Below are 115343 nucleotides of genomic sequence, written 5' to 3' on the forward strand. Positions count from 1 at the left end.
TATTATCGGATAATATGATCGTGCTCTATACGTTCTGGGAGCTGACGAGCATATCGTCCTTTCTGTTAATCGCCTTCTGGTATGAACGGGATCGCTCGCGCTATGGAGCGCTCAAGTCGATGCTGATCACTGTGCTTGGCGGATTCGCGATGCTGGCAGGCTTTGTGCTGCTGCACAGCTTGACCGATACATGGAGTATTCGTGAAACGATCTCACTGCTGGGCAATATTAGCGATCATCCATTATTCCTGCTGGCTATGATTCTGGTGCTGATCGGTGCTTTTACAAAGTCAGCACAATTCCCATTCCATATCTGGCTACCAGATGCAATGGAGGCACCAACGCCAGTCAGCGCCTACTTGCACTCGGCAACGATGGTCAAGGCAGGTCTGTATCTGGTCGCTCGCTTTAGCCCGATTTTCGCCGGACAGGTCGAATGGTTCTGGATTGTATCACTGGGTGGAATCATCACGATGTGCTATGGCTCGATCATGGCGGTGCGGCAAACTGACCTGAAGGCGCTGCTTGCGTATTCGACCGTATCGCAGCTCGGTCTGATTATGTCGCTGCTTGGCGCTGGCTCGGCGGCTGTGCATATGGGCGTGGGTGAGGAATCCCTGCTCTATGCAGGTGCAACAACTGCGGCGATATTCCATCTGATTAACCATGCGACCTTTAAGGGTGCACTGTTTATGGTTGCTGGTATTGTCGACCATGAAACCGGTACGCGTGATATGCGTAAGCTGGGCGGCATTTTGACGATGATGCCGATCACGTTCACGATGGCATGTATCAGCGGCTTCTCGATGGCGGGTATTCCGCCGTTTAATGGGTATTTGAGCAAGGAGATGTTTTTGGAAGCGATGGTGGAGCTGACCCATGCGGACTTTTTCAGTCTGCAAATGTGGGGTGTGTTGTTCCCGATCCTTGCCTTTCTCGGTAGTGTATTCACATTCGTCTATTGTATGATCTTTATTTTCAAAACATTTGGTGGACGTTATCAGCCGGATAAGCTGGATGGCAAGCCACATGATCCAGCCTGGGGAATGCTGCTACCGCCTGCTATTCTGGCGCTACTCGTCATTGTACTGGGCTTTGTACCGAATGTACTATCTAATCGTTTAATTGAGCCTGCGATGCGCGCAATATTGCCTGGCATTGTGCCGGCAAGCGGACATTTTGATGTGCATATCTCCTTCTGGCATGGCTTTACGCCAGCGCTCTGGATGACGATTGGCGTGATTGTACTAGGGACGCTGCTGTATAAGCTCCTACCACGCTGGAAAGGAATCTATAATCGTTATCCAGCACGTCTCACGCTGAATCATCTGTATGATAGTGTGCTTCACTATAGTGAACGATTGTCCAAAGGCTTCACACTGCGCTATATGAGCGGATCGGTGCATCACTATCTGGTGTATATTTTTGTCTTCTTGATCGGTCTGATTGGTGTTGGATTGCTTCGTGCGCAGGGCATCTCGCTCAACACCGAAGGCTCGGCACCGATTACGATCTATGAGGCGATATTGCTGCTTATGCTTGTCGGGGCGGCAGTGGCGGTGCCATTTGCCCGTCAGCGTTTGATTGCGGTCATTATGACCGGTGCAGTAGGCTACATCGTAACGATGTTCTTCGTGCTGTTCCGCGCACCCGATCTAGCGCTCACCCAGATGATCGTTGAGACGGTATCTGTTGTGTTATTCCTGCTCTGCTTCTACCATATGCCGGAATTGCGGCGTGAAGTGAGCACGAAGCGCTCCCGCTGGCTGAATGGTGTGATCGCAGTCGGTGTCGGTGTGGTGATGACGTTTGTAGCGCTCGCTGCAAGTGGAAGCAGTCCATTTGAGAGCATTTCAGGTTATTTTGTGAAAAACAGTCATGATCTCGGCGGTGGCGATAATGTCGTTAACGTGATTCTGGTCGACTTCCGTGGCTTCGATACCTTCCTGGAAATTACCGTACTCGGTATTGCAGCGCTCGGCATCTATGCGATGATCCAGCTCCAAATGAAGGTACGAGATACCGGAGCGCGTGTACTGTATGTGAAGCCAAAGATTGAGCCTGCGCCAAGTGTGCCTGTCGGACGCACGCGTAAGGAAGCCCAGACGATCTCTAAAAATATGAATCTATTCAAAAGCAATGACGTCATTCTTGCTACAGGGACAAAGGTGATCGTGTTCGTGATCCTTACCTTTGCGCTGTATCTGTTCTTCGCTGGACATAATAATCCGGGTGGTGGCTTTATCGGTGGTCTGATGGCAGCCTCAGCACTGGTGCTGCTTGCACTTGCCTTTAATGTCGAGCTGGCACGGCGTGTGATCCCGATCGACTATCGTGATCTGATTGCGACAGGTCTGGGGATTGCTTATATGACGGGGATCGGCTCCTTCCTGTTCGGCGTTCCTTTCCTGAGTCATACGTTTGCTTATGTGGAGCTGCCGCTACTCGGTAAGACAGAGCTGGCTACAGCGATGATCTTCGATCTGGGTGTGTTCCTGACTGTAGTGGGCGTGACGATGACGATTATTTTGCAAATAGGGGAGGATCGATAATATGGAAATATGGATGTCGATTGCTGTAGGGATACTGTTTGCAGTAGCGGTATATCTGATTCTGTCGCGCAGTCTACTGCGGATTATTCTGGGAACCTCGATTTTGACCCATGCGGTGCATATGTTACTGATGACGATGTCGGGACTCAAGACAGGTGCACCGCCGCTGCTAGGTGAGGAATCCGGCTCCTATGTCGATCCGTTACCACAGGCGCTCATTCTGACCTCAATTGTGATTAACTTTGGAGTTACCGCCTTCTTCTTCGTACTGGCGTACCGCTCTTACCTTCGTCTGAAAACGGACGATATGGAGGAGGTGAAGCGCAAAGGTGGCCAATAATCTATTGATTTTCCCACTACTCATTCCACTGGTTGCGGCGGTGCTGCAAATATTCGGACGAAGCCATATTCGCTTCCAGCGCATCGTGGGAGCGATCTCGATGCTGCTCTGTGTTGGTATTGCCGTGGTGCTCGTCGGTGAGGTGCACATGAGCGGCATTCAGATTCTGCCGATGGGCGGCTGGGTCGCTCCCTATGGTATCGTGCTGGTTGCCGATATGTTCGCGGCGTTACTCGTACTGACCAGCTCGATTCTCGGAGCGGTATGCTTGTTTTATGCGTTTGCGAGCATTGGGGAAGAGCGGGAGAAGCATCACTTTTATCCGTTTTTTCAATTTTTGCTCGTTGGAGTGAATGGTTCGTTTTTGACAGGGGATTTGTTTAACCTGTTTGTCTGCTTTGAGGTCATGTTAATCTCGTCGTATGCGCTGATTGTGCTGGGTGGAACAAAGCGTCAGCTGCGTGAGACGCTAAAATACATTTTGATCAATATCGTATCGTCCTCGCTGTTCGTGGCAACGATGGCGTATCTGTATGCGGCTACCGGAACGCTTAATATGGCGCATTTGTCCGAGCGGATTACCGAAGTCGGGCAAAATGGGATTTTGAGTGTGATTGCATTGATGCTGCTGACTGTATTTAGCTTGAAGGCAGGTCTGTTCCTGTTCTACTGGCTGCCCGGGCCATATACCTCGCCGCCAACTGTCGTCACAGCGATCTTCGCGGCACTGCTAACCAAGGTAGGTCTGTATGCGATCATGCGTACATTTACGTTGATCTTTTATCAGGATATGGGGTTTGTGTATACGCTGATCGGCTGGCTCGGTATCGTGACGATGATCCTCGGTGTGATCGGTGCGATTGCGTACCGTGAGGTGAACCGTATTCTGGCCTACAATGTAATCGCAGGTGTCGGCTTGATCGCCTTCGGTCTGGCGACAGCGAATCGTGCAGGGTTGGAAGGCGCGATCTTCTATATGCTTCACGATATGATCATCAAAGCACTGCTATTCATGCTGGCAGGGATTATGATCGGAGCTGCGGGTACAGCGCGCTTGCAGCAGATGAGCGGTCTGATCAAGCGCATTCCGCTGACCGGCTGGATGTTCTTCGTCTCGGCGCTTGCCCTAGCTGGTGTACCGCCGTTAAGTGGATTTGTCGGCAAGCTGTTAATTGTGCAGGGTGGGTTTGAGCGTGGCTGGTATACGCTGACGATTTTGAGCTTGCTTACGAGTCTGGTGATGCTGTACTCGGTCATGCGTATTTTCATGCTTGGCTTCTGGGGCAAGGAGCGTCCGCTAGCCGATGAGCAGAAGGAAATTCCGGATGAAGTCTATCGTGAATGGATCACAGAGGCAGGCAATCCGAGCCTGCTACCGGATGCGAGCGAGAACGTGCTGGATCATCGCTGGGGGACATTTCGTCCTAAAGCATTGATGGCATCGGCTTCGGTGCTGTTCGTGCTCGTGATTGCGATTGGACTTGGCGCTGGCTGGATTCAAACCTATATTGCCGAAGCGGCTTCTGTGCTGGTACAGCCAGCTGTGTACGTACAGGCTATACTGGGGGGCGGTTAAGCGATGGCATTTCAAATTGTACTGAATCTGGTCATTGCGCTCGTATGGATGGCTTTGCATACGACATGGAGCGGACTGGATTTCATCATTGGTTATTTGATCGGTTTGTTGATGGTTTTTGCGCTACGACGCTTTTTTCCGCAGCCATTTTATGGACGTAAATTGTGGGCAGTCGTGAAGCTGATTGTGTTATTTTTCTCCGAGCTGTTCAAATCGAGCTTTATGGTGCTTCGCTACATTGTTAGTCCCAAGCTGGATATCAATCCAGGTATTCTGACTTATGAAACTGAGCTGGATTCCGATTGGGAAATGACGCTGTTATCTACACTTGTGACACTGACGCCGGGAACGGTGTTGATTGAAATTTCGCGTGAGCAGCATATTGCGTATATTCATGCGATTGATATTAAAAATGAAGAGGATCTGTCGAATAGCATCCGCAATACATTTGAACGTGCGATCAAGGAGGTGACCCGGTAATGTCCATATTGCATATGGCAATGACGATCACGCTTGTGCTACTGTCGCTGGCAATCGCTGGTTGTATGTACCGGGTACTCAAAGGGCCTTCCATGACCGACCGCATTACTGCGCTTGATACGATTGGTGTGAATCTGATCGCCATGATCGCGGTGCTGTCGATGATGCTGGATACACAGGCATTTCTGGAAGTGATGCTGCTCGTCGCGATTCTTGCCTTTATCGGGACGGTTGCATTTGCCAAATATATTGAACGAGGGGTGGTGATCGAGCATGAATACGAGAGCGGAGACGATGGGGATGATGGGGATCGTACAGACGATCGGTGAGCCTGTCATCGCGATTCTGATCGTAGCGGGCGCGGTGCTCAGTGTGCTGAGCGCATTTGGTATTATCCGTTTTCCTGACGTGTACCTGCGTGCGCACGCAGCGACCAAGAGTGCAACGCTTGGCGTATTGTTTGTGCTCGTCGGCGCCTTTTTGTTCTTCTGGATCTATGATGGGTATCCAAGTATGCGGATTCTGCTGGCGATTCTGTTTGTATTTGTCACGGCACCGATTGCAGGGCATTTGAATGCAAGGGCGGCATATCGTACCGGGGTGCCGCTGTGGAAGCTGGCGAAGGATGAGCTGAAGCCTGCGCTGAAGGAGAAGGGGATTGATCGGGAGCAGGCGGAGCGGGAGCCGTTGAATTGATAGGTAGTGAACGGATCATCGCTGAATAAAATAGACCTAAAAGTCACTCTGGACGTGGATAAACGATTCTTGAACGCATACAACAGATCAGGCGTCTGTCTGCCTGATATTGTGTTGTTGATCAAGGGAAGTCGCCAGCAGAGTGACTTTTTTGCTTTTTTATGATCCAATAGCTTCTAATTTTAAAAAGTTCCAGGGTGTTTGCCAGGAGCGGATTAGTCTTCAACACTACGCAGAAATAATTTGTTTGCGAATCCACCACGCTCAGCTTGCTTCTGGAGTCGAATCTGTTCAAATTGTTCAATGCTCATTCCTTTATGCTCAATAATCGCATAGGCAACCTCAATCAGGTCGGCTAATTCGCTTATATCGTTATCTTGGTTGTACTCATCCAGCTCCTCTTGCAGCTTATTATTAAGCGCTACAAGATAGTCTGCATCATTCATGGTCTCTAGATTAGCTTTTTTGCCATCTGCCCCAATAATTTCTGGTATTCGATCACGAACAAGCTTGTTGTAGATTTTCATAAGTATAGACCTCCAATATTTAAAATATAGGCTTGAATGTATATTGAAATGTAGAGGTTGGATTGATCAAAATCTCACTACATGGGTGATAGCTGGGCATAAAAAAGCAAACACATGTCTGCCCCTGTTCCAGTACATAAATGGCTTTACTCAGGTGAAATTAATCTGTCTTCCACGTTCCCAGCCACACATCGCCAATCTGCACCTTATACACCGTCTGCTCCTCGCCGCCATACTGCATCGTTTCCGTAGCATATGCACGATCGATTAAGCGCTTTACCTCAGCCTTCGTGCGAAGCCCTTTGTCTATATTGTCTTGCAGCTCATTGCTCCAATACAATTCCTCCTGAATACACAGCTGCCAATCGAGCTTGGATAGCTTCTCTGCAAGAGCGCCTGTATCTGCAAAAGGGAAGGGTCTAGCCGTCGGTGCAGGCTGGAAATGCTCATCATAGAAATGCAGTCTGCTGCGATAGGCGACGACAATTTGCGATAGGATGAAGTTCGGCTCATATAGCCAGATTTTCAAATAAAAAGGCTCCCCTTCCTGCTCCATCTGCTTCTGCCAGTGAGCATATACATCGATCATCTCACCCAGCAACAACCGCTGAAACCAATGCGGCGGATCGATAGGAGAAATGGAGTAGAACGGGTAAATCCATAGCTTCGCATAATCAAAATCCTCACTGCGAACCGTCTCCATATCCAGCTCTAGCATCTGCTGCCGCCACAGCTGAATACTACGCTTCCGTCTTTTCCAGCCACGAATTTTCTGCTTTTTGGAATGGTGTAGTTTCTTCATCGTAGACCTCCTGTTTATAAAAGAATATATGTATATGCTGTATGGCTACATGATAATCAGTGCTTGCTCTGGTAGACACCTATGTAACTGTAAGACTGTATCACGTAACCTATCCAAAGCTTGCCTAGCGCTAGATATTTCAAAGCTTATCCTATTATCTGTGAACCGATCTATTTCTTCAATGCGTCGGTATAACCAACTGGGCGACCTGCGAAGCATTTTAAAAAAAGAATCTGGACGAATCCTGAATTAATTGTTAACCTATTTTATATTATTTGGTTAACAATTAAAAGGAGTCGATTATCTATGTATCCATCTACCGTCACTACGAACTGGGAACAGCTTGCCGATCTTGCCCTAGGCGGACACCAGCTCACCCACCAGCAAGCGCTATCCATACTGCAATCCGACGACGATCAGCTGCTCCCTCTGCTACAAGCCGTATTCCGAGTTCGTCGTCATTACTATGGTAAACGAGTTAAGCTCAATATGATCATTAACGCCAAAAGTGGACTATGCCCGGAGGACTGCGGATATTGTTCCCAATCGATCGTTTCCACTGCACCTGTGCAAAAATACAGCCTGCTGGATAAAGAAACACTGCTAGCTGGTGCGCGTGAAGCGATGAATCGTCAAGCAGGTACATATTGCATCGTCGCTTCAGGTAGACGTCCGAGTGGGCGCGAGCTGGAACAGGTGATCGAAGCGGTACAGGAGATTCGTGCCACGATGCCACTGAAAATCTGTGCCTGTCTTGGATTGTTAAACGATGAACAGGCACGTCAGCTAGCAACGGCTGGCGTACATCGTTACAACCATAATCTGAACACAAGCCGTGATCATTATGACAATATTACGACGACTCATAGCTATGAGCAGCGCGAGCAGACGGTAGAGCATGTGAAGCAGAGCGGCATGTCGCCATGCTCTGGATTTATTGCTGGAATGGGCGAGACGGATGAACAGCTTGTCGAGCTTGCCTTTGCACTTCGTGAATTGGATGCCGATTCGATACCGGTTAATTTTCTCAATCCGATTGCGGGTACACCACTTGCTGGTCAGGGGCATACTCCTGCGATGCGAGGACTACGTATTCTGGCACTATTGCGCTTGATCTGTCCAACCAAGGAAATTCGAGTTGCTGGCGGACGTGAGCTGAATTTACGTACATTGCAGCCTTTGGCGCTATACGCTGCTAATTCTATTTTTGTCGGCGATTATTTGACGACACCAGGGCAGGAAGCGACGCTTGATTACCAGATGATCGAAGACCTTGGCTTTGAAATTGAGCAGAATGCGCTAGCTGGCGATGTGCCGCCTGTGACACCACGCCCATAAGGATGCGACACAGGTAAGCTGTGTTCATTTACAAATGTTCAATCGCGCTAGCATACAACAGCAATCCGTATCCGTATACTAACAATTCATAGCAAAAAAGACCTTGAACGAATGATCTTCAAGGTCTTTTCCAAAGTATAGTAGCCGGTTGATTCGAAGTGGATCGCATTGTATTTGTTTTTCTCTAAACTATTACTGCAATTGTAGTCGGACATGCTGTAACTGCCTAATTATACCCTGCGTCATCGGAGCAGTATTACTCTAGCTGCCGAATTATACTCTGCGTTATCGGAGCAGTTTCACTCTAGTTGTCGAATCCTGTTCTGCGTTATTGGACAGTGTTACTCTAGTTGTCAAATCCCGCTCTGCGTTATCGGAACAGTTATATTCTAGTTGCCAAGTCCTGCTCCATGTTATCGGAACGATGCTACTCTAGCTTCTGAATCACTTTCTACATGACGTGAATGTACTTGTATGGGCGCATCGTTTGGACATGGATATCTATATCTACGCCTCAGGCGGCGAAGCAACATAGTGCAGCAGCATTGTAATCACTGGCAGATCCATCTCATCCAGCGCATTCGGTTGAAAGTGATTCTGGTGATTACTGAGAATCAGACGTTGCAGCACACCCATAATCGTCTGGAAAATAAGAGCGCCCGTACGGTGGGGATCAAGCTGGGAGAACAGTGTGCCATCAGCTATGCCTGCTTGTAGCGGATCGAGTAGAAAGCCGCTCTTTTGCCCCTCGTACACGAATTGCTCATATCGCTGACGCAGCTCATCCTTGATCTGCATTCCGTCATAATACAGATCGAACAGTACGATAAAGCGCAGTTCCTGACCATGCTGACGCGCATAATCAACCCAGCTGTGTAAGATTGCCTTCAAGCGCTCATAGCCTGTGCGCTCTGGTTGATCGGCGGCGACCAGCCAGTCGGTCATATGCGTCAAAATGCGCATTTGTACTTCAAATACAACTTCATTGATATCATCAAAATGCTTATAAAAGGTGACACGGCTGATTCCAGCGAGCTTACAAATATCGTTCACCCGAATATCCGGAAAATTATGCTGTAAAAATAGCTGCTGTCCTGCCTGAATTAGCTCATCTCGATGCTGGCTACGTACATGCTGGTGCCAGGATTCCTGTTCACTCATCTTTAACCTTCCTTTGATAGCGGACGATTAGATTAGGAAGCATGATCGTCCGTCGATATTGGCTTGCTTCTGGTCTGGCGCGCAGACGTTTCGCGCACAAGTGCAAGTGTAGCAATAAGAATGATAGCTCCCACAATATACGGAAGCTCGATATGTTTGTCAAACAGTGTACCAGCTACGACCGGGCCAATAATGCTACCGATACTGCCATACGTTGTATTCAATCCAGCAACAAAGCCCTGCTCATCGTCCCCTGCATGATTGGCAAGCAGAGTGTTCACCGTAGGTCGTAAAAAGGCATTAAATGCGAAAAATAGTGCCGATACGGCTAGCAAATATCCCAGATTAACCGGGATCAGCATCAGTAGTAGCGCGACAGCCGTAACGACCAGCGATAGCCGAATCAGACGATATTCACCCAGCCAGCGGATGACACGATCCAGTAGCCAGACCTGCACGACAATACCGACGATGGCGCCAAGTGTAATAATGATCGCAATCTCTGAGGCGGTAAAGCCATATTGTTGCTCAACATAGAGCGAATAGACCGTTTCATAGGTCATCAAGCCGAAGGTCATCACCAGAATGAGCAGCAGATAGCGGAAATAAGGTCGGTGGAACGATTGCCCCAATTGCTGGAGCATGGAGGTCTGCGGCTTGTTGCTACCTTGAATCGCAGCTGTTCGGCGTTCTTGTGGTAGTGTTTCCTTGAGCCATAATGTCATAATTGTGGCGACTAAGCCAAGCGCCGCCGCTACCAGATATGGAACTCGAATGCCATACGTAGCGATCAAGCCGCCCAGCCCGGGACCGAGCACCATGCCAAGATTCATTGCGGCACTGAGATAGCCCATGCCTTTAGCGCGCGTCTGCTGCGTCGTCACATCAGCGACATAGGCCAGCACTGAAGGCACCATAATGCCGAGCCCGATTCCGCCGATAAAGCGTGCAATATAAAGGGCAGGCAGATTATACGATACAGCAAAAATATAATCCGAGATCACCGTCAAAAATAACCCGGCGAGGATCATCCGTTTCCGCCCAAACCGATCGGACATGCGTCCTCCAATCGGTGAAAAGATAAACTGTGCCGCACCAAACGCAGCTACCAGATAGCCTGCCGCTGTTCCAGCTGCATCGAACTCCTGCAAATACTGCGGCAAAATAGGAATAACCATACCCTGACCGAGCAGGGCAATAAATAAATTGAGCATTAAAATACCGAGCGGAAAGCCACGCCCGGAACGTAGTGGAGATGAATCTGTCATTTGGGAAAGCTCCTTTAATGTAGAGGATAAGTAGAGAATAATAGGTGATAATGCGCAAGGTTAGCTGCGATGAATCCGTTTATTGTTTGAAGTGTAGCGGCTCCTATGCTTGGGATAGGTTGCATTCTGGTGCTGGTGTAGATGGAGATTCGTCGCTTGGGTGAGAAGACATTGCACAAGTTAAGTATGGTTTACTTACTGTAAAGGGTAACGATGTGTAAATGATTATAATGCAGGTATGAGTTTTCTGTAAAGAAGTTTGTGTGTTATTGAGAACAAATGTAGGAATTTATAGGTATGGAAGAGGTATAGAAGATGTATAGAAGAGCTAATTTTTCGTCCCATCTATTTAGTATGTAAAAGCCAGTGCAATACACAAAAAAGCCTGCTATACCCATCTTAGCGATTAGATACAGCAGACTCCGTAAACCAATTTATATTAGTCAAAATGACGATCCAGTAGATGCATTAACGTTTACTCTCATTAAAATAGCATCATATGCATTACATATGCTTGTATCGTAGCTCGGATGGGCATCGAACTTGAATCCCATGTCCTTGAACAACACGTCTGCACTCCATCTGTTCTGCGTCCAAGCTGATTTTTATCTATTCCTGATCCTATAAAGCTATTCAGCCTCATCATCGTGCGATCAAACTAGTGGTAACAATCCCCGTTGCTGAAACACTTCTTTAGCTACCGTCATCGCATTCAGCACACGCGGGAATCCAGTGTAAGGAGAGCAGTGGATAATCGCTTCGGCGATTTCGGCTGGTGTTAAGCCTACGTTCAGAGAGGCGTTCACATGTACACGAAGCTGGGTTTCGCAGCCACCTAGTGTGGTCAGAGAAGCGATTGTTACGAGCTGGCGCTGACGGTCGTCCAGTATTGGGCGTGAGTAAATATCGCCAAAGGCGTACTCGATCACATATTTGCCAAGATCAGGTGCAATGTCCTGAAAGGAAGCGATGACCTGTTCTCCTAGCTCGCCGTGCATAGAACGTAATTTGTTCCAGCCGCGATCGTACCGACTTTCCTCGTTACCTGTAATGTGCTGTGTTTGCTCATTCATATGAATAGACCTCCTGCTTAATAGATGGTGAAGCTAAGAAGAAATAGGGCATGACAGATCAGAAAGGATAGACAGAACCGATCAGATTAGCGCTACAGCTCGCTTCGACTTATTTAGCATAGAGCTTAGAGCGCGCTCAAAGGCAAGAGGGAATTTACAACCGATAATATTGCAGGTGTAGCGTCAGAGACAATTTCGTAAAATATTGTGGTGTAGGTGTAGGTGTAGGTGTAGGTGTAGGTGTAGGTGTAGGTGTAGGTGTAGGTGTAGGTGTAGGTGTAGGTGTAGGTGTAGGTGTAGGTGATAGGCAAATATAGTTTCCGACCGTGTCAGTCAACATCTTCTCTCCAAACGCAGTATGGTATAGTAAACGTATGGAAAACATACTATCAATACATGAAATGACGGTTATAACTGGACTGAGTGCGCATACGCTTCGGTATTATGAGCGAATTGGCTTGTTACGTGACGTGAAGCGTAATGATCAAGGATATCGAGTGTATCATGAGCAGGATGTGAGCTGGGTACAGTTTTTACTGCGTTTGCGTGACACAGGGATGCCGATTGCAGGAATGCAGCGATTTTCAGAGCTGCGTAGTCAGGGTGACATGACCGCATCCGCACGCCGCGAGATGCTAGAACAGCATCATGCACAGCTGGAGCAGCAGCTACAGCAGCTACAATCTCATATTCATAATATTGGTGACAAGATTGAGTATTATCGGGAGCTGGAGAAGAAGACACCCCTATTATAGTAGGTGGCATCAGCGATCGGCAACTAACGCTGATTGCGTTGATAGGGGTATAAAAGGATACGCTAACCTATAGCTATCCATCGCCAATCCGCAAAGCTATGTATAAATTAAAGGAGCATTATCCATGGACAGCAAAGTAGTACAACATATTAGCGAACTTGTTGGGGATACACCGGTCTTAAAATTAAACCGTCTAGCTTCACCGGAATGGGCGGATGTATACGTCAAATTGGAATATTTTAATCCGAGCGGCAGTGTAAAAGATCGCGCGGCACTGAATCTGATCGTACAGGCAGAGAAGTCGGGCGAGCTACAATCTGGCAGTACGATCATTGAGCCGACGAGTGGCAACACAGGAATTGGACTGGCGATGAATGCCGCTGCACGTGGATACGGAGCGATTCTCGTTATGCCGGATAATATGTCGCAGGAACGGATTAGCATTTTAAAAGCGTATGGAGCACAGGTTGTGCTCACCCCTGCGGCTGAGAAAATGCCCGGTGCGATCCGTAAGGCAGAGCAGCTGCTAAGTGAAATTCCGAACAGCTATATGCCAAGGCAGTTCGACAATCCTGCCAATGCAGATGCACATCGGCATACGACAGCACTGGAGATTTTGGAGCAGATGGAAGGTAAGCTGGATACATTTGTTGCTTCTGCGGGTACAGGCGGCACGATTACCGGTACAGGGGAGACATTGCGTGAGCATCTGCCTTATCTGCGTATTATGGTCGTGGAGCCGAAGGGCTCGCCTGTTCTATCTGGCGGTCAGCCGGGACCGCACAAGCTGGTCGGTACGAGCCCGGGCTTTGTGCCTGCGATTCTGAACACGTCGATCTATGATGAAATTGTGCAGGTTGCGGATGAGGATGCCTTGTCGATGATGAAGGAGCTGGCAACGCAGGAAGGCTTACTGCTCGGCCCATCTTCGGCAGCAACAGTATGGACAGCAGTGCAGGAAGCAAAGCGACTTGGTGCAGGGAAGAAGGTACTGTGTATCGCGCCGGATAATGGGGAGCGATATATGAGTATGGGGTTGATCTGACCCGGTGGAGAAGTCAATGTGAGCGTATGTATGGATATAGATTAGCAAGCGTAGACGAGTGAATAGCAGCTCATCACCTAACAGCATAGCTATCTTGATCGATAGCAAGTCAGTTTGCCCATTCACATGATTAGGAAATGCGTGGATGGGCAGGCTGGCTTGTTTTTATTTGTATAGCGATAGCCTGGGCAGACAAGGCAATTGACGGAATCAAGGTAAGCTAATTAAAAGAGTACAGTTGACGGATATATAATTAACCAGTAAACTATTATTGTTAACTGGTTAATTATAATAGGAGGAAGATAGATGGATACGATGCAAAAACAAGCATTTCAAGCAGTAGAGCAGCTATTACTCAAGCGCGAGCAAAATGTGCAGCGGCAACAGCAGCTGGCTGAACAAATGGCAGCAGAAATGGATGTGCCTTCTCATAAATGGACTATTACGCAGCTACATTTGCTATCGATTTTACAGATGCAGGGCGAGGCCAACAATATGTATCTGGCGGAGCAATTACGTATTTCACGACCAGCGGTTACCAAGGCGACAGCGATCCTGCTCAAGCATGAGCTGATTCGGGAAGTACGTAGACCTCAGAATCTGAAGGAAGTCTATTACACGCTTACACCAGCAGGCGAGCAGCTGGCTACGATTCATGAGCGACTGCATAGCCGTTTAGTAGAGCAATACGAGCAGCTTTTCAGTCAGTTTGATGAGTCAGAATTGACTACGATTATTCGATTTTTGCATGCATGGGCAGCATGTATATGATGGCTTTCATATGGAATAGCTTGATCGTGTTAGCATCTGCTTCTACTCCACTATTTGCAGCTGTACAGGTCTGATGAATCGCAAGAATCATAACTTTTCTATCGATGGAGGATGATACAATGAACAAGCAATTGAGCAAATCGGAAGCACTGATATTTTTAAATAAAATGTATCGCGATGTCGTCATCGAAATGGATGATACATGTATTGATCGGTATTTTGCCCCTGATTATGTACAGGTTACCGATGGTGTACAGAGTAATCTGGATGAGTTTAAGCATCATGTTCGTATGCTACGGCAGGAGGTGCGGTCGATTGCAATTTCACCGTTTACGCATTACACCTATGATGAGCCTATACAGACCGCTACGCTCCGCTATATTGTCGATGTGGAGAAGAAGAGCGGCAAGCATGGGCAGGTCGAGCTGATAGCGATTTTTGAGCTACAGGGTGAGCAGGTAGTACGTTGTCATGAGCTATCGTCTCCGCTAGATCAGGGGTCTGATTTTAAAGGAATTGCTAGCTTGAGTTAATGGTATAATCTATATAAGAAAGCCAGCTAACCCTCTACATATGTAGGGTTAGCTGGCTTTCTTCATTTCTCACTGTCCGATTCATTCCATAATCGCCCATGATCATGCCATTGTCCATACATCCGGTTTACCCGTGTGTGCTCGATCAATGTATCCAGCCTGCGAGCGAACAGTTCCGGCTGGTGACGGACATTTTGAATATTATCGATCCGTATTCTGCGATACAGCTCAGGCATCGCGATAAAGTGCGCATATACTTCAGGCTCACGCTGTAGCCGCTCCATAATCTCTGCATCCACGACGAAATGCTCGATGTCCATATCAGGCAACACTCTTCGTCCAGCGGCTGTCATCTGTCCAAGTCGTTCCAGTCGGCGAACACGCTCCTTATTTAGCTCTGTCCATGAACTATTGCGCCGTCTTGGCGACATCCGCTGCGCCAGTACGCCGTCAGCTGTTTTCTTTTTCACGCCATCGATCCAGCCAAAGCATAATGCTTCCTCTACCGCATCGAGGTAAAGGAGCACATCGTCCGCAGCCTGGATACGTACAGCGATCCAGCAATAAGCGGTATCGTCATGATGCAGATGCAGCCATTCGCGCCACGCTGCTCGTGAGGTGATCGGTAAAATGGGTTCTGTAGACATGTGGAGGGGCTCCTTTCCGCGATTGGTGTAGATTTATTAGGCTAGTAGTTGGAAGCATACCGGGCTACGCAACGGGTCGATTATAGAGGTTTAGATTAGCTTGAACAGGGTAGTGAAGGAATGGATATCAAACGATTATTTCAGCATATCTAGCTAGCATTGCTCCTGCATACGCGATGACGAGCAGCGCATCAAACGGAATCAAGCGAGCCGGATGACGCTTGCTGTGGCTGCTGGTAAAGATACAAAATATAATCATTCATCACCGAAGAATATCCGAGCTGGCGTAGCATCGTCGTGATATTGCCGCGATGATACGTACCGTGATTGACCAGATGCAGCACCAGCTCTTCCAGCGATAGCTCGCGCGCACCCGCATACGGATTGTTCACGACAAGCTTGTGTGATAGATCGGTCTGGTCGATCCATTGTGTATACTGCTGCGCCTGCTCAGTCAGACGAGCCGCGCATTCAGATAAATCCCACTGGCTGCCTATCGGTACTAACGGCTGACTCTGCTCCAAAGCATCTGCCATTTCCATCCCGTTTAGCACCAGATACCACATATGATCGACCACATATAGATGAGCAAGTGTCGCCGAGATGGTCGGGTAGGAGCTGAGTGTCTCCTCGTGAAATACGGAAGCAGGTAGCTCCTGCAATCGTGCCAGAAGGGTTTCATTTGCCCAGTGATGATAACGTAGCATATCGCTGGTTGTACTATTCATAGATCAGCGCTCCTTTGGATATGTAGAATGAATAACGATTTACAAATCGAGTATAACAAAGGAAGTATGACAACAGACTGTCATATTTGCGAAGTGTATCACGAAATATAGAGTGAATTTTGAGAGATGGAATTAAAGGAGATTTGGTTTATCGTGTTCATAGCGCTCCAGCATCTGATGGAGCTTCTGCCTCATCGTCGCGCGCACCTCTGGTGGATGCAGCACCTCGGCATTCTCGCCAAAGCTAAGCAATGTGCCATATAGCCATTTCGTTTGCTTCGGCTGCTGAAGAAGGATGCGAATGGTCATGCTACCATCAGAGTGGAATTGACGCTCGGCGTGCTGGAATTGATCGAGTGCATTTGCAATGGCATTCTGGTTAATGCGAATAACAACCTCTGTACTTGTATGGGAGATCGGTTGCTCTGGCTGTAATAAAGTGGCTGGTTGTTCTATATGTACGGCTGTATGCGATGGGACTTCATGCTGTCGTATCGTAAAATGCTGGTCTCGTAGCACTGTACTCAGCATACGAGATAATCGGAATTCGCGGACGCTTTGCCGGGAGCGACAATAGCCAGCCACATACCACGCCCCGTATTTAAAATAAATCCGACTCGGCTCCAACTCGCGAGTGGTGCGTTCATTACTGGCATTGATATAGTCAAACTGCACGACCTGTTGCTCGGCAATCGCCTGACGAAGGAGCTGTAGCAGATGAGTGTCAGTATGATACGACTGAAAATTGATATCAAGCCGCGGGAGCTGGTGAACATGCTCGATACTTTGCAGTCGTTCGATCGTTTCCTGCACCTGTGTATCCTCGAACATCGTTGACAGACTATGCAGCACCGTAATGAGCGAAGCGACATCGTGAGAACCGAGCAGACTTTTATCCAGCTTATAGCCATCGATCATCCCGTACCCGCCCTGGCTTCCCTGATGTGATACTACCGGAAACCCAGCCGCCCCAATCGTATCCATATCCCGATAGATCGTGCGCGCCGATACGCCGTATTCCTCTGCCAGCATGCTTGCGGATAGGATATCGTGATTGAGTAGCTTGTAGATGATGGAGATGAGGCGTTGTAGTTTCATGGTGAGTTCCTCCATTTATTTTACAGTTGTAGATGAAGTATGACAGAATGGATCTAATAAGTAAGAGTAGAACGGTTAAGCAAATATATATTCCTACTATGAGATACAGAGGTAACGATGTTCAAGAAAATTGTGGTATCTGTTATATTATTTTATTTGATGACGGAAGCTGTGCTGGGATTTACTACGTTTGCGTTGTTTCCTCCCTCTATGAAGTTGACCTCGTTGACAGCAGAATCCTTAGAAAAAAGTTCGGGATTTAGCGAGTATGCCACAGAAGATGCAGAGCATTTTATGAACTCTAATCATTATTTGCTACATCAATATAGGAAAGATCGCGATTATTCAGACTATACAATGGTGCATCTATCATTCGATATCCAAAACCGTACCTGGATTCGAGGGATGCGTAATGTTCAGGTAACATTTCAACCTTCAGATTCAACGACTTCTTTATATTATACGAATGAAGCTGTACTTATTGATATTAAGCGAGGTTCCTATAGCGAATATGGATTGTCGATTGCGATGACTAATGAAGCCTACAAACAATTCATAGATAAAAAGTTATCGGGTACTCTTACGCTGAGATGGGAGTATGGGAATAAGAAGGAATTTGAGCTGGATCAAATTTGACTACAATTTGTCTGTTGTGAGATATAGCTGTTGCGAATGGCAAAACAATCAATAAGATCATTTTATTTTAAACCAGCCCTGGTTGAGTTAGCTTTAGCGCTCATTCAGGGCTATTTGTTGTATGGGATGAAGTTCGATTGCTGCAAATAAACAATTATTGTAGCAGAATACGAATTTACAAAAATGAAGTCCGATTTTTATAAAAAAGGTCAAATAAACGAAAAGACACCACTTCCATCTCAATGCTATCCTAATTTACGAAAGCGTTACCAAAATCTCTCGAACGGCACAACCAGAAGCAACACACATTCAACTGTACAGCATCATCCTGCTTCTGCAACGCCTCATGTCCATTCCCAAACCATGCTGCTTGCAGCATATTCACGAAAGGAGCATCCGTAATGAAAAGGGGACTTATCCTGCTGCTGATCGCTGCGATGATGATCACCCTCAGTGCCTGCAATCTGGCGGAAAGCAGTGCAGGTAGCAGAGAGAAAGGCTATGTCGGTATCGCCATGCCGACCAAATCGTCGGCGCGCTGGGTCGCAGACGGCAATAACATGGTCAAGCTATTCCAGTCCAAAGGCTACAAAACCGACCTGCAATACGCCGAGGACGTCGTCGAAAACCAGATTTCCCAGATTGAGAACATGATCACCAAGCAGGTCGACGTGATCGTCGTCGCTGCGATCGACGGTAACACACTGACCGACGTAATCGGCAAAGCCCACGCGCAGGGCATTCAGGTGATCTCGTATGACCGCCTGATCATGAACACACCCTACTTAAGCTACTATGCGACCTTCGATAACTTCAAGGTCGGCGTACTGCAAGCATCGTACATTGAGAAGCGCCTTGGACTCGACAAAGGCAAAGGCCCATTTAACATCGAACTGTTCGGCGGCTCACCGGATGATAACAACGCCTACTTCTTCTTTAACGGTGCCATGTCTGTACTGCAACCATACATCGATTCCGGCAAACTCGTCGTCCGAAGTAAACAGACCACAATGGCACAGATCGCCACCCTACGCTGGGATGGCTCACTCGCCCAGGCGAGGATGGACAACCTGCTAAGCGCCTACTACGGTAGCGACAAGCTGGACGCTGTACTGTCACCATATGACGGCATCAGCATCGGAATCATCTCATCCTTAAAAGGCGTAGGCTACGGCTCCGCCGACAAGCCACTACCGATCATCACCGGACAGGATGCCGAGCTCGCTTCGATCAAATCCATCGTAGCCGGCGAACAAACCCAGACCATTTTCAAAGACACCCGTAAACTCGCCGAAAAAACAGTCGGTATGGTCGATAGCATCCTACAAGGCAAAAAAGCCGAAGTGAACGACACCAAAACCTACAACAACAACGTCATGGTCGTCCCAGCCTACCTGCTCGACCCGGTATCCGTCGACAAAGAAAACGTCAAAGAACAAATCATCGGCAGCAACTACTACACCGAGCAAGAAGTATACGGCAACAACGCAACAGCGAAGTAAAAGAGAGATCAACGTGCTTGTATTCTGTCTGCAACCAGGCACTACAAGCCGAATTCTCACTCAAACTACCATTGGTAAAAAGAAGTCTACTTTTTCCTGATACGTCACATATGTCGTGCACACCTAAGCCCATAACAGACATACCCTGGCTATTACAGTACGCATGATATACAAGACTTTAAAATGTCTTAAATCCCTAAAACCTATCAATCTCTAAAGCATCGAAATCTGTAAATCTTTAATTTTTTAACCATAAAATCTTTAAGCCTTCAAATCTCAGATTCCTAAATCCCAAAATCCCTTGACCTACCCTGCCCCCGCGCAGAAAACGGCATGGATGCCTTTGCACGGAGCGGAGGGAAGGGAATGGGGAAAAGGGCGACTTTGGAGCACCGAGAATCTACTTTCACTCCTAATCCGTAGATTCTCGGTGCTCCACCCGAGCCCGTTCCCCATCCCTTCCCGAAGCGGTCCCTTGCAACAGCACCCACCGCCACCCATTCAAGCCATGAAAGGAGATAAACCCATGCCCGACAACATCATTTTGGAAATGAAAGGCATCACCAAAACCTTCCCCGGCGTCAAGGCACTGGAGAACGTGAACCTGAAAGTACGCAAGGGCGAGATTCATGCGCTCTGCGGCGAAAATGGCGCTGGTAAATCCACGCTGATGAAGGTACTGAGCGGCGTGTACGGCTATGGCAGCTATGACGGCGACATCATTTTCGAAGGCCAGACCTGCCAGTTCCGCAACATCAAAGACAGCGAAGAACTCGGCATCGTCATCATCCACCAGGAGCTAGCACTGATTCCATATCTATCGATCGCCGAAAATATTTTCCTCGGCAACGAACGCAAAAAAGGCGGCGTGATCGACTGGAACGAAACGATGCAGCGCACGCGTGAGCTACTCGACAAGGTCGGCTTGAGTGAGCCACCCGGCACACTCGTAACGAACATTGGTGTTGGTAAGCAGCAGCTGGTCGAGATTGCCAAAGCCTTTTCCAAACGCGTAAAGCTGCTCATTCTCGACGAGCCCACAGCCGCACTAAATGAAGACGATAGCGAGAATCTGCTGGAGCTGCTACTCGGTTTCAAGAGTCAGGGCATCTCCTGTATCATCATCTCGCATAAACTAAACGAAATCGCCAAAGTCGCCGATTCCGTCACCATTTTGCGTGACGGACAGACGATTGAGACGCTTGATATGAAAAAAGATGAGGTGAGCGAGGATCGCATCATTAGCGGCATGGTCGGTCGCGACCTAAACCACCGTTATCCGCAGCGCACGCCGCGCATCGGTGACGTAACGCTCGAAGTACGCGATTGGAACGTCTACCATGAACAGCATGCCGACCGCAAAATGATCGATAACGCCAACCTGAACGTACGCCGCGGCGAGATCGTCGGCATCGCGGGTCTAATGGGTTCGGGTCGTACCGAGCTGGCAATGAGCATCTTCGGTCGCTCGTATGGCAAAAATATTTCCGGTACGCTCATCAAGGACGGCAAAGAAATTCGCAACAACGACGTCACCCAGGCGATCAACAACGGCTTCGCCTACGTCACCGAGGATCGCAAGCACTATGGACTCGTGCTCATGGACGATATCAAACGCAATATTTCCCTAACCGGACTGGAACGCCTGTCGCGCGGTACTGTCGTGAACGAACACGAGGAAGTGCTCGTCGCCGAAGACATGCGCAAACGCATGAAGATCAAAACGCCAAGCATCCTGCAAAAAACAGGCAACCTGAGCGGCGGTAACCAGCAAAAAGTTGTACTCGGCAAATGGATCTTCTCCAACCCCGACATCCTGATCCTCGACGAACCAACCCGAGGCATCGACGTCGGCGCCAAATACGAAATCTATACCATCATCAACCAGCTCGCCGATGAGGGCAAAAGCATCATCGTCATCTCATCCGAGCTACCCGAAATCCTAGGGATCTGCGACCGCATCTACGTCATGAACGCCGGCAAAATCACCGGCGAGGTCACCCGCGAAGAAGCAACCCAGGAAAAACTAATGGCCTACATGACCCGCGATAAAGCAAAGGTGTAACACCACCAAGCTGTAAGCCTGTAGAGAGTCATGTCAAACCAAAACCAATGCAAAAATCAACACTGAAAAGCCAAGCACAAATCAGCGATATACACTAAAAAGCATCCATCTGCCGCATCCAATGCGACCTCAAACCAACTTAACTAAAAATGTAATTAAAAAACCTGCCATAAACGCGCAGAACGAACGCATACATCCAATATTCCCGGTCACCCCCATGTTTGGAGGGGACTTGGTACTCCTTCGCTCGTACAAAGCGAAGGGAAGGGAATAGGGAAAAGGGCGACTTTGGAGCACCGAGAATCTACCTTCACTCCTAAGCCGTAGATTCTCGGTGCTCCACCCGAGCCCGTTCCCTATCCCTTCCCGTAGCGCCTCCAACGAGCCAAGCTTCCAATCCCATCCACCCAACAACAAAGTTGAAAGGAGCTACACCCATGTCCACATTAAGCAAGCCCGTCAAAGAAAAAGACAAGCAAGGCGGACTCAGCCGCCTGTTCAAAGGCAATATTCGCCAATATGGTATGATCATCGCTCTCATTTTCATCATGCTACTGTTCCAGGTTTTAACCGGAGGACTGCTGCTCAAGCCGATTAACATCACCAACCTGATTCTGCAAAACAGCTACATCCTCGTACTCGCGATCGGAATGGTGCTCGTCATCATCACCGGGCATATCGACCTGTCTGTCGGTTCGATCGCTGCCTTCGTCGGAGCCATCTCCGCGATTTTCATGGTCAACTGGCAAATGAACCCGGTGCTGGCAGTTATTCTGTCCATCGTCATCGGTGGTCTGATCGGTGCATGGCAGGGCTTCTGGGTTGCGTATGTACGCATACCTGCCTTTATCGTCACACTAGCCGGGATGCTCCTATTCCGTGGTTTGACGATGATCGTGCTGGAAGGTCAATCGATCTCGCCATTCCCGAATGGCTTCCAGAAGATCAGCTCCGGCTTTGTACCTGACTTTACCAATGCAGCAACAAATATCGTCGCGATTATCGCAGGTATCGCTCTATCGGTACTTTACGTATGGACGGAGCTGCGCGGTCGTGCTGCACAGCGCAAATACAATTTCGATACCGGCTCACAGGGATTGTTTATCGGTAAGCTGGTGCTCGTGATCGCGATCATCAACCTGTTTACATTCGTACTGGCAAGCTATGCAGGGATTCCAACGATTCTCGTCCTGTTGTTCCTGCTGATCATTATCTATTCGTTCGTCATGAACCGTACCGTGATGGGTCGTCATGTGTATGCCATCGGTGGTAACGAAAAAGCAGCTGGCCTGTCCGGTGTCAAAACGAAAAAAGTAACTTTCTGGGTATTCGTCAACATGGGCGTACTCGCCGCAGTTTCCGGTCTGATCTTCGCCGCTCGCCTGAACGCAGCCACTCCACGCGCAGGTACCAACTTCGAGCTGGATGCCATCGCAGCCTGCTTCATCGGCGGCGCATCCGCAGCTGGCGGAATCGGTACTGTATTCGGCGCCATTATCGGCGGTCTTGTTATGGGTGTACTGAACAATGGTATGTCCCTGATCGGACTCGGGATCGACTGGCAGCAGGGAATTAAAGGTCTGGTATTGCTGCTGGCGGTAGCATTTGATATTTATAATAAGAATAAAGGTACGAGTTTGAAGTGATAGCTCGAAATGATTTGAATCAGATCATTGTATAGTGACATGGATGATGCAATCAGAAAATGATTTAAATCCAAAGTCTAAACAAGGAGTAACCCTGATCATATTATCGATCAGGGTTGCTCCTTGTTTATTATAGCTGCTTAAACTTCTTACAAATCAAATTCATTCTGAAAAAAAGAACAAGTGTTCTTGTTTTTGGAATGAATTTTTTATATGATTAATGCGTATAACAAAGATTTTTAGCTCCTACATATGATGCACGGCTACACCTGATTTTATCTAGCTATCCAACTTGTAGCACGATTATGTTAAACAATGATGAGGTTAATGGAGGATGATGGATGAACGAGTTATTAGACCCTCGGAATGATTTTTTATTTAAGCGTATTTTTGGAAGCGAAGAGAATCGAGATGTTTTATTAGCTTTTTTAAATCGAACGTTTGCCGAAGCGAATCGACCGCTACTTCGTGAAATTGTTTTGCTTAATCCGTATCTGGATAAAGATGATCCGCTTGATAAGCAATCGATTCTAGATATTCGCGCTAGTACATCAGAAGGTGAATTGATCAATGTTGAAATGCAGCTCTTTAACCGCTATGATATGGAAAAACGGACGTTATTTTACTGGAGTAAGATGTATGCTTCACAGCTTATCGAAGGACAGTCATATAGTACGCTAAAATCGTGTGTGACGATTAACATTTTAGATTTTAAGCTATTAAAAAATGAACTGTATCATAGTGTATTTCACTTACGTGAGGATCAAACCGCAATAGCGTTAACTGATGATATTGAGATTCACTTTTTAGAGCTACCCAAGCTCGATCCACAGTCTTTTGCTTTGGAAAAGGGAGGACTCGCCAATTGGTTATTATTTTTAAAAGGCGTAACAACCGACCACTGGGAGGTGCTGACGATGAATGAGCCAGAACTGAAAAAGGCAATGGATACACTGGAATTTCTAAGCCAGGATCAAGAAGCACGTATGCGCTATGAAGCTCGGCAGAAGTATCTTCATGATCAGGCTTCTTTAATGGAAGCCGCTAAGAACGCAGAGATCTATGGATTTAAAGCAGGTATGGAAGAAGGCCTTGAGAAGGGAATCGAAAAGGGAATCGAAAAGGGCATAAAAAAAGGCATAGAAAAAGGTATAGAACAGGGGATCGAAAAAGGTATTGAGCAGACAGCCTTACGCTTTTTGCGCCTAGGGGTGGACATCGAAACGATTGTAAAAGCAACCGGATTAACGGAAGACGCTATTCGTTCACTATCTGATTCAGCAAAGTGAAAACAAGCTCATCCTGTAAGTAACAAGCGGTATGCACAGGTTAATCCTGATTCATCACGGCTTTTGCTTTGTATAGGCAGCATGAAGATATCGGTGTATGTAGATAGTTTATCATATAAATTTTTTCGATTTTTGAGGGGTTTTATGAATGATTAGATTTTTTGCTTCCCAATCTTTTTGGATCACATTCATTGTCTTTTTGTTGTTGTATAGTTTGAATGTAAAAGTCAATGATCTCGCAATCGGCAGTATGATTAAAGCTTTTATCTTGTCTACCTTGTTTGCTCTTATCTCCGCGATAATTATAGGAGGAATTATTTACGGTATTCTACATGCGCTAAGCAAAAAGAACAGATACAAGTAACCTCCAACAATCCATAAAATAGCTGAAAAATACTCACCAAATAGAAGGTACTCCATATCATACGGAGCACCTTCTATTTTTATACCCATTACCTCCAAACCACACGCCTCAGCCCATCCCCTCCCATCATCACCCTGCACACTCACCTAAGCTTCCAATAACTTCCCTCACTTCTCAATTCCGACCCACTCACCCAGCCCCAACCCGAAAAATGAGACACCTAATACGAAAAATGAGACATTCCCGCTCATCCTAGCAATCGATATAATTAAACCTATAATTGTAATCGCTTACATATAAAAGGGGGAGATATCATGGAAACCGGGATGAAGACCGGGTCGGAGTCGCGTCCGCAGACCAAGACGACAGCGGCTGGGCGGATGCGGCGCTGGTTTCGACGGTTGTATACGCAGCGGCATCTACAGGTCATGGCGCTACTAGGTGTCGTCTGGATGCTCATTTTTAACTATATTCCGATGTACGGAATCGTGATTGCATTCAAGGAATTTAATATTGTTGATAGCATCGGAGCTGCACCATGGGTGGGGCTGGAGCATTTTCGAGCCTTTATGGAGGATGAGAATTTAAGGGACGTTATTCGGAATACGCTAGGCATTAGCTTGATCAAGCTATTTATCGGGTTCCCATTGCCAATTCTATTCGCCCTATTCCTGAACGAGATTCGTTCAGTCCGCTTCAAAAAGTCCGTCCAAACGATCTCGTATTTACCCCATTTTCTATCCTGGGTCATTCTGGGTGGCATTTTGACCACATGGCTCGCCGATGTCGGTGTGATCAACCAGATTTTGTTAGCCCTACATCTGATCGACCAGCCGATCTCGTATCTCGCAGAGCCGCAATACTTCTGGGCCATCGTCATCATTTCAGACATCTGGAAGGAGCTTGGCTGGTCAGCGATCATTTATCTGGCAGCGATGGCGAGTGTATCGCCGGAAATGTACGAAGCTGCAACGATCGATGGCGCTGGACGTTTCCAGAAAATGTGGTACATCACCCTGCCAGGTATCCAGAGCACGATCGCGATCCTGTTCATTCTGGCGGTCAGCGGTGTACTCAATTCCAACTTCGACCAGATTCTCGTGCTGCGCAATTCACTCAATGAGAGCGCAAGTAATGTGATCGATATCTACGTGTACCAGACGGGTCTATTGTCTGGACGGTTCTCGTATTCAACAGCGATCGGTCTGATCAAATCAGTGATTGCGTTGATTCTGCTCCTTATCGCGAATCAGGTGACCAAGCGGTTGAATAATACATCACTGTTTTAGATGAGTAGCCTGCAAGATGAGGACAGAATGTATGTCTAGCTTAGCAAATCTAGCTTAACAAAAGAGATGTATACGAAACGTACAAAAGAAATGGTTATGAAGCTTAGACCAAAACGGTAACCTAGCTCAAATTAGATAATAGAAGCGAAGGATATATGAAGGATATATACAGAGAGTTTGATTGAAAAATGAAAGGAGTGTACCCCTATGCTAACCTCATCCCGCCGTACCCGCGGTGAAATGATATTCGATATCGGCAATACGATCTTTATGATCTTCATCTGCTTCGTCACGATCTACCCGATCTGGTATGTACTGGTCAATGCATTTAACGAAGGTACAGATGCGATGCGCGGTGGCATTTACTGGTGGCCGCGGATGTTCAGTCTGGAGAGCTTCAAGGCGGTATTCCAGAGCGAAGGCATTATGCAGGCAATGTGGATTACGGTCGCCAAGACGATTATCGGTACATTCATTCATGTACTGTTCACCGCGATGGTCGCCTATGCGCTATCTCGACGTGATCTGATTGGGGGTAAGCTGTACATTTGGATCGGCACGATCACGCTGTTTTTCAGCGGTGGCTTAATTCCAACCTTCCTGCTGATGAAGGATTTGCAGCTGCTTGATAATTTTATGGTGTACATTATTCCAGCGATGTTCAGCTTTTTCGATCTGATTATCTTTATGACCTTTTTCCGTGAAATTCCAGATGGACTGGAAGAGGCGGCACGTATCGATGGAGCGAATGACTGGTCGATTTTCCTGCGAGTCGTGCTTCCGGTATCGATGCCTGTTGTCGCTACGATTGGATTGTTTCACGGTGTATACCAGTGGAACGATTATTTCACAGGTATGATCTATATGAACGACACGTCGCTACAGCCAATTCAGACGTATCTGTATCGGGTCGTGGCAGAATCCAGCTCGAATCAGATGCTGGCAGCCGTGCCGGGCGGCATTACGCGCTCCGTCACCTCGCAATCGATCAAACTGGCGACGATGGTCGTTACGACGATGCCAATTGTATTTGTATATCCGTTCTTGCAGAAGTATTTTGTAAAAGGGATGATGATCGGTTCGATCAAGGGCTGACATCACGTTCTAGCTTATTTTCTATCGTGAGCAGGCTGATTAGTAGAATGAGTTATACCCAGCTGTAAAGGAATAGAGTCTACTTATTATGGCATCGGTTTGGATCATTATGAAATAAAATGTACAAGCTGTGTTCGTGTAGTATCCAATTGATACAGTAAGCTCAAAAGCGCCTACCTTTAAACAAACCTTAATTTTGAAAGGGGTTATATTCATGCGCAATACCGATCCGAAAATGACCAAGCGCTCTACACGCTCCTGGCGCAAGCCAGCCATTGCCGCGCTGATGGCGGGACTACTCACGCTGACGACAGCGTGCTCCTATTTTGGTGGGGGTAGCAAGAGTGCCAATGAGAACCAGACACCGGTCAAGCAGGCATCTGCCAATGAACCGGGCTGGAAGGCAGACACCTCGCCGATTACATTTGACTGGTATATGAACTTTTCATGGTACACCGGCACCGACTGGGGCAAGGATATTACGAGCCAATACGTAACGAAGAAGACGGGCGTGAAGGTCAACTTTATCGTCCCAGCAGGGAATGAGAACGAGAAGCTGAACACGATGATCGCGTCCGGTAAGCTGCCCGACTTTATTACACTCGCATGGGGCGAGGATGCAGTGAAGAAGATGATGGAAGGGAAGCTGGTACTGCCGCTAAATGAGCTGGCAGATCAGTATGATCCATATTTCTTCAAGGTGACTGATCCTGCGAAGCTGGCATGGTATACCCAGCCAGACGGCAATGTATATGGCTATCCGAACGCGTCATCTTCACCAGCTGACTTCAAAAAATACGGCGAAAACTATGTGTCCAACCAGGTATTTGTTGTACGTAAGGACATGTACGAAGCGCTCGGCAAGCCAGACATGCGGACACCGGAAGGCTTCCTGAAAGCACTGGAAATGGCAAAAGAAAAGTATCCACAGGTGAACGGGCAGCCGCTCATTCCGCTCGGTCTGCACGAGTTTACCGAGAATGGCAACTACTCACTGGAAAGCTATTTGCAAAATTTCCTCAATGTACCGATGGAAAAGGACGGCAAGCTGTATGACCGCTCTACCGACCCGGAATATGTAAAATGGCTCAAAACGCTGCGTCAGGCGAACCAGGAAGGGCTATTAGCAAAGGATATTTTCATCGACAAGCGCGCACAGATGGAGGAGAAAATTTCACAGGGACGTTATTTTGCAATGCTGTATCAGCGGAGTGACTTTGGTACACAGCAAAATGCACTGTACGCAAAGGACCCGAATTCCGTCTACATCGCAGTCGATGGCCCATCTAACGAGAAGATGGACCCACCTGTATTGAGTGGCCCGGGCATCTCTGGCTGGACGCTAACACTGATCTCCAAAGACGTGAAGGACAAAGCACGCGCTATTCGTTTCCTCGAATACATTATTAGCGAAGAAGGACAGCGCGATCTGTACATGGGTGAGCCAGGCGTAACCTACGATATGGTGAACAACAAGCCTGTGTTCAAGCCAGAAGTGCTCAAGCTGCTTAATAGTGATCGTTCTGCCTTCGATACCCAGTATGGTGCTTCCCACAAATACTGGATGGAGATGGATACCAACATCACCGACCAGTGGAAGCCAGAAAGTGTCGAGCCATTCAAGCAAATGGAAGACTGGACAAAGGGCAAAACGGTGAGCCGCTCCGAATTTGACCAGCTCGATCCAACTGGCAATTCACCAGAAGGCATCATCAATACGAAGATCGAACAGCTATGGGGCAAAACACTGCCACAGCTGCTGCTCGCTTCATCGGATAGTGAGTTTGACCAGATTTTCCAGAATTACCTGACCAAGCGCGATGAATACGGCTTTGATAAAGTCCAGGCGTACCGCCAGGCAGAGTATGAGAAGAATGTGGAAAAGCTGAAAGGCGATCAATAATTGTCCTTCGTTAAATAGTGCGGAACGATAATAAAGAAACGATGTACGTCAAAAAGCAACCCTGCCGACTCCAATTCTAGGTCAGCAGGGTTGCTTTTATTAGTTATTGATATTGTTGCGCGGTTGTTCGCCATACGCGCGATGACACGTAAAGGCGTTGCGTTCATTGTTGTTCATTTCGTAGCACAGAACGACTCACATTGTACAAAGACACATATTGCAACATCACACTTAGCATACTGTTTTATACAAAGTCTTCAATACAACTCCATTCCAGCTAGCATGACTCCAATGAAACTACATTGCGTTTCATAATTCTCTTACTTCAACCAATCTCATAGCCACTACACCTTCACCGCAGCTTACTTCACCGTTTCCGTCTCAATCAACTGTGCAAACAGCCGAATATTCTCCTCAAACGTTGGCACACCCTGACGAGCCTCCGCTTCCTGTACCAGCTTCACGACCAGATCATTAAACGGCGTTGCAATCCCCGTACCGACAGCATGCTGTGGCACTACACCATTAATATATTGAATCTCTGTTTTGCGTTGTTTCTCCAGATCCTGTAGCATGCTCGCTTTGAGCAGGCGAGAAGGCTCCATCATCGTGCGGAAAGTACGCACACGTTCAGGAATATCCGCAGCGCTATGCAGTTCCAGAGAAGCGATATCGAAGCCGCTCATCGTTGCAAACTGGATTCCGTTAGCATGACCGACCTTGATCGTCTCATCCGCAATATGCACGGCGCTCACAATGCCGACCTCATCATCCAGAATATGTCCATATTCGCCATTCAATGCAGCAGATAGTCCGCTAAATGCGTTGTTGATCAATAGCTTCGACCATTTGGTGCCGACCAGATTGTCAGATACATGGGTGCCGCCGACATGATCAAGCACGGTTTTGATCTGCTCAATGCGTTCGGTCATTTCACCGTTCAGCTCACCAATTTGGAAGGCGTATTTTTTAAACTGGGTATATTCTGTAGTCAGCTGGGATACGCCCGGTTCAATAAAGGTAGCGCCGAATTCGACTGAGCCTGCAATGACGCGATGCTCACCAACCACATCGGCTACACTTTGCTCCGGTATACCGTTTTGCAGGGAGCAGACGACACTGTCCTCATGCAGGAACGGAAGTAGCTCCTCCAGTACAGCTCGATTATATAATTGTTTGGTCAGCAGCAGTACCAGATCGTAGGTGCCGGATTTTTGCTGAGGCGTGATTGCTTTAACAGGTGCGGTAAATTCAGTCGTACCAACAACCTTTGCGCCCTTTTCATTCAGTGCCTGCACATGTGCTTCATACGTATCGATTAATTCAACATCCATACCGCCGTCGCTCAGATAAGCGCCGACGATCGTTCCAAGTGAGCCTGCTCCTAAAATTGCAATTCTCATGATGATTGCCTCCTTATAATGGTGCTGAGTCTACAGGGTGCTGCTTTCATTCTCTATTTGTATTGCTGTTCCGTCTGATTCTGATTGTTCTAATCGGATTTTTCTAACCTGTTTGTTTGGCTGTAACCCGTTATTTTTGCTCCAAATAGTTATATACCGGTGTTGCCGGGCTAAGTGTAAGATCGGTTAAAATATGCGAAGCGGATACGATCTCACGTACAGGCAGATCAGCAAGCGGTGCGAGTGCATGCTCGAACAATTGCAGACGTGCCGGGCCAGACCATGCGCCCTTGACTGTAATATCTGTAATCTGTGTACGAACCAGATCGCATAGACGCAGATTGCCTTCATAATCGGTTGCCAGCTTGAGCATAAAGGTGGGACGGCAGATTTCCTGTTTGGCCTGCTCCTTGTCCATTTCAAAATGCTTGAAGCCCATCGTTGCAGTCGCTACCCGCAGACTACCATAGTCGAGCGTGCCGACGAGTGTATCGGAATCGATATACAGCTTGGGTGCGCCCCATTTTTTCGGATAGGCGGTTAGCTCACGACCGCTGGCGATCGCTGGGAAGTTATCGACATACATCGAATGCACATAGTCGCCGTCCTCGCCGTTGAACTGAACCGGAATCACCTGACCGGCTTCAGTATAGGCACCCAGACCGGATACATCCGGCATCCACATCACTTCGAATTTGACGAGCGGGTCTTTAATTTCCAGTGGCTCTGGTACAGCAGCACGCAGCGCCTCCATATCGGTGCGATAAATAATATTTAAGTATTCACGATTGACAAATTTGTACGTTGGAACAGGATAAGCTGGTGCAGTGAGTGGTGTGTTAAAATTTTGGAACGTATTGTTAATATCGATCTTCATAATCAAACCATTCCTTTCACTGATCCGTATTCTGCCGTAGCAGTTTGATTTCTATAGCTTTATTTTACGTCTTTATTTACATATATTCCAATACATCATAAAGTATATATACATTTACTGTGATAAATGAGAGGGGCATGAAGAATGGAGCTACTTCAACTGAAATATTTTCAAACGGTCGCCTATACAGAGCATATGTCCAGGGCTGCCAAGCAGCTGCATATTGCGCAGCCTTCCTTGAGTCTAACGATTAAAAGGCTGGAGGATGAGCTGGGGACAGAGCTATTCATTCGCAGGGGGCGCAATATTCAACTAAGTGCGTCCGGTCAGATTTTACTCAAGCATGTGAACCGAATTTTTATCGAGCTGGATAATGCCGAGCGTGAGATTCAAGCGCAGGAGCAGCTTCAGGCGAATACGATCCGAATTTCCATTTCAAATCCACGGTTTTTATCTCGACTGATCACACAATATATTCAGCGTTATCCGGATGCCAAGGTGCATCAGGGGATTAAAATGCGCAATGAGATGATTGCCAGTCTCAAGCAGGGGGATATCGATCTGGGTATTGCCAGTCGTCATACAGAAGACGAGGAGATTGAGAGCCATCTATTAATCGATGAGGATATTGTGCTGGTGCTGCCAGTGAATCATCGGTATGCGAAGGAGCAGGAGCTATCGTTATCCGAGGTAGCGCAGGAGCCGTTTATTTCGCTGGCGGATAATCGCGAATACAGCGAGTTTATTCGAGAGACGTGTGAGCGTGCTGGCTTTGTGCCGAATAGCATTTTCGAGGTGGATTCGTATCTGCTGACAGAGATTATTAGTGTGAATCAGGGTATTGCCCTATTGCCTATCTCCGTATGTCGCCAATTCAACCTGCATTATATTCGTATTGCCGATGTGTCGCCGACCTACTCGGTCAGTCTATTCTGGTTGAAAAATAAGGTGTTATCCGCTTCTGCTGAGAGCCTGCGTGATTTTATTATCGATTACTATAAAAAGCACCACCAAATGTTTAAGCTTTCCTAAAAAATGATCCTCCAATTGCGTTACAATAGAATTGGAAATGTAAGCGTTTATCATTTATGGAAGGGATGCTACACATTTGGATCGATTGCACAGCAGGATACGCGGCATGTTCCGACGATTAAACAGTGTACCACTGCAAGGTCGACTGATTGCCGCTTATATTATTGTTATTTTACTGCCGACCGTAGCCGTCTCGTATTATTCGTACCAGCAGATTAATACAACCTATATTCAGGATACACGGCTGAAAAGTATAGACACGCTGCAAAATGAAAAGCAGACGATTTTAACCCAGCTGGAGACGATGGAGCGGGCTGCACAGCTCGCGGTATCCGATAAGGCGGTCATTCAGTATTTGACCGAAAATCAGGATAAGCCTACCGCGGAGTTGATTGAATTTAACGAAAACTCCTATGCTCGTCTAGCCCAAATCCAGATTAATAATCCGTCGATTCTGCATCTGCGCTTGTACAGCAATAGCCCGAAAACGTACGAAATCTGGCCGATTATTTTGCAGGAAAGCCGAATTACGGATGCACCCTGGTATGCTCAGGTGCATGGATTAGGTGATCGGGAGGCATGGTATATGCAGCGTAGCGATCTAGCGCTGGATCGTAATGATAGTAGTCGCCCGTTGGAGCCTGATCCGCCCAAGCTATCACTGCTACGCGAGCTGGAGCTGCCGAAGGGGCATCATGCAGGTGTGATTCAGGTGGATATGCGGCTAGCTGATCTAGCACCGCAAACCTTTGGCAAAAGTCAGGAGGATAACTCGCGTCTGTTACTGCTCGATGGAGGGGGAGGACATGTAGCGCCTCCGCTAACGGAGGATCGATATACCCGGCTAGCCGAAGAGTTGCTACGTGATCCAGCCGCACAGTCCGATGGCGGTTCTGCGCAATATCGTGCAGACGGACAAGCCTATCTGCTAACGAGCATCCCACTTGAGCGTCTGGGCGCACAGCTTGTACAGGTCGTCTCGCTGGAGAAAATGCTTCAGGATACCGGACGCGCGCGCAATCTGATCATTATCGCCACGGTAGCCTTTATCGTGCTCGTCTCGCTGATTACGTATCTCGCCAACTCCATTATTCTCAAAAACCTGCGTAAGCTTACACAGGCAATGAAGCAGATGCGCAAGGGAGAGCTGCCGCCGATGGTACAGGTGGAGGGCGGTGAAATCGGCGAGCTAGCCTATCATTTTAACCGGATGAGCGGCACGATCAATGAACTGATCGCACAGGCGGTACGCAAGCAAGCATTAATGAAGGAAGCGGAGCTACGCACGCTGTATAGTCAGATCGATGCCCATTTCCTGTATAACACACTGGAAAATATTAAAATGCTCGCCGAGATCGAGGATCAGCGTCAAATTTCCGATGCACTCACCTCGCTCGGTGGTATGATGCGCTACAACTTCAAATGGGGCGGCGAATACGTCACACTCAGTCAGGAGCTGCGACATATTCGCAATTATATTGAGGTGATGAATATTCGCTTTGATGAGCCTGTGCAGCTACAGGTTGATATCCCAGCCGCCTACAATGAACTGGAGCTACTCAAAATGTCGCTCCAGCCAATCGTAGAAAATGCGTTCAAGCATGGCTGGAAAGAAGAGCAGGGCGAGCGTCTGCTAAGTATCCGTGTAGAGGATGAGGACGAGCGAACGGTGTGCATCATCGTTCAGGATAACGGTTATGGCATGCCGTTGACAGTTATGGAGGAGCTGAATGAACGACTACAGCAGGTATCCGATACTGAGCCAACTGAACGTTCAGCTTCATCTTCTACGTCAACGAATAGATTGCCAGTCACCGAGCAGCGAAGCAGCACTTCGGCTGATCCAGTACATGCGTCGCAGCAGAATGGCTATGGACTGCTGAACGTACAGCGGCGGATTCGACTGTTTTTCGGTAATGAGTATGGATTATATGTACAGAGCAGTGCAGGGGAAGGGACAGACGTATCCTTGCATCTGCCTAAAATCATTCTGGCAGGAGGAGACATCCGGCATGAGACAACTACTGATTATTGATGATGAAAAGAATATCCGGCATGGACTTCAGGTGATGATTGAGCGACAATTTCCGGGGCGATATACGATCCGCTGTGCAAGACATGGTCAGGAAGGACTATTTACACTTCGTGAGCAACCAGCCGATATTATCATTACCGATATTCGTATGCCAGTGCTGGATGGCATCGCGATGCTGGAGCAATTGCGCGCCAGTAGTGAGCTTGTGCAGCAGCCGGAAGTGATCGTGCTTAGCGGTCATGACGATTTTGAATATGCGAAGGCCGCTATTCGTTATCAGGTACGCGAATATCTACTCAAGCCGATTCGGCGTGATGATCTATTTGCCGCGCTTGAAAGTCTGGAAAATGAGCTTGTACGTAAGGAATCCTTATCTCGCCGTCTGGAGGATGCGGATCAGTATCGGCGTCAATGGCAGGAGGAGCAGCTATCACGCTGGCTTGAAGCGCCTGCGGATGAAGCGAAGCGTGAGCTCGACGCATGTACGTGGCTACAGCTACCCGAGCCGTATATCGTCTGTGTATGGAATTGCGTGACCGCAGATGGGCATCCGGTAGCGGTGCAGGAGCTGGATCTGCTGCTCAGTCAGCTGGCCGATCATACACAGGCGACATACGAAATGCAATTGCTCGACCGAGAAGGGCGCCGCGTCTGGATGATCCGTCAGGAGCAGCTCGGTCTGCTACAAGCACTCGCAAGAGCAGCTGCACGTCGTGAGGTATCCGGGCTATGGGCAGGTATTAGCAGCAGCAAGCAGGAGCGCAGTGAGCTACAAACGGCTTATGCGCAAGCCTGTCGGGCATTAGTATACGGGTTCTTTTGCCCGGGCATATATCTACTGAATGAGCCTACGCTGCAAGAAGCTGAGATTCCGCAGGCACAGCTGGAAGAGGATGTGCGCAGGCTGGGTAATCTGCTCGGTACAGGACGAAGCAGTGAAATTAGTGGAATGGTGCATCATCTATTCCGATTATCGGGTACAGGGATGCGCAGTTTGAATGAGGTACAGCGCACCGTACGGCTAATTAATGAGAATGTGCTGGATGAGGTGTTTCGCCATTTTGGCGAGGCATCGATCGAGGTGCTGCGTCTGTATCGTCGGGTGTGCAGTCTGGAGCATTATCGGTATTTTCATGATTATTGCCGCGATCTGGAGCGTCTGCTGCTCAGTCTGGACGAATATATCGGACAGCTTCGGCTCGTGCACAGTGAGCATCATCGTTTAAAGGAAGCGGTAGCGTATTTGCATAGTCATTATGCGCGTCCACTTAATATGGCAACAGTAAGCAATCATGTGTCGCTGAATTACTCGTATTTTAGCGAGGCTTTTAAGGCATATACAGGAGAAAGCTTTGTCGTTTATTTGAAAAAGCTACGGATTGAGCGCGCTAAGGAGCTACTGGCAGAGCCTCATCATCGTCTCGGTGAGATTGGGGAGCAGGTTGGATTTGAGAGCAGTCGACACTTCTCTCGTGTGTTTCGCGAACTGGAAGGAATTACGCCGCAGGAGTACCGTGCACGGCTCGAATTGCGGTCAGGCATGGTGTAACACAATTGTGCGTGGTTTCGCCCTTTCTGCGTTTGCAAACCGGATAATTTAAAGTAAAATAGTTGGGTAGCCAAATGAAATTGCATAGAATCTATGAATTAAAATCTTGGCATTTAACTATATACTGGAGGGCTTTTGGTGCTGAAAGGTGCAAAATTTGGAATACGCACTAAAATTGTAGCCGGGTATATCGTGATCATTGTCTGTCTGGGTATTGTACTGACGATGATGTCAGGGCGTATGAACCAGCTGGAACAGGAAAGCCGATACATCAATGATCATGATCTGGAAGTTCACAACTTGACCAACATGCTGGAAAAGCATGTGCTGGATATGGAAACCGGGCAACGTGGTTTCGTCCTCACCGGTGAAGAGAGCTATCTGGAGCCCTATAATGAATCCGTTTCTCGTTGGGAGAGCGATTATAACGAGCTGTATGCGCTTGTCGCAGGCAATCAGCTACAGCAAAATAATTTACAAACGATCCGTACCGGGATCGAAACCTGGATCAAGGATGCCGGAACACCTGCCATTACGATGAAGCAGCGCGGCGATACGGCTGGTCTGAAAACCTTTTTTGCCAGCGATCCAGGCAAGCAGCAGATTGATCAGCTACGTCAGGAACTCGATTCGTTCCGCAATAGCGAAAAGGCGCTAACGAGTGCTCGTATCGAGGCAGCCGCACAAAGCAATGAACGCATGCTGACGATGATGATCGGTGTTTGGATTCTGCTTGCGATCATCTCGATTGCGACTGCATTACTTATTGCACGCCAGATTGTAGGTACAATTCGTGATGTTAGTGATACCTTACTCGGTATCGCAACGGGCGGTAACCTGAGAACACGAATCGATGTAACCTCTCGTGACGAGGTGGGCGAGCTAGGCGATGCTGCGAATCAGTTACTGGATCATGTGCAGTATGAGAACTGGGTCAAGGATCAGATCGCTCAGGCGGCGACACGTTTTCAGGAAGCGACAGACGTGGACAGCCTGTCAGCGGTGCTACTGACCAAAGGAAACAAATGGTTTGGTACGCCCTATGGCATTGTATACCGCAAAACAGCAGAGGGCTATTGGATCAAAGCCGCTTCCTTTGCCTCTTCGGAGTCTGATGCGGAGCTGGGCGCTTCCCGCTTACAGCAGGGGGAAGGCTTGACCGGACAGTCGATTATCGAGCGTCGTATGCTGGAGCTGCATCCATTGTCGGATGAGTATGTGCGTACGATTAGCTCAGGTCTGGGGCATACTGGATTACAGGCAATGATTGCCGCACCGATCATTTTTGAAGGTCGTGTAATTGCCGCCGTGGAATTTGCTTTACTGGAGCCGATGATGGACAAGCAGAAGCATCTGCTACAGCAGTTGATTGATATTTTTGCAGTAACCCTTCATTCTGTGATGACACGTATGGAGGTTGAGCAGCTCTATCATGAATCACAATCGCTGAATCATGAGCTACAGGTACAATCTGAGGAATTACAGGTACAGTCGGAGGAGCTGCAAGCGCAGACGGAAGAGCTGCAAATGCAAACCGAAGAGTTGCAAATGCTGAACGAGCGTCTGGAGCATGGCAAGATGGCAGCCGAAAGTACAGCCGTCGAGCTGGACAAATATGCACAGCAGCTACAGGTGAGCTCACGTTATAAATCGGAGTTTCTGGCTAATATGTCGCATGAGCTGCGTACGCCGCTCAACAGTATGCTCATCCTGTCACAGATTTTGTCGGAGAACGGGAATGGCAATCTGACGGCGAAGGAGCAGGAATACGCATCAATTATTCATTCCTCCGGTAAGGATCTATTGAATCTGATTAACGATATTCTTGATCTGTCCAAGGTGGAAGCAGGCAAAATGCAGATTGAGATTAATCCGATCAGTATCGAAGCGATGCTGGAGCAGATGGAGCGTAGCTTCCGCGAAACCGCCGTGCAGCGAGAGCTGTTCTTCAAGGTTGAAGTGGAGGAGAATGTGCCAGAGCTGGTGTACTCGGATGAGATGCGTATTCAGCAGGTGCTACGTAATCTGCTGTCCAATGCGTTCAAATTCACTCAGACTGGCGGCGTCACACTACAGGTACAAAAGGTCAATCGCGTACAGACAAGCAGCTACGAAAGCTCGCAGCCGATGCTTGCCTTTAGCGTCAGTGATACAGGCATCGGGATCTCAGCAGAGAACCGTGATGTGATCTTCGAGGCATTCCGTCAGGCAGATGGAGCAACCGCACGTAAATATGGCGGTACAGGGCTTGGACTATCAATCTCCTCCCAGCTGGCTAATCTGCTAGGGGGCACGATTCATCTGGAAAGTAAGTATGGTGAGGGGAGTATTTTCACCTTCTATATTCCGTGTATGGTTACCGATCCGCATTCGGAGCATGCTATCTTTGAGATGAATGAGCCGCTGCATATGAATCGTACCGTATTCATGGAGGAAGGTTCCGCATCCTCAGCTGATGGCTATGAATACAATGCTTCCTCCGAGGGAGACATGTTCGTACAGTCGTCAAGAGAGCGTTCGCCCTTTGCCGCGCTCGGTCAGGAATCTGCGGCAGATCAGTCGCAGTCTGGACAATCAGGCGGAACTGATATTTTAAGTGGTCGCAAGATTCTGATCGTAGATGATGATATTCGTAATGTCTATGCGCTCACCAGTATGCTGGAGCGTTACAATATGAACATCGTCATCTCACAAAATGGACGCGATGCGCTGGAGATTCTGCATATGGATCAGAATATCGATCTGATTCTTATGGATATTATGATGCCGGAGCTGGACGGCTACGAAACGATGAAAACGGTGCGTAACCTGTATGGCTATAGCGATGTGCCGATTATCGTGCTCACTGCTAAAGCGATGAAGGAAGACCGTGAGAAGAGTATTCAGGCAGGGGCAACCGACTATATGAGCAAGCCACTGCATATGCAGGATGTGCTACAGCGTGTACGCTACTGGTTGCATCAGCAGACCGCACGCTCGTCAGCTCGTTAATAGGCGGACTGCATCTGTCGATTACAGCACGGCATTATAGCATAGAGTCAATGTGTGTTCACCGATCAAGCTTGCACAGCGATGTATTATGGAATAAATCTAAGGTTGTATCCTATCATATAAAAAGCCAGAAGCCCCGTTATGAACAGGGTTTCTGGCTTTTTGACATCTAGATAGAAGGGAACGATAAATTAATTAAGTTGCGTATTTAACTAGGTCTAAATACCCTTGTTTGAGTCTGTTTAAGATAGTAAATTTTTACTATAATAATAGGGTGTATACTGTCGTTTGCTGCCATGTACTTGCATACCATCATGGAAATATTGAGCACAATTCCAAGCAGGGCCCTGTTCATTTCGTCAGAAAGGAAGATTAGCGATGAATATTAGTTCAAGCCCTGGTTATACGTCCATTAACAACTTGCAAGGTTATGCTGGCAACAACGGCACTGATTCTACCAATTCGGATCGTTCCAAAACCGAACAAGATCGTGATGATCCGCAGGTGCAAGCGGACAAAGCCAAGGAGCAAAAGCTCAAAGATCAGAAGGTAAAAGACCAGAAGCAAAGCCAACAGCTTGCTGAGGAGCAAAAGTTACAAAAGAAAGAGGAGTACAAAAAGGAAGACAAGGAAAAGGAAGTTCGGCAAAAGGATATGAACACGCTGTTTGAGAAGCAACAGCAGCAGCAACATGATAGCAGCAAGGCGGCGCATGACCTGTTGATCGAAAGTATCTATAACCAGATCGGTGCAGGCTCTCAGCTGGCGATCAATAAGGATAACTACGAGGATACGATCAAGGGTCTGGTTAACCGTGGTTTTCAGGTGAGTGCAGACGAGGAACGGATGACGATCTCCTCCAAAGTGCATCAGCTCAAGCTTGAGGTGAGTAAGGACTCGTATATGCGTTATGTACAGTCTCAGCAGGCTCGCTGGTCGACTACTAACGGGGAACGGATCGATCCAGCGAGTGATTCACCAGCAGTTGATCCAGTTCAAGGGAATACAGGTACGACGTCGTCTTCAGCCCAGCAACCTGCTGGAACAGCGCCAACTCCACAGCCGACATCTGGAGCAGGGAACTCTACATCGGGCGAAGCGAACACAGGGACGTCTTCATCCCCAGGCACGACACCAGCTGCGTCATCATCAAGCAACACCGATCCATCTTCATCTACGCCGGCTACAGGTAATAGCAATCCTACACCAGGTAGCGGAACGGATAATGATAACACTGGTAGTACCTCTACAGGTGGAGCAGCTAGTGGCAGCACGGGTAGCACAACTACCAGTGGCACGGGAAGCAGCACAGGTGGGCGAACGACAACAGGCTCGACAGGCAACAACGGTACAAGCACTACACCTGCGAATGGGACAGAAAATGGTAGCACAACAGGAACAGGCACCACGACAGGATCAAGTGGCAGTCCTACCGGAACGGGCGGCAGTTCATCCAGTGGGTCAGATACAGGTGGTAGCACAAGTGGCGGTAACAGCGGCACTGGCGGGATCAGCCTCATTCCAGGTTTGATCAAATAGCATATACATTCTACTATTCATGGATCATTATACGTTCCGAGTGGATAGTGAATGGAAGAAATGATATTTAATTTTAGCTTAGATGATGATATAACAGATCGCTTTATAAGGATAAAAGAAAGTCTGCTTCCACTCATTGGAGGCAGGCTTTTTTTGCATGTTCAAGCATAACGCAATAAAACCGAGCACAAATTTCGACAAATACATTCACCTAACAACGGAAAAATACATATAATTATTAATTGGATAAAATTACCTCTAACAGTATAATGGTCCCTTGTTTGATAACTGGATAAATAGTAAATTATAACCAATAAATATGGTATATTATCCCTTAAATGTATGTATAATTGTCGAGTAATAAATACCTCGTTCTGTTGACCTCTCTGTCGTCCAGTCATATAGCCTGATCATTCACCACGTGAGGAGCGAGCCGCGATGAATATCACAACAACTTCGTCTGCAACCCCTTCCAATATGTACACAGCTTATCCAACAGGAACAAGTCGGTGGCAGGATAAATCAGATTCCGTCTCTGTATCATCTAAAGATGCCAGTTCAGCTACTAATCAGAGTCCAGCTGAGAAGAAGATGGAGGATAATAAAAAGTATAAGCAGGATATGCTCGATAAAGAGCAACGGAAAAAGGATCTGGACAAGATTTATGAAAGTCAGCAAAAGAGAACCGATCTAGTGCATGAGCAAATGCAGAAGACACTAACCGGGCAAGGCTTTTTCCAAATTGGACAGCAGCAGGGCATTGCGCTGACAAAGGAGAACTTTGATGAGACGGTACGCGGCTTGATGCAAAAGGGCTTTAAGGTAGATCGTAGCGAGCAACAGATGACCGTATCCTCAAAGCTTCATCAGCTGAAGCTAGAAATGAGCAAGCAGTCCTATGATAAATATGTTGAGATGACGTATGGCAAAAAAATGGCAGAGCAAATGGGCATCGGTCAGCCAGCTAATGCAACTCAAACTGCTCAAGCTTCTAATGCTGCAACTCCTGCGAATGCTGTCATTTATAAAGTTACGATGAATCAGACTGCCAATGGAGCACAGGTAGGCGTAGTGAAAATCCCGGCAAATGGTGGTTCGGTAGCTACATCGACGACAGGAACCGCACAACCGACAGCGCAGCCGACTACTGGAACAGGTAGCGCTACAGCTGCCTCTCCATCACCAGCTGTAGCGAGTACACCAACAAATACACCGACGACAAGCTCGTCTACAGCAGCGAATAGTAGTGATTCTGTAGCCGCTCCTGCTGTGGCGCCAGCTACGAATGAATCTGGTGATAATGCACCAACACCAACACCATCGGCTACTTCATCTAGCCCAACAACTCCAGCAGCAACGAGCGATGCGAATGGAGCCGCACCGACTGCGGGTAATACGACATCACCAACGGCACCTGAGACAACGAATTCTTCCTCAGGAACAGCTAGTCCAGCAATAGGAACAACGACTCCACCAGCATCAACTAGCTCGCCAATACCAGCGCCAGTATCGACAGCTTCGACAACAGTGAGTACACCAGCAGGGGATACCACCGTATCCGTACCAACAACAAGCACCGTAGCGCCGACTACAGCACCAGTGACTGAAGTAGCTGGATCTCCAACGGTCAATAGCTCAGTAACGGTGACACCAACGGGATCGACGAGCTCATCAACAACGACAGGAACGACGGCTCCTGTCACCACGCCTGTTCCTACTACAACGACGACTTCGGGTACAGTAGCGACAGCAGCGCCAACCACTACTACGGTACCAACGGTCAATTCAAGCCCAATGACAACGTCGGGAGGCAGCACATCCACATCAACAACGAATAGTCCTGTGTCTACGACCAGCACAACGGCAACTCCAGTAACGAATACGAGCTCAGCTGGTGTGCCAACAACTTCAGCGAGTACATCCTCTACAGGTAGTACCACAACCACAGGTAGCACATCTACAACTAGCCCAACCAGCCCTGCGCCAACGACAACAACAGCGAGCACAGGCACATCGTCACCTGTAAGTACAACGACTCCACCAACAGCAACTAGCAGTACGCCAACAAGTACAACAACCAGCCAGACAACATCTACCTCCACAACATCCAGCACGTCTACCACAGCACCAACCGCAACTAAAACGACCAGTACAACAACGACACCAACGAATACGAATATCGTAGAAACAGTTGTTACGGGCGTGAATAAAACAGTCAGCGGTCTTGGTCATAAATAATGACAAAAGCCTACTTTTTCCACATTCCGGTATGTATCACTCATACACAGGAACGATTTGGAAAACGCAGGCTTTTTTTATACGTAGGCTTCATTATTGTAGATATTAATGCTGTATAGGCTAATGCTGCATATCATTAATCCTATCCTACACGTAATCTCAATAACTGCTAATTATTGCTCGATCTTCAGTTTTACAAAGGACAGGTACGAAGCAGTACAGCATGAAGCAGACAAATACAAAGTAGAAAAGTACAAAATAGGAAAGTACGGAGCAAACAAGTACAAAACAGATGGATCGCTAGCACACTAGCAGTTACTCCATGCAATCCGGCAACAGCAGACTCATGCCTCGGCAGCTGTACCCGCACTATGACGTGCATGATGATAGAGCTCCGCATAAATACCACCCTGTGCAAGCAGCTTCGCATGTGTACCCTGTTCGGCAATGCGACCATGCTCCATCACCAGAATGCGGTCGGCATGCATGATCGTTGACAGACGGTGAGCAATAACGATAGTGGTGCGTCCGCGCGAGACGGTTTGTAGCGCTTGCTGTACAAGCTGCTCGGTATGCGAATCCAGATTAGCGGTCGCTTCATCCAAAATAAGCACCTTAGGCTTGAATACAACAATCCGGGCGAAGGAGATCAATTGCCGTTCTCCTGCCGACAAGCCACTTCCGCGCTCAGACAGCACCGTATCATACTGCTGCGGCAATCGTTCGATCATCTCATGCGCACCGACAAAGCGGCATGCCTCGATCACCTGCTCACGACTAATATCGCTCTGGAACATCCGCACATTATCGATAATGGAGCCAGAGAACAGGAAGGGCTCCTGCTGGATCAAGCCAACGATGCGGTGTAGCTGCTGCTGCGGAATCTGGCGCAGATCGATATCATCGATCTTAACCGATCCTTCCCATACATCATAAAAGCGATTGAGCAGTGAGATCAATGTACTTTTACCTGCACCTGTTGTGCCGACCACTCCGATCATTTCACCTGGACGAATATGCAGATCGAGCTCGGTTAATACGGGCTGTCCTTGCTCATAGCCGAAGGTAATCCGGTTAAAATCGACCTTGCCTCTTACCAGCTCTGGTTCAAGTGGTTTCGCTTCATCCGGTGCTGGATCAGCGATTTCAGGCTTTAGACGCAAAATACGCCAGATGCGATCCATCGATACGATGGTGGATTGAAATGTATTCCACTGCATCGTAATCTGGTTGATCGGCTGGAAAAACTGGCGGATATAGCTGATGAACGCGTACAGCACCCCGACCTCCATTTGCCGATTAAATACAGCGACTCCGCCGAGCCAGACCATCAGCACAAGCGCGATGTTACCGAGTACATCGAAGGTACGGTTGAAGAGCACATTGGATTTGAGCTGCTGCACATTCGCTTCCCAGTAGTCGCTGTTGAATTCGGTGAAGCGGCGAGTCTGCTCCTTTTCCTGATGGAAAATCTGGATCAATCCCATACCGGACAGATTTTCCGCGGTAAAAGCGACCAGTCGGGACAGCCGACTACGTGCCTGCTGATATACTTGACGCAGCCGTTTGCGAAATAGAATTGCCAGTGTCGCAATAATCGGTAGCGTCAGCATCGAATACCAGGCAAGCGTAACATCCAGCCGAAACATAAAATAAATAATAAACACGAGCATCATACCGTCACGAATCAGGCTGAGCAGTACCTGCGTGAAAAACTGGCTGATCGTCTCTGTATCGCTCGATACATTCGTAACCAGACCGCCACTGCTGGAACGATCGAAAAAGCTCATCGACATTTTAGAAATGTGCGCAAATAGATCCTTACGAATACTTGCTACGATATGCTGTCCGGTATATTGCAGCAGATTGCTCTGTACATAGGTGAAGATCAGACTGATCACAGCCAGTCCCAGATAGATAAGTGCCATACCGATTAGAAACGGCAGTCCGCTATTACCGACTGCGATATGATCATCAATAACGATACTGACCAGATACGGTTGTAGGAGATCGGCGGCAATCGCCAGCATCGTTGTAAAAAATAAACCGATAAACGCAAGCCTGTGCGGACGTGCATATTGTAGAATTGCTCGCAAGGCCTCATAGCGCGAAGGCGAAGCCGGTTTGGTCGTTGTAGATGTTGCTGCGTTGGGTTCATGTGTGCGGGACTCATTCATAGTACAGACCTTCTTCCTGTAGCTGGTACATGGATGCATAGATGCCCCGTTGTTCCAACAATTGCTGGTGCGTGCCCTGCTCCACAATTCGTCCTTCATCCAGCACGATAATGCGATCCGCTTGCTTCACCGCGCTAATCCGGTGGGAGATGATCAGCGTCGTGCGCTGCTTACGCTCCTGTACCAGATTGGCGAGAATGCCCGTCTCGGTGACTGCATCGACTGCACTCATGCTGTCGTCCAGAATGAGAATCGGCCCTGTTTTGGCAAGCCCGCGTGCGAGACTCGTACGTTGCCGCTGTCCACCGGAAAGGGTAACCCCACGCTCGCCGAGCCGAGTATCGAACTGGTCTGGAAAGCGCACGATAGGTTCATAGATCATCGCCTGACGTGCATGATTTTCAACCTTTTCCAGGGGAATGCTGCGATCGCTAAAGGCGATATTGTCGCGAATCGTTGTGCTGAATAGAAAGCCATCCTGTGGCACATAGGCAATACGTGAGCGTAGACTATGAATAGAGATATCGCGTACATCGGTGCCGCCGAGAAGCACCGTTCCGGCGGGTGGATCATAGATGCGCAGTAATAGCTTGACGAGCGTTGTTTTACCACTGCCAGTTTTACCGACGATGCCCAGCGTTTGTCCGCTAGTAATATGCAGGTTAATGTCCTGGAGCGCAGGGCGCTCACTGCCTGGATACGTAAAGGAAAGCTGCTTGAGCTCCAGATCCGGTGATGCTGCCAGTGGTTGAGCGTTCTCGTTATCCTGAATATCTGGCTGTTCGCCCAGCAGGCGATTGACCCGATCCAGTGAGGCACCGGAGCGCTGCATCATATTGATCACGTTACCAATCTGCTGTAAGGGTCCCGACATGATGCGCAGGTAAAGGGTTAACGCGATAAAATTACCGATCGTAATGTTCCCCTGTATCGCGAGATAACCGCCATACAGCAGCGAAATGACAAGCGATAGCGCACCGAGAAATGGAACGGCTGCCTGAAATAGCGACGACATACGTACTAGATGCAGCTGATTATCCTTGATCTGATCGACTGTACTACCAAAGCGCTCTCGTGCTGTTGGCTCAATCGCAAAGGTCTTGGTCACGCGAATACCACGCAATTGTTCCTCTGCTGAATCCGTCATTACCGCAAGGGACTCCTGTACATTCATCGAACGCTTGCGAATACGCGGGCCAAAGTAGACGACGAGAAAAGGGATGGCGATCATCGGAACAATACAGATCACGATCAGATGCAGTGGAATGTGGCTGAGCAGCATCATGACAACGCAGGATAGAAATAAAAAGATCGCATTTGTCGTCATGGTGACACCATTGGAAATGGATTCACGTACGGAGGTCACATCATTCGTCATGGAACTGAGCAGCTTGCCTGTTCCCTGTCTTGAAAAATAATGCTCACTGAGTGTGGAGAATTTGCGGAACAGACTTTGTCGCATGGCGAACTCGAATTTGCGTCCGAGCCGCATCACGGAGAACTGTCCAGCGCCGAACAATACATTGTAGGCAATGCCAATTGCCGCCAAAATCAGACTGTATCGCACGATCATATCGTAGCGAATGCCGCCAGCGAGTAAAGCATCGGTGAACTGCCCGAGCACTCGTGGCAAAGCAGCCTGTGCGATATTGGAGGCGATGATCAGAGCGACAGCCAGCAGATAATAGTACCAGTGCTCTCGCACATAGTCCGTCAAAATGCTTCGGTCCTTCGTCATGAACGTTCCTTCCTTCTTTTCGCAGCTTGATCAGTTGCTTCATTACACTATTATTGATTTAACCAGAAACGGAGTGACTCTCTCACTGTTATTATAGCGTTGTTATGTCAGGATATACATTCTATTTGAGTCATATACATTCGATCCGCAGATAGTTAGCCTATATAGATGCAATCTGTAACTGTTCAGTCTCTATAGGTTTAACTGGCAGATCGTCGAGCAGTAGATATGCACGCCATAGATACAAAAACAGAACGTTTCCTGGTGAGGACGTTCTGTTTTGCATTCCATATGGATCATGCCGTATGAACGGCATAGCATAGAATCTATTTAAATAAAATACAATCCATACATATAAGGTAATGGCACGGCTGTAAATGCTGCATCTTGAGCAGCAGGCAGATCCGATTCAGGATCAAATAGCAGAGAACACAACTCGGCATCGTTCGTAAGCTTATATTCATCCGTCGGCGTATGAACCGTATAGCTATCGTCCTCATGATCGATCGTCATATGGACAGGAGCCCAATCATTCGTATCACCGAGTAATCCGGTCTGAGCGACGAGCGCACCGCCGTTGACAATCATCACGGTGCCGCCATTATGGATGGTCTTGGAGGAAGCGCCTGTGGCTTGGGCTACTGACAGCATCGACTCATCCTGCCACGGAATTGTAACCGTCAGAGAGGATAGCTCAAAACGGCGAATCGCTTCCAGCCATAGCTCACCTACCGCATCAGGTCGACCTGCGCATTCAATGATCGAGCCCGTGCGCGATGTAGAGTCTTGCTGGGATGGATGCTGGTCATCCTGTGAAGAATGGGGCACAGATACAATGGCTACACTAGCGATCCCATTGGAGGTTGCGGCGACCAGTACCTTTTGCTGCTGCTGATTCACATGTGCCATCGCTTCGGCGCCTAGCATTTGCTGCATTTCACCAATGCTCATTTCCACATGCGCAGTTGGATGTTGAAGGTGCGTGTATACCGCAAATAGATCGCGTGGTTCCAGCTCTCGTAATTCCCACAGACCGGATGGCTCAATATGGGCATGCTCTCTCGTCAGCTCAAATTGATGAATCCGTCCGAAAAATTGACTGCCCACCCGTGTGTATAGCGAGCGATCGCCAGAGATGAAGATGACCGAAGCTCCGGCATCAATCGCATGCTGCCGACATCGTTCCAGTAGCTGCCCAGCCAGTCGCTGTCCTCGATAATGGGGATGGGTGCATACCGCACCAATCGAAAAGGCGCTGATCTTCTCTAAGCCGGACGCGATGGAAACTGGCACCAATCCCATAAACGAAACTAATCTCCCTGTATCATCGAATGCCCCGTACGAATGAGTGATGCCGGGGCGAAATAATGTCGGAAAGGCGGTACCCATATACGGCTCACCGGTTTCGCAAAAAACCTGATTAGCCAGCTCTGCCGCCATCGGCAGCTCGTCGATATGTACTCTGCGAATATTCACCATTTTGCTTCCTCCTAAAGGATAACCATGTGGTGTGGGATCACCTTTTGTATAGATTGTAGTCTGGATAGGCTTTTCATATACACATGGTATTTTGAATGTTAAAGCGCTATAACTTTGGCATATAAGTTTAGCATACATGAAATGCTGGGAAATTACGATGCTATACTAGATCGTAATGCTGTTTTGTTTTCAATGTATAAACGAAACGGAGTCTACGCTTACCGATCGATATTTAATGTAGGAGCTATTCAGATCGGGCTATACGCTGATTATGAGCTAGTCATATTCGATTATAAGACGATGAATGATGATTATAAAACGACAAATGATGCTTGATGCAAGGCTAGGATGTGCAGCGGCAAAACCACTATAGTTTATTTAACCATTGTACCGAGCAATAGCATTACAAAAAGCAGAACCCGCCATTGTGGACGAGTCTGCTTTTTTCAATTATTCCTATTTGATTGGTCATATAGTTTGTATTCGGAGCCGATTAAGCGGACTCGGTAGAGATATCAGTCCATGCATTGTTACCTATTTTAATAGCGAACGCTCTGGCTGCCACGACCTAATCGTTACGGGTGTGAACTTGAAGCCCGGCATTTTGCAAAAGGGGTCTAGCTCGGGTGGAGTAGCTTCATTTACATTTTGCTTGCCGCCCCAGTGCATCGAAACGAATAGTGTATCCATGCGAATCTGCTCGCTCAGTCGGCAGCGCACGATAAATTGTCCCTGCGCAGACTGGAGCTCTGCCCATTGTCCTTCCTTGAGTCGATATCGTTTGGCGGTAGCTGGATGAATCTCTACAAAGTTTTGTAGCTCACGAGCGGCAAGTGTCGGGCTGCGACGTGTCTGTACGCCAGTCAGATAATGGGATAACACACGTCCATTGGTCAGCAGGAGTGGGCGCGTAGTGGATGGCTGCTCACGTACATATTGATGTGGAAGTGCAGTGAAGATCGCTTTTCCATCCTCATGGGCGAATCGCTGCTGGAACATGGTTGGTGTGCCAGCATGGCTCTCATCCGGGCAGGGCCAGTAAATGCCTTCTTCCTGACGCAGACGATCATAGGTGATACCGGAATAATCGGCAAGACCGCCGCGGCTTGCCAGCCGCAGCTCGTTGAAGATCGCTTCGGCTGAATTGAAATGAAAATAATGCCCCGTTCCCAGTCGCTCGGCAATGGCATGTAGAATCGACCAATCCTGCCGTGCTTCACCGGGTGGCTCCATAACAGCTTCTCGTAGTAGCACCCGACCTTCCAGATTCGTGAGCGTGCCTGTATTTTCGAGGAAGGAGGCGACAGGTAGGACAATATCCGCCATGCGCGCTGTTTCCGACAGAAATAGATCGGCAACGACGAGCAGATCGAGCCCTTCCAAAGCCCGGCGTACTAACGGAATATTCGGATTGGATACGACCGGATTCGAGCCCATCACGAATAACATACGGAGTAGGCCCTGATCAGCAAGCTCTAGCATTTCATAGGCAGATACGCCTTTGCCCGGAATTTCGGATGGCTCGACGCCCCAGACGGAGGCGACATGGGCGCGATCGGATTCATTTTCAATCGAGCGATAGCCGGGGAGCTGGTCTGCCTTTTGCCCATGCTCGCGTCCACCTTGCCCGTTCGCCTGACCGGTTACGGCGCCATAGCCGCAGCCAGGACGACCAATTTTGCCAGTTGCGAGTACGAGGTTGAGCAGGTAGCGTACAGCCAGATGACCGTCTGTCTGCTGCTCAATGCCGCGTGCGGTCAGGATCATTCCTGTTTCAGCGGTGCCGTACCATTCGGCTGCCTGTACGATCTGTGCTGCTGGAATGCCGCATTGTTGCGCCGTTTGCTCCAGCTCGATTCCATCCAGTAACGCTGCAAGCTCATGGTAGCCATTCGTATGCTGAGCGATGAAGGCCTGGTCTGTCCAGCCATTATCGATGATTAGCTTCAATAGCGTGAGGGCGAGCAGTGCATCTGTACCCGGCTTGAGCTGGAGATGCAGATCGGCAATGGCTGCTGTTCCGGTCTGACGCGGATCAAGCACAATGATGCGGGCACCATTGGCACGTGCCTCGTGAAAATAAGGCAACAGCGTAGGCTGACATTCCGCAATATTCGTGCCTGCGAGAATGATGCACTGAGCGAGCGGAATATCCTGCAAACGGAAGGTGAGTCCGCGATCAACACCGAATACTTTGGTGCCAGCAGAGGCGGCTGCTGACATGCAAAAGCGTCCGTTATAGTCGATATAGCGCGTGCCCAGACCGATACGAGCGAATTTGCCAAGTAAATAAGCCGTTTCATTGGTCAGCGAGCCACCGCCATAGACACCGATCGTATCTGGTCCATGCTGCTGCATCGCTTCACGAAAACGTGCCGCGATCAGATCAAGCGCTTCGTCCCAGCTAGCTCGTACAAGCTTGCCGTCGCGGCGGATGAGCGGATAAAGTAATCGATCCCCATTTAGTGCATGCTGGTGGGCATTCATACCCTTGATACATAATCGTCCCTGAGAAGCAGCGTTGGGATGTCCCTCAGCTTGCCAGTCCTCCATCGAGAGTGCTGTAGCAAGCGCTCCTGTCTGGATCACAGAAATAGGAGATGGAGAAGAGTGGGGCGGATGAAGTGTAATTTTACATTGTACGCTGCAAAATGGACATTGTGTCTGCATCGGATCGGGCTCCTTTCATCGCGGACATTTTGGCAGTCGGCTCATACAGGCTACGCAGTACATGCTCACGCACATGCAGCACACCAAAGCGTTCCAGCCATTCATACATTGCTTCGCCATGATAAGCGGTGTGAACATAATAATGAAGACAGGCATCCAGTAGCACCAGCACATCTGACCAGTGCTCCATTTCACCGATAAGCTGTCCGGTATGGAGTGGCTGTACATAACCACCTGCATATAGCTCCCAGCCATCTGGTGAAGGCAGAACACCGAGATCCGCCATGCGCACCATCGCTTCCGAGGTGACTCCTGTTGCTTCGGTTACGATATGAAGGGGGTGAGGGAGAATATGCTGCTCCCAATCGGTATACATGGACGCTAACCAGTCTGTTGTTGCCCGGGCGATCGGAATGGTGACATAGGAATGCGATGGATTGGGCCTATCGTTATCGATGATGGATGTAGCAGCTGATCGATAAGACGGCGTAGCCATATGCTGCATCGCTGCTACATCCGCATAGTAGCGAACAGCATTCAAGCACAGCTCACAGCCTGTATGCTCTGTAGCGGCGGGAAGTGCTGAGAGTAGCGTCTGTATTACAGATAACGGCAAGCGAGTGGGAAATGGCGCAGTGCTACTTTTATCCGCTAGATGGCTATTGGCGATAAAGGCATGCTCGGTGCCTGTGGCTAGACTGGAATCGGTAGCTTGATCACGATTATTGCGATCAGAGCTGACCCTGTTGCTAGAAAGAGACGACTGCCTTGCAGTGATGAACAGGCTCTGCCATTGCGATGTAGACGTTAAGGTCAGCACCTGTTCGCGTAGCTCTGCATGCGTGTAAGGAAGGCAATCGCACACGGTAGCGATCACCGCAGGCTGTGCTTCTGTCTCGATCGATAATCCACTACTAGCCGCCTGTTCACAAGCTGCACTACAGCGAGTGAGTGCTTCCACAGTAGGACGACAGCCGCCACAGGAGCCAGACGCACGAGTGTGTTCTTTGACCTCATCGGCCGTTTGTAGGTCATGCTGGCGTATCGCATCCAGAATATGCTGCTTACTCACCGCATTGCAGGCGCATACGATGGATTGTGGAGCCAGTGCGATTGCCGCTGCTTCCGCAGGATCATGAGCCTGTCCCTGTGCAGAAATAGCCGCTTGCTCACGCTTCAGCCATTCCTCGGTCGATACCCCCTGCTTGATCATATCGACCAGCACAGCACCTTCAGCGGTATTTCCGTATAAAACAGCTCCGCTCATGCGTCCGTGTGTAGCAGTGATTTTGCGATAGGTACGAGCTACACCATCGTATTGCTGCACAAGGGTTTCACTATGCGGCGACTGGATATCGCCGATGGAGAATACCTGTACACCTGAGATTTTGAGCTGCGAGTAGGGGAGAGAGCCAGCATATGGAGCCGTCGGCTGCTCACATAGATGAGCGGCGACGATTTTGGCTTGCTCATAGAGCGGAGCGACCAATCCATAGCTAATGCCGCGATGCTCAGCGCATTCACCGATCGCGTACACATTCGGTACACTCGTACGCATCCAATCATCCACGATAATAGCGCGATGAGTCGCTAGCCCGCTGTGCTGAGCAAGTCGAATATTAGGGCGAATGCCGACCGCCATCACGACTAGATCGGCAGCTAAGCGTTCCCCATCCTCAAAGCGCAGTCCATGTGCACGATGTGTACCCGTCACACGAACCGTCTGTCGGTTCAGGGCAAACTGCATCCCCTGTTCCTCCAGCTCACGACGCAATAAGGTAGCCGATAGTTCATCGAGCTGTCGATTCATTACGTAAGGCGCATTGTGCACAACATGGGTTTCCATACCGAGCTGTACAAGTCCACGTGCGGCTTCCAGCCCCAGCAGACCACCGCCCAGCACGACCGCTTTACGATAACGCTGTGCATAGGCGGTCATTTGCTCACAATCGTCAAAGGTACGGAAGGCGATTACCCCTTTTTTATCTGAACCAGGAATAGGCGGAATATAAGGCACCGAGCCTGTAGCGATGATCAGCACATCATAACCGACTTCCCTATCAGAAGCGGTTCGAACGACCTGGCGAGCAGAGTCGATCAGTGTAACTGTTTCCCCCATATATAGCGTAATGCCGTGCTGCTTGTACCAATCCAGTGAATGCAGCACAATATCATCAAACTGCCGATCACCATGCAGCACCTCGGATAGCAAAATTCGGTTATAATTCGGACGCGGTTCAGCTCCAAATACAGTAATCTCATACCGATCCGGTGCCATCCGTATGATTTCCTCCACACAGCGCATACCTGCCATACCATTGCCAATCACAACCAAACGGGCAGTCATCAGGCTGACCTCCTTTATCCAATCGGCTCGTGTACCGATGTCTCTATCTGTTTTGTATCATCATCTGTCCTGTATCATCGCATCCGCTACATCAGAAAATGAAAAAAGCCCCTTTTCCAGATCGATAGGATACGCAGGTGCGCATAGCATACCAATAGAAAAAGGGCGTCATTGCCGCATGTATCGTTACACACATCATTGTGTGCACGAAATCTACATTAACAGTAACGGATTGATTGTTTGGTGTCAATATAATTGACGTAAAATTTGGGATTCAGCTTTATTTTGATTTTTATGTCAGGTAAACGTACTTATGGGTGGCTTTTTAATGACAAAATTTAGTTGCCGATTCTGAGTTGTACTACTACTTTTATAGATAATTATCCATATTCTTAACGCCACCCCGTCCATTACCCCAGCTTGCGCGAAGTGAGCTTCGCCTGCGTGAACAGCAGTAAGTAATCATGCCCACCTGCTTTGGAATCTGTCCCCGACATATTGAATCCGCCAAATGGATGCGCTCCGACAAGCGCGCCTGTACATTTCCGATTAATATACAGATTGCCGCAATGCATCACATCCAGTGCTTCGGCAATCCGTGCTTCATCCTTGGAGAAGAAAGATCCCGTCAAGCCAAACTCAGTATCATTGTAAATATCGATGGCTTCGCGATAGTCTGCTGCTGGGCATAGTGCCAGTACAGGGCCGAAAATCTCCTCCTGCATAATACGTGCATCACGCTTCACATCCGCAATAACGGTTGGCTGGATATAGTAGCCATTTCCTTCTGCACGCTGTCCACCTGTGAGCAGACGACCTTCGGATTTGCCGATCTCAATATAGCTCATAATTTTATCGCAGGATGCTTGATCGATTACCGGCCCTACTGGATAGTTGTCCTCAGGTAATCCAATCGATAGCTTTCCTGTCAGCTCGGTAACCTTGCGTACGACTTCATCATATACTGATTGCACGATGACTGCGCGTGAGCCTGCGGAGCATTTTTGTCCCTGAAAGCCAAAGGCAGACGCGACAATCGCTTGCGCTGCTGCATCCAGATCTGCCGTTTCATCAACGACGATGCCGTCTTTACCGCCCATTTCAGCGACAAGACGTTTGATCCAGATTTGACCATCGGCGGTATCAGCAGATAGCTTGCTAATGCGCAGACCAACCTCCTTGGAGCCAGTGAAGCTAACGAAGCGTGTCTTCGGATGGGTGGTCAAGTAGTCCCCAACCTCAGCGCCACTACCCGGTACATAGTTAATAACACCGGGTGGCAAGCCGATCTCTTCCATCAGCTCGACGAACATATGTGCAATTACCGGTGTGGTGGAGGCGGGCTTGAGCAGCACGGTATTGCCGGATACGATTGCTGCCGTCGTCATGCCGACGCAGATCGCGAGTGGGAAGTTCCACGGCGGGATCACGATGCCGACACCGAGCGGAATATAGGTCAGACGGTTTTGCTCACCAGCGACTGGCGTTAACGGCTGCGTTTCATTGATGCTGTCCAGACGTAGCATTTCCCGTGCATAGAACTCCATAAAATCAATCGCTTCCGCTGTATCTGCATCAGCTTCAGCATAGTTTTTACCGGATTCCATAATCATCATCGCGGAGAAATCATGCTTGCGCTGACGCATAAGCGCGGCTGCTTTGAACAGATAGTCGGCACGCTCGGACGCAGGCACCTTTTTCCATTGCTCAAATGTTTCCAGTGCGGTCTGCATCGCTTGCTCGGCAAGCTGCTGATTCGCTTTGCTCACCAGTCCGATCGTCTGATCCGTTTGCCCTGGATTGATTGAAGTGATCACGTCGTCGGTGAAGATTGTATCCGATCCGATATGCAGCGGAATTTTCCGTCCCAGCTGCTGCTTGATCCGTTCAAGTGAAGCCTTCATCGCATCACGATGGGCAGGCTGGCTAAAATCAGTAAAGGGCTCATTCGCAAAAGGTTTGATATCTGTCATTTTATTCATGGTCAGTTCTCCTTTCAAAATGGGCAAGCATCGGATAGCCTATCGACCATCACTGTTCAATTCGGTTGGTAAGTGAACAAAGGGCAAGTGAACAAAACATGTACGAAAAGCATGAAAACGGTAATTTTGCTATACTGACAAGCATTGAAGCGGTTGTAACCAGACAGGCGCTCATGTAAAATGAATACAAAATAACATGAAGTGAGAGGTTATCATGTTCAATAATGAACAGATTCAAATAGAGAAGCAATGGACAGAGCTACAACCCGAGCATGATCGTGATGACCTGCTGCATCTGCTGGAATCCGAACCAGCAGTATGGCTCCAGCAGGGGATGGAGCATTATGTGTTTACAAGAACAGATCTGCGCTTCTGGCGTCAATGGCATGGTGATCTGGCTGCTGGTGTGAGCTGCTTTGAGCCATCTGCGGTGCTTCAGCCTGCGAACTGGCAGGATGCTAGCTATACATGTATGACACTGGCGCAATTGCCGACTTCGTTAGCTCGTCCGATAATCGTAACGAGTGCAGATGGGACGCCGCAGGGCTGGTTATGTGCGGATCGATTGGCAGCTCAGCTATTCCGTCAGAAGCAGCGTGCTGAGCAATATCTGAATGCGCTGCTGGATACTGTAACCGATGCAGTCACTGCGGTGGATGGAGACGGTACGGTCATTTGCTGGAATGATACTGCCGCGCAAATGTATCATATTCCGCATGAGCGCATCATCGGGCGCACGATTGACGAGCTATTTAATCCCGAATCACTGATGCTGCTGCATGTGCTGGACAAAGGTCGCAAAGTACGCAACATGTATCATCAGTCCTCCGAAGGTACGCATGTACTGATCAATGCATCACCGATCATGGATGCCTCCGGTACCATCGTAGGCGGGCTCGCATCCGAGCAGGATATTACGCATCTCGTTAAGCTCAATCAGGAGCTGTCGACCGCACAGGCGAGCATTCATGAGACACTGCCGCGTAGCAATGATCCGTTTACACTGCTGGATGGACAGAGCCATAGCATTAGCAAGGTCGTTCGGATCGGTAAAAAGGTCGCTGAGCTGAACACGCCTGTACTGCTATATGGCGAGACAGGCTCCGGCAAAGAACAGCTGGCGCGTGCGATTCATCTGGCAGGTGCTCATGCTGATGCGCCATTTCTAAGTGTAAACTGTGGTGCGATTCCACCGGGCTTGCTGGATAGCGAGCTGTTCGGCTTTATCGGCGGTACGTATTCTAATCAGGATATTCAGGAAGCCGGTAAGCTAGAGCAGGCAGGCGAAGGAACGCTGTTCCTCAATGAGATTGATCGCCTTACACCAGAAATGCAAAATAAGCTATACCGTGCCTTGAAAACACGTCTGTTCCGCCGCTATGGCGGTCAGGAGGAATTGCCGCTTCATGCGCGTATCATTGCCGCCAGCCGCCACGATCTGGAGAAGCTGGTCACGAGTGGACAATTCAGCTCCGAGCTGTACTATGCGCTCGGAATCGTCACGATTGCTGTACCACCGCTGCGCGAACGCAGGGAGGATATTGCGATTCTAGTACACATGTACTTACGCGAATTTGCGATGCAATACCATCGACCGTTACCGAAGCCAACACCGGATGTGATGCTCGCCTTTGCCCGGTATGATTGGCCTGGTAATGTAGCGGAATTACGCGCTGTTATTGAGCGCTGCGTCATTTTGAGTGATGGCGATGAATTGAATCCAGAGCTGCTGCCAGATGCTTTTCAAAAGCTACTGCATTTTCCTTCTTCTGCCCCGGTGCATGTGCCGATCCGTCGTAGCCATAATGAGGAACCGGTAATCCAGCATCAAGGCTTGAAGGCTCGTATTACCGATGAAGAAGAAAAGCAGCGGATTGAAGAAGCGATCCGCAAGGCGTCCGGTAACAAAAGCATCGCCGCCCGTATGCTGGGCATCTCGCGTGGTACGCTGTACAACAAGATGAGTAAGCATGGAATGGATTCGTAGCATAGAATGCATTCATAAATGAGAAGCTTTAGAAAGATGAGATCTTGTGATCCAGCATCAGCCGTTTTGCCCCATGTCGTGAGCTTATGCGCTCGTACATAGGGTGGAGCGGCTTTTTGATCTGATCAGTGAGATGCAATTAGCGAAATATATTTTTCATCACAAACCAGACATTGGCAGGGCGCTCAGCCAGTCGGCGCATATTATAGCCAAACCAATCACGTCCGTAAGGAACATACACGCGTACCTTATAGCCTTCCTTGACGAGCCGCTTTTGCAAATCCTCACAGATGCCGTACAGCATCTGGAATTCAAATTGCTCCAGCGGAATGCCACGCTCAGCGACTTCCTTCTTCACAAACTGAACAATCTGCTCGTCATGGGTAGCGATTGCCGTATAGTTACCATGCGTCAGATGCTGGACGATGATCTTGCGGTAGTTCGCATCCACATCCTCCTTCGCTGGAAAAGCAACGGTGGCAGGCTCCTTATACGCCCCTTTGACCAGACGTAGATTCGCATGCAGCTCATTCAGATCATCCACATCCTGTTCGGTGCGGAATAGATACGCCTGGAGCACAATGCCCACATTGTCATACGACTGGCGCAGCTCACGATACAGATCGATAGCAGGCTGACAATGCGAATAGTCCTCCATGTCGATGCGGACAAAGTTGCCATATTGCTGCGCTCGTCCAACAATCTGCCGCATATTGTCCAGACAAAGCTGACGATCAATATCCAATCCAAGCGAGGTCAGCTTGAGCGATAGATTCGATTTGACACCGCTCTCATGAATCGCATCCAGTGTAGCCAGACACATGTCCAATGACTCCTGTGCTTCCTGCCGCGTTGAGATGAATTCCCCCAGATGATCCAGAGTCGCCAGCCGCCCATCCAGATTCAACTGCCGCACCGCTTGCACCGCTTCATCGATCGTCACACCTGCCACAAACCGCTTCGCTCCAAACCGCAGTCCATACTTCTTCGCCATACGATTCGCCGATGGATTCTTCGCCAGGGACTGAAACAGATTCCGAAGCACCGCTTCCATAATATCCCTCTTTTCATTAAAAGCTGGTTGAATTCACTTTCATTTTAGTCAAATGATCACGAAATGTACACAAAAATGTTCAAAATAATACGAAAAATGAGAAAATAATTATTTTTGGATACAGTAATGTTCAATATTGAACAAAATAGATAGTGTAAATTAAATAAGAATATGATGACCGAGCAGTCAAACTGCTTATTGTAAAATATAAATCTGTATTTGGAGTCATCTCTTTTTGCATGGTGATCGTATTCAATTCTCCAAACCCAATCGGAATAGGAAAATGGATGTGAAATCAAAAAAATGATGATTGATTTGTATATTTTGAATACAGGTTATGGTAGAACTTTTGAGATAATAGCCTATACAATAGTTATTTGAGTAGGCGAGTGAAGATGTGACCCGTTGTACAAAAAGGGGATGAATGCATGAGATTGAAAAAGTGGCGTACACTTCGCAGTAGTGTGATCGTAGCCTGGTTTGTATCGTATATGGTGGTGCTATTGCTGCCTATTTTACTTAGCGGATGGGTATACCACGAGACAGTCAAAGCGCTACAACAACAGACCGAAAAGGCAAATGACTCGCTATTGCAGCAAATGCAAGAGACGGTAGATAATCGCGTAGATTTGATTCAGCGGTTAACCATTCAAATTTACGGTGATGTGAATGTACAAAATTTACTATACTCGGGTACTTTTGCTCGTGGCGATTATCAGTACGAGCTGTATAAAGTCGCTCAAAATCTAAAACTATTTCGTTCTACATATACAACGCTGGACGATTTTTTCATCTATTGGGCACCAGCAGATACAGTGATACGACCTTCCACTTCCCAATCGGCTCAGATGGCCTATCAAGATCTATATGATGGGGGTGGAATATCATTTAAACAATGGAAGGAGCTCATTCATGGAACCAAGCGGCAACAATTTGTAACGACGACTGCTCATTATGAATCTGGTTTGACCAAGCACTATGTTACCTTTATTCGTCATTTACCAGCAGATTTGCATAATCAAGCGACTGGTTCCATTGTCGTAATGGTCGATCAGCAACAAATATTGAAGGCGCTTTCAGGTATTCGTGGTTTTGGTGATGGCAAAATATCGATCTTAACCGGAGATGGCAGTACACTTATCTCCGATCAAGTAGGACAGTCCATTCAGAAGGAATTTGCGAAATTCAGTGGAGAAAAAGGATATATCGAAAGCGATCAGAGCGGAGAACCTGCACGATATTATTTTATTCGTTCCAGTAATTCGGATCTAACCTATGTGAGTATTGTGCCTGAACGAATCGTACGTAAGGAAGCAAATGACGTTCAGCGGCTGATGTATTACGGCGTAGCGGTTAGTTTGTTAGGTGGGCTATTGCTAACGTATTTATTTTTGCGGCGCAATTATCGTCCGATTCATCGTATGATCGGCTTGCTTAATACACGAGTGAACAAGCAGAGTGTGATGGATCGTAATGAATTGATCTGGATTGAAGATCATCTATCTCATACACTGCTGGAAAATAATCGAATTAGCGAACGTATGAATCGACAGCAAAGTCAGTTACGTAGCGGATTTATAGCAAGGCTCCTCAAGGGCAAGATAGATGAACGCGATCAGGTGACAACCGAAGAAATTATAGAATCGCTAGCCATTGGTAAAGATGCAGATTCGTTTGTTGTTCTACTCATCTATATCGAGCAGAGTTCTGCTTTTCATATGAAGACAGCAGATATGGAGGAGCAGCAACAGAATCGCCTGCTGCATTTTATCTGTAGCAATGTGCTAGAGGAGATGATTGCGATGGAGTGCCCGGTTCATCTAGCCGAAGTTGACGAGTTAACGGCTTGTCTGATTCAGTATTCCGAGTCTGATGAGGGGATGGTGCGATTAATTGCGCGTATACAACAAGCCCAGCTTTTTTTAAAACAAAAATATGGAGCAGAGCTAACGATTGCAGTTAGTGGTATTCACCGCGGTATAGAAGGGATTGCGGAAGCCTACCGAGAAGCAACGGTGGCGATGGAATATAAATTTGTGGCAGATGATGTGGATATGTTGATATATGAACAGTTATCTCAAAAGCGTCTACTACAGGAAAGCCATGATTATTATTTCCCCCTGCATATTGAACGACAATTATTAAATGATATGAAGGTGGGCGATGCTGTTAAAGCACGCGAATTGCTGGAAGATATTGTAGAGCGCAATTTGCATGAGACGGTATTGCCGCTGGAGCTTGCTAAATGTCTGATGTTTGATCTAATCGGCACTTTTATTAAGAGTATGATTGAGTCAGGTGATAGCAAGGACGTATTTTTGAGTCGTCATCAGCAGACCATTGAGACATTGACCAGGGCAAGTACGGTAAAGGAGATGAAACAACTCCTTTTGTACATGTTGGAGGATGTGTGTATGCATACAGCCTCAAAGCAAGAACAGAACAAGCAGAAAAATCGAAGTGAAGATATGGAGCAGCTTGCCAACCAAATAAGACAGTTCGTACATCGTAATTATGCCAATCCAGATCTGAATATAACGATGATCGGCGAATCATTTGATATGAAAGCGACTTATTTATCGAAGTTATTTCGTGATCATACGGGTGAAGGGTTACTTGACTATATTAATCAGACCCGAATTGAGAAGGCGAAGCTATTATTACGTGAGGAACGGATACCACTAGAGGAATTAGCGAGTCAGGCTGGTTTTCAGAACCTCAATACATTTATTCGCATATTCAAAAAGATCGAAGGCATCACACCCGGGCAATATCGCAATATGACATAAACTCTGTGATATCCGCTATTTCCCGGGCTATAACCTCAAATTGAATATCATTTTGGACATATTGAGTATATGAAATTGTAGATTTATCTATCAAAATATCAATTGTAAGCACTTACATTTAAGCCGGATAGTTGCGGTATATCCGTCTCTAATGCAAGTGTTACTTCAACCATATAACAAGGAGGAATAGAATGACACATTCATTCAAAAGAGGGCGGGCATGGGCATTGGGATTACTGTCAATCGTGCTATTATTAGCGGGCTGTTCAAGTGGACAATCCTCTACAGCAGGTAAAACCGATGAAGACTACGCGAAGACTCATAAGATCGGCTCCTATCCGATTCAAACGGATGTCGTACTCACTCGTTGGACCGATTCAACGCCATTTGCACAGCAGCTCGCCGTGAAGCCTACGCTAGAAGAGTTCCCTTTTGTACAGGAGCTGGCCAAACGTACAGGCGTACAGGAAAAGTATGTCTTACCCGCAGTTAATCAGGCGAATGAACAATTGAATATGATGTTTGCTTCTGGCGAATATACGGACATCATCGAATGGAACTTTCTGCAAAACTATCCGGGTGGACCCGAGAAAGCAATCCGTGACGGCAATATTATGAAGCTGAATGATCTATTTGCCAAATATGCACCGAATCTGACTCAATACTTAAAAGAACATCCTGAAGTGGATAAGCAGATCAAAACGGATGATGGCACGTATTATGGATTTCCATTCATTCGTGGCGATGATTACCTAAAAACATACGGCGGTTTGATTTTACGTAAAGATTGGTTGGATGAGCTTGGTTTGAAGGTTCCAACCACGATTGATGAATGGCACACTGTACTAACTGCATTTAAGGAAAAAAAAGGAGCGACTGCTCCACTAACCTTTGTCAGCACGCCACGATTATTCGATGATCTACAAACGGGTGCATTTTATGGCGCATTCGGTGTGAAGCGAGATTTCTATATGGAAAATGGTAAAGTGAAATTTGGACCTATGGAGCCAGGCTTCAAAGATTTCCTGACGACGATGCATCAGTGGTATACCGAAGGCTTGCTGGATAAGGATATTGCTACCGTGGACGGTAAAATTCGGGATGCCAATATGACCTCAGGCAAATCGGGCGCATCTTATGGATTAGCCGGAGGTGGAATTGGTAAATGGCTTGCGGCGTTAAAGGCGCAAGATCCGAAGGCGGATCTGGTTGGAGCGCCATACCCTGTACTGCATAAAGGCGATACGCCTATGTTTGGACAGAAGGACTTCTCGGCACCCGCAGGTGGAAACTTTGCGATCTCGCCGAATAGCAAAAATCCAGAATTAGCCGTTCAGTTACTCGACTATGGTTATAGCAAGGAAGGCGCATTGTTCTTCAACTTTGGTCAGGAAGGCGTCAGCTATACGATAAAGAATGGTTATCCAACGTATACGAACTTGATTAAGGACAATTATGCTCAAAATTTAACGCTGTATACACGAGCAACAGGTGGTCCTACAATCCAAGACAAGCGCTATTATGAGCAATATGCAGCACTACCACAGCAAAAAGCAGCGGTACAAACATGGATGAAAACAGATGTAGACAAATATCAATTGCCACCGATTTCACCAACCGCAGAGGAAAGCGCAGAATTTTCACAGATCATCAATGAAGTGAATACACTGGTTGATGAAACGACAATCAAAATCGTACTCGGTACGGAGCCGATTGACTCGTACGACGAATTTTTGCAAAAACTAAAAGTTTTGAATATTGACCGAGCTATTGAGATTCAGCAGGCTGCGTTAGATCGTTATAACAAACGCTGAGTGATGATATGCATTCAGCTAAGAAAGGAGTAGGTTATGAACCAGACATCGGATACGAATTCATATCGTCGTTCCAAGCCTGCTAAAGTACGCGGCAGAACAGGCGGTTCAGTCACAGACAGTTATGCGATACGACTGCGCAAAGATTTCAAGCTGAATTACTGGTTATACCTGATGATTCTACCAGCGCTTGCTTATTATATTATTTTTCAATATGGCCCGATGTATGGAACCATCATCGCCTTTAAAGATTATTCTCCTGCGAATGGCATTCTAGGTAGCGAGTGGGTTGGCTTGGCGAACTTTCGGGATTTCTTTGAGGGGTTGTACTTCTGGCGAATTTTCAAAAATACGGTGCTGCTTAGTGTGAACACGCTCATCTTTGAGTTTCCAGCCCCGATTATTTTGGCATTGCTTATTAATGAGTTACGTAATCGCACATTCAAGCGCTGGGTGCAGTCGATCACGTATATGCCTTATTTTATTTCATTGATCGTTATTTGCGGACTGGTAAAAGACTTCACGAATAGCGGCGGCTTGATCACACAGATTATAGTCTGGCTGGGCGGTACGGATACATCGCTTTTACAAAACCCGGCTTACTTTCGCCCGATCTATGTCGTGTCTGAAATCTGGCAGCGATTTGGCTGGGAATCTATTATTTATATTGCGGCATTAAGCTCTATTGATCAGGAGCAATATGAAGCTGCTCGTATTGATGGTGCCGGACGCTGGCGACAAATGCTAAATATTACGTTGCCAGGTCTGCTTCCAACGATCACGATCATGCTCATCTTGCGCATGGGCAATCTGTTTAATCTGGGCTTTGAAAAAGTCATTTTGTTATACAATTCGTCGATCTATGATACTGCCGATATTATCTCATCATATGTGTATCGAAAAGGCTTAATTGAGTTCAATTGGAGCTATGGTGCCGCAGTCGGTATTTTCAATTCTGTTTTAAATCTCGTCTTGCTAGTGGCAGCGAATTACATTAGCCGTAGAGTAAGTCAAAATAGCCTCTGGTAAGTGACAGAAGGAGGGGAAATATGAAGCGTTCATGGTCTGAACGAATGTTTGATTGGGTAATCATTTGGATTATGGTCGTTTTAGTTCTGCTAACAGCGTATCCACTATACTATGTGTTGATCGCTTCGATTAGCGATGGCTCACGGATGATGGCACACTCTGGCTTGCTTCTACTTCCATATGGCTTTCATCTGGAAGCGTATACAAAGGTGCTAGCTAATCCTTCCATTGTGCAGGGCTATGTGAATACATTATTTGTAGTTTGTGCGAGTGTGGTATTGAATATGACCGTGACCTCTCTCGCCGCGTATGTACTCTCTCGCAAAAACGTATACTGGAATCCTTTTTTCACTTTTCTAATTGTATTTACGATGTTTTTTACAGGTGGATTGATCCCATTTTATCTTGTCGTGAAAGGCATGGGATTAATGAATTCACTGTGGTCACTCGTTATTCCATTTGCAGTAAATACCTTTAATTTGATCGTAATGCGCACCTCTTTTCTGGCGATTCCGGATAGTCTGGAGGAATCGGCAAAAATTGATGGAGCGAATCATCCTACCATCTTTGCACGTATTATTATTCCACTCAGTATGCCTGTTATGGCAGTTATGGCGCTATATTATACGGTGGAAAAGTGGAATGGATGGTTCTACGCATCCTTATTCCTCAAAGATCGGCAACTGTTCCCCTTGCAGTTGATCTTACGTGAGATTCTAATCTCCAACTCGACCGACTTGATGCTGGGAACGACGGCAGCAGATCAGATTGTACAGGTGAGCGCGACACTTCAATATGCGACGATCGTTGTAGCCACCTTACCTATTTTATGTGTGTATCCATTTGTGCAGCGGTATTTTGTCAAAGGTGTAATGATTGGAGCTGTCAAAGGCTAATTTATTAAAAGGAGCATAACGATGATTAATCAGAAAACAGAATGGCTGGATCAAGCCTGGAACTATACAAACAGAAAGCTTAACAAGATGAAACAACGGATTGGCGCATGTTTTCCTAACGCTTCATTTAATGGACAATATGATGCTCGTGAGCTGGAATGCTGGACAAATGGCTTCTGGCCGGGATTGCTATGGCTGCATTTCCATGAAACGGGTGATGCAGAAGCACGCATGCACGCTGAAGAATGCGAGGAACAACTGGATGAGCTACTGCATGAGTTTGAGAAGCTTCATCATGATAATGGCTTTATATGGAGTCTATCCTCTGTTGCTAATTATAAATTAACGGATAATCCATTATCTCGTCGTCGTGCATTGATCGCGGCAAGCCATCTGGCAGGTCGCTTCAATCTTAAAGGACAGTTTATACGCGCATGGTTATTCGAAGGCAGCGAAGGTCTTGCCATTATTGATTGCATGATGAATCTCGGATTGCTGTACTGGGCGAGTGAAACGATCGGTGATCCGCGCTTCAAACATATGGCGATGGCGCATAGTGATATGGCGATCAAGCAATTCGTTCGTTCTGATGGATCAGTCTATCATATTGTGCGCTTTGATCCAGAGACTGGTGAACGGGTAGAAGCGCTTGGAGGACAGGGCTACGCGCCGGAGTCAGCATGGTCACGTGGTACGTCATGGGCAATATACGGCTTTGCGATTGGATATCGCTATACAGAACAGCAGCGATATCTGGATACGGCGCTGGCTGTAGCAGATTATTGGATAAGCCAGACGGAAATAGAGCGCGTACCCGCATGGGATTTCCGTGCTCCAGCTGAACAGCTTCACATCAAGGACTCTACAGCTGCTGCTTGTGCAGCAAGCGGTTTATTAGAGCTTGCCTACCTGCTTGAACAGCAGCATGATCCACGTGCTACGCATTATCGTGAACATGCGATCATGACGTTGCAGGTGCTATTCCAACAATACACACCGGAGGATGAACAGGAAGAAGCGTTGCTTATCAGAGGAACCGCTAGTGTTCCAGCGGGCGCTGAGATAGAGGTACCGATTATTTACGGTGATTATTTCTTTGTAGAGGCGTTAGGCAAGCTGAAGGGAAAGACTGATATTTTTTGGTGAACGGAGGAGCATTGTCGATGGATAGAGCAAAGGTGGATTGGATAGATCCTTTTATCGGCGTGGATGGAGAAAACAATTGTCTATGCGGGCCGTATCTGCCCAATAGCATCGTTCGGTTATCACCAGATACAGCGTCGCCGCAGTTATCTCATGGTTATGCGAGTTCACTTCCGATCATCAGGTTCAGTCATACCCATGTGAGTGGTACAGGTGGAGGGGGAAGATACGGCAATGTTGGTATCCTTCCCTTCACTGGTGATCTTCGCGTTCCTACCGAAGGATATGAACGCGAGAACGAGACAGCCTCAGCAGGGTATTACAGGGTTACGCTGATGCCTGATGATATTAGAGTAGAGCTGACAAGCACCGCGCGTACGGGCTGTCATCGTTATACATTTCAGCCAGGAGTCATTCCTCATGTGTTAATAGATGCAAGTTCTGTGATTCAAGTAGACGGTGATCAGCCGGGTGAGACGACGGGACTGTGTATTGGTGGTTACCTGGAGCAGGCATCTGATTGCGAATTGGTAGGGAGATCGGATTTTCGCGGAGGCTGGGGACATGATTATCCGTATTCCGTGTACTTTTCGATTCAATTTCAGCAACCAGCTAAGGCATGTGTGCTTGTGGAGAACGGTCAGTTTGTGCAGCAACGTTCTATTGATGGTCAGGATTGCCGGGCAGTTGCTAGCTTTGCAGGATGTGGAACAGTAGAGATCAAGGTCGGCATCTCCTATGTTAGCATCGGCAAGGCACGTGAGAGCTTACGGAGAGAAGCGTCAGCGGAATTTGATGTGATTCATCAACAGGCACGTAATCGTTGGGAACAGAAGCTGGATCGGATCACGGTAGAAGGAGGAAGTGAGCGGCATACCCGATTGCTATACACCTCCTTGACTCGGCTATGGTGTATGCCTTCTGATCTGGGCGTGGATGATGAATATGATGGATGGGTATCTGGCGTGCGTCAATATACTGATATTTATGCGCTTTGGGATAGCGTGCGAAATGCCAACTCGCTGCTAACTTTAATTGATCCAGAGCTGGAAAGAGGCATTTTGAATAGCTTGCTTGATATAGCTGCCCATACAGGCTGGTTGCCAGATGCATGGATTGCTGGACATAGCGCGATGATTCAAGGTGGAAGCTCAGCTGATATTTTACTCAATGAAGCGAAGCTCAAAGGGCTATCTGGTATTGACTATGAAGCAGCCTTACTACAAATGCGCAAAAATAACGAGCAGTATTCACCGGATACATGGATGTATGGACGGCACCTAGATGATTATTTGTCGTTAGGTTATGTATCGACGAAGGTGAAGAAAAATAGTGTCTCTCGTCATATGGAATATGCCTATCAGGATTGGTGTATTGGTAGGTTAGCGCAATCGCTAGGTCAGCCAGACATAGCAGAGCGCTATTATACAAGCTCAGAAAAGCTATGGAATCTGTGGAATGAGCAGCAGCGCTGCTTTGCTCCAAAAGATTCGGATGGCACATGGGCGGAGGCATTTGATCCAGCAGTTTGTTTACCGGATTGTTGGAATGATCCGTATTTCTATGAAGGAACAAGCTGGCAGTGGTCATTTCATACCCATCACGATTTTGCTGGTCTAATCGAGCGTCATGGGGGAACAGGGGCATTTGTGAAGCATCTGGATACCTTCTTTGAAGAAGGGCATTATTATTCCAAGGAAACGATGCTGCATATTCCGTATTTGTATATATATGCAGGGCGACCAGATCGAACAGCAGATCGTGTGCGAGAATGCTTGAATACTTATTTTCAAATGGCACGTGATGGGCTGGGTGACAATGAGGATATGGGCTGTCAGAGTGCCTTTTATATCTGCTCGTCGATTGGACTGTATCCGCTGATGGGACAGGATATCTATTTTCTCGTACCGCCACTATTCCAATCTTCGATTATACAGATTGGTGAAGAGGGTGCAACGATCCCGTTTATGATTGAGATTATTGGCAGTATAGGGGCTGGTGACGGAACGAAACCGCGTTATATCGCTGAAGCAATCTGGAATAATACGCCACTTGATCGCGCATGGATTTCACATTCTGAATTGATCATCGGAGGCGTATTACAGCTACGACTGAGTGAGCATGCAACAAGCTGGGGCAGCCTGAATCCACCACCTTCTCCGCTGAAAGAATGGTATACCAGTAAGCAGATCAGATCGTAGTCGATGAATGACAACAGATCTGACCTGCCTCGGTATTCATTTGTCAAAAGATGTGGCTACAAGTCAATGATATCTTAGTTGATTGTAGCTATAAGGATGAGATGGAGTCAGTCACGATCTGAGCTTGACGGATGATTGACCGATGGTTGCTGCTGTACAGGAGTACTGACTGCATTGGTAAAGGTATCGGTCGTATGGAAGTAATACGAATGTTGACCTGGTGAAAGCTTGGTCGTATATCGGTATATCTTGCCATCGGTGTAGGTTGTATCTGCTGAATCGGTTGCAGTCATCGTGTGAATCACGCCATCCAGTAAGAGTTCGACTGCGAGCGGTGGATCATTGTCTACATCCGTATAGGTCACATCAAATGTAAATGGCGTATCCGAATCTCCCGAAGTCTGATTGATCGTACCCTTCGTCAATGTTGGGGCTGAACCGCGCTTGATATTGCTTGCGCTAATCTCATCGACCAGCATATCACCATTGGTAACGGTAGTTTCTTTGAGCCAGATCGCTAATTTTACATTTTTCTTATCAATGGCAGGGGATAGCGTGTTCAGATTGAATTGTAACTTCGTCCAATCTTGAGGAACATTTATCCATCCACCCGTCAGATTATACGTTTTGTTATTGTCGGAAATTTCGATACGTGTGCGAACAGAAGGAGCGCCTGGATTTTTGAGTGTGACATTCAAGTATTGATAGCCCGTCAGATCTACCGTATCATGCCACGGCTGGAACTTGGCGGCAGAATCCACGGTCACAGGTACATGTGAGAATTTGCCTGCTGTCCGACCATCAACGGTAACTTTGGAAAAGCTTCCTGTGCCGCGACTTTGATTGTACCAGTTCACCCATGTTGCATTTGTCGAAGAGCCTCCCCATGAACCATTACCACCAAAGTCGTCATACAGTAGCGGAGATGAAGGATCAGGTAATGGTGGAGCAACCATATAATGAGTGGAGCTATAGGTACGATTGCCCTGTTGATCGAGTGCACGCACATCGACACGGCGATTGAAGTAGGGAACGCTGTTACTTTCATCGATCACAGCTTTGTATACATCAGCCTGTACAGTCATCGCTTGAAATCCATTTGCTGTACCTGCTGGACTATACTGAGCTTCACGAAGTCGTGGATCGGTATCGGCGAATAGTGTCACTTCTCCACGTACCCGATCACCAATCGTTGGAGAAAATATGGTAAACGGAACGGGGGCGTCACTAGAATGAACTGGAGTACGATCAGTCGCACTTAAGCCCATAATGGTGTATAACAAGCCTGCTTGAATACTGATACTGAATTCATTATAGCGCCACTGACTTGTATCGTCGTTGAATAGAGAGCGATCCTGATACCAGGGGCTGACACTATTTTTATCTTTTGTATCTTTGATATTGGGGCCGCTTACCATCGCACCAGGTAACACAATACCTGTACCACTGGCTGTATTGGCTTGTTCATCAAATCGGGTATGCAGGAAATCGACATAATCATTACCTATACCGGATACCCAGCTAATATTCCAAGGATTTTCACCAAAAATCCAGTACGTTCCTTTGAGTACAGCATCCAGCACCTCTTGGTCACCAAATAATTCATAATATCTCATCATATCGCCCAAATACGAAGCATGAGGTTCATTCACACCAAAATTTTTGAACTGGTTGAGCACATGATAGGGCGTATCGTCCATAGAGGATAAGAAATAATTCACTTGTGCTTTAAGCAGATCGTGGATATGTGTTTGGGTAGCAGAGTCAGCCACCGGATATAGCTCAGCCATAGAAAGTGGACTCATATCCCAGTAGTTGGTTGATGTGACATCCAGTTCATCCATTCCCATAATCGTTGCAGAAGCTGCATTCTTATAAGTTGCATCACCAGTCAGCAGATACAGCTCTACATCAGCGAGCAGCTTCGAATTGGGAATACCACCTCTTGTAGAATAGGAGCCAATAGGTCCATCAGGATGAGCAACTACGTAATTGTAAAAGACGATGGCAGCTGCCTCATACTTATCTGAGAGCGTATTCATATCTGCTTGCTTGGAGGCTGGAATGGCGCCGTTCGCAATCGCGATTCGAATGGCCCTTGCTGTAGCTGCAAGCGTACCAGCAGATTTGGCAGATCCACCTACGCTCAGATCAGACAGTTTACGATCATCAGCCGTATTCGGAATGTTATCGGTCGCTTTCTCTGGATGAATGAAGGCAGCATTATTTTTTAAATTATACATTTCTCCATTCAGCTGATCGGCATACTTGACCAGGTAATCGCTACCGAAAATGGCTTCGTCAATCAGATCTGGAATATGATTATGATCATTATCATATTGCACAGCAGGCTGATTGGCATAGCGCACATAAGCAAGCGCAATCTCAGCGCCTACCCACTGGTTTCCTCCATACTTTCCATAATCACCTGCATCATACCAGCTACCAGTCAGATCATAGTGCTTCGTACCATCTGCTGATTTGGCATCGTCCAGATGTCCGGCACCGTGGTACAGCTTGGCAGAAGGAGCAACACTGCTATAGCCAGCAGGATAAGCAGCCTCTGTCGATACGCCAGAACGCAGCAGACGATAAAAGGCTGTCATTTCATCTCGATAATTACTCCATATATTCGTTGCAATTGGGAATGAATAAGAGGACACTCCATTACTCCTGACTGTATAACTAGTGCCTGGAGTTGTGATTTGTGAGAAATCAATCGAGTACACATACTTGTTCCAGTAGTAGCCCTCGTTCGTCATGGTACCGGAATAGACTGCATTTGTAGCGCTTACAATTTGGTAATACGTATCGGTTAAAACGGTGTCGGATACGACCAGTGCATTTTTGTAATCTGAGGCACTGTATCCGGCTTGACTGACTACTACTTGAATAGAAGGTTCTGCCTTAGCAATCTGTTGCTTTCCTGGTGTCAGCGCTACACTGGATACGATCAGTATCATGACCATGCTGATCATTGATAATCTTTTAAAGCGCTGCCTCATCTGCTTGTTAAATATCATCCATAATCCTCCTTTTGAAAATGAAAATGAATTGTACTTCATCAGCATAGAGGTTGCGTCATTCACACACCATGATGTATTAAGACATAACGATGATGTATCCCTATCTGTTTGGTTTACTTAATCTCAATCCAAGGAGTGAAAGAACATGAACATAGCCAATGAAAAAAGTAATCGTATCAAAATGAGTTATATGTTCCTTTGCCTCATTTTGCTGTTCACCAGTATCGGCATCACTGCACCAAAAACATACGCAGCAGACGCCTTCGACCAATTACGTGAAAAACATCGTGCGATGCTGACTGGAGGGAATAATCTGTCTACAAGTGATCCTGATCTGGCGCAGGCGCTATCCAAGCTATCGCTCACTGCCGATAGCTATTGGAAGTCGATGAGCACGGTGACAGGTCGGACATATTTGTGGAAAGATGCGTCTGGTGTAGGCAATTCAGCACAGATTCGTACCTCTTATGAACGATTAAAGGTAATGGCGCTTGCGTATTCGACGGTTGGTACGTCTGTATATGGTAATGCGAACCTCCAATCGGATATTGTGAATGGATTAGATTATATGTACAGCACGCGCTATAACGAAAATGTGACAACGACACCGAGCGGGACGAGCAACTGGTGGGATTGGCAGATCGGTATTCCGCTACAGCTGAATGATGCTGTTGTGCTCATGTATGACGATTTGAGTAGCACGCAGATTACCAATTATATGAGTGGTGTGGAGCACTTCTCGCCAACAGTCACTTTAACCGGAGCCAACCGAGCATGGAAAGCGATGGTCGTAGCGATTCGAGGCATTCTTGTGAAGGATAGCGCCAAAATTGAAAGTGCCCGTGATGGATTATCTGCTATTTTTCAATACGCGGTGACAGGCGATGGATTTTATACAGATGGTTCATTTATTCAGCACGCCAATATCCCCTATACAGGTGGATATGGGATTGATCTACTCTCGTCGGTGAGCACATTAATGACATTGCTCCATGGATCGAACTGGCAAGTTACAGATCCGTTACAGTCGAATGTGTGGGACTGGGTCTATAATTCGTATCAACCGCTCATGTACAATGGGGCGATTATGGATATGGTGCGAGGCAGAGAAATTTCCCGTTCGTACCAGCAGGATCATGTGGCTGGACATCGGGTGATGAATAGTATTTTATTGTTGACCGAGGTTGCACCCGAAGCGAAGGCACAGGATTTTCGCCGTATGCTCAAAGCGTGGATGACCAATGATACGTATTTATCGTATTACCAGGATGCTCCTATTCCCATTATTGTGCGTGCGAAGGCTCTAATGAATGATACGTCGATTGCTCCAGCCAGCAATCTGATTCTGTATAAACAGTTCAGTGCGATGGATCGAGCGATTCAGCAGCAGGGGAACTATACGTGGGGACTCGCCATGTATTCAAATCGAATTGCTAGCTATGAAGCGATTAATAGTGAGAACGGAAAAGCATGGTATACCTCTACCGGAATGACAAGTCTATATAACAGCGATCTAGCGCAATACAGCGATGATTATTGGCCGACCGTTGATGCGTACCGTTTGCCAGGAACAACGGTTGTATCTCAGCAACCTGCTACCCGGCATACAAGTGTGAATACATGGACAGGCGGCACGAGTCTGAACGATCAATATGGAATATCTGGTATGGATCTGCAATATTCCGATCATACATTAAAAGCTCGGAAATCATGGTTTATGTTCGATGATGAGTTGGTTGCGCTCGGTGCAGGTATTCAAAGTACCGATAATGCTCCAATTGAGACGATCGTGGAAAATCGGAAGCTCAATGCACAGGGAAATAATAGCTTTACTGTCAATGGACAGGTGTATGCGCCAACACTGGGCTGGAATGAATCGCTGACGAATGTGAACTGGGCACACCTTGGCAGCAATCTGCCGGGGGCTAGTATCGGTTATTATTTCCCAGTAGCAACGACATTACAGGCGAAGCGAGAAGCACGTACAGGCAACTGGAAACAGATCAATTCACGTCCCGAGTCGCCAGCAACCGCCATTACGCGCAATTACATGACACTATGGATGAATCAAGGCAGTAATCCAATTGATGCGAGCTATCAATATGTTGTATTACCGGGCAAATCAGCTGCTCAGATGGCAAGTTATGCGGCACAGCCTGATATTGAGGTACGTGCCAATTCTAGTGCAGTTCAAGCCGTAAAGGAAAAGACGTTAAATCTACTCGGCGCTAACTTTTGGACGGATACGATACAGACAGTAGATGGACTGACCGTGAACAAAAAAGCATCGGTGATGATCCAGGAGAAAGCAAACAAGCTGTATGTTTCGGTCAGTGATCCAACGCAATCCAATACAGGAACGATCAGGGTGCAAATCAATCGTGCTGCGGTCAAGTCTATAGTCGATACAGGCATTACAGTGGATTCATCCAGTCCAACGATTCAGTTTACAGTGAATGTAAACAAAGCGAAAGGCAAAACGTTTAAGGCTATTTTTGACCTACAATAACCTGGAGTGTAAGCATTTCATTAGTCGAGGTAGTGTTAAGCCGTCTTTATGTGAATAAAGCCCGTTTTATATATTGTGTAGAGAGGATGTGTGCATCGTGTATGAACAGTGGAAATATCGCCGTGCAGAATATATGATATTTGAACGTATTTTAGCCTATATTCATCGTCATTATCGGCGTTCCAATCTTCAGGTACACGACATCGCTAAAGACATTCATTTTAGTACAGGCTATCTGAGCTTAATCTTTCGCCGTCGAATGAATCAGACGTTATGGGAGTATATTACCGAGCTTCGGATCGACTTAGCCAAGCACTTGCTATGCACAACGAGTAAAAAAAGGGATGAGATTGCATACGAGATTGGCTATGAATCGCCTGAACATTTCAGCCGTATGTTCAAACGTTACACAGGTCTGAGTCCAACGGAATATCGCAATCATATGTATAACGTATATTCATAATTTAATGTTAATTAATATAACGTAAAATATTTATTTATTTTTTATAGGTTAAATAAGTTGACACATTATGAATTTATTCCTATAATTTGAATCAAATTCACTGTTCGGTGATTCATAAGCTCACACCAATAATCACAATGATGTGGTTGTTGCAGGCAAAGATGCCGCAATCTCGCTCTGAACTTCAGGGTGAATTGCGGCTTTTTTGCGGATATGGATGGACTGGATAGCGGTTGGTTGTGCGATCCAGCTCCATCAGCGCTTATGAATCATCGCCAAGACAAAGAGGAGTGGGATGGATGGAGGCAAAAAGTTTTTGGAAGAGCGGGCATAAGCCTACGTTGTTCGGATCGTTTTTGTATTTTGACATCAGCTTTATGATCTGGGGCATGATCGGGCCGCTGAGTGTAGTGATTGCTCAGGATTATCCGATGGACCCGGTGCAGAAGGCACAGCTTGTAGCATTGCCCGTGCTGGGCGGTTCGATTCTGCGGCTGGTGCTCGGCTTTCTGTCGGACTATATCGGACCCAAACGCACAGCACAGATCGGAATGCTACTCACTCTCGTACCGCTTTTACTCGGCTGGCAGTGGGTGCAATCGCTGGATCAGCTGTATGTCGTTGCGATGCTGCTCGGTATCGCTGGCGCTTCGTTTGCGGCAGCATTGCCGCTCGCGAGTCAGTGGTATCCGAAGGAGCATCAGGGGCTGGCGATGGGAATTGCAGGTGCGGGTAATAGCGGAACCGTAATCGCGACGTTGTTTGCGAATCGGATTGCACAGCACTTCGGTAGCTGGGAGATTGTATTTGGTCTGGCGATGATTCCGATGATTATCGTGTTTATCTACTTCAGTATTTTTGCGAAAAATAGCCCGAATCGTCCGGCACCGAAGACGATGGCACAATACGCATCCGTGCTGAAGCAACGCGATGCCTGGGTGTTCTGTGCCTTTTATTGTGTAACCTTTGGTGGTTTTGTAGGGTTGGCAAATTATTTGACGATTTTCTTCAATGCTCAATATGGTTTGTCTGCGGTACATGCGGCAGATATCGCCACCATCTGTGTGATTGCGGGCAGCTTCTTCCGTCCGGTAGGCGGTTATCTGGCAGATAAGATCGGCGGTACGCGCATGCTGATGTATCTGTACGGCGGTGCAGGGGCGATGCTGATCTGTGTGTCCTTTTTACCACCACTGGCGATTGTTGTCTCGCTTCTGTTTGTCGGCATGATGTGTCTGGGTGCAGGCAATGGCTCAGTATTCCAGCTCGTGCCACAGCGCTTCTCCAATGAGATCGGTCTGGTCACAGGCATCGTCGGTGCAGCAGGTGGACTCGGTGGCTATGCGTTGCCGCTCATTCTCGGTAATCTGTACAAATCGACAGGCTCCTATACGCCAGGCTTTATCGTGCTGGGAGTTGTGGCTTTCTGCGCGCTCGGTTTGCTGACCATGATGCAAAGTAAATGGCGTACAAGCTGGCTCAAGCAGACAACGGCTCCACTGCGCGAATCTGCATAATTATCGTTTATCCCTACTCATATAAACATAAAAGCAGATGATCCCTCACTCCAATAGAGGGGATCATCTGCTTTATTATTTGTACATATAGAACATAGAAGAGGATATACGAAGATAGAGGGGATTCGACGGCATCCACATGTAGAAAAAGCTCGGAAAAAGCATCTGCCAGACACAGCAGCCTCACTTCCAGAACGGCGAACATCGCCTACTAATATTTCCGATTTTCCAATTCCCGGGCAGCCAGCTCCTGGGTGAAAATATCCTCCGGTGTGATCATCCGTTTGGGCAGAGTGCGTCCCGCCATAATTTCTTTGGCTGCCTGCATCACGAGCGGGCCGAGCAGTGGATTACACTCCACGACAGCATTAATATGTCCCTGCACCATTTGCTCAAATGCGCGGCGTGTGCCATCTACAGAGATAATAATAATGTCACTACCGGGCTTCAAGCCGACCTCCTGAATCGCTTCAATCGCTCCGATCGCCATATCGTCATTATGGGCGAATAGCACTTGAGGCCAGTCCTTGCGAGGCTGTCGCAAAAACTCCTGCATCGCTTGTTTGCCGCCACTCTGGGTGAAGTTTCCTGGCTTTGATTGTGTAATTTGGAAGCGAGGATGAGCCTCAAGCATTTGCCAAAATCCTAAGCCACGATTGATCGAAGGGGTGGAGCTGACGGTGCCTTGCAGCTCGGCGATCCGAATCTTGCCCGGTTGATGACGCATGCGATCGATCATGTACTTGGATGCTTTGACGCCTTCCTCATAAAAGTTAGATCCGATGAAGGTCACATATAACGAGCTGTCGTTGACATGTAGCGAGCGATCAATGATGATAACCGGAATGTCAGCAGCTCTAGCTTCCTTGAGAATACCTTCCCAGCCGGTTTGAACGACCGGCGCAATCGCGATAATATCCACATCCCGTCGAATAAAGGAACGAATCGCCTCAAATTGCTTCTTCTGATCCTGCTCTGCATTCGTCATAATCAATGTAATATTCGCTTCTTTCGCCGCTTCCTTGATGGAGGTGGTGTTCGCTTCTCGCCACGTACTCTCCGAGCCCAACTGAGAAAACCCTAGCACAATCGGCTTCGTCGCTGTCGGCTGGATCGACGAATCATAATCAGTAACGACAGATACTTCATCCGCTGAAATCGTCGTTGACTTGGATTGCTGGCTTCCTCCATCACAGCCGGATAGTAGCAGCACAAGCAGCAGACACCACTTCACCCATTTCATACCGAGCCCCCTCTATAATGATAACGCTCTCATTTGAACAGAATAGAATACAACAAAATCATAGAAATAAAACATTGGGAAACACACTTACCTGTTTGTTTCCCAATGTTTACTGCTAAGTGTTAGCGCTCTCCTAAAACGAGGTTCAATAAAAAATGATTTTTGCAAAGCAAAATATCGTACCTTAATCTATACTTGCTTCTGTGCCGAGCGTTTGGCACTTAACATACGCTGTAGCAAAATGAAAACAAATAACAGCAAGCCAATCGCAATCTTCGTCCACCAGGAGCTTAATGTACCTTCAAAGCTAATAATGGTCTGAATGATGCCCTGAATCATAACACCGAAGAACGTTCCCAGCAGATACCCTACGCCGCCTGTCAGCAGCGTACCGCCGATCACGACAGCAGCAATCGTATCCAGCTCAAAGCCGACTGCATGCAGTCCGTAGCCTGACAGCATATAGAACGTGAACACCACGCCCGCAAGTGCTGAACAGAATCCACTCAGAGTATAAACTAAAATTTTCGTACGTGCTACAGGAAGTCCCATCAGTAGTGAAGACTGCTCATTGCCACCGAGCGCATACACATTGCGACCGAAGCGAGTGTAGTGAGCGACATAGATTGCGATCACAACCACGATCAAGGCGATTACAGCGCTGATCGATAGGGAATTACCGCCCGGTAAAGGAATTTTCGTCTGTGCCATCGTTGTATAAAATGGATGATCGATTGTGATCGTATCGATACTGATCACATAGCATAGACCTCTAGCCATGAACATACCTGCCAGCGTCACGATAAACGGCTGAATTTTAAAATAGTGAATAATCGCGCCCATCGCACTGCCAAAGCCTGCGCCCATCATCAGTACGAGCGGAATAACGATCGCTGGTGACCATCCATGCTGCTGAACGAGACTGGCGGAGATCATCGTGGAGAGTGCAATGATCGAGCCAACCGATAGATCAATGCCACCTGATAAAATAACGAACGACATACCGACAGCGGTGATCAGCAAAAACGCATTGTCGATCAGCAGGTTCATCAGGACTTGAAACGAGAAGAACCCGGTATATCGAAAAGAACCCACTGCGAACATGACGAGAAATAGCATGATCGTGACGACGATCGGAATGTATTTGCGATTAAGAGACACGACGGGCAACCTCCTTTTTCATTGTATCCTGTCTTTTGTGCCTGCGATAGACGATGGACGAGCGGAACGTCTCGGATTGGATTAGACAGACGGCTAATACGACAAAGGCTTTCACGACGAGTGTAATCTCGGGTGGAACACCGATCATATAGATCGTTGTGGTCAGCGTTTGGATAATCAATGCGCCGATGACGGTACCAGCGAGATAGAAGCGTCCACCATTCAACGAGGTTCCACCGATAACGACCGCTAGAATCGCATCCAGCTCATACCATAGCCCTGCATTGTTGCCATCTGCGCTGGATACATTGGAGCTGAGCAGCAAGCCAGCAACCCCGGCGCACACACCGCAAAAGATATAAACCGCGAAAATAACTACAGTCGCCCGGATTCCCGCCATCCGACTGGCAGTGGGATTACAGCCAACCGATTCGATAAACAAGCCTAGCGAGGTTTTGCGGGTTAACAGCAGTGCAATGACAAGTGCTATTGCTACAACGAATATGGAAAAGGGTAGTGTAGCCAACGAGCCAGAGCCGATATACGAATAGCTAGTGCTCGTTACCGTAATAATCTGCCCATCGGTGACAAGCTGTGCAATTCCGCGCCCAGCAACCATCAGGATGAGCGTGGCGATAATCGGCTGAATGCCGGCAACCGATACGAGCAGACCGTTCCATGCACCCAGAATAATTGATAGACCTACAGCTAGCAGAATTGAAAAGGTGACTAATCCGAGCGCATTCTGATCCGTGCCTTTGCTGATGGTCAGGCAGGCAATCGCGCCCGATATCGCTACGATCGAGCCAACCGAAAGGTCAATTCCCTTCGTAGCCACGACAAGCGTCATCCCAATCGCGACCAGCATAAGCGGAGCACCAAAATTAAGAATATCGATCAAGCTACCGTACAAATGACCGTCATGCATCGTAATGGAAAAGAAATCGGGCGAATAAAGTAGATTGAATAGCAGCAGTGCAGCCAGCACGCATAGCGGCCAGAATAGATGGTGTTTATAGATTTTGCTCATATCCTGCTTAACCTCCTGCGATCGCCTGCATAATTTGCTGCTGGCTCATATTCGTATCTGTAAGCTCGGTTACTTTATGACGATCACGCAGGATGGCGACGCGATCGCTTACGCGCAGCACTTCCTCCAGCTCCGAGGAAATGAATAGAAATGACATTCCCTGACGTGATAGAGAGAGCACCAGCTTCTGAATTTCTGCCTTGGCGCCGATATCGATGCCGCGTGTCGGTTCATCGAGAATGAATAGCTGCGGAGAGGTGAGTAGCCAGCGAGCGAGTAGCACCTTCTGCTGATTACCACCGCTCAGGTTTTTGATCAGATGCTCCGGGTTAGGAGGATTGATATTCAGCATGCGAATATATTCATCTGCATATTGCTCCTGCTGCTTGCGCGAAATAGTACGAAACATCCCCTGCTTCGCCTGCAAGGCCAGAATGATATTTTCCCTTACGCTCAGGTCTCCGATAATGCCCTCTGTCTTACGATTCTCCGAGCAGAAGGCGATGCGATGATTAATAGCATCTCGCGGCGTTTGCACCCCTGAGCCGCCATCGGCGAATGTTAATGTGCCAGAATCCGGCTTGTCCGCTCCGAAAAATAAGCGAGCCGTCTCGGTGCGACCTGAACCAAGCAAGCCTGCCAGGCCAACGACTTCGCCTCTACGGATCGACAGATCGAACGGCTCGATTGCACCTTTTCGCCCCAGCCCTTCTGCGGTTACGAGTGTTTCATTTGCAGACGCTTCATGATCTTCCACCAGCTGTGGCAATTGCTCCAGCAGATTGAGCTCTTTGCCGATCATTTTCAGTACCAGGTCAAGCCGTGGCAGCTCCTTCGCCATATACTCGCCAATAAATTCGCCATTCCGCAAAATCGTTACCCGTTCCGAGATTTCATACATTTGATCCAGAAAATGCGTGACAAATAAGATCGCTAGCCCATCGCGCTTTAATTTCTCAATGACGCGAAATAGCTGCTGCACTTCATTTTTGTCGAGACTGGAGGTCGGTTCATCCAGAATGAGTACTTTGGCTGAAATGTTAAGCGCTCTGGCAATCGCTATCAGCTGCTGTACAGCCACCGAATACATATAGAGCGGCTCGGTCACATCGATATGCAAATTCAAGCGTTCGCTCAGAAGGGTCTGTGCGCGCTTGTTCATTTCCTTCCACAGAATACGTCCAAATCGTCTCGGCTCTCTACCGATAAAGATATTTTCAGCCACCGTTAGATTGGGGCACAGATTCACCTCTTGATATACGGTACTGATTCCGGCAGCCTGTGATTCTAACGGGCTTTGCATCGAAACCTGCACACCTTCCATTTCGACAACGCCCTCATCGATCGAATAGACGCCGGTGAGTACCTTGATCAGCGTTGATTTGCCTGCACCATTTTCGCCCATCAGTGCATGAACCTCGCCTGGAAACAAGCGTAGACTCACATTGGTCAGCGCTTTAACACCGGGAAACCGTTTATGAATCTGCTTCATCTGAAGCAAGGGCTTCTGCGTGTTCATTTCAGCATTCACTCCTCAGGTTGAGATTAAAATCAAACACTCCGGCAGCAACCCAGGCGACCGGAGTGGCAAAATGAATAGCTGGACAACCGGATTAATAGGCGCGATTCGGCAAAGCTTCCTTCGCTTGCTCCGAGGTGAATGTCGTTTCTTCTGTTACAATTCGTGGCTCTACCGATTTGCCATCGACGACATCTTTGACAATTTTCATGAGCTGTGGCCCAAGCATTGGATTACATTCCACGATAAAATTGATTTTGCCTTCACTTGCAGCCTGCATACCGTCCTTGACTGCATCGACAGAGATGATTTTGATATCCTGACCTGGCTTTAAGCCTGCTGCTTCAATTGCCTGAATCGCTCCAAGCGCCATATCGTCATTATGTGCATACAGCACATCGATATCCTTGTTCGCCTTCAGGAATGCCTGCATAACCTCTTTGCCCTTGGCACGAGTGAAGTCGCCTGTCTGGGAAGCGATGACCTTGAGATGAGGATTCGCTGCGATCACCTCGGCAAAGCCTGCCATCCGATCATTAGCTGGAGCGGAGCCGGTTGTGCCTTGCAGCTCAACAATGTTCACGTCTTCTTTGGTATCCTTGTATTGCTCGGACAGCCATTTCCCAGCCTTACGACCTTCCTCTACAAAGTCAGAGCCGAGGAAAGTAACATAGAGGGAGGTGTCTTTGGAATCGACTGCACGGTCAGTCAGAACGACCGGAATGCCAGCGTCCTTGGCTTCTTTCAGGACGGTATCCCAGCCTGATTCAACTACAGGTGAGAAGGCGATCACATCTACCTTTTGCTGAATAAAGGAACGGATCGCTTTGATTTGATTCTCTTGCTTTTGCTGAGCATCCGAAAATTTCAGATTGTAGCCTGCTTCTTTGGCAGAATCCTGAATCGATTTGGTGTTGGCACTACGCCAGCCACTTTCTGCGCCTACCTGCGAGAAGCCCAGAGTAATGGTCGTACCTGCTTTTGTTGCTGAACCTTCACTTGCAGCACCTGTCTGATTGTTGCCACCGTTCGCACATGCACCCAGTACGCTCATACAGAATGTTAATGCCAGTACCGCACTCATTTTCCCGAATCGTTTCATAATCGTTATTCCTCCCCTTTTATCGTTAACTTCGTTTGGTGATGCCTTGATTATAAAGCGCTTTCAAAAGGAGAAGATATTGACGCATTTGGTTATTTATTTTGATTTTTTTCGTTTTTATCATTTTGTAGGAGAGGGCATACGTATTTTATGGGAAAAGGTGTATAATTTTTGTTAAAAGGTGTAATTTTTTGATAGCGCTTTCTTTTTGCTTGACAAGTAGGCTTCCATTTGTACATCGTACAGATAGGGTGAACCCTATTTTAGATGATGAGGTGCGATGATTTATGAGGTTGATCCGTCTGATGTCGGCTAGTCTGAGGATAAAGCTGCTCGTGTTGTTCACGGTGTTAACAACCGTTCCATTAATTACGGTAGGGATTATCTCGTATCAAAAATCGTACGAATCGATTGCAGAATATAGCAAGGCAGCAAGTATGCTACAGGCGGATGAGTTAAGCCGAAACATTAATAATCTGTTTGATGATACGGAGCGTCTGCTGGAGCTGAGCAATAATCCGCAGGTGATTCATTTTCTATTTTCCCAATCAGAGACGTATGCGGAAGCGAAGGAGATTTTGCAGACCTTTGCTCTTTATCGGGATACGTACAAGTACGATGATGTGATGAATATTAGCTTTATCAATCTATATGGTAAAGGGATCAGCGAACGAAAAGGTGTATTCCAATCGAATCTCAACCCTCTGCGTAATCCCCATTTTCAGACACTAACCGAGCACCCGGATATGATTCTTAGAATCCCACCATCCATGGCATCCGATTATGATCATGTGGATGGATTCACGTATCCTCAGGACGAGGTCATTTCGATTATTGCGACTGTACAGCAGCGTATTACACATGAAGTGATCGGCTTCATCATTATTGATCTGAATGCCTCATTCATCAAACAATTCGATGATCATATTCGAATCGGCAAAACGGGCTTTTTCAGTGTGATCGATCAGTCAGGCAACCCGATCTACAAGCTGTCCGAGGATAAGCAGAAGCTGGAGGAGCTTGCGCTGGCGAATCTGCCTGCGGCACAGCAGACGGGCAGTAACAGCTTTGTGCTCTATCCTGAAGGCAAGCCGTGGTTTGTCGTATTCAGCTCCTCACTTACGACAGGCTGGAAAATCGTGGGCCTTGCGCCACTGCAAGAGATCGTATCCGAAGCGGATCGGATTCGGCAGCTTATTATTTTCAGTGTGATGCTGAGTATTTTGTTCGTTATCATTATTTATTTCTTCTTAACGTACCGACTCACCCAGCCGATTCAGCTCCTCAAGCATAAAATGAGACTTACAGCAGAAGGCTATCTGGAAGCCAAGGTTCAGCCTGTAGGTAATGATGAAATTTCGGATCTTGGTCAGAGCTTCAATATTATGGTGGAGAAAATCAAGCAGCTGCTGAACCAGAGTATATTGAAGCAGCAGCTTTTGCAAAAAGCAGAGCTACGTACTCTACAGGCGCAGATCAATCCGCACTTTCTGTACAATACGCTTGATTCGATTGTATGGATGGCGGAAGCAGGCAAATCGGAAAGTGTGATTCAGCTTGTCAAAGCGCTATCTCAATTTTTCCGACTTAGCTTAAATAAAGGCAGAGACTGGGTGACGATCCGTACCGAGCTTGCCCATGCTCAAAGCTATCTCATCATTCAACAAATGAGGTACCGCGATATTCTGGAATACCATATAGACATTGACGAGGAGCTTCAAGAGTATCCGATTCTAAATATGACACTACAGCCCTTGATCGAAAATGCGATCTATCACGGTATCAAAAACAAAAGAGGTAAAGGATGGATCACGATTAGTGGTTATGAGGAAAATGACGCGGTGATCGTATTAACAGTGACGGATAATGGCGCAGGTATCACGCCAGAACGACTTGAATTGCTCCGACATGAGCTGGATCATCCTGTCCAGGCAGAGGATTATGATTCGTATGAAGGAGGGTTCGGATTGTTGAATGTGCATCAGCGCTTGCGATTGTATTTTGGAGAAGAATACGGTGTGCAATTGAGCAGTGTTGCCTCAGAGGGAACGACCGTCTCGATCCGCATTCCCAAGCATAGGAGGGCTTATCCATGAAGAAGGTCATGCTGGTGGATGACGAAATTCTGATTCGTGAAACGATACGCGAGCGTGTCGATTGGGAAGGGGCAGGCTTTCATTATTGCGGAGATGCTTCGGATGGCGAGCTGGCGCTACCGTTAATTGAACAGCATATGCCCGATATTCTGATTACCGATATCAAAATGCCCTTTATGGACGGCTTGGAGCTGTGCGCTGTTGTGCGTCAGCGATTCCCACAGATCAAGGTCATTATTCTGAGCGGATATGATGATTTCCATTATGCGCAGACTGCTCTGCGTCTGGGTGCGGCAGATTATTGCCTGAAGCCCTTTAGCGCGGCGGACTTGCTCCAGCTGCTTCATGCGGTAAGTGAGCGCATTGATCGGGAAGAGAGCGAGAAAAGACAGGAAACGTATACAGCGGAAAAGCTTTTTGCGGATTTGTGCGGCGGTTTAATCAACACGGCGGCGGCTATCAAGGTGGCAGATCAGTTGAAGCTCCAGCTGATGACATCGTATTATGCGGTTGCAATTCTGACCTTATCGTCCACTGATCCAGCGAAGCCAGAGCTTGATCCGGTAGTCTGCTCAGAGGCTGGACGATGGATAGATCAGCAGCTTCGCGAGCAGCTGGATTATTTTATGTACAAGCGTAGCCGCACAGAAACCGTTTTGATTATCAAATGCACTGCGCTAGAAGACGATTCAGCATCGTTACAAGCACGAGTCAATGAGCTACAGCTTGCGTTACATGCACAGTTCAACTGTGAATTACTGCTTTCCTCAGGGCATGTACAAGAACGGCTGCAAGGTATTCATATATCGTACATGGAAGCAGAAGCGAACAATATCGAGCGGAAGATGCTACAGCAAAATAAACAGGCTTTCCTGCAAGCCTCCGCCGATGACTCCTATGAAAATGTAGTGCTAGACCGAAATGGGCTGCTTGATTTTTTAAAGCTAGGGTCGCCTAAGGATGCACCAGACTTTGTGCGTTCGTTTACAGCCAGACTGGATGGTGTAAACTGGGATTCGTTATATGCGTATTACCTGATGCATGATTTGACGCTGGAAATGATCACTGCTGCCAGAGAGCATTTCCAAACGAGCCACCGTACCGAGGATGTGTTATCCGAGCTGCAAGAGCGGATCAAGCTCATTACCAGTCATGACGATTGTCAGCATTATATAGTAGCCCTTCTCCACCAGCTATGGGAATGGCGGCAAGCGAGTACAGACAAATATAGCGATCTGATCCATGCCGTTAAGCTTTATATTCGCCAGCATTACAAGGACGATCAGCTATCCTTATTTGATATTTCCAGGCAGATTGCCGTGAGCTCCAGCCATCTGAGTAAAATTTTCAGTCAGGAAACCGGGCAAACGATGACGGATTATTTAACCCTGATTCGCATCAACAAAGCGAAGGAGCTGCTAAAGCTCACCCGGTATAAAACCTTTGAAATTGCATTTCAGGTAGGCTACAAGGACCCTCATTACTTTTCAAATTTATTCAAAAAGGTGACAGGCCTCACCCCTACAGAATATAGAAAGCATAGCTCGATCGACCAGGAGGTGCCAGTGAGCAAAGGGGAAGGTCGCCTATGAATCGAGTGTTCTCGCTCGTTATACTAGGCTGCCTGGTTATGCTGTTATCACTGAGCGGCTGTGAAGGGAATACGGGCATGAGCACCTCCTTGAGCCAGCCGAGTACAGCGAAGCAGACTGTACCCTCTGCTACCGATACCGATCGTGCTCCGCTGGTGTTCGGCATTATTTATCCAACGGTGAATCCAACCTATGAGATTATTACGGAAAATCTAAAAACCGCCAGTGTCGATCATGCGGTGAAGCTGATCGTTCAAGCGCCAGATGAAGCCAATCTGGAGCAGCAAATTCGTATTATGGAAATGATGATCAAGCAGGGCGTAGATGGTATTGCGATCGACCCGGTCGATTCTGCGGCACTCGTAGAGGTTATTGATAAAGCGGTTGCCAAGGATATTCCGGTCATTTGCTTTGAATCCGATGCTCCAGCTAGTAAGCGACTCGCTTTTATCGGTGCCGACAATGTTCAAACTGGTATAACGATAGGGCGATCGGTCAGCAATCTACTCGATGGTAAAGGCATGGTTATTGTGGAGTCTGGCATGCCTCATATGCTCGGACTGAGTCAGCGATTAGAAGGGCTGAAGCAGTATTTATCAAGTCATACAAGTATCGATATGTTAGAGGTTCGTAACAATGATGGAACAGAGGAAGATGCTACGCAGCAATTAGAAGCCATGATCAGTGCGCATCCGCATTTTAGCGCATTGATTAATCTCGATCCCGTGTCTAGCTCCAGCTCGATTCTCGTCTGGAAGGCGAAAGGCTTGAAGCAGTACAATATCGCACTGGGCTTAACGCCCACGGTTCAAGAATCACTGATCAACGGACAGATTACACGCATCATTTCGCAAAATGAACAGCACTGGGGCGAGTCGATTATGAACACGTTGCTTGCGATTACGGACGGGCAGAAGGTGCCTCCGTTTATAAATACTGGCATTACGGAGATTGGTGAATAGGTGGGGTGAATGGTAAGCAGTGACTATAATGGAGAGCAGTTGAAAAGCTTATTTTAATGTATAAAGAGGTCTTCTCCGTTTAGATGGAGAAGACCTCTTGCTTAATTTATAATTTTAAAATAAATTATATTCTTTTAGATATAGCTTAATACTTCACCTGGAACGTTCCAGTATCTTCGCTAGGAAGATTAGAAGTGACTGCTATTTTATGAGGTCCTGTTAGGTTCTCATCGGACTTCAATAGTGTTTTCGGGCTACTACCGCTATACACCATACTAGATACCTGACGTCCTACACTATCGTAAATTTTCACATTAAATGTAGCATACTTTTTAGGTGTAATTGTAATTTCAAATTCACCATGTAAAAATAGGGATTCTGAGCTAGTGCCTACCTTGTAGGTTGGAGAAGCAGCGAAAGCGGCAGTTACACTTTGGTTGGCAGTAGCTGAATTTGAGGCGTTTGAGATGTTGGAGAGATCACTAGCAAATCCAACGGGTGCAAGTGTGAGAGAAGCGGCAAGTGACAGAGCTGGAATTAATAATAGTTTTTGTTTCTTCATCATCATCATTCTCCTTTATGATTAATTGACAACCAATGTCAGTATAACACAACTATACTTTATTTCCAAATATACCCTTAATTAATTTAAAAATGGTATTAATAATAAATTACTGTATGCAGGATTCGGATGTATAAAACGCAAATGCTACAGAATACCATGGTCATTTCTGTACTTTAAATTGTATACCACAAATAAAAGCAGATGCGTTTCTTCCTACATAACGCACCTGCTTTTTATAATACTGCTCAACTATTTATTCTATTTATGCTAACGCGCTCAAGAAGCAACACCTTGTGGAGGCAATGAAATCATCCCAGCAATTCCTGTTGAAGAGCTATCCTCTGTAGCGTTGCCATGCTCCATCAACTGACCCTGCTCCTGTTGACGCTGACTGAACTGTTCTACCAGTGTACGTAGCTCCTCGCTCATGCTATTCAGACGCTCCGCTTGTTGATATACGGCAGAGCTGTGCTCTAATTGCTGATGTAAAATATGATCCACTGCTGCATGCTGATCCAGCGATTGCTCGATCATCTGCGTCACATAATGAGTCGCTTCGTTTACATGAATGGCATGCTCATTTAGCTCCAGCATCCGCTGTGTAATGCGTTCCGTCTGTTCACCATTTAGCTCAGTGGCGATCACAATCTCCTGAAACGCTTGCTGGATCTGCTCAATCTCTGTTAGCGTACGCTGAACTCGCTGTGTGCCATGCTCGGAGGACGCCAGTGCGCTGGTCGTTGCGCCATTAAACTCCTGCATGATGGAGGACATGCGTACCAGCGCCCCGGTTGTCTCAACGGAGAGCTTTTTCACCTGTTGAGCGACGACGGCGAAGCTCTGTCCATGCTGCCCAGCGCGAGCCGCTTCAATCGAGGCGTTCAATGCCAGCAGATTCGTCTCGGCAGCGAGGTGAGCGATAATATCGATGAAGCTGCTAATCTGGTTTGCCTTGTCATCGACTTCATGGATACCATGTGCCATCTGGCTCACATCCTGCTGTAGCGCCGACATATGCGCGGTGATTTCGCCAAGTGATTCATTTCCTAGCTGGGCACGGCGAATGGTAGTGTCGGAAGCTTCGTGTAGCTGTTCCAGTGAGCTTGCTACCTCGTGAATAGCGGCTGTGATCGCATGAAGTCGCTGCTCGCTTCTTTGCTGAGAAGGTAATAGCTCGTCGGTTGCGTTGGTGCGAATAGATAACATGGAGCTAGCGATATTTTCAGATAGGTGAACAAGTGCACTGGAGCTTGTTTGCAGGGTGGAGGCAGATTCATCCATATATTGTCCACTTTGAGTCAGGTTGCCCAGCGCCGTGCGATTCCATATATCTGCTTGCTCCTTTTGCTTTTGTAATGCTCGGGTATGACGTTGCTTGGCGACGATGAGTAGACTGACCGCCGCACTCGTCAATAGTAGAAACACCGCATGAATGAGCAGCAGTGAGAACGAATACGCATGTTGTCCACAGAGCAGCTCTGGAAATAGGAAAAAGCCTGCTAAATGATGAATCGCAAAGATTGCCGTTGTTAGCAGCACAAGCGCCAGTGAATCATAAAAGGCGACAAAAGCGACGACCATGAAGACGGAAAAATGATATTCAACCAGTCCATCCCCTACCGCAATCAATGCAATACTACTCAGTGTGAGGATCAACGTATTCATTACTGGAAGTGCCGCTGAAACGCGATTACGCGAAAATAGAAGAAGAGAGATAGCAAGCAAAGCTAAAGGTAATGCCAGTAATATATAGCGTAGCGTGTTCAAGCTGCTCGCTGCCATATGATTCATCGGTTCTGTCATATTCATCGTCATGGGGATGATCGTAGTGAATTGATGCAAACCAAAAACGAGAAACGACAGGGCAACAGTAACCAGGCAAAGCCAATTCATCACTTTATTTTTTTCGTACATGCGTGGGGTGGACTCCTTTAGTGGTAGGTTTGTGTAGCAATGGGAGTGAAAATATAGAATGCGGGATAGTGCTATCTGATCGAGAGGAGTATAATAGTAGGGCTTGATCCTCCGACAGACCTGAAGAACTACATATTGGGATCGCACATTAGCTTATAAACTGAAATACTAATGATGAAACTTTAATTGCGAACATTTTTTTGGTGAGTCATTAGATTGTGTGAAATCAACAAGAACGCGGAGCGAATACATTGACACCAAAGGAGAACCGTAATGAACTCATTTACACAAATGCTTGAAAAATATGCCCGTCTGGTCGTCCAGATTGGAGTAAATATTCAGCCCGGGCAGGTACTTATCGTTAGCGCTCCACTGGAAACGGCTGAGTTGACGCGTCGTATCGTTGCAGAAGCATATGATGCTGGAGCCAAATATGTCATGGTGGATTGGGATGATGAAGCGATCACTCGTATTCGTTATGAACATGCAGGTGACGATACATTCGATTATTATCCTCAGTGGCATGCCGATATGATGGAGAAGTTCGCTGCTGAAGGCGGGGCGATTCTACGTATCAAGGTGCCGAATCCAGAGCTGTTTAACGGTATTGAATCGTGGAAAGTGTCCAAATCAGTCAAGGCAGCCGCGATCGCGAATGAGAACTATAGCGACTACACGCGCAATAGCCGTATTAGCTGGGCACTTGTGAAAGCACCAACCGTAGCATGGGCAAACAAAGTGTATGCGGATCTGCCAGAGAGCGAGCGTGTAGACGCGATGTGGGATGCGATCTTCATGATGAATCGCGTAACCCCGGATAATGATCCGGTCGCTGCATGGAAGGAGCATGTAGCGCAGCTGGAAAAGGTAGAAGAGCGTCTGAACAGCAAACGCTATAAAAGCTTGCATTACCGTGCGCCAGGCACCGATCTGCATGTAGAGCTACCGGAAGGACATCTATGGAAAAGTGCAGGCGGTTCGAATGCGAGCGGTACGTATTTTATCGCTAACATGCCAACCGAGGAAGTGTATTCAATGCCCCATCGTAATGGCGTAAATGGCACAGTAACGAGCACGATGCCGCTCAATCTGAACGGTCGCTTAGTGGAAGGCATCCAGCTCACCTTTAGTGAAGGTAAAGTGACCGCATATGACGCGGTATCCGGTCTGGAGCATCTGACCTCACTGCTGGAAACGGATGAAGGTGCGATGCATCTGGGCGAAATTGCGCTCGTTCCGCATGACTCTCCGATCTCAAACCTGAACCGTATTTTCTACAATACAGGCATCGATGAGAATGCGTCCTGTCACTTTGCGTTAGGTAGCTCGTACCCGACCAATCTGGCGGGCGGTACAGAGATGAGTAAGGAGGAATTGCTGGCACATGGCGCTAATGTGAGCCTGACGCATGTGGACTTTATGGTCGGATCGGCAGAGCTGGATATCGATGGAGAGCTGCCGAATGGTACGATAGAGCCTGTATTCCGTAAAGGTAACTGGGCGTATTAAGCGAGTAAAATAGAGACCACTTGAAAATAGAAGTCATTGGATGAGAAAGAAGCTGCGATCCTCGGATACGCAGCTTCTTTTTTAATGCGCTGTCTTCGTATTCTGTCTGTTGTTTATATTGTTTTTTGCACGTCCTATACGAATAGATAACGTTATAAAATAAAATTTTTTTCGGTAATTTTATGAAAAGAAATGAAAGAATTTGCGGAAATTAATTCCTTAAAATTGCATCATATAGCTAAAAAGCGAAATGAAATCTCGCAATAACCCCCTTTTCATCCCATAATAATCAATTATTATCCATATCAGGCGATTGATGTAGAACTTTTTCTTCTTTTCTTAAGAATATTGAAAATTATTTTTATGGATAACAATAAAATTTTTAATCATTTTCAAACAGGTATCCGTGGCGCGGAAACGAACTACTACACTGTGACGGAGGGCTGGGGAGAGCATCCATTCCGAGCCCATCCGCCTGTACATTTTGGTGCATCGCGCCGCGAAAGGGAAAAGGTGACTTCATTGATGAGCTATAAGGACGCAACACTTCCGCTACAGGCTCGTGTTCAGAGTCTGCTAGCACAGATGACGACGGAGGAAAAGATCGGGCAACTGGTACAGCCATTTGGCTGGAAGATGTTTACGAAAAATGAAGATGGCAGTATCACACTAACCGAGGCGTTTAAGCAGGATGTACGTGAAGGACGAATTGGTGCGCTCTATGCAGCGCTTCGTGCCGATCCGTGGACAGAGGTCACATTGGAAACCGGGCTATCTCCGCGTGAAGGTGCGGAAGCCTTGAATACGATCCAACGATATGCGATCGAACATTCCCGGCTGGGCATTCCGATTATGTTTGGCGAGGAATGCTCGCATGGCCATATGGCGATTGGAGCGACCGTATATCCGGTGCCGCTACTGGCGGCGAGCACATGGAACCCGGAGCTATATGAGCGTATGTGTGCAGCAGTTGCGCTGGAAACACGTAGCCAAGGCGGGGTTGCAACGTATTCACCTGTGCTGGACATCGTGCGTGATCCACGCTGGGGACGAACCGAGGAAACGTATGGGGAAGACCCGCATCTGGCAGCTGAGCTGGCTGTTGCTGCGGTACGCGGCTTGCAGGGCGAGTCACTGGCAGCACCGGATCGGGTGATTGCTACGCTCAAGCATTTTGCTGGATATGGTGCATCCGAGGGTGGACGCAATGGTGCTCCAGTACATATGGGCTTGCGTGAACTACATGAAGTCGACCTGCACCCATTTCGCAAGGCAGTCGAAGCAGGTGCCGCTTCTGTCATGACAGCATATAACGAGATCGACGGTATACCATGTACATCGAATGATTATTTGCTGGATGAGGTGCTACGCAAGCAGTGGGGCTTTGATGGATTTGTCATTACGGATGCCAGTGCGATGAATATGCTGATGCAGGATCATGGGCATAATGTGGTCGAGACCGGCGAGCAGGCAACGGCGATTTCACTTGCTGCCGGGATTGATCTGGAGATGTCAGGCTATATGTTCAGCCGTTATTTGCCTGCCGCGTTAGAGCAGGGTCTGGTGAGCCCGGAGCAGCTCGATCAGGCGGCAGGACGTGTATTGGAAATGAAATTCAAGCTCGGTTTATTTGACCGTCCGTATGTCGATCCGCAGGTGGCAGCAGATGTTATTCATTCGCCGAGCCATATCGAGCTGGCACGCGAGGTGGCGCGCGAAGGCATTATTTTGCTGAAAAACGATTCGCAGCGATTGCCACTCGATGCTACAGCAGCTGGACGCATCGCTGTAATCGGGCCGAATGCGAACAAGCCCTATAACCAGCTCGGCGATTACACCTCCCCACAGCCAGCAGGCAAAATCGTTACGCCGCTGGAAGGTATTCGCGCTTATCTAGTTGCGGCAGGGCATGGGAAGGATGTGCTGTATGCACCGGGCTGTCGCATCAAGGACGGCTCACTGGAAGGGATTCCGTATGCGCTTGAGGTAGCCGCGCAAGCCGATACGATCGTACTCGTACTGGGCGGATCGAGTGCGCGTGATTTTGGCGAAGGCACGATTGACCTGCGTACCGGACAATCGCTTGTGCATGAATCCGAGGAAAGCGATATGGAGAGCGGCGAAGGTATCGACCGTGTAGACCTGACACTGGCAGGCGCACAGCTGGAGCTGTTCCGTCAATTACAGGGACTGGGAAAGCCACTTATCGTCGTTTACATCAACGGTCGCCCTGTAGCCGAGCCGCATATCGATGAGCAAGCCGATGCGATCATCGAAGCCTGGTATCCGGGTCAAGAGGGCGGACATGCACTGGCGGAAATTTTATTTGGAGACGTGAATCCATCCGGTCGTCTTACCCTGTCCATCCCACGCCATGTCGGTCAACTGCCCGTCTATTACAACGCACGCGCCACAAGAGGCAAGCGCTATCTGGAAATGGATCTGACTCCAGCCTACCCATTCGGTTACGGACTGAGCTACACCCATTTCGAGTACAGCGAGCCTGCCATCGAATCAGCAACCATCGCCCTGTCCAGCATTACCAACTCAGCTACACAGGCTGATCAAGCTATACTAACCACCGTCAGCATCCAGATCACCAACAGTGGACAACGAGCAGGACACGAAGTCGTCCAACTCTACATCACCGACATCGTCGCATCCACCACACGCCCAGCCAAGCAACTAAAAGCATTCCAAAAAATCCATCTCCACCCCGGCGAATCCCAACACATCACCTTCCCAATCACCGCCGAGCACCTGGAAATGGTAAACCAAGCCCTAAACCGAACCATCGAACCCGGCACCTTCCGAATCCAACTAGGCCCCAACTCCGCAGAAGGAAAAACAATAACATTCACCGTCACACCAGGATAATAGCCACTATAATTTTTGAGACACAGACACAGACACAGACACAGACACAGACACAGACACAGACACAGACACAGACACAGACACAGACACAGACACAGACACAGACACAGACACAGACACAGACACAGACACAGACACAGAGCAAAAAATATACCTAAGAATCTTATTCCAAGCCAATACTATTAAATCCCTAATTCCAACTAATTCTATTCTTAAATCCCTACAATCTTGAAGCATTTAAGTAACCAATCAAAAAATTGCTCGCCCACCCGCATTTCGGATGTTGCAAGTCGCACGGAACGAAGGGAAGGAAATAAGGGAAAAGGACGACTTTGGAGGGGCGGGAATCTACCTTCCCTCCTAATCCAGTAGATTCCCGCGGCTCCACCCGAGTCCGTTCCCTTATTCCTTCCCGAAGTGGATGCCCTCCCAACTCCAAAATGCGCATATTAAACATATGCCATCATATCTCACATATTGCACCCCTCACCCGCGCTATAGCATAATGCCGTTAAGTTTACCGATCGACTCAGGCCCACCATCGCCTGCCCGATCAGAGCAAAATAGTCATCCCATTCATCACCACAACACACTACGAATACACCTGATATCAGGTACACAGGAGGCTCGTTTCGTATGCATCGGATTGAACGATTTCTCAAGCATCTCGCGAAGGTACAGTGGTTGGAGCAAGTGGAACTGAAGCAATGGACGATTGAAGAGGTACGCTATGTGACCGCAGGGCAATATGAGCAGCTATCCCCACGCACGACCAGTGATGGGACACTCAAAAGCACACATGGCATCACGTATATGCTGGAAACCAATATCATCGTTCCAGCCGAATGGCAAGAACAGCCTGCCGCACTTCTGTTTGACGCAGGCGGTGGGGAAGGGCTGCTAAAGATCAACGGCGAGCATTATCATGGACTGGACAAAAATCACACCTTTGTTCCGCTTCGTACCAGTCATATCGGTCAGCCGTTGCATATCGAGATCGAGCTATACGATCCGATTCCTGAGCCGCATGACCCGCTGAATGGACAACCGGAGTTCGTCGCGCCATTACATGGATTTACCTCCAGTATTGTGCAGATCAATGCCGGACTACGCAGTCTGATGCACAGTGTTCGAATAGCCAGAGATGCCGCACAGCGTTTACCAGAAGGCGAGCTACGCCGTAGCGAGATGCAGCAAGCAGTAGAGGAATGCATGCAGATCGCCTATGATCTACCGGAGGAATCATGGCATATGTCCCAGCCATGGGAGCAGCTACAGCAATTGCTGCGTGAGCGTGTAGGCAAGTATGCCCCGGATACGGAGACGAATGGACGGATGATTATGGTCGGGCAATCGCATATCGATCTGGCATGGCTATGGCCGGTACGGGAGACAGTACGCAAGACAAGTCGTACGTTTTCAACGATGTGTACGCTATTAGAGCAATATCCAGAGTTTGTCTACACCCAGAGTCAGCCCCAGCTATTCGCTTATGTAAAGGATCATTATCCGGAGCTGTACGTCAAAATCAAGCAATACGTTGCCGAAGGACGCTGGGAGCTAGTTGGAGGGATGTGGATTGAACCAGATCTGAATATTCCAAGCGGCGAATCGCTAGCACGCCAGCTGCTGTATGGGCAACGCTTTTATCGGGAGGAGTTTGGACAGACCTCATCGATTGAATGGCTACCCGATACATTTGGCTATGCCGCTTCGTTACCTCAGCTGCTACGGCAGGCAGAGATCGATTACTTTATGACGACCAAGCTGAATTGGAATGATACGAATGTGTTCCCTTATGATCTGTTCCAATGGGTGGGAATCGATGGCACGCCAGTATTGTCCTATTTAAACCATGGGGTGAATGAATCGACGACAGTCAAGGATATTGATGAGCACTGGCAATCGTTTCGGCAAAAGGATGTGCATCCAGAGCAAATGCTGCTGTATGGACATGGTGATGGCGGTGGCGGCGTGACCGAGCCGATGGTCGAATACGTGCAGCATGCCGAGTGGATGATCGGTCAACCGAAGGCAGAGTTTGGCACGGCAAAGGAGTTTTTTGAACATATTAGTCAGCAGGAGCCGGAGCTGCCTGTATGGCGAGGCGATCTGTATCTGGAGCTGCATCGTGGTACGTATACGACCCAGGCCTGGAACAAGCGCTACAATCGCAAAGCGGAGATTCTATATCGAGAAGCAGAGATTTGGGAGCGACTGGCGATGCTGCGACTTGGCACAAGCAGTCTGACGACAGGCGATACGGATCATCATGGAGCAGAACGTACGGGACAGAGTGAAATTCAGACTAACTCCTCTACCGAGCCCTATGCTGTCTCCGGTCAGGCAGCAGCGCGTGATGCCGAAGCGGCTACGTATTCGGTAAGTCCGTTATTGCTACATCGTGGCGATAATGTGGATCAACAGCCGATCACTGCTGCGTTGTTCAAGCAGGGCTGGCTGGGCATTATGCTAAATCAATTTCACGATATTGTGCCGGGGTCGGCGATCCATGAGGTGTATCGCACATCGGATGTGGAGTATGAGGAGATTTTGCGTATCGGGCAGACGGCGCTTGATCAGGCACTTGATATCTGGACACAGTCGATTTTGCAACATGATCGTAATCGCCCTATAGCTACTGATTCGACAAGCCCTACGAACGCAGAAGCTAGCACGAATATAGATAAATCGGCAAATGCAATAACCGATACAACGACAAGCACAGACCACCCTGCACAAACAGGCATCTCCTATGCCGTGTTTAACAGTCTAGGCTGGGAACGCAGCGACTGGATTGAGATTGCGGGTGGGGATGAGCTGCACGGATTAGCTGCCTTTGATGAGCAGGGACAAAGGTTATCCTGCGACGTTGTCGTATTGGAGCTGGCTGAACCGGAACCACAGCCTGTAGAGGCACCACCTGCTCGCTTTAGCGTAGCGCGTGAAAAGCTACCCGGACTTGTTCCTATGCAAAGAGTGCAACAGGGGTTAACATCATCAGCTTCGGAAGCTCCTTCGACACAAGCGCAAATATATCATGCCAATGGAGACGTGCAGCAACCAGCAGAGTCGCAAGGACTGGAGCAGTCTACAGCGACCGCTCCAACTGAAAGCGAACAGTCAGCGACAGCAAAGTTTATTTTGCGTATTCATGTGCCGTCGATTCCAGCCTTTGGTTATACCACGATCTGGCTGCGAGAAGCCGAACAGGTGGCTGAAGCGAGTGCATCCGTTCTGCACGAATACGAGCATGAGGATGAGGTGCGCAGCCCAGCAGATATCGTGCTTGGTGCAGAGGTGCCAGCCGTATGGGAGACACCGTATTATTCGATCCGTTTTAATGAGCAGGGTGAGATAGCTTCGCTCTATGACAAGGAATATGAGCGCGAGGTGCTCAAGCCAGAGCATGCTGGAAATGTATTTGGCTATTATCATGACCGTCCAACGCTCTGGGATGCATGGGATATCGATCCACAATTTGCAACGCAATGTGCAGGGCATGCGAACCTACTCTTTTCTCAGGTTGTGATGCGTGGAAGCACGGGAGATATTTTACGTTTCCGCTGGGAGATTGGCGGCTCCACGATTACGCAGGATCTATATCTGTACACGGCGCATCGGCGGATCGATTTTAAGACGACCGTAGACTGGCAGGAAAGTCATAAGCTACTCAAGGTCAGCTTTCCGGTTGATCTGATTGCTGAGCAGGCGACGTATGAGATTCCGTTTGGCGCGCTGGAGCGGACGATGAATAACAACACATCATGGGAGCGCGCGCAATTCGAGGTATGCGGACATCGCTGGGCAGATGTGTCCGAGGGTGATTACGGCGTAAGTCTGCTGAATGATTGCAAATATGGTTATGACATCAAGGATGGACATATGCGATTATCGCTGCTTCGCGCTCCGAAATGGCCGGATCATGCGGCAGATATCGGACACCATGAGTTCACGTATTCATTATTGCCACATGGTGGGAACTGGCGTGAGGCACATATTGTGCGTGCAGCCGCTGAACTGAATCAGCAGGTGCCGGTACGCCTGCTTGCCCCGGTTCATACCAGTGAAAGCGATCAGACACCATCTTCTGAATCGAGTGTACATGCTCGTTCAAACCTCTCTAATCGCGATACCGAATCGATCGGTGGCATACCAAACGCAACACCTTTCCAATCATCTACGACTGCGAAAGGGTCAGTAGTTCCACCTGCATCGATACCATCGCAACCAGATACTAACCAATCGCATCCGAAGCCAACAGGTGTTTCCCTGCTGCATTTCGATAGCAAGCACGTCGTACTGGATACGATCAAGCCTGCCGAGGATGGTGAGGGTACGATTTTCCGTTTGTACGAATCTTCCGGTAGTCGGAGCAAAGCCGTATTGACGATGCCATCTGCTGACTCGCATGGACATACAGGAATAGGACACTGGATACTGACCAATCTGCTGGAAGACGAGCAGCAACGTCTGGAAATGCAGGCAGGTCGATTAGAGCTAGCCTTCAAGCCTTACGAGATCAAAACGCTGAAATGGAAAGGCAGTGAATAACCCATGACGCAGAATATGGCTCATATTACGATGACATCTTTTGAATTACCGGATGCGGTAAAGGCGGTGCTGGAGGAAGCGGATCGCCGCCTTCAGCATCGTCCTAAGCTGGCGCAGCAATTCCGCAATTGCTTTCCTAACACATTGGAAACGACGACCAAGCTACTGGACGATGGCACAACCTTTGTGATCACAGGGGATATTCCAGCGCTATGGCTACGTGATTCAGTGGAGCAATTGATGCATTATGTGCCGTTATGTGGTGAGGATGAGAGGCTACAGGGGATCATTAGTGGCTTAATTCGGCGGCATCTGTTTTATTTATCGATCGATCCATATGCAAACGCCTTTAACGAGACCGCCAATGATTGGCATTGGGACCCGGCGGATGAGACGGAGATGGGGCCCTGGGTATGGGAGCGCAAATTCGAGCTGGATTCGCTCTGCTTTACGATAAGACTTGCCTATCATTACTGGAAGGCGAGCGGCAGCACCGATCTATTCGATAGTGGCTTTAAGCAAGGTCTGCGTACGATCTATGAGCTGTGGCGGACAGAGCAGCGTCATATGGAGGAATCGCCGTATCGTTTTACCCGCCGCAATTGTCCAGCGATTGATACGATTCGTAATCGTGGCATGGGCATGCCAGTGAGCTATACCGGTATGATCTGGTCAGGCTTTCGTCCAAGTGATGATGCTTGTGAGCTACATTACAATATTCCTGCGAATATGTTTGTTGTCGTCTGCCTGCGCCAGATGCAGGAGATGGTGCGCTTCGTCTATCGGGATATGGCGTTTGCTGAGGAGCTAGCTGTGATGGAGGAAGAGGTACAGCACGGGATTGAGCTGTATGGAATGTACCGTCATCCACAGCATGGACTGATCTATGCGTATGAAACGGATGGTTTTGGTAACTACTGTCTGATGGACGATGCGGGAACGCCGAGTCTGCTGTCGATGCCGTACTTGGGCTATTGTGCACCGGATGATCCGACCTATCTGCGAACCCGTCAGTTTATTTTGAGTACGGGAAATCCGTTTTATTTTGAAGGTGAAGCGGCAAGCGGAATGGGAAGTCCACACACTCCACCGGACTATGTATGGCATATGGGTTTGTCGATGCAGGGCTTAACTGCATCCACGAATGAGGAAATGCTGGCGATGATTGATATGCTGGAGGCAACGGATGCAGATACCGGCTATATGCATGAGGGCTTTCATGCAGATGATCCACATACGTTTACGAGACCGTGGTTTGCATGGTCGAATAGCTTATTTTCCAATCTGGTCTATACAGCAATGAAAAAGGGACTGCTCGACGCATAATCGTAGACATAAAAGCAGGTATCCAAAAATATTCCACCTAATCGCAAAATGTTCCCGAAGGAAATAAGCGCATAGTCTGTAATCTTTGTATAACAGCTATTGGATGAACAAGAATAGGGAGGTCATACGATGAGTGAACAGCAGATGACGGAGAAGGAACAGCAGCAGCTCGACAAGCTATTGGAGGTACAGGGTGGCGTTCATAATTATAGTAGTGAAGAATCATGGGTGAAGCCAGAAGACCCGTATATACTGGAGCGTCTGGAATGGTTCAAAGATCAGAAGCTGGGGCTGATGATGCACTGGGGGCCGTATTCACAGCTTGGTGTTGTTGAATCGTGGGCACTGAGCGATGACGATGGAGACTGGTCACGTGATGGTATCGACTGGCAGCCTGACCCTCAGCAGCTCAAGCGTGAATACTTCGGCTTGAATCGTACCTTTAACCCGATTCGCTTCCAGCCCGATGTATGGGCAGAGCTCGCAAAGGAAGGCGGCTTTCGCTATCTGAATTTTACGACCAAGCATCATGATGGCTTCTGTATGTGGGATACACATACGACCAATTATCGGATTACGGGCAAAGAGACACCGTTTCATCAGCATCGGTATGCGGATATCGTCGGACATCTGTTCGAAGCATTCCGTCAGCAGGGGCTGGCGATCTCGGCTTATTTTTCCAAAGCAGACTGGCATACTCCCTATTACTGGACAGATGGTATGGAGCGCGGCGATCATAGATGGCGCGGACCGAGCTATGATCCACATCAATATCCGTGGCTGTGGGAGGAGTTTGTGCAATTTACCCATAAGCAGATCGAAGAGCTGCTGACCCGGTACGGGCGCGTTGATGTGCTATGGCTGGATGCTGGATGGGTTCGTCCAGGCAAAGGCGGACAGGACATTCGACTCGGCGAAATTGTCGACCGAATGCGTGAGCACCAACCGTGGTTGCTCGCTGCCGACCGTACCGTAGGCGGTGCCTACGAGAATATCGTTACCCCCGAGCAGACCGTACCGGAGCATGCGATGTCGATCCCATGGGAAAGCTGCGTCACAATGGGTACTTCATTCTCCTTCCGCTATGAGGACGACTACAAATCCGTCCGCGAGCTCGTTCACATGCTCATGGAGATCGTATCCAAAGGCGGCAATCTCGCCTTAAATGTAGGCCCTCAACCCGACGGACGCTTACCTGCCGGAGCTATCGAACGTATCAAAGGACTCGGCGCCTGGCTGAACACCTATGGCGAAGCCGTCTATGAAACACGCAGCTGCGAGCCCGTCTATACAGACAACTGGGCATTCACCGGACGCGCTGCCGAGCAACGTGTATACGCCAGTTACCTGTATTCAAACGAAGGTACACCCGTACCCTCCGTACACCTGATTCCTTATCAAGCCCAAATCCAATCCATCGACCTGCTGGGCGAAGAAGTACTAACAAACCTGACCTTCCGCCAGACAGAACAAGGAATCGAGGTAGACCTACCAGCAACAGCTAGAAATGAAAACAAAGCACCCATCGCACATGTATTCCGTTTGCATACAAGCTGAGCATAAAGATCAACAAAGCCAAAAGTAAAAGAATAACTCAAGCATATGCAATCACTTGCTCATTATTAAATACAAATCAGCAAAAAATCTCCCCCCCCAATCCCAAATCAGCCTGACCACAGGCTGATTTTTTGTTTATCGTCATGTCTACCCTTTCGATCTAAGGATAAGAATAATCAACAACCAGCATCCTAATCAATAAATGAGTACCTGTACATGCTACACATAAAATATCGTTTCTTAGGAGATATGCTGCTACCACTTCTCACTACTGTGAAGAACCACAACCAGTCTCATAACTCAAACAAATCGCATTCAAGTTATGAAAACATTAATAAACTGACCACGTTAAACCAACTACTTAAAATGTGAATATCGCTGTTATATATCAGAGTCACTTATTTTATAAGACGGTTACATTTTTCGTGAGATGCAATAGATCAGATTTTGAATTGAAGCTGTTAAGGTATGAGAGTCGATAAGCAAACTCGTATAAATTTAATTTTGAAATATGAACCAATGAATAGACTTACTGATTTTCGAACTAAATGAATGCGAGTCGCACGGAACGGAGGGAAGGAAATAAGGGGAAGGACGACTTACCGTGTTAGTGATTTTCTAACACGGGGTACAATAAAAAGTGATTTTTGCGAAGCAAAATATCTTACAGCTTCCGAGCACGGGAATCTACATTTCACTCCTACTCCGTAGATTCCTGTGCGATACCGGAGTCCGTCCCCTTATTCCTTCCCGGAGTGGTGTACATCTCCCACATCAACTAACATATCCTGATCAAAGATAACTCAGATGTCGCAAAACATAATCAAGGATGTCAGAACTATTGCCATCATTCGCCAAAAAGCGCTAAAATATGAACAATTCATTTCCAACCCATTGCCCATGTCTGACAACTAACCCATATTCGACAGAAGGTGACCCTCATGAGAGTATTGCTAGTGGACGACGATGTCATTGTAACAAAAGGCTTGCGCCAGATGATTCCCTGGCAGCAATTGAACGCTCATATTGTTGGAGAAGCACGTAACGGAGGCGAAGCGCTTGAGATTGCGCGGAATCATCATCCTGATCTGATTATTACGGATATTAAGATGCCTATCATGGATGGGCTGGAGCTATGCCGCCAGATTCATGAGCAGCGGATCGATACCGCGATTGTGCTGCTGAGTGCACATGAGGATTTTGAGTATGCCCGTCAGGCGATGCAGTATGGCGTGCAGCGCTATATCGTCAAGCCGATTACTCGCCCTGATATTGAACAGCTTACCGAGTATATCCGTGGCCTGTCTGAGCGGAAGCATCAGCAGCATGATCACTATACATCACTGTTTGGACGAGAGCTGGAGCAGCGCTGCATTGAAGCGTTGCAAACGGGCGACATGCCTTTTTTCATGCAGCTTTTCGATCATCAGCTAGCGGCGGAATTGCCACCAGCAGAGATCAAGGCGCTCTGTGTACGAGTGCTTAATCTATTGTTTGAGTTTGGTGAACGCATTGATCAGGGGCATCAGCGTGCCTTTGGCGAGCTGGATGGGCAATTGCATCGTCTGCTGGAGCTGAAAACACCGGCAGAGATGATCGCATGGATCTGTCAGCAATGTGAGAGCATGCTGGTGCATGCCAGCGAGAAGCGGGATGATCGACAGCATGTACTCGTGGATTATGTGAAGCGTCATGTGCAGGAGCATATGAGTGATCCGGCTCTATCACTCGCTAGTATTGCGGATCAGTTGAACCGTTCTCCTGCTTATGTGAGTGCTGTATTCAGTCAGAGCACAGGTATGAAGCTGGGCAGCTATATTACGAGCATTCGAATGGAGCAGGCGCGTCGCTTGCTGCTGCATCCAGCCATACCCGTCTATATGGTGTCCGAGCAGCTCGGTTTTCAGGATGCCCATTATTTTGCCAGAGTGTTCAAAAAGCAGGAAGGCATGACCCCGTCGGAATATCGGAATCTATATCTGAATGGAGCGCCGATTAGTGGTGGACGTCCATGAGGCTGCGCAGTCGCATGCTCGGCTGGCTTGATCGCAGAGGCATTCGCGGGAAAATTGCAGTTCTTTTTATCGGTGTGATCACGCTATCGGCGCTATTATCCAGTGGGATTCTCTATATGGTGTTCACCGGTATTATGCGCGAGCAGCTATTAGAGGATCAGCAAAATATCATGTTGCAAAGCCGCAACAACATTCAGACAGTGGAGACGAGCATTGATCAGGCGACCTATTACTTTTCGACTGACAAAACGATTGCCGATATTTTAAACGAATCGGCTACAGATGAGATTGAGCGTTATCGCAATTTGAATATTATGAATCAGCAGTTTATCAAATATCTGGATGTGCCGCTGAGTAGCGTGGTGAACTCGTACTCAGCGCTTTTCTTTGTCAGCGGTCGTTCGCCAGTAGTAAATACTTTGCCTGTGACGGGCTTGCAGCTATTGAGCAGTCTACCTGATATGGGTGGAGGGAATCGCTTTTTCAGTCCGGAGCTGGCGAAGACCGAAGCATGGTACAAGCGGACGGTAGAGCTACAGGGCACGCTCAATATTTTCTACGCGGCAGGCGATCAGGAGCATGTGTATGTAGCGAAGCAGGTACGTAATCCGCTCGTAATGAATAGCAATAATGAGATGGGCGTTGTCGTGATCGCTATCGATAAAAATGAATTTGGCCGTCAGATTGAAAGCTCGCAGCTTACCACAGGCACACGGATGCTGCTGGTGGATCAGACCAATCGGGTGCTGTATAGCAATGATCGCTCATGGCCTGGTGTACAGATTACTGAGGGAGGACAGCTTGCGCCGCTACTGGAATATACCGATGTAGGAGGCAGTACCGATCTGCGTTATAACGGGATTCGTTATATTGCCGATCTGTATCCACTCAAATGGGGCTGGAATCTGGTCGCGTTAATTCCCTACAGTGAAGTGACAGAGAAGTTGTCCGTTATTCGCTATATGATTGTTGGCATTACAGCGCTCGTGATTATCGTCAGCGCGATCCTGACACTACTCGTCTCCAATAGCATTGCACGTCCGATTATTCGCTTGGCACGAGTAATGAAGGGCATCAAGGATGAATCGACAATCGATGTATTTATTGAGCCGCCGGAGACGAATGAGGTGGGCGTGCTATACCGCCAATTTAACAATCTGATGCAGCGTATTAACGATCTGGTGGATGATGTGATGCGTAGCGGAGAGCGGGAAAAGCAGGCAGAGCTAAAGGCATTACAGGCGCAGATTAATCCGCATTTTATTTACAACACACTGGATTCGGTCAACTGGATGGCACTCACTCGTGGTGAGGATGATATCGCTACGATGGTATCCTCCTTGGCGGCAATCCTGCGCTATAGCATCCGTGAGCCAGGCGAGCAGGTGCCGCTGGAGCAGGAGATCGCTCATGTGCGCAATTATGTGAGTATTCAGCAAATGCGATATGGCAATAATTTTGATATTACCTATGATATTGATCCGCGGTTGCATCTGTATCGAGTGCCCAAGTTTATCATTCAGCCATTGATTGAAAATGCGATTCAGCACGGTACGGAGCGACAAGCTGGACAGGGACAAATCACGTTGCGGGCAAGGATTGTGCCAGAGGAAGAACAAGAAGAAACACAAGAGCAAACAAAAGATCAAGAATTAACTTCACCAGCGGCTACGATGTTCGTTCCTCCAGTAACCGATATGGATATAGCTGCTCTACCGACTCTAGCAACTCCGTCTACAGCAAACGAAGCGCCGCTTGTAGTGCTGTTAATCGTCGAGGACAATGGGCCTGGCGGCAATATCAGCCAGCTCAACGATTATTTAAATGAGCAGCAGGACAGCCTACCTAGCTCGGATGGAATTGGCATTAGCAATGTGCATCAGCGTATCCGTCTGCATTATGCCGATGCACGTTATGGATTACATTTTGAATATGTCGATGAAGTGATGAAAGCTGTCATTACACTTCCACTAAAAGATAGAAGATAACGCTTACCTAAAAAATATACACCTTATCTAAAAAAAGTACGCTACCTCTATCGCGGCAGGTACATGATAATAAAGCTAAGAGCAATATACACAACCAGCACATCACTTCCGATGAATGGAGCGCAGCTCAACGTCCAGTTAACGTTCAAGCTTAGTGAGATAGCGCGGAGCGGATAAACGATGAACAGAGCAGATTATATCTCTAGCGCTCGCCCGCTCTGCCCTATTCATATCTATGCTTACGATCACCTATACAGATTACAATTCTACAAACAACGAATTAGTAATCTATTAGTGATCTGATGAAAGCGATAATGGGCATAGATTGAGCGAGAATCTGGATACGAGCGCAGCATAGCCTGCTCTCCATCATACTGGATGAGCTATGGGGTAAGCGATGGAAGTGATGGATCACACAAGGCATGGGATCAAGCTTTGGATATGACGAAAAGGGGATGAAGCAATGCTGCACAAGTCAAAAGCCTGGTGTCTGAGCCTGGCGGTAATCCTGTTATTGTCCGTTGTATTGTCTGCATGTGGAGGCTCCAGTGATAGCAGCTCGGCAACAGGAGCTAATGGTGAACTCGCACCTGTAGAGCTAGTCTTCTATAACTACGCGACACCGATGAAGGGTCAGGAGCGCGTCATGCAGGCGATCAACAAATATTTAAAAGAAAAGATCAATGCTACGGTCAAGGTGGTCACGATGGAAGGCAGTGACTTTGAGACGAAGGTTCCGGTCATGCTCGCTTCAGGACAGCCGATGGATATCGTCTTCACCAGCTCATGGACGAATAACTATCTGTCCAACGTGTCCAAGCAAGCCTTCACCCCACTCAGCTCTCTGATGGACAAATACGGTCAGGATTTAAAAAAGACCATACCGGATACCCTCTGGAAAGGGATGACCGTTAAAAATGAAATTTACGCTGTACCAAGCTACAAGGAAGTAGGCCACCAGGTAGGCGTGCTGATGCGAAAGGACATGGTGGAAAAATACAAAATCGATACCAATAGCATCAAGTCATGGAAGGACATGGAGCCGATTCTAAAAACGGTACATGAGAAGGACCCGAGCATCCTGCCGCTGGACGGCTCGGAAGGCATGTATCGCTCCATTCCTGTTCAGCATATGTCGGGTGATTGGAATCTGCCTGGCGTGATCAATGTAGGCGATCAGCCATACTACAAGCGCTCTGATGATAAGATATTCGATCAATACGAAACACCGGAGTTCAAGGAGTTCGTAGAGACAGCCTATCGCTGGAATCAGGCGGGCTATACGCCTAAGGATGTCGAGTATCAGAGTGAAGGCGATTGGAAGGCAGGCAAGGTATTCGCGGGCTCGCTGCTGTATGCGCCGAACTATGTGTACAAGCGTAGCGCACAGCTCGGTTATCCACTCGTCTACCAAAATCTCGGTAAAGGTGTCATCGAGACGAGTGACGTGCAGGGCGGCGGCTTTGCGATTCCACGCTCATCCAAAAATCCAGAGCGTGCGATGATGTTCCTCAATCTGCTGTACACCGATCCGGTGCTAGCCAATATGTTTGTACATGGGATCGAAGGACAGGATTACGTCAAGGTCGATAAAACGTTTATCAAGCCTGCCGAGGGCGTTGATCCGCTCAACCCGGACTATGATTATGGCTATGGCTGGATGTGGGGCAATGTGAACATTTTCTATTATGATCAGTCGTATCCGAAGGATACACTGGAGCAATTCAAGGTGTTCGAGGACAATAATACACCATCGCCAGCGCTCGGCTTTAACTTTGATACGACACCGGTACAGACGCAGATTGCAGCGATCAATAATGTGATCAGTCAATTTTACCCGCCGCTTGTCAGGGGAACCGTGAATCCTGATCAGTATTTACCGATGTTCATCCAGAAGCTCAAGGACGCTGGTGTGGACGAGCTTATTAGTGAAATGCAATCCCAGTACGATCAGTGGAAGTCCGAGCAGACGAAGTCATAGGCGAAATTGAGCCATCCATGGCAATGCGGGGCGGAAGCGAACCTTCCGCCCCTTATGCTGTTAGGAAGTAAAAAAGCGACATAGAGCAGAAGGGCTCGTTCTATCCTTGCTTTTGCCGCCAGTATTACTTTCAAAATCGCCAGTAACCGTAACCGTAACCGTAACCGTAACCGTAACCGTAACCGTAACCGTAACCGTAACCGTAACCATAACCGTACAGCTAAGGATGGATCGATCAACAGGCGAGCTTCAACCTACCAACATCTACGATTACAGGGAGGATAGACGATGACATTTCTGTATGAGCTACGCAAGCACGGGGCGCTATTCGTCATGGCATTGCCTGCGCTGATCCTGCTGGTGCTATTCAACTATATGCCAATGTTTGGCGTTATTCTCGCATTCAAAAACTATAACTTTTATGACGGGATTCTAGGCAGTCCGTGGGTCGGGTTTGATAATTTTAAATACCTGTTCAAAGGCGATGCCTGGCTGATCACGCGCAATACGCTGCTGTACAATCTGGTCTTTATCGTCATTGGACTGATTCTATCGGTAGCGCTGGCGATTATACTGGATGAGATTCGTAGCCGCTTTTTATCGAAAACCTATCAGACGATTCTCATCATGCCGTATTTTCTATCGTGGACGATTGTTGCGCTTATTTTCTACGCCTTTTTGAGTGCAGACAAAGGGATTGTGAATCAGCTGCTCTCTTATATGGGCTTTCATCCGATCAACTTCTATACGGATATGACCTATTGGCCGTACATCCTTATCTTCGTCTTTTTCTGGAAAAGTGTCGGCTATAACAGCATCATTTACCTCGCTTCAGTAACAGGCATCTCGCCCGACTATTATGAAGCAGCCACCATTGATGGTGCGAATAAATGGCAGCAGATTCGCTACATTACGCTGCCGTGCCTGCGCCCGATCATTATCATCATGACGATTCTAAGCATCGGTAAAATCTTCTATGCGGACTTTGGACTCTTTTATCAGGTGACGTATAATTCCGGTGCGCTCTATCCGGTGACGCAGGTGATCGATACGTATGTCTACAATGGGCTCGTTACGATGGGCAACTACGGCATGACCGCGGCGGCAGGGTTGTATCAGTCCTTTGTCGGCTTTGTACTTGTCATTCTCACGAACTGGATTGTCAAAAAAGTCGATCGTGACAGCGCATTGTTCTAAAAGGAGGGCTGTAGCATGGAGCACACATCCAATCGATTCAACCAGCTTCCACGTAGCTGGAATATGGTATTTCATACGCTTCTGACCGTACTGGCGGTGATTTGCATCATTCCAATTATACTCGTGTACGCCATTTCCTTTACGAGTGAAGCCAGCTTATCGGCAAAAGGCTATCAGTTCTGGCCTTCGCAGTGGAGTCTGGATGCATATCGCTATATTTTCCGTAATGGCGAGCAGATTGTACAGTCGGCTTATGTGACGATTGGCGTCACCGCTATGGGGACGCTATTTAGCCTGATTGTGACTTCGCTGTTCGCTTATGTGCTGTCCCGTCGTGATTTTCGTTATCGTAATATTATGGCATTTTTACTCTTTTTCACGATGCTATTCAATGGTGGATTGGTGCCCTCGTATATTGTGAATACGAATGTGCTGCATCTGGCGGATACATTCTGGATTTTGATTTTGCCATATTCGCTCAGTGCGTTTAATGTGATTATTTTACGTACATTTATGCAGCAGTCGATTGAGACGGCTATTCTGGAGGCAGCACGGATTGATGGGGCAGGAGAATGGTATATTTTCGGACGGATTGTCCTGCCACTATCCAAGCCAGGACTGGCTACGGTCGGCTTGTTCACACTCGTCACGTACTGGAATGACTGGTTTCTCGGACAGCTCTATATTACGAATCCGAAGCTGGTCAGCCTGCAATACATGCTGATGAAGCTACAATCGAATATCGACTTTGTGACCAATAACGCCACTTCGGCAACGAACAATATGCTGCTCGCCCAGATTCCAGCCGAAGGTGCACGGATGGCAATTCTCGTGATCGTGCTGACACCGATCCTATGCGCGTATCCATTTTTCCAGAAGTATTTTGTTAAAGGGTTAACGATTGGTGGGATTAAAGGATAAGATTGAAGAGCAAGCAACTGAGGTAGATATACATGCAGTTTGTGCGCAGATTATTACTATAAATCATAGTGATGACCTAAAAATAGCCTGATTCCAACGCCTCTATGCATGCGTAGGATCATGCTATTCCGTTATAAGCTATACGTAATACATCATACAAAACAAAGTATAGTCAGTACACGATACAGGCGTTCATTATCCAATTATGCAATCTTGTTAGCCGGCAACATTATTTACTTTTAGCTACAATCATATCTGCAAGTAATCCCATCTGACCTACGATTGATTCTGGATCGTAGTAAGAGAACGTATCATACGGCAGATCGTACACCTGACCACTTTTCACAGCGGGCAAGTTTTTCCAGATTGAGCTATTTAGGATCGTGTTTTTCTGTGCTTCGGTCGTGCCGTCGTTAAAGCAGATAAAGATATGATCGGCATTTGCATATTCCGGCAAACTTTCAAGCTGAATCTGTAAGATCTGCTTGCCGCTGTCGATCACTTCTTTTTTTACATTTTCCAGTGGTTTGAATTGCATACCATCATACAATGCATACCCACCGCGTCCATAGTTATCGCCAAGAATAGCAACATCCTTCTCACGTACATTGATTAACACCGCAGTTTCGCCAGGTTTGACGACATTTTTAATTTTGGCACGTGCAGCCGTAGCGGCTTCATCGTATTGCTTGAGCCATGCCTCAGCCTGTTGTTCACGTCCAAGTAGCTTGCCGAACAATTCGATTTCTTCTTTTGGATTTTTGTAGGCAGTGTACGGAACATATAGCGTAGGTGCGATTTTGCTCAGTTCATCATAGGCTTTCACATCAAAGTCGTTGATAACGATCAGATCGGGATGGAGCGCGATTACCTTTTCCATTGATGTAGGTGCCCCAACGTCTTCGATCCCTTGTTCCTGTTCTTTCAAGAACGGACTGCCCATCCACCATTCTTTGTTAGCACCAACAGGCTTCAGACCAAGCGCGATCAATGTACCATGATAGTATGTAGATACGATGCGCTGCGGATGTGCAGGGATCGTAATCTTTCCCTTTGCCGTATCAATCGTTCGCGTAGCGGAAGTGTCAGTCGATGCTGCATTGGATGATGTAGTCGCAGCCGAATCAGATGATGCCGGAGTGTTTTGAGCTCCACAGGCAGCGAGCAGCATGCATAGCATCACCGTTAACGCTATCATACAGGCTGATTGGGAAAACAGCCGATTATTCATATTCATTCCTCCTATTTACTAATTGATAATGATTATCAAATAGAATCATATCAACCTGTTGCAGGAACGTCTATGGACAATGATGATAACTTACAATCACAAATATGATGCGATGCTATCCATCCATGCCTGGAGCTGCAATTGCTGAGAAAGTGGATCGAATCCGTAAAAGAGATGTCGATCCATCATATGCACCTGTCCTGATTGAACAGCCGGTAATTGTTGCCATAGTGGAGATGTCATAACTGGAACCTCTGTCTGTCGCTGTGTTCCATACTGTGCTGCATTCTGATGCTCCATCGGATAATAAATCACAATCATATGATCAGCCGCATAATGGTGCAATTGTTCCAGTGATACTTCTATATTCAGACGCCCTGTATCAATCAGTTGCTGACGTACTTGTACTGGAGGTTCACAGTGGAGCCCATCATAGATAAGAGATCCGCCCATACTACGTAAATTACCATATACATATACTTTCTCTGATACGATCTTGTAGATGCCTACCGTTTCACGTCGCTCCAACCAGCTCTGCATCTGTTGTCTTGCTTCTCGTAGCTTCGTATCCCATTGCTGTAGCCATTGTTGCGCCTGCGGACTGCGCTGCACTCGTTCTGCCAGCCAGAGCCATTGTTGCCGCCAGTTATAATGCTGGATGTCTAGCCGTTGTACTGGTGCATAGATATGTAGCTGCTCACTTTGCGGATCATCGTCATAGGCAAAGACAAGATCAGGCTGTCGCTGCTGCAATAGAACAAGTGAAGGAGCAGGAAGGAGAGCATGCGTCTTATTCTCTACGTTCGTTGCACTTGCTACATGCGCTTGCTTATCTGTCTGCGTATGCTCATCCTCCGCTTGCTGCAATGCTGCATGCTCGACAAGCTTCACCAGCTCTGGGAAATGGCGTAGCACCTCCATATCGATCTGTCCGGCAATAGGCACGATGCCTAGCTGTAGCAGCATCGCAGTTAGTGGCATATTCCAGCTTACATATTGCTTGGGCGCAGTAATATACTGTCGTGGTGGCATCCCGAAGTGCTGCCTGAATTTACGGCTAAAATAGTGCACATCACTATAACCGCAACGCCGGGCAATCTCCTCCAGACTGGTCTGTGATAATTGCAGCTCCAGCCGTGCCTGATGCAGTCGTAGCCGGGATAAATAATCGCTGAATGAACATCCCTGACGACTGCGAAATACCCGTGAAAAGTGCTCTGGTGTCATTCCCATCTTGCGTGCCAGCTCATCTCGCCGCAAATCATCACGGAAATGAGCTCGTACATATTGAAGCATTTGCTGAAAGGATAAATGTTCGTCATGCTTTGCTGCCGCTGTCTCCAGCGCAATCAGATGCAACAGCTCATAAAAGCAGCGATACATAGCGAGCATCGTGATAGGCTGCTGAGCATGGGGGGAAGTCATATTCACATTATAATTTTCCAGCTCATTGCACAATCGTAGCATCTCGGCGGGGGACTGAATCTGTAGCATGATCGGTGTGCTCTGCGAATCACTCAGCATCTTATCTATAGGGAATAACCCGGTTGCGGCTGTAACATTCGAACGAAAAACAAGTCGCTGAAGCATCAGCGGCTGATTATCCGAGCTGCCGATATGCATGCCAGTTTGATCCGGGCAAAATAATACCTGCTGCGATGTCATGACCATTTTACGCCCGCGAATAGTTACCTCAGCCTGACCTTGATGTACAAAAAATAAGGTATCTCCATCAGCTACATTCCATTCCTGCCCGTTCACCGCATCAAAATGCAAACTTGTAAACGACACTGGAATCCAGAGGGGGAGAGAGGTGGATGTAATGGAAGTGCTCCATGTAGATGTATGATGATCATCCGTATCGTTCACATGCGTTGCACTAGCTTCTAATGTAGTATACTCACCCTGTATGATCTGATCGATAATCGCTTGGTCGATGTTCTGCTTTTTCAATTGCTCACGGATGAGCCTAATTTGTTCATCCGCTAGCTTTCCTAGATAGCGGATTGTCCTGTGGCGTGCATTGCCATCGGCATCACGATACGATTCTACCAATCTATAATATGTATAGATTCGCCCGTCACGCTGTACGGATTGTTTTTTCAAAAACATACTATCGCACATCCTTCGTATTCGCTTCAATTAGGGACTACATCATTGTATCATTAAGGACTACAGCATCCGCTTTTATTTTGCCGCAAACAAGTGCTAATGAAAAGAGCATTATCAGGCAAGGATGGACATTTTGCCAAACGCATCGTTTGTGATACATTAATAAGCAGATAAAGTAGCGGCTAAAGGCACGCGAACAGGAATGAGGGGATTGATGAAAATGGCTGTAGATGAGAATTATCAGCGCAAGCTGGAAGAGCAGAAGCGTCTATTCAAGCAGCTAGGCATCCAATTTGATGCACTTACGATTCATGAAAAGGATTTTCCGACCAAAATGCGAGGCTATTCGCAGGAAGAGGTCGACTATTTCCTCGATGATGTTATTCAAGATTACGAACGCTTTTACAAAATCATTACCGATCTGCTGGATAAATATAATGAACTGCAGCGTCGTCAGACCTACGAGAAGGAACGGGCGTCTCTGGAACGCGAGCGTGCCGCAGCCGAGCAGGAGCGTGCATTCGCGCGTGCTCGTGCGCTTGAAAATGGCGTGGATCGCGCTGTCGTTACCGAGGCGATTACCAGTCTGGAGCGTACGATTGCTCAAATGAAGGCGCGTCTGGACGAGCAGCAGCGTGGTGACAATAATAGTAATTATTGAACCAGACTATAGAACGATAAGCTGTAAATCACGAACGCTGAAGGATAAACGAGAAGTACTAACTGAATATCGAATGATGTCTACCCGATAGCAAGCAATGAATGATAGCGAGCACTGAACGGGAGTGATTAGGTATCAGTGACGCGATACCATGTGCATCTATACACTGAACCAATAGCATGATAGTATTCTCTATCTTCCATACTTCAAGATACAATCTAACAATAATCAAAAACAGGACGACTTTCCCCTCAATCACAAGGAGCAAGTCGTCCTATTTATCGTCCTGTACGTTAGCACAATTACCTATCATTAGAATACATACGCTAGCCATCCATCATCAATCCAGCGCTCGACAATCCTACGTTTCACGCAATGAAAGCACACGCTGTAGCTTCAACGTATATTCCTCCAGCGCGTCATACCCCTTGAGGAACTCAAGCAATGCCCGAATCATACCGGAGCGGCGCTCCATCCGTGTGATCTCTTCCTCTAGTGAACCGAGCACCTGCCACAATTCAGCTCGCTCCTGCTCGTCGACCTCGATGCTGTGAAGAGTACGCTTCATCGCAATCAATAGCTCATGAATCAGAATACCTTGAAACACCGGGCTTTTCTCAATCTGATCCGGAGACATGTCCACACTTGACCAATCCCATACCGGCTTATAATCAGTCTGAATCATATTGTGAACCATATGATCGACCAGCTTGGTGAGCATATCGCTCAATTCACGAATCGGAACCTGTGGTCGAATACCGATGATCGGCAAAAACATAAATTGCATGAGCATCGCTCGTACCATAAAAATAATATCGTATACAAATGGATCAACCTTCGGCCCATAAATCTGATTCAAGCAATCGGTGCACCATTGATTGGTTTGATATTCAATATACAGGCAAGCATGCAGTAGCTTCTCATTTTGCAAAATGCTTTTATCATGGAGTGAAACCATGATGGAATGAATTTTACTTTCTAATACGCTGTTGAGCTGTAGATCGATAAAGCTGGCGAGTCTTTTCTCTGGTGGTTGATCGGTTGCCGCATACAGTCGTTCAATCGTTTCACTAATCGTTCGTCCATGCTCCTTGACCGTTGCAATGAGCACATCTTCCTTACTCTGGAAAAACTTATAAAACGAAGCCTTTGCCATGCCACTTTCCTTGGCAATCTCATCGACTGAGGTTGCGGTATATCCTTTTTCAGAGAAAAGCCGAACCGCCGCTTCAATAATATCCTGTTCCTTTGTTTTCAAGGGCGCTTCCTCCTGGCTTTCTACGATATGAATCTGCATCGAGATGAGATGCTCGTTCGTTTGATTTTGGTGATGAAAATGGAGCAAACGGACATGAATCTGTCCGTTTGCTCGCTAAATGATCATTACTCCGTATTATGCATGCTGCTTGCCACGGATGCAATCCGTGAATGAGAAATGCGGGTAGATGGAGCACGATCGATTATTTAATTACACTTTTGGAGAAGCGTTCAGCTTTTCCAGTCTTCTTTGCTTACGCTCTGTCTTACGTACCTGACGTTTTTCTTTCCAGCGTGCGACCACCATATACAGGGATGGCACGACGAACAGTGTCAGGATGGTCGAGAAGATCAGACCGAAGATAATAACAACGCCGAGTGGACGGAACAGCAGCTCACCGATCGTAGCGATCGGGATCATACCAACAATCGCAGTTAGCGATGTGAGCAGGATTGGACGGAAACGAGCAGAAGCGGCTTGAATTACAGCTTCTTTGAGCTCCATGCCTTCATGACGTGCATCCTCGATAAACTCGATCAATACGATACCGTTCCGTACGACAATCCCCGCAAGTGCGATAATCCCCATGACGGACATAAAGCCGATCGGTGTACGTGTCAGGAACAGACCGAGAATACCGCCTGCTGCTGCGAGATAGACCGTCGTCATAATGATGAGCGGAATCGAGAGCGAGTAGAACTGAATTACGATCAGAATGAAGATCAGGAATACCGCGACAACGAACAGTTTACCCAGATCGCCGAATGTATCCGCCTGGTCGGACGTTTCGCCGCCAATCTCATACGTATAGCCTTCCGGGAAATTCATCTGTTGCAGCTTCGGTGTAATATCCTGCATAACCTCAGTAGCGGTACGACCATTCACATCCGCTTCAATCGTATTCACACGCTGTAGATTGTAGCGACCGATCTGTTGAATTGAAAATGTTGGCTTCAGGCTAACGATCTGTGACAGTGGAATCTGTGTACCTGCCGAGTTAGTCACATTGACCTGTTGCAGCAGTGTGGTTGGGCTAACCGTCTGGGAGCCCTTCATATACAGCTTCATATCAATCAGGTCTTCGCCATTATCGAAGTTACCTACGTTCATCCCGCTACCCATCATGAGCAGCGTTTGTGTCAGGTTAGAATAGGTTACCTTGTAGCGATCCATCGCCTGCTTATTCACGACAAAGTCGAGTGCATAGTTATCGATGCCCATGCTATCGCTAATGCCGTAAGTGCCTGGAGTATCGCCAATAATTTGCTTAATCTGGTTAGAGAGGGAACGAACTTCCTCGATATCATC

The 115343-nt window shown here is 47.7% G+C and carries 79 protein-coding genes (2 of these 79 running past the window's edge); 50 read left to right on the top strand and 29 right to left on the bottom strand.

Annotated elements, in window-relative coordinates:
- The 6 genes in view from IEX62_RS00460 to mnhG are tightly spaced (at most 3 nt apart) and all read left to right on the top strand, a layout consistent with a single transcriptional unit that may run on beyond the window.
- Positions 1-2552, top strand: the 3' portion of a protein-coding gene (locus tag IEX62_RS00460; protein WP_188773449.1) for a Na+/H+ antiporter subunit A. It extends 382 nt beyond the left edge of the window; 2552 of the gene's 2934 nt are visible here — the last part of the coding sequence; the start codon falls outside the window, past its left edge; its stop codon occupies positions 2550-2552.
- A gap of 1 nt (position 2553) precedes the next feature.
- On the top strand, positions 2554-2892 hold the full coding sequence (locus IEX62_RS00465) for a Na(+)/H(+) antiporter subunit C (RefSeq protein ID WP_188773450.1): 339 nt from the start codon (positions 2554-2556) through the stop codon (positions 2890-2892).
- The gene (locus IEX62_RS00470; RefSeq protein WP_188773451.1) at positions 2882-4468 is read left to right on the top strand and encodes a Na+/H+ antiporter subunit D; all 1587 of its coding nucleotides are present in this window, start codon (positions 2882-2884) and stop codon (positions 4466-4468) included. The genes IEX62_RS00465 and IEX62_RS00470 overlap by 11 nt, the downstream gene beginning before the upstream one ends.
- 3 nt (positions 4469-4471) lie before the next feature.
- Positions 4472-4948 (top strand): Na+/H+ antiporter subunit E, encoded by a 477-nt coding sequence (locus IEX62_RS00475; RefSeq protein WP_188773452.1) that lies wholly within the window; start codon positions 4472-4474, stop codon positions 4946-4948.
- The gene (locus IEX62_RS00480) at positions 4948-5277 is read left to right on the top strand and encodes a Na(+)/H(+) antiporter subunit F1 (RefSeq protein WP_229685537.1); all 330 of its coding nucleotides are present in this window, start codon (positions 4948-4950) and stop codon (positions 5275-5277) included. Before IEX62_RS00475 ends, IEX62_RS00480 begins: the two co-directional genes overlap by 1 nt.
- Positions 5222-5644 carry a monovalent cation/H(+) antiporter subunit G gene (gene mnhG / locus IEX62_RS00485; protein ID WP_373289074.1) on the top strand — a complete coding sequence of 141 codons (423 nt, stop codon included), beginning with the start codon at positions 5222-5224 and terminating at the stop codon, positions 5642-5644. Before IEX62_RS00480 ends, mnhG begins: the two co-directional genes overlap by 56 nt.
- A gap of 215 nt (positions 5645-5859) precedes the next feature.
- On the opposite strand, the gene IEX62_RS00490 is transcribed toward mnhG, so the two are convergent.
- Both IEX62_RS00490 and IEX62_RS00495 read right to left on the bottom strand, forming a co-directional pair.
- Positions 5860-6171 (bottom strand): nucleoside triphosphate pyrophosphohydrolase, encoded by a 312-nt coding sequence (locus IEX62_RS00490; protein WP_188773453.1) that lies wholly within the window; start codon positions 6169-6171, stop codon positions 5860-5862.
- 160 nt (positions 6172-6331) lie between these two features.
- A complete protein-coding gene (locus IEX62_RS00495) occupies positions 6332-6973 on the bottom strand; it encodes a hypothetical protein (protein ID WP_188773454.1) in 642 nt (213 codons plus the stop codon).
- Positions 6974-7279: 306 nt separating this feature from the next.
- Between IEX62_RS00495 and bioB the strand changes: the two genes are divergently transcribed.
- Positions 7280-8311 carry a biotin synthase BioB gene (bioB, locus tag IEX62_RS00500; protein WP_188773455.1) on the top strand — a complete coding sequence of 344 codons (1032 nt, stop codon included), beginning with the start codon at positions 7280-7282 and terminating at the stop codon, positions 8309-8311.
- Between the two features lie 507 nt (positions 8312-8818).
- Here the strand turns inward: bioB and IEX62_RS00505 are convergent.
- The 3 genes from IEX62_RS00505 to IEX62_RS00515 all read right to left on the bottom strand — a co-directional run bounded on the left by IEX62_RS00505 (position 8819) and on the right by IEX62_RS00515 (position 11813).
- On the bottom strand, positions 8819-9472 hold the full coding sequence (locus IEX62_RS00505; protein WP_188773456.1) for a TetR/AcrR family transcriptional regulator: 654 nt from the start codon (positions 9470-9472) through the stop codon (positions 8819-8821).
- A gap of 32 nt (positions 9473-9504) precedes the next feature.
- Positions 9505-10740, bottom strand: a complete 1236-nt coding sequence (locus IEX62_RS00510; RefSeq protein ID WP_188773457.1) for an MFS transporter — start codon at positions 10738-10740, stop codon at positions 9505-9507.
- Between the two features lie 653 nt (positions 10741-11393).
- Complete coding sequence (locus IEX62_RS00515; RefSeq protein ID WP_188773458.1) at positions 11394-11813, bottom strand: carboxymuconolactone decarboxylase family protein; 420 nt, start codon at positions 11811-11813, stop codon at positions 11394-11396.
- Between the two features lie 374 nt (positions 11814-12187).
- Between IEX62_RS00515 and IEX62_RS00520 the strand changes: the two genes are divergently transcribed.
- The 4 genes from IEX62_RS00520 to IEX62_RS00535 all read left to right on the top strand — a co-directional run bounded on the left by IEX62_RS00520 (position 12188) and on the right by IEX62_RS00535 (position 14917).
- On the top strand, positions 12188-12568 hold the full coding sequence (locus IEX62_RS00520) for a MerR family transcriptional regulator (protein ID WP_188773459.1): 381 nt from the start codon (positions 12188-12190) through the stop codon (positions 12566-12568).
- Positions 12569-12692: 124 nt separating this feature from the next.
- Positions 12693-13613 (top strand): cysteine synthase A, encoded by a 921-nt coding sequence (gene cysK, locus IEX62_RS00525; RefSeq protein ID WP_188773460.1) that lies wholly within the window; start codon positions 12693-12695, stop codon positions 13611-13613.
- A 306-nt stretch (positions 13614-13919) separates the two neighbouring features.
- On the top strand, positions 13920-14384 hold the full coding sequence (locus IEX62_RS00530; RefSeq protein ID WP_188773461.1) for a MarR family transcriptional regulator: 465 nt from the start codon (positions 13920-13922) through the stop codon (positions 14382-14384).
- A gap of 119 nt (positions 14385-14503) precedes the next feature.
- Positions 14504-14917 (top strand): nuclear transport factor 2 family protein, encoded by a 414-nt coding sequence (locus tag IEX62_RS00535; RefSeq protein WP_229685538.1) that lies wholly within the window; start codon positions 14504-14506, stop codon positions 14915-14917.
- 62 nt (positions 14918-14979) lie between these two features.
- Here IEX62_RS00535 and IEX62_RS00540 read toward each other — a convergent pair whose 3' ends face one another.
- The 3 genes from IEX62_RS00540 to IEX62_RS00550 all read right to left on the bottom strand — a co-directional run bounded on the left by IEX62_RS00540 (position 14980) and on the right by IEX62_RS00550 (position 17390).
- Positions 14980-15564, bottom strand: a complete 585-nt coding sequence (locus IEX62_RS00540; RefSeq protein WP_188773462.1) for a YdeI/OmpD-associated family protein — start codon at positions 15562-15564, stop codon at positions 14980-14982.
- Between the two features lie 191 nt (positions 15565-15755).
- Positions 15756-16292: a DinB family protein gene (locus IEX62_RS00545; RefSeq protein ID WP_188773463.1), complete on the bottom strand. Its 537-nt coding sequence runs from the start codon at positions 16290-16292 to the stop codon at positions 15756-15758.
- Positions 16293-16424: 132 nt separating this feature from the next.
- Positions 16425-17390: a helix-turn-helix transcriptional regulator gene (locus IEX62_RS00550; RefSeq protein ID WP_188773464.1), complete on the bottom strand. Its 966-nt coding sequence runs from the start codon at positions 17388-17390 to the stop codon at positions 16425-16427.
- Between the two features lie 117 nt (positions 17391-17507).
- Here IEX62_RS00550 and IEX62_RS00555 point away from each other — a divergent pair, with 117 nt between their 5' ends.
- The 8 genes from IEX62_RS00555 to IEX62_RS00590 all read left to right on the top strand — a co-directional run bounded on the left by IEX62_RS00555 (position 17508) and on the right by IEX62_RS00590 (position 29179).
- Positions 17508-18026 (top strand): hypothetical protein, encoded by a 519-nt coding sequence (locus IEX62_RS00555; RefSeq protein ID WP_188773465.1) that lies wholly within the window; start codon positions 17508-17510, stop codon positions 18024-18026.
- A gap of 401 nt (positions 18027-18427) precedes the next feature.
- Entirely contained in the window at positions 18428-19528 is a 1101-nt protein-coding gene (chvE, locus tag IEX62_RS00560) for a multiple monosaccharide ABC transporter substrate-binding protein (protein WP_188773466.1), read from the top strand.
- Positions 19529-20054: 526 nt separating this feature from the next.
- Positions 20055-21593 (top strand): multiple monosaccharide ABC transporter ATP-binding protein, encoded by a 1539-nt coding sequence (gene mmsA, locus IEX62_RS00565; RefSeq protein ID WP_188773467.1) that lies wholly within the window; start codon positions 20055-20057, stop codon positions 21591-21593.
- 437 nt (positions 21594-22030) lie between these two features.
- Positions 22031-23239 (top strand): multiple monosaccharide ABC transporter permease, encoded by a 1209-nt coding sequence (mmsB, locus tag IEX62_RS00570; protein WP_188773468.1) that lies wholly within the window; start codon positions 22031-22033, stop codon positions 23237-23239.
- A 341-nt stretch (positions 23240-23580) separates the two neighbouring features.
- The gene (locus tag IEX62_RS00575; RefSeq protein ID WP_188773469.1) at positions 23581-24528 is read left to right on the top strand and encodes an Rpn family recombination-promoting nuclease/putative transposase; all 948 of its coding nucleotides are present in this window, start codon (positions 23581-23583) and stop codon (positions 24526-24528) included.
- A 678-nt stretch (positions 24529-25206) separates the two neighbouring features.
- Positions 25207-26181 carry an ABC transporter permease gene (locus tag IEX62_RS00580; RefSeq protein ID WP_188773470.1) on the top strand — a complete coding sequence of 325 codons (975 nt, stop codon included), beginning with the start codon at positions 25207-25209 and terminating at the stop codon, positions 26179-26181.
- A 207-nt stretch (positions 26182-26388) separates the two neighbouring features.
- Positions 26389-27276, top strand: a complete 888-nt coding sequence (locus IEX62_RS00585) for a carbohydrate ABC transporter permease (RefSeq protein WP_188773471.1) — start codon at positions 26389-26391, stop codon at positions 27274-27276.
- Positions 27277-27490: 214 nt separating this feature from the next.
- A complete protein-coding gene (locus tag IEX62_RS00590; protein ID WP_373289075.1) occupies positions 27491-29179 on the top strand; it encodes an extracellular solute-binding protein in 1689 nt (562 codons plus the stop codon).
- Positions 29180-29541: 362 nt separating this feature from the next.
- On the opposite strand, the gene IEX62_RS00595 is transcribed toward IEX62_RS00590, so the two are convergent.
- Positions 29542-30582, bottom strand: coding sequence for a ketopantoate reductase family protein (locus tag IEX62_RS00595; protein WP_188773472.1), 1041 nt, complete (start codon positions 30580-30582; stop codon positions 29542-29544).
- A 130-nt stretch (positions 30583-30712) separates the two neighbouring features.
- On the bottom strand, positions 30713-31459 hold the full coding sequence (locus IEX62_RS00600) for an acetoacetate decarboxylase (RefSeq protein ID WP_188773473.1): 747 nt from the start codon (positions 31457-31459) through the stop codon (positions 30713-30715).
- 144 nt (positions 31460-31603) lie between these two features.
- On the opposite strand from IEX62_RS00600, the gene IEX62_RS00605 reads away from it, so the two are divergent.
- The 6 genes from IEX62_RS00605 to IEX62_RS00630 all read left to right on the top strand — a co-directional run bounded on the left by IEX62_RS00605 (position 31604) and on the right by IEX62_RS00630 (position 42843).
- Entirely contained in the window at positions 31604-32491 is an 888-nt protein-coding gene (locus IEX62_RS00605) for a LysR family transcriptional regulator (RefSeq protein ID WP_188773474.1), read from the top strand.
- A gap of 106 nt (positions 32492-32597) precedes the next feature.
- Positions 32598-34526 carry a sensor histidine kinase gene (locus IEX62_RS00610; RefSeq protein WP_188773475.1) on the top strand — a complete coding sequence of 643 codons (1929 nt, stop codon included), beginning with the start codon at positions 32598-32600 and terminating at the stop codon, positions 34524-34526.
- Positions 34504-36075: a response regulator gene (locus IEX62_RS00615; protein WP_188773476.1), complete on the top strand. Its 1572-nt coding sequence runs from the start codon at positions 34504-34506 to the stop codon at positions 36073-36075. The genes IEX62_RS00610 and IEX62_RS00615 overlap by 23 nt, the downstream gene beginning before the upstream one ends.
- 138 nt (positions 36076-36213) lie before the next feature.
- Positions 36214-39066, top strand: a complete 2853-nt coding sequence (locus IEX62_RS00620; protein WP_188773477.1) for a CHASE3 domain-containing protein — start codon at positions 36214-36216, stop codon at positions 39064-39066.
- Between the two features lie 378 nt (positions 39067-39444).
- Complete coding sequence (locus tag IEX62_RS00625) at positions 39445-40605, top strand: hypothetical protein (RefSeq protein ID WP_188773478.1); 1161 nt, start codon at positions 39445-39447, stop codon at positions 40603-40605.
- Between the two features lie 438 nt (positions 40606-41043).
- A complete protein-coding gene (locus IEX62_RS00630; RefSeq protein WP_188773479.1) occupies positions 41044-42843 on the top strand; it encodes a hypothetical protein in 1800 nt (599 codons plus the stop codon).
- 344 nt (positions 42844-43187) lie between these two features.
- Here the strand turns inward: IEX62_RS00630 and IEX62_RS00635 are convergent, their stop codons facing one another.
- The 6 genes from IEX62_RS00635 to pruA form a co-directional block, all read right to left on the bottom strand.
- The gene (locus tag IEX62_RS00635) at positions 43188-45020 is read right to left on the bottom strand and encodes an ABC transporter ATP-binding protein (protein WP_188773480.1); all 1833 of its coding nucleotides are present in this window, start codon (positions 45018-45020) and stop codon (positions 43188-43190) included.
- Complete coding sequence (locus IEX62_RS00640) at positions 45013-46758, bottom strand: ABC transporter ATP-binding protein (protein WP_188773481.1); 1746 nt, start codon at positions 46756-46758, stop codon at positions 45013-45015. Before IEX62_RS00640 ends, IEX62_RS00635 begins: the two co-directional genes overlap by 8 nt.
- A 330-nt stretch (positions 46759-47088) precedes the next feature.
- A complete protein-coding gene (locus IEX62_RS00645; protein WP_188773482.1) occupies positions 47089-48237 on the bottom strand; it encodes a GNAT family N-acetyltransferase in 1149 nt (382 codons plus the stop codon).
- Between the two features lie 534 nt (positions 48238-48771).
- On the bottom strand, positions 48772-50907 hold the full coding sequence (locus tag IEX62_RS00650) for a molybdopterin oxidoreductase family protein (RefSeq protein WP_188773483.1): 2136 nt from the start codon (positions 50905-50907) through the stop codon (positions 48772-48774).
- Positions 50870-53254 (bottom strand): FAD-dependent oxidoreductase, encoded by a 2385-nt coding sequence (locus IEX62_RS00655; protein WP_188773484.1) that lies wholly within the window; start codon positions 53252-53254, stop codon positions 50870-50872. The genes IEX62_RS00650 and IEX62_RS00655 overlap by 38 nt, the downstream gene beginning before the upstream one ends.
- A 410-nt stretch (positions 53255-53664) precedes the next feature.
- A complete protein-coding gene (gene pruA, locus IEX62_RS00660) occupies positions 53665-55236 on the bottom strand; it encodes an L-glutamate gamma-semialdehyde dehydrogenase (protein WP_188773485.1) in 1572 nt (523 codons plus the stop codon).
- A gap of 214 nt (positions 55237-55450) precedes the next feature.
- Between pruA and IEX62_RS00665 the strand changes: the two genes are divergently transcribed.
- Complete coding sequence (locus IEX62_RS00665; protein ID WP_188773486.1) at positions 55451-57223, top strand: sigma-54 interaction domain-containing protein; 1773 nt, start codon at positions 55451-55453, stop codon at positions 57221-57223.
- 139 nt (positions 57224-57362) lie between these two features.
- On the opposite strand, the gene IEX62_RS00670 is transcribed toward IEX62_RS00665, so the two are convergent.
- Positions 57363-58277 carry a proline dehydrogenase family protein gene (locus IEX62_RS00670; protein WP_188773487.1) on the bottom strand — a complete coding sequence of 305 codons (915 nt, stop codon included), beginning with the start codon at positions 58275-58277 and terminating at the stop codon, positions 57363-57365.
- Between the two features lie 428 nt (positions 58278-58705).
- Here IEX62_RS00670 and IEX62_RS00675 point away from each other — a divergent pair, with 428 nt between their 5' ends.
- The 6 genes from IEX62_RS00675 to IEX62_RS00700 all read left to right on the top strand — a co-directional run bounded on the left by IEX62_RS00675 (position 58706) and on the right by IEX62_RS00700 (position 68149).
- Complete coding sequence (locus tag IEX62_RS00675; protein WP_188773488.1) at positions 58706-61066, top strand: response regulator transcription factor; 2361 nt, start codon at positions 58706-58708, stop codon at positions 61064-61066.
- Positions 61067-61257: 191 nt separating this feature from the next.
- Positions 61258-62880 (top strand): extracellular solute-binding protein, encoded by a 1623-nt coding sequence (locus IEX62_RS00680; RefSeq protein WP_188773489.1) that lies wholly within the window; start codon positions 61258-61260, stop codon positions 62878-62880.
- A gap of 174 nt (positions 62881-63054) precedes the next feature.
- Positions 63055-63909, top strand: coding sequence for an ABC transporter permease (locus tag IEX62_RS00685; protein WP_229685580.1), 855 nt, complete (start codon positions 63055-63057; stop codon positions 63907-63909).
- A gap of 20 nt (positions 63910-63929) precedes the next feature.
- Positions 63930-64805, top strand: coding sequence for a carbohydrate ABC transporter permease (locus tag IEX62_RS00690; protein WP_188773491.1), 876 nt, complete (start codon positions 63930-63932; stop codon positions 64803-64805).
- A 21-nt stretch (positions 64806-64826) separates the two neighbouring features.
- Positions 64827-65951, top strand: a complete 1125-nt coding sequence (locus IEX62_RS00695) for a glycoside hydrolase family protein (RefSeq protein WP_188773492.1) — start codon at positions 64827-64829, stop codon at positions 65949-65951.
- Between the two features lie 17 nt (positions 65952-65968).
- Positions 65969-68149: a GH92 family glycosyl hydrolase gene (locus tag IEX62_RS00700; RefSeq protein ID WP_188773493.1), complete on the top strand. Its 2181-nt coding sequence runs from the start codon at positions 65969-65971 to the stop codon at positions 68147-68149.
- A gap of 107 nt (positions 68150-68256) precedes the next feature.
- On the opposite strand, the gene IEX62_RS00705 is transcribed toward IEX62_RS00700, so the two are convergent.
- Positions 68257-71172, bottom strand: coding sequence for a glycoside hydrolase family 9 protein (locus IEX62_RS00705; RefSeq protein WP_188773494.1), 2916 nt, complete (start codon positions 71170-71172; stop codon positions 68257-68259).
- Between the two features lie 148 nt (positions 71173-71320).
- Between IEX62_RS00705 and IEX62_RS00710 the strand changes: the two genes are divergently transcribed.
- The 3 genes from IEX62_RS00710 to IEX62_RS00720 all read left to right on the top strand — a co-directional run bounded on the left by IEX62_RS00710 (position 71321) and on the right by IEX62_RS00720 (position 75664).
- Positions 71321-73684: a polysaccharide lyase 8 family protein gene (locus IEX62_RS00710; RefSeq protein WP_188773495.1), complete on the top strand. Its 2364-nt coding sequence runs from the start codon at positions 71321-71323 to the stop codon at positions 73682-73684.
- A 97-nt stretch (positions 73685-73781) separates the two neighbouring features.
- Positions 73782-74147: a helix-turn-helix domain-containing protein gene (locus tag IEX62_RS00715; protein ID WP_188773496.1), complete on the top strand. Its 366-nt coding sequence runs from the start codon at positions 73782-73784 to the stop codon at positions 74145-74147.
- Between the two features lie 299 nt (positions 74148-74446).
- Positions 74447-75664, top strand: coding sequence for a nitrate/nitrite transporter (locus tag IEX62_RS00720; protein WP_188773497.1), 1218 nt, complete (start codon positions 74447-74449; stop codon positions 75662-75664).
- 211 nt (positions 75665-75875) lie between these two features.
- Here IEX62_RS00720 and IEX62_RS00725 read toward each other — a convergent pair whose 3' ends face one another.
- The 5 genes from IEX62_RS00725 to IEX62_RS00745 all read right to left on the bottom strand — a co-directional run bounded on the left by IEX62_RS00725 (position 75876) and on the right by IEX62_RS00745 (position 81719).
- A complete protein-coding gene (locus IEX62_RS00725) occupies positions 75876-76907 on the bottom strand; it encodes an ABC transporter substrate-binding protein (RefSeq protein ID WP_188773498.1) in 1032 nt (343 codons plus the stop codon).
- A 189-nt stretch (positions 76908-77096) separates the two neighbouring features.
- Complete coding sequence (gene yjfF / locus IEX62_RS00730) at positions 77097-78068, bottom strand: galactofuranose ABC transporter, permease protein YjfF (protein ID WP_188773499.1); 972 nt, start codon at positions 78066-78068, stop codon at positions 77097-77099.
- A complete protein-coding gene (locus IEX62_RS00735; protein WP_188773500.1) occupies positions 78058-79098 on the bottom strand; it encodes an ABC transporter permease in 1041 nt (346 codons plus the stop codon). Before IEX62_RS00735 ends, yjfF begins: the two co-directional genes overlap by 11 nt.
- 7 nt (positions 79099-79105) lie before the next feature.
- Positions 79106-80617: a sugar ABC transporter ATP-binding protein gene (locus tag IEX62_RS00740; RefSeq protein WP_188773501.1), complete on the bottom strand. Its 1512-nt coding sequence runs from the start codon at positions 80615-80617 to the stop codon at positions 79106-79108.
- A gap of 94 nt (positions 80618-80711) precedes the next feature.
- Positions 80712-81719: an ABC transporter substrate-binding protein gene (locus IEX62_RS00745; RefSeq protein ID WP_188773502.1), complete on the bottom strand. Its 1008-nt coding sequence runs from the start codon at positions 81717-81719 to the stop codon at positions 80712-80714.
- Between the two features lie 287 nt (positions 81720-82006).
- On the opposite strand from IEX62_RS00745, the gene IEX62_RS00750 reads away from it, so the two are divergent.
- Genes IEX62_RS00750 through IEX62_RS00760 form a run of 3 tightly spaced genes read left to right on the top strand, consistent with a single transcriptional unit; the run spans position 82007 to position 86369 of the window.
- Positions 82007-83815 (top strand): sensor histidine kinase, encoded by a 1809-nt coding sequence (locus IEX62_RS00750; RefSeq protein WP_188773503.1) that lies wholly within the window; start codon positions 82007-82009, stop codon positions 83813-83815.
- Positions 83812-85407, top strand: coding sequence for a response regulator (locus IEX62_RS00755; protein ID WP_188773504.1), 1596 nt, complete (start codon positions 83812-83814; stop codon positions 85405-85407). The genes IEX62_RS00750 and IEX62_RS00755 overlap by 4 nt, the downstream gene beginning before the upstream one ends.
- Positions 85404-86369: a sugar ABC transporter substrate-binding protein gene (locus IEX62_RS00760; protein WP_188773505.1), complete on the top strand. Its 966-nt coding sequence runs from the start codon at positions 85404-85406 to the stop codon at positions 86367-86369. Before IEX62_RS00755 ends, IEX62_RS00760 begins: the two co-directional genes overlap by 4 nt.
- Positions 86370-86514: 145 nt before the next feature.
- Here IEX62_RS00760 and IEX62_RS00765 read toward each other — a convergent pair whose 3' ends face one another.
- Positions 86515-86934 carry a hypothetical protein gene (locus IEX62_RS00765; RefSeq protein WP_188773506.1) on the bottom strand — a complete coding sequence of 140 codons (420 nt, stop codon included), beginning with the start codon at positions 86932-86934 and terminating at the stop codon, positions 86515-86517.
- A gap of 276 nt (positions 86935-87210) precedes the next feature.
- Positions 87211-88848: a methyl-accepting chemotaxis protein gene (locus tag IEX62_RS00770; protein WP_188773507.1), complete on the bottom strand. Its 1638-nt coding sequence runs from the start codon at positions 88846-88848 to the stop codon at positions 87211-87213.
- Positions 88849-89121: 273 nt separating this feature from the next.
- On the opposite strand from IEX62_RS00770, the gene IEX62_RS00775 reads away from it, so the two are divergent.
- The 11 genes from IEX62_RS00775 (at position 89122) to IEX62_RS00825 (ending at position 108773) form a co-directional block, all read left to right on the top strand.
- A complete protein-coding gene (locus tag IEX62_RS00775; protein ID WP_188773508.1) occupies positions 89122-90357 on the top strand; it encodes an aminopeptidase in 1236 nt (411 codons plus the stop codon).
- Positions 90358-90882: 525 nt separating this feature from the next.
- Positions 90883-93234, top strand: a complete 2352-nt coding sequence (locus IEX62_RS00780) for a glycoside hydrolase family 3 N-terminal domain-containing protein (protein WP_188774010.1) — start codon at positions 90883-90885, stop codon at positions 93232-93234.
- A gap of 636 nt (positions 93235-93870) precedes the next feature.
- Positions 93871-97788: an alpha-mannosidase gene (locus IEX62_RS00785; protein ID WP_188773509.1), complete on the top strand. Its 3918-nt coding sequence runs from the start codon at positions 93871-93873 to the stop codon at positions 97786-97788.
- 3 nt (positions 97789-97791) lie between these two features.
- Entirely contained in the window at positions 97792-99114 is a 1323-nt protein-coding gene (locus IEX62_RS00790) for a glycoside hydrolase family 125 protein (protein WP_188773510.1), read from the top strand.
- Positions 99115-99243: 129 nt separating this feature from the next.
- On the top strand, positions 99244-100671 hold the full coding sequence (locus IEX62_RS00795; protein WP_188773511.1) for an alpha-L-fucosidase: 1428 nt from the start codon (positions 99244-99246) through the stop codon (positions 100669-100671).
- Between the two features lie 941 nt (positions 100672-101612).
- A complete protein-coding gene (locus IEX62_RS00800) occupies positions 101613-102686 on the top strand; it encodes a response regulator (protein ID WP_188773512.1) in 1074 nt (357 codons plus the stop codon).
- The gene (locus IEX62_RS00805; RefSeq protein ID WP_188773513.1) at positions 102683-104674 is read left to right on the top strand and encodes a cache domain-containing sensor histidine kinase; all 1992 of its coding nucleotides are present in this window, start codon (positions 102683-102685) and stop codon (positions 104672-104674) included. The genes IEX62_RS00800 and IEX62_RS00805 overlap by 4 nt, the downstream gene beginning before the upstream one ends.
- A 463-nt stretch (positions 104675-105137) precedes the next feature.
- Positions 105138-106655 (top strand): ABC transporter substrate-binding protein, encoded by a 1518-nt coding sequence (locus IEX62_RS00810; protein WP_188773514.1) that lies wholly within the window; start codon positions 105138-105140, stop codon positions 106653-106655.
- A 106-nt stretch (positions 106656-106761) separates the two neighbouring features.
- Positions 106762-106947, top strand: coding sequence for a hypothetical protein (locus tag IEX62_RS23995; RefSeq protein WP_188773515.1), 186 nt, complete (start codon positions 106762-106764; stop codon positions 106945-106947).
- On the top strand, positions 106944-107852 hold the full coding sequence (locus IEX62_RS00820; protein WP_188773516.1) for an ABC transporter permease: 909 nt from the start codon (positions 106944-106946) through the stop codon (positions 107850-107852). Before IEX62_RS23995 ends, IEX62_RS00820 begins: the two co-directional genes overlap by 4 nt.
- Positions 107853-107867: 15 nt before the next feature.
- A complete protein-coding gene (locus IEX62_RS00825) occupies positions 107868-108773 on the top strand; it encodes a carbohydrate ABC transporter permease (protein ID WP_188773517.1) in 906 nt (301 codons plus the stop codon).
- A 229-nt stretch (positions 108774-109002) separates the two neighbouring features.
- Here IEX62_RS00825 and IEX62_RS00830 read toward each other — a convergent pair whose 3' ends face one another.
- Both IEX62_RS00830 and IEX62_RS00835 read right to left on the bottom strand, forming a co-directional pair.
- Complete coding sequence (locus IEX62_RS00830) at positions 109003-110004, bottom strand: ABC transporter substrate-binding protein (RefSeq protein WP_188773518.1); 1002 nt, start codon at positions 110002-110004, stop codon at positions 109003-109005.
- A gap of 96 nt (positions 110005-110100) precedes the next feature.
- The gene (locus IEX62_RS00835; RefSeq protein WP_188773519.1) at positions 110101-112116 is read right to left on the bottom strand and encodes an AraC family transcriptional regulator; all 2016 of its coding nucleotides are present in this window, start codon (positions 112114-112116) and stop codon (positions 110101-110103) included.
- A gap of 220 nt (positions 112117-112336) precedes the next feature.
- On the opposite strand from IEX62_RS00835, the gene IEX62_RS00840 reads away from it, so the two are divergent.
- A complete protein-coding gene (locus IEX62_RS00840) occupies positions 112337-112777 on the top strand; it encodes a DivIVA domain-containing protein (RefSeq protein ID WP_188774011.1) in 441 nt (146 codons plus the stop codon).
- Positions 112778-113138: 361 nt separating this feature from the next.
- Here the strand turns inward: IEX62_RS00840 and IEX62_RS00845 are convergent, their stop codons facing one another.
- Both IEX62_RS00845 and IEX62_RS00850 read right to left on the bottom strand, forming a co-directional pair.
- Positions 113139-114035: a TetR/AcrR family transcriptional regulator gene (locus IEX62_RS00845; RefSeq protein ID WP_188773520.1), complete on the bottom strand. Its 897-nt coding sequence runs from the start codon at positions 114033-114035 to the stop codon at positions 113139-113141.
- 210 nt (positions 114036-114245) lie between these two features.
- On the bottom strand, positions 114246-115343 hold the end of the coding sequence (locus IEX62_RS00850) for an efflux RND transporter permease subunit (RefSeq protein ID WP_188773521.1). 2025 nt of this gene lie beyond the right edge of the window; only the last 1098 of its 3123 coding nucleotides appear in the window; the start codon falls outside the window, past its right edge — the gene reads right to left on this strand; it ends in the stop codon at positions 114246-114248.

Origin of the sequence: Paenibacillus hunanensis, from assembly GCF_014645615.1 — a bacterium.
Taxonomy (GTDB): Bacteria; Bacillota; Bacilli; order Paenibacillales; family Paenibacillaceae; genus Saccharibacillus; species Saccharibacillus hunanensis.

Bases quoted from the DNA above. Each gene is read 5' to 3' on its own strand.
- IEX62_RS00465 (WP_188773450.1), top strand. From the start codon at position 2,554: ATGGAAATATGGATGTCGATTGCTGTAGGGATACTGTTTGCAGTAGCG.
- IEX62_RS00475 (WP_188773452.1), top strand. From the start codon at position 4,472: ATGGCATTTCAAATTGTACTGAATCTGGTCATTGCGCTCGTATGGATG.
- IEX62_RS00480 (WP_229685537.1), top strand. From the start codon at position 4,948: ATGTCCATATTGCATATGGCAATGACGATCACGCTTGTGCTACTGTCG.
- mnhG (WP_373289074.1), top strand. From the start codon at position 5,222: ATGAATACGAGAGCGGAGACGATGGGGATGATGGGGATCGTACAGACG.
- IEX62_RS00490 (WP_188773453.1), bottom strand. From the start codon at position 6,171: ATGAAAATCTACAACAAGCTTGTTCGTGATCGAATACCAGAAATTATT.
- IEX62_RS00495 (WP_188773454.1), bottom strand. From the start codon at position 6,973: ATGAAGAAACTACACCATTCCAAAAAGCAGAAAATTCGTGGCTGGAAA.
- bioB (WP_188773455.1), top strand. From the start codon at position 7,280: ATGTATCCATCTACCGTCACTACGAACTGGGAACAGCTTGCCGATCTT.
- IEX62_RS00505 (WP_188773456.1), bottom strand. From the start codon at position 9,472: ATGAGTGAACAGGAATCCTGGCACCAGCATGTACGTAGCCAGCATCGA.
- IEX62_RS00510 (WP_188773457.1), bottom strand. From the start codon at position 10,740: ATGACAGATTCATCTCCACTACGTTCCGGGCGTGGCTTTCCGCTCGGT.
- IEX62_RS00515 (WP_188773458.1), bottom strand. From the start codon at position 11,813: ATGAATGAGCAAACACAGCACATTACAGGTAACGAGGAAAGTCGGTAC.
- IEX62_RS00520 (WP_188773459.1), top strand. From the start codon at position 12,188: ATGGAAAACATACTATCAATACATGAAATGACGGTTATAACTGGACTG.
- cysK (WP_188773460.1), top strand. From the start codon at position 12,693: ATGGACAGCAAAGTAGTACAACATATTAGCGAACTTGTTGGGGATACA.
- IEX62_RS00530 (WP_188773461.1), top strand. From the start codon at position 13,920: ATGGATACGATGCAAAAACAAGCATTTCAAGCAGTAGAGCAGCTATTA.
- IEX62_RS00535 (WP_229685538.1), top strand. From the start codon at position 14,504: ATGAACAAGCAATTGAGCAAATCGGAAGCACTGATATTTTTAAATAAA.
- IEX62_RS00540 (WP_188773462.1), bottom strand. From the start codon at position 15,564: ATGTCTACAGAACCCATTTTACCGATCACCTCACGAGCAGCGTGGCGC.
- IEX62_RS00545 (WP_188773463.1), bottom strand. From the start codon at position 16,292: ATGAATAGTACAACCAGCGATATGCTACGTTATCATCACTGGGCAAAT.
- IEX62_RS00550 (WP_188773464.1), bottom strand. From the start codon at position 17,390: ATGAAACTACAACGCCTCATCTCCATCATCTACAAGCTACTCAATCAC.
- IEX62_RS00555 (WP_188773465.1), top strand. From the start codon at position 17,508: ATGTTCAAGAAAATTGTGGTATCTGTTATATTATTTTATTTGATGACG.
- chvE (WP_188773466.1), top strand. From the start codon at position 18,428: ATGAAAAGGGGACTTATCCTGCTGCTGATCGCTGCGATGATGATCACC.
- mmsA (WP_188773467.1), top strand. From the start codon at position 20,055: ATGCCCGACAACATCATTTTGGAAATGAAAGGCATCACCAAAACCTTC.
- mmsB (WP_188773468.1), top strand. From the start codon at position 22,031: ATGTCCACATTAAGCAAGCCCGTCAAAGAAAAAGACAAGCAAGGCGGA.
- IEX62_RS00575 (WP_188773469.1), top strand. From the start codon at position 23,581: ATGAACGAGTTATTAGACCCTCGGAATGATTTTTTATTTAAGCGTATT.
- IEX62_RS00580 (WP_188773470.1), top strand. From the start codon at position 25,207: ATGGAAACCGGGATGAAGACCGGGTCGGAGTCGCGTCCGCAGACCAAG.
- IEX62_RS00585 (WP_188773471.1), top strand. From the start codon at position 26,389: ATGCTAACCTCATCCCGCCGTACCCGCGGTGAAATGATATTCGATATC.
- IEX62_RS00590 (WP_373289075.1), top strand. From the start codon at position 27,491: ATGCGCAATACCGATCCGAAAATGACCAAGCGCTCTACACGCTCCTGG.
- IEX62_RS00595 (WP_188773472.1), bottom strand. From the start codon at position 30,582: ATGAGAATTGCAATTTTAGGAGCAGGCTCACTTGGAACGATCGTCGGC.
- IEX62_RS00600 (WP_188773473.1), bottom strand. From the start codon at position 31,459: ATGAAGATCGATATTAACAATACGTTCCAAAATTTTAACACACCACTC.
- IEX62_RS00605 (WP_188773474.1), top strand. From the start codon at position 31,604: ATGGAGCTACTTCAACTGAAATATTTTCAAACGGTCGCCTATACAGAG.
- IEX62_RS00610 (WP_188773475.1), top strand. From the start codon at position 32,598: ATGTTCCGACGATTAAACAGTGTACCACTGCAAGGTCGACTGATTGCC.
- IEX62_RS00615 (WP_188773476.1), top strand. From the start codon at position 34,504: ATGAGACAACTACTGATTATTGATGATGAAAAGAATATCCGGCATGGA.
- IEX62_RS00625 (WP_188773478.1), top strand. From the start codon at position 39,445: ATGAATATTAGTTCAAGCCCTGGTTATACGTCCATTAACAACTTGCAA.
- IEX62_RS00630 (WP_188773479.1), top strand. From the start codon at position 41,044: ATGAATATCACAACAACTTCGTCTGCAACCCCTTCCAATATGTACACA.
- IEX62_RS00635 (WP_188773480.1), bottom strand. From the start codon at position 45,020: ATGAATGAGTCCCGCACACATGAACCCAACGCAGCAACATCTACAACG.
- IEX62_RS00640 (WP_188773481.1), bottom strand. From the start codon at position 46,758: ATGACGAAGGACCGAAGCATTTTGACGGACTATGTGCGAGAGCACTGG.
- IEX62_RS00645 (WP_188773482.1), bottom strand. From the start codon at position 48,237: ATGGTGAATATTCGCAGAGTACATATCGACGAGCTGCCGATGGCGGCA.
- IEX62_RS00650 (WP_188773483.1), bottom strand. From the start codon at position 50,907: ATGCAGACACAATGTCCATTTTGCAGCGTACAATGTAAAATTACACTT.
- IEX62_RS00655 (WP_188773484.1), bottom strand. From the start codon at position 53,254: ATGACTGCCCGTTTGGTTGTGATTGGCAATGGTATGGCAGGTATGCGC.
- pruA (WP_188773485.1), bottom strand. From the start codon at position 55,236: ATGAATAAAATGACAGATATCAAACCTTTTGCGAATGAGCCCTTTACT.
- IEX62_RS00665 (WP_188773486.1), top strand. From the start codon at position 55,451: ATGTTCAATAATGAACAGATTCAAATAGAGAAGCAATGGACAGAGCTA.
- IEX62_RS00670 (WP_188773487.1), bottom strand. From the start codon at position 58,277: ATGGAAGCGGTGCTTCGGAATCTGTTTCAGTCCCTGGCGAAGAATCCA.
- IEX62_RS00675 (WP_188773488.1), top strand. From the start codon at position 58,706: ATGAGATTGAAAAAGTGGCGTACACTTCGCAGTAGTGTGATCGTAGCC.
- IEX62_RS00680 (WP_188773489.1), top strand. From the start codon at position 61,258: ATGACACATTCATTCAAAAGAGGGCGGGCATGGGCATTGGGATTACTG.
- IEX62_RS00685 (WP_229685580.1), top strand. From the start codon at position 63,055: ATGATTCTACCAGCGCTTGCTTATTATATTATTTTTCAATATGGCCCG.
- IEX62_RS00690 (WP_188773491.1), top strand. From the start codon at position 63,930: ATGAAGCGTTCATGGTCTGAACGAATGTTTGATTGGGTAATCATTTGG.
- IEX62_RS00695 (WP_188773492.1), top strand. From the start codon at position 64,827: ATGATTAATCAGAAAACAGAATGGCTGGATCAAGCCTGGAACTATACA.
- IEX62_RS00700 (WP_188773493.1), top strand. From the start codon at position 65,969: ATGGATAGAGCAAAGGTGGATTGGATAGATCCTTTTATCGGCGTGGAT.
- IEX62_RS00705 (WP_188773494.1), bottom strand. From the start codon at position 71,172: ATGATATTTAACAAGCAGATGAGGCAGCGCTTTAAAAGATTATCAATG.
- IEX62_RS00710 (WP_188773495.1), top strand. From the start codon at position 71,321: ATGAACATAGCCAATGAAAAAAGTAATCGTATCAAAATGAGTTATATG.
- IEX62_RS00720 (WP_188773497.1), top strand. From the start codon at position 74,447: ATGGAGGCAAAAAGTTTTTGGAAGAGCGGGCATAAGCCTACGTTGTTC.
- IEX62_RS00725 (WP_188773498.1), bottom strand. From the start codon at position 76,907: ATGAAATGGGTGAAGTGGTGTCTGCTGCTTGTGCTGCTACTATCCGGC.
- IEX62_RS00735 (WP_188773500.1), bottom strand. From the start codon at position 79,098: ATGAGCAAAATCTATAAACACCATCTATTCTGGCCGCTATGCGTGCTG.
- IEX62_RS00740 (WP_188773501.1), bottom strand. From the start codon at position 80,617: ATGAACACGCAGAAGCCCTTGCTTCAGATGAAGCAGATTCATAAACGG.
- IEX62_RS00745 (WP_188773502.1), bottom strand. From the start codon at position 81,719: ATGAAACGATTCGGGAAAATGAGTGCGGTACTGGCATTAACATTCTGT.
- IEX62_RS00750 (WP_188773503.1), top strand. From the start codon at position 82,007: ATGAGGTTGATCCGTCTGATGTCGGCTAGTCTGAGGATAAAGCTGCTC.
- IEX62_RS00755 (WP_188773504.1), top strand. From the start codon at position 83,812: ATGAAGAAGGTCATGCTGGTGGATGACGAAATTCTGATTCGTGAAACG.
- IEX62_RS00760 (WP_188773505.1), top strand. From the start codon at position 85,404: ATGAATCGAGTGTTCTCGCTCGTTATACTAGGCTGCCTGGTTATGCTG.
- IEX62_RS00765 (WP_188773506.1), bottom strand. From the start codon at position 86,934: ATGATGAAGAAACAAAAACTATTATTAATTCCAGCTCTGTCACTTGCC.
- IEX62_RS00770 (WP_188773507.1), bottom strand. From the start codon at position 88,848: ATGTACGAAAAAAATAAAGTGATGAATTGGCTTTGCCTGGTTACTGTT.
- IEX62_RS00775 (WP_188773508.1), top strand. From the start codon at position 89,122: ATGAACTCATTTACACAAATGCTTGAAAAATATGCCCGTCTGGTCGTC.
- IEX62_RS00780 (WP_188774010.1), top strand. From the start codon at position 90,883: ATGAGCTATAAGGACGCAACACTTCCGCTACAGGCTCGTGTTCAGAGT.
- IEX62_RS00785 (WP_188773509.1), top strand. From the start codon at position 93,871: ATGCATCGGATTGAACGATTTCTCAAGCATCTCGCGAAGGTACAGTGG.
- IEX62_RS00790 (WP_188773510.1), top strand. From the start codon at position 97,792: ATGACGCAGAATATGGCTCATATTACGATGACATCTTTTGAATTACCG.
- IEX62_RS00795 (WP_188773511.1), top strand. From the start codon at position 99,244: ATGAGTGAACAGCAGATGACGGAGAAGGAACAGCAGCAGCTCGACAAG.
- IEX62_RS00800 (WP_188773512.1), top strand. From the start codon at position 101,613: ATGAGAGTATTGCTAGTGGACGACGATGTCATTGTAACAAAAGGCTTG.
- IEX62_RS00805 (WP_188773513.1), top strand. From the start codon at position 102,683: ATGAGGCTGCGCAGTCGCATGCTCGGCTGGCTTGATCGCAGAGGCATT.
- IEX62_RS00810 (WP_188773514.1), top strand. From the start codon at position 105,138: ATGCTGCACAAGTCAAAAGCCTGGTGTCTGAGCCTGGCGGTAATCCTG.
- IEX62_RS00820 (WP_188773516.1), top strand. From the start codon at position 106,944: ATGACATTTCTGTATGAGCTACGCAAGCACGGGGCGCTATTCGTCATG.
- IEX62_RS00825 (WP_188773517.1), top strand. From the start codon at position 107,868: ATGGAGCACACATCCAATCGATTCAACCAGCTTCCACGTAGCTGGAAT.
- IEX62_RS00830 (WP_188773518.1), bottom strand. From the start codon at position 110,004: ATGAATAATCGGCTGTTTTCCCAATCAGCCTGTATGATAGCGTTAACG.
- IEX62_RS00835 (WP_188773519.1), bottom strand. From the start codon at position 112,116: ATGTTTTTGAAAAAACAATCCGTACAGCGTGACGGGCGAATCTATACA.
- IEX62_RS00840 (WP_188774011.1), top strand. From the start codon at position 112,337: ATGGCTGTAGATGAGAATTATCAGCGCAAGCTGGAAGAGCAGAAGCGT.